The sequence below is a fragment of the Pseudomonas sp. R4-34-07 genome (assembly GCF_003852375.1).
Classification (GTDB): Bacteria; Pseudomonadota; Gammaproteobacteria; order Pseudomonadales; family Pseudomonadaceae; genus Aquipseudomonas.
Genome location: NZ_CP027760.1, coordinates 1661469 through 1776486, shown reverse-complemented (window position 1 = coordinate 1776486; position 115018 = coordinate 1661469). Strand labels below are relative to the sequence as shown.

Below are 115018 nucleotides of genomic sequence, written 5' to 3'. Positions count from 1 at the left end.
CACCACGCCGGCGACGTTCGCCCTGGCCACCTCTCGCCATGCCACCGAGTTGGGCTCGATCCTCGATAAAGCGCTGCTCAGTATCGCCCCGGATGAAATGGGGGTGATCAACAGTCGCTGGCGTGGCTACACAGTCGAATCCGATAGCTACTGGCGCAATTACAACCAACTGATTGCCAAAATCGTCATCGGTACCGGTTTGCTGCTCCTGATTTCCCTGACCTGGAATGCCTACATGCGGCGCCAGATCAGGCAACGAAAAATGGCCGAGCGCGCGCTCAACGATCAGTTCGAATTCATGCGCGCGCTGGTCAACGAAACACCGCACCCCATCTATGTACGCGACCGTAATGGCTTGCTGCAAACCTGCAACGACAGTTATCTGCAGGCCTTCGACGTCAAGCGAGAGGATGTGATCGGCAAAAGCGTGACCCAGATGAGCATGGCCCTGGCGCCCGAAGCAGCGCAGTACCATGCCGACTACCTGCGGGTGGTGGCTGAAGGCAATCCATTGATCCTGGACCGCACCCTGCATATCGAGGAGAGGAAGCTGACGATCTACCACTGGATCCTGCCCTACCGCGATTCCACTGGCGAAGTCCAGGGCATCATCGGCGGCTGGATCGACATCAGTGAACGGCGTCAGTTGTTCGATGAACTGCGCGCCGCCAAAGAGCGCGCCGACGAGGCCAACCGCGCCAAAAGCACGTTCCTTGCCACCATGAGCCACGAGATCCGCACCCCCATGAACGCCGTGATCGGCATGCTCGAACTGACGCTCAAGCGGGCCGACCAAGGGCATCTCGACCGTCCGGCGATAGAAGTGGCCTACAACTCGGCCAAGGATCTACTGGAACTGATAGGCGACATTCTCGACATCGCGCGCATTGAGTCCGGCCGTCTCAGCCTGGCGCCGGAACGCGTCAATCTGCGCGAGGTGATCGAGTCCGTGGTACGCGTGTTTGACGGTCTTGCGCGCCAGAAAACCCTCAGCCTGCTACTGGAGTTCAAGCCCGACCTGAACGACATCGAAGTCCTCATAGACCCGCTGCGCTTCAAGCAAGTGCTGTCCAATCTTGTGAGCAACGCCATCAAGTTCACCGAACACGGCCAGGTGAAAATCAAGGTGGAGGTGCAACCGAGCCAGACCCAGGAACAGGTCGACGTGAAGCTGGTCGTGGAAGACACCGGTATCGGCATCAGCAGGGACGACCAACTGCGCCTGTTCGAGCCGTTCGCCCAGGCCGACAATTCCGGGCACCTGGCCAGAAGCGGTGCCGGCCTGGGCCTGGTGATCTGCCGCAGCCTTTGCGCGATGATGGGCGGCCAGCTGAGCCTGAGCAGCGTGCCCATGGTCGGCACCCAGGTGCACGTCAACCTGAAAATGCCGCGCCTGCATCCGATTACCCCCCAGGGTGAGCACGCGCCTGCGAAGCCGGTCTCTACCCCGGTGCTCAATGTGCTGGTAGTAGACGACCATCCGGCGAACCGCCTGCTGATGTGCCAGCAACTGGGCTACCTGGGCCATCAATTCACCGCCGCCGAGCATGGTGCCGCCGGGTTCCAGGCCTGGCGCCAGGAACAGTTCGACCTGGTGATCGCCGACTGCAACATGCCCATCATGAATGGCTACGAGTTGAGCCGTTCCATCCGTGAGTACGAGCAACGCGAACAGTTGGCGCACTGCGTGGTACTGGGGTTTACCGCCAATGCACAACCGGAGGAAAGACAACGCTGCATGGAAGCGGGCATGGATGACTGCCTGTTCAAACCTATCAGCCTCACCGTGCTGGAACGGCAGTTGGCACAGATCATCCCCCAACCCACGAGCCCGCAGCTGGACCTGGGATGCCTGGACGCGCTGACCGGAGGGGATTCGCAATTGAGTCGACGCCTGCTCGAAGAACTGCTGACCAGCAGCGTTGATGATCGTCAGGCACTCATTGCGCTGCTGGATCGCAAGGCTTCATCCACCGACATCATCGAACAGGCCCACAAGATCAAGGGGGCCGCACGCATCGTCCAAGCCAATGCCTTGGCCGGGCAGTGCGAAATACTGGAGCAGGCCTGCTCGCGCAACGATGATCGGCGAGTGATCGAGACGGGGGTCAAATCCCTGGAAAAGCTCATGCTCGAGCTGGAACGGGCACTGCAGGTTCAACTGCATGACCTGGACGGCCAATAGGAGGCAGGGGGTTCGCCCTAATGCCAGTCAGTTAAGGGCGAACACTGTACCTGTGGCGAGGGAGCTTGCTCCCGCTGGGCCGCGAAGCGGCCCCAAAGATGGGACTGCTGCGCAGTCCAGCGGGAGCAAGCTCCCTCGCCACAGGTTACTTTTTACCCTTTCTACTTCTTAACTCACTGGCATTAGGGCTTGCCCCCCGCCTCGCTCGCTCAGCAATCGGTCAAGCGCAGGAAAATAGCCGCGAGTTGTTCGATACCCGCCTGGTCCTGAGGCGTAAAACGCGCCAGCGACGGGCTGTCGAGGTCAAGGACGCCAATCAATTGGCCGTTCTTGACCAGCGGCACCACCAACTCACTGTTCGAGGCGCTGTCACAGGCAATGTGCCCTGCAAACGCATGCACGTCTTCCACTCGCTGGGTTTGCCGGGACGCCGCGGCGGCACCACACACGCCACGACCAAAAGGGATGCGCACGCAAGCGATCTGGCCCTGGAAGGGGCCAAGAACCAGCTCATCATTGCGATTGAGGTAGAAACCCGCCCAGTTCAGGTCGTCCAACTGATTGAACAGGAACGCGGAAAACTGCGCGCTGTTGGCGATGAAATCCCGCTCATCCGCCAGCAGCGACTCCAGTTGCGCGCAGAGCAGCGCATAGCCCTCGAGGCCGGTGCCGGCCTGTTGTAAATCGATCATGGTTGACGCTCCAGCAATTTGAGACCCACCCAGTAACGAGCGAACTGATAGGCGCAGCGGCCATTGCGGTTACCGCGCCCGGTCGCCCAGCGCACGGCGAGAATGTCGAGTTGTTCATCACGCTGCCACTGCAGGCCGGTCTTGCCAGCCAATTCGCCGATCCAGTGCTCCACCACATTCAGGAAGTGCTCCTGGGTAAACGGGTAGAACGACAACCACAAGCCAAAACGGTCGGACAAGGCAATCTTGTCTTCTACCGCCTCGCTCGGGTGCAGTTCGCCATCCACGCGCTTCCAATTGTCGTTGTCGCTCTGGTTCTCCGGCACCAGGTGACGACGATTGGAGGTGGCATACAGCAACACGTTTTCCGGCGCCTGCTCCAGGGAGCCATCCAGCACGCTCTTGAGCACGCGATAGTCACCTTCCCCGGCATCGAACGACAGGTCATCGCAGAACAGGATGAAACGCTGCGGCAGCTTGAGCAGTTGCTCGACCACGCGCGGCAGGTCGGCCAGGTGGTCACGCTCGATTTCGATCAAGCGCAGGCCGGCCTCGGCGTGCTGGGCGAGCAAGGCGCGTACCATGGATGATTTCCCGGTGCCACGCGAACCCCATAGCAGCGCATGGTTGGCAGGTAAGCCGTCGAGAAACTGTTGGGTGTTACGCGCCAGCTGTTCACGCTGCTTGTCGACGCCGATCAGGTCCGACAGGCGCATGTCCAGGCTGACTTCCAGCGGCAACAGGAAGCCTGTACGGCCTTCGCGCTGCCAGCGGGCGGCCAGGCATTGGTTCCAGTCGATGACTTGGCGCGGCGCGGGCAACAGGGGCTCCAGGCGCGCCAGCACGGCGTCAGCCCGTTCAAGAAAGGCATTCAATCGAGAATCCACATCTATTCCTCTGGCAAGTTCTTGTAAAAGATGGCGTATTGGCAACCCTGTGGCAGACCGCACAAGGCTGCGTCAAGAAAATCGATTTATGCCGGGCAAGTCAGCGCTGGTGGGATGTTCAGCTATGCTTGCCGGGCGAAGGGAAACGTGAAGTGGTTCAACACTCGATGGATATCAAGTTCGCCCACCGCTTGTCTTATAAACAAGCCAGATTGACTGTGCTGGTCGGTTTCGTCTTGGGAACCTTGCTCAGTTTTATCCAAATCGGCATTGATTATGCCAGTGAAGACGCATCCATCAACCGTGAAATACGTTCGCTGATCGAAATCAGCCATAACCCTGCCTCGCGTATCGCCTACAACATCGATGCCGAACTTGCCCAGGAACTGACCCTGGGCCTGCTGCACTCCCCTGCCATCGCCCACGCACAGCTGGTCGACAACAACGGCATGGTGCTGGCCGACGTCGAGCGGCCGCGCAAGGAAAGCCATTATCGGCCTGTCAGCGATTTTCTGTTCGGTGCCAACCGCCAATTCGAAGACCGCCTGTACCTCAGCCATATGCCCAACGAATCCCTGGGTGTGCTGCGCCTTGATGTCGATACCTACGCGTTTGGCAGCCGTTTCCTGCGCCGCGCCGAGGTCACGTTGCTCAATGGTTTTGTGCGCAGCCTGCTGCTGACCGGGATCTTGCTGGGCTTGTTCTACGTCATGCTCACCCAGCCGCTGGTGCGCATTATTCGCGCGCTGAGCACGCGCAAACAGGCGCGACTGGACTGCCCGCCAGGGCATGAGCACGACGAAATCGGCGTGCTGGTCAACGTTGCCAACCAGCAATTCGAAAACATGGAAACCGAGATCCAGCAGCGTCGCCATGCCGAAGATCGTCTTACCGAATACCTGGGCCAACTGGAAGACATTGTTTCTGCGCGCACCCTTGAGCTCAAGACCAGCAACCAACGCTTGAGCCAGATCAATGATGAGCTGGAAGCAGCGCGGATGACCGCCCTGGGCATGGCCCAGGCGCGGGCGGCGTTCCTGGCCAATATGAGCCATGAAATCCGCACCCCGCTCAATGGCCTGCTGGGCATGATTGCCCTGTCGCTGGATAGCCCGCTCAACGCCGAGCAGCGCCAGCAACTGTCTATTGCCCATGACTCCGGCAAGGTGCTGGTGGAATTGCTCAACGATATCCTCGACCTGTCCAAGTTCGACGCGGGTCAACTGGAGCTTGAGCGCATCCCGTTCGACCTCGGCTCGCTGGTGGAAGACACCGCCAACCTGTTGTCGCAAAACGCCGCGCCCAGCGTGGAACTGACCTGCCTGATCGACCCGCTGTTTGCTGCCCAAGTCATTGGTGACCCGACGCGGGTACGGCAAATCGTCAGTAACCTGCTGTCCAATGCCTTGAAGTTCACCCGCTTTGGCCGCGTGGATGTACGCCTGAGCCACCACGGCGACGGAGTGCGCATTGAAGTTTGTGATACCGGTATCGGGATTGCCCAGGATGCGCAGGTCAAGATTTTCCAGCCGTTCACCCAGGCCGGCGCTGGTATTACGCGCCAATTCGGCGGCACCGGCCTGGGGCTCGCATTGACCCATAACCTCTGCGAAGCCATGCAGGGCCGCTTGAGCATCAGTTCGGAAGTCGGCTTCGGCAGCCAGTTCTGCGCCGACCTGCCGTTGCCCACCCACCTGCCGGCGGCAGCCCGAGTGCCATTGGCGGGGGATGTGATCGTCATCACCCACCACAGCAGCGGCCTGGGGGAGTTGCTCACGACCCTGCTGCCCCATTGGGGGTTGGCGCCGCGTTGCTACTCCATGGAGGACGACCTGAGCGGACAGTATCCCGACCTGTTGATCACGGACTGCCCGGAGTGCCTGTTCCGCCTGAGGCCAGGCATCAGCGCGCCGATTCTGGTGGTGACTGCCTATGGCAACTTCATGCCCAGCGAAGAAGTCGCGGCCCTGGCGCCGCTGCAGCAACAAGCCCGCCCGCTGAGCCGTAACGCGCTGTACCAAATCCTGCAGCGTAATTTGCGCAGCGACACGCAGCCGATTCTGGACCCGGTCCAAATCGACGCCGCGCCCCTCAGCCACCGTGCGCGCATCCTGCTGGTGGAGGACAACCCGGTCAACCAACTGGTGGCCAAGGGCATGCTCGGCAAGCTCGGCTGCGAGGTCATCGTGGCCGCCCATGGTGGCGAAGCCCTCAAGTTCCTTGAGGACCAGCGTTTCGACCTAGTGTTGATGGACTGCAACATGCCGGTGATGGACGGCTACGAGGCCAGCCGGCAGATTCGCCAGAGCGGTCGCTGGCCGGACCTGCCGATTGTCGCCCTGACCGCCAACGCCCTGTCCGAAGAACGTGAGCGTTGCCGTGCCGCGGGGATGAATGATTATCTGGCCAAGCCGTTTCGCCGCGAAGAACTCAAGGCCCTGCTGGACCTGTGGGTACCTGAGACGACAAGTCTCATTTGAGCAGCGCTTCGATCTCTTGACTCAGGTCCTGGGGCTTGGTGGTCGGGGCGAAACGCTTGACCTCTTTGCCGTCACGCCCGATGAGGAATTTGGTGAAGTTCCACTTGATGTTCTTCGAGCCCAGCAGCCCTGGCGCAGCCTTTTTGAGCTGCACGAACAGCGGGTGGGCATCGCTGCCATTGACGTCGATTTTCTTGAACAAGGGAAAACTGACGCCGAAGTTCAATTCGCAGAACTCGGTGATCGCGCCTTCATTGCCCGGCTCCTGCTTGCCGAACTGATTGCACGGAAAGCCCAGCACCACCAGGCCCTGGTCCTTGTATTGCTGCCAGAGCTGCTCCAGGCCCTTGTATTGCGGGGTGAAACCACACTTGCTGGCGGTGTTGACCACCAGAATGGCCTTGCCGGCGAAATCGGCCAAGGTCTTTTGCTCACCCTTGATGGTGGTGCAAGGGATGCTCAGCAAGTTGTCGCTCATGGCAGTGCCTTTGATTAAGGGAAGAAGCAGAAAGGTAGCTCGCCATTCGATAGCGTCAACCCAATTGACGGCAATGATGATGTGCAATCAACCCAGGGCCTCACGTGGGGGGAGCGAGCCCCCGCCCACATTTGACCACGCGGGTACTCGCCTAGCGCGGCACCAGGTCCAGGCACACCGAGTTGATGCAGTAGCGCAGCCCGGTCGGTGGCGGCCCGTCCGGGAATACATGCCCCAGGTGCGCGTCGCACTTGGCGCAGGTGACTTCGGTGCGGATCATGCCGTGGCTGATGTCACGGATCTCGACCATCGCGTTATCGGCAATCGGCTCGTAGAAGCTGGGCCAGCCGCAGCCCGAGTCAAACTTGGCCGTGGAATCGAACAACGGTTCATTGCAGCAAATGCAGTGGTACACGCCGTCGGTCTTGGTGGCGTTGTATTTGCCGGAGAACGGCCGCTCGGTGCCTTTGAGCCGACACACGTTGTATTGCTCCGGGTCGAGCATCGCTTTCCATTCTTCAATGGTTTTCTGCAGCTTTTCCATCGGTACACCTCGGCAACTGAAAAACCCTGATCTGTGTCTTTTCCGTGGATCAGGCGGCACGTATGATTGCGCCTCTTCAAAACGCCAGTCTGGCACCCGCGCCATCACCATTCAAACGTATTTATGGGTGCGCGGTGCGCGGGATTCACAGTACGGTAGTGCCTGTGCCGTCTGGATCGTTCATTTTCAGGATCACATCACCATGCAGGTCAGCAAATCGAACAAGCTCGCCAACGTCTGCTACGACATTCGCGGCCCGGTGCTCAAGCACGCCAAACGCCTGGAAGAGGAAGGCCATCGCATCCTCAAGCTGAACATCGGCAACCCGGCGCCCTTTGGTTTCGAAGCGCCAGACGAAATCCTCCAGGACGTGATCCGCAACCTGCCCACGGCCCAAGGCTACAGCGACTCCAAGGGCCTGTTCAGCGCGCGCAAGGCGGTGATGCAGTATTACCAGCAAAAACAGGTCGAAGGTGTCGGGATTGAAGACATCTACCTGGGCAATGGCGTGTCCGAGCTGATAGTGATGTCGCTGCAGGCCTTGCTCAACAACGGCGACGAAGTGCTGGTGCCGGCGCCGGATTATCCGTTGTGGACCGCCGCCGTGACCCTGGCCGGTGGCCACCCGGTGCACTACCTGTGCGACGAAGGGGCCGACTGGTTCCCGGACCTGGCCGATATCAAGGCCAAGATCACCCCGAACACCAAGGCCCTGGTGATCATCAACCCGAACAACCCCACCGGTGCCGTGTACTCCAGGGAAGTGCTGCTGGGCATGCTCGAACTGGCGCGCCAACACAACCTTGTGGTGTTCTCCGACGAGATCTACGACAAGATCCTCTACGATGACGCCGTCCATGTGTGCACCGCCTCCCTGGCGCCAGACCTGCTGTGCCTGACCTTCAACGGCCTGTCCAAGTCCTACCGCGTGGCGGGGTTCCGCTCCGGCTGGATCGCCATTTCCGGGCCAAAGCACAACGCCCAGAGCTATATCGAGGGCATCGACATGCTGGCCAACATGCGCCTGTGCGCCAACGTGCCGAGCCAGCACGCGATCCAGACCGCCCTCGGCGGCTACCAGAGCATCAACGACCTGGTACTGCCCCAAGGTCGGCTGCTGGAGCAACGTAACCGCACCTGGGAGTTGCTCAATGCGATCCCGGGCGTCAGTTGCGTAAAGCCCATGGGTGCGTTGTACGCGTTCCCGCGGATCGATCCGAAAGTCTGCCCGATCCTCAACGACGAAAAGTTCGTGCTCGACCTGCTACTGTCGGAAAAGCTGCTGGTGGTGCAAGGCACCGCCTTCAACTGGCCGTGGCCGGATCACTTCCGCGTGGTGACGTTGCCGCGCGTGGATGAACTGGATATGGCGATCGGTCGCATCGGCAACTTCCTGAAGTCCTATCGCCAGTAACCCAAATGATGCCGTACGACCTGCATTTGGTCGTACAGCGATTATCTGGCAACACTTCTCTGGCGCGGGCGACCTCGAACGGGGTGATAGCACCGCGCCAGGCGCCCTACCCTAGCGTTAACGGGGGTGCGACACGCTTGGCGGCGAACCGGCAAGGCTAATTGTTGTGGGAAAATCCCTTCAAGGCGCTACATTTTCGCTGTAGGACACAGTTTGAAATAGTCGCCCGGTTGAATCACCCCATGCCGCACCTTATATACCCCGCAGTAAGCGACATATTAAGCATGAGGAGAATTCTACAACCATGATGCGCATCCTGCTGTTCTTGGCCACTAACCTGGCGGTCGTACTGATTGCCAGCGTCACCCTGAGCCTTTTTGGCTTCGACGGGTTCATGGCGGCCAACGGGGTTGATCTGAACCTCAATCAGCTGCTGATTTTCTGTGCGGTCTTCGGTTTTGCCGGTTCGCTGTTCTCGCTGTTCATCTCCAAGTGGATGGCGAAAATGAGCACCAGCACCCAGATCATCACTCAACCACGCACTCGCCATGAACAATGGCTGATGCAAACCGTGGAGCAGTTGTCTCAAGAAGCAGGCATCAAAATGCCCGAGGTGGGGATTTTCCCTGCTTATGAGGCCAACGCCTTCGCCACCGGCTGGAACAAGAACGACGCGCTGGTCGCTGTCAGCCAGGGGCTCCTGGAGCGTTTTTCGCCCGACGAAGTCAAGGCGGTGCTGGCCCACGAGATCGGCCACGTGGCCAATGGCGACATGGTCACCCTGGCGCTGGTCCAGGGCGTGGTGAACACCTTCGTGATGTTCTTTGCGCGAATCATCGGTAACTTCGTCGACAAGGTGATCTTCAAGAACGAAGAAGGCCGCGGTATCGCCTACTTCGTGGCAACCATCTTCGCCGAGCTGGTCCTGGGCTTCCTGGCAAGCGCCATCGTAATGTGGTTCTCGCGTAAACGTGAGTTCCGCGCAGACGAAGCCGGCGCGCGCCTGGCGGGCACCAGCGCGATGATTGGCGCACTGCAACGCCTGCGCTCCGAACAAGGCCTGCCGGTGCATATGCCGGACAGCCTGACCGCCTTCGGCATCAACGGTGGCGTCAAGCAGGGCCTGGCTCGCCTGTTCATGAGCCACCCACCACTGGAAGAGCGGATTGACGCATTGCGTCGTCGCGGCTGATAACCCGGCAATACAAAAAAGGGGCGATTGAATCGCCCCTTTTTCGTGGGCGTGATTTACCGCCTGGTCAGCCGATAAACACGCTCATCAAGCCGAGTAACACCATCCGCCTTGAATTTGCTGCTTTCACTCAAAATGTCCCGCTCTTGCAGCGTGACCACATTCCAGTGCGGGCCCAGCAGCGACTGCACTTCCTCATCCGGGACAGCGAAGGGCGGGCCAGCCCTTTGCGCCTGGTCGTAGTCGACAGTGATCAACAGCCCCTCACAGGCGGGGGTCAGCAGGTTATCGAGATGCTCGGTGTATCGCGAGCGCATTGGCTGCGGCAAGGCGATCAGTGCCGCACGGTCATACAACGCCACGCAATCAGCCACAGCACTTGCGTCAAGGGCGAAGAAGTCACCGCACCACACTTCGATCAGGCCCGCCTGATACACCTTGAACACGCCTCTCTGATCGATCTGCGGCGTAAGTCCCTGTTCGCTGAAGAATGCCTCAACGGCTTTATCCGACACCTCCACACCCATCACGCGATGCCCGCGATCCGCCAACCACTTCATGTCCAGGCTTTTGCCACACAAAGGCACGAAAACCCTGGCACCATCGACCAGGGCCAACGTTGACCAATGCCGCTGCAAGTTAGGATTAACGTCGGCCTGATGAAAACCGATCTGATTGGTTGCCCAGCGTTCCTGCCAAATTTTTGCGTCCATGCATCACCCCGAAAAATCGATCAAAAGATACTAAATCTTATATTAGATCTGGATTAATGATCTGAATGAAGATAGCCCGATATTAATCTTCAGGAATCTTCTTATGCTCCCCAGCCTGTTTATCTCCCATGGCTCCCCGATGCTGGCTCTGCAACCCGGTGCCAGCAGCCCGGCGCTGCAGGCTCTGGCAGCCGCGCTGCCACGGCCCAAGGCGATTGTGGTGGTATCGGCGCATTGGGAAAGCCACGGACTGCTGGTCAGTGGCAGCGCCGCGCCCGAAACCTGGCATGACTTCGGCGGCTTCCCTCGCGAACTGTTTGCGGTGCAATACCCTGCGCCGGGTGATCCACGGCTGGCGAATGAAATTGCCGAGCTATTGCAGGCTGACGGCCTGACTGCACAGGTCGACAACCAACGGCCCTTCGACCATGGTACCTGGGTGCCCCTGTCGCTGATGTACCCGGCGGCGGATATTCCGGTGGTGCAAGTCTCCCTGCCAAGCCGCATGGGTCCGGCTTTTCAAACCCGGGTTGGACATGCCCTCTGCAGTCTGCGCGACCAAGGTGTGCTACTGATCGGCTCCGGCAGCATCACCCATAATCTCGGTGAGCTGGACTGGCGCGCCGGGCCGGAAACCATCACGCCATGGGCGCAAGCCTTTCGCGACTGGGTGGTCGAAAAACTCGCTGCCGGTGACGAAACAGCCTTGCATGACTATCGCCTCCTGGCGCCCCATGCAGTGCGCAGCCACCCCAGCGACGAGCATTTGTTGCCGCTTTACTTTGCGCGAGGTGCCGGCGGTGATTTCAGCGTGGCGCATCAGGGCTTCACCCTCGGCGCCTTGGGCATGGACATCTATCGCTTTGGCTGACACAGGTGCACTGCCTGAAATCCCAGGCAAAAAAAATCCCCGAACCAGTCGGGGATTTTTTATGTGCGATCAATCAGCCCAAGGGCGGATCAATCTTCGCGGTAGCGACGCAGCTTCAACTGCTTGCCGGCCACGCGTGTGTCTTTGAGCTTGGTCAGCAGTTTTTCCAGACCGTCTTCCGGCAGCTCCACCAGGGAGAAGCTGTCACGGACCTGGATACGACCGATGGCTTCACGTGCCAGGCCACCCTCGTTGAGGATAGCGCCCAGCAGGTTCTTGGCAGCGATACCGTCACGCGCGCCCAGCGCAGTACGGCAACGAGCACGGCCTTCAGCCAATGGAACCGGAGCACGACGCTCACGATCACCACGGTCCGGACGGTCGCCGGTACGCTCTGGACGATCACCGCGTGGCGCGTTGTTCGGTACCAGTGGGCGTTCTTTCTCGATCGCTGCCAGGGTCAGGGCCTGACCGTTGGTGGCTTTGCGCAACAACGCTGCAGCCAGGGCACGCGGGGTGCAACCGATATCGGCGGTCAGGCGGTCCAGCAGTTCGCCGTGGGTCGATTCAGCGTCAGCCACCAGTGGCGCCAGGCTGTTGGTCAGTTTCTTGATGCGGGCATCGAGAACGGCCTGGGCATCCGGAAGGCGAACCTCGGCCACTTTCTGGCCGGTGACACGCTCGATGACCTGCAGCATGCGGCGCTCACGCGGCGTTACCAGCAGCAGGGCACGACCTTCGCGACCGGCACGGCCGGTACGGCCGATACGGTGAACATAGGACTCTGGGTCGTACGGCATATCAACGTTGAACACGTGGGTGATACGTGGAACGTCGAGGCCACGGGCGGCAACGTCGGTCGCCACAACGATGTCCAGGCGGCCATCCTTGAGGGAGTCGATCACGCGCTCACGCTGGTTCTGGGCGATGTCACCGTTCAGCGCAGCGGCCTTGTAGCCTTTGGCTTCCAGGGCACTGGCCAGGTCCAGGGTCGCTTGCTTGGTGCGCACGAACATGATCAAGGCGTCGAAGTCTTCGACTTCCAGCAGGCTCAATACAGCCGAGGTCTTCTGGTCAGCGTGAACCAACAGGTGAGCCTGTTCGATCGCGGTAACGGTCTGGGTCTTGGTCTGGATCTTCACGTGTTGCGGATCGCGCAGGTGGCGTTCGGCAATGGCACGGATCGACTGCGGCAGGGTGGCCGAGAACAGCACGGTCTGACGGGTTGGTGGCAGTGCCTTGAAGATGACTTCCAGATCATCCATGAAGCCCAGCTTCAACATTTCGTCGGCTTCGTCGAGAACCAGGTGGTTCACGGTCGACAGGACTTTCTCGTCGCGACGCAGGTGGTCGCACAGACGGCCCGGGGTGGCGACAACGATCTGTGCGCCGTTACGGATGGCTTTCAGTTGTGGGCCCATAGGCGCGCCGCCGTAAACGGCCACAACGGTTACACCTGGCATTTGCTTGGCGTAGGTTTCGAAAGCGGTTGCTACTTGCAGCGCCAACTCACGGGTTGGCGCCAGGATCAGGGCTTGCGGTTCGCGCTTGGCAGGATCGATGCAGTGCAGGATAGGCAGGGCGAACGCGGCGGTTTTACCGGTACCGGTCTGCGCCTGGCCAATCATGTCCTGGCCGGCCATGATGATCGGGATCGATTGCTGCTGAATAGCCGAAGGTTCTTCGTAGCCAGTCGCGATGACGGCGGCGAGAATGTTCGGATTAAGATTAAAAGCGGCGAAGCCGCCGGTTTCCTGGGTCATGGGTCTGCCTCTAAGTGCATCCGCAAAGACCCATGCTCCAAAGCTGCGCATGCCGTGTTGAGACTCAAGAGTCGCCCTGGCTGCTTTGTCGGCGGGGATTTGCGAAAACGAATGAATGAAAAAGATTCGTCAAGGAAGAGTCCGCTGTGCGGACGTGCAGCCGAAGCTGACTTCGGGGAATTGCGCTACCTAAACGCGGCCCGGTTAAAGGCCGGCGCGCACTATACCGGAAATAGCTGAAAAAGGGAGCTTTTTTTATCGCAAAGCACCGATAAACCGCGCTGCGTCACAGCCTTTGCAGATAACTGCGCCAGGGTCTATTTTGCAAAGGCCCGGCCCTGTTGGTCATCACGCTTAAACGGTTCACCTGTCCAGGCCTGCCCCTTGGTCTGAAACCTTATCCGCGCCCCGAGGGCACACCCGATGAATCAAGCCAGCACCAGCCGCGTCACCCGTGAACTCCAGGGCCATGTCCTGTTGCTGGGACTGGACCGAGTGGCAAAGCGCAATGCTTTCGACCTCGACCTGCTCAACGAACTGAGCATGGCCTATGGCGATTTTGATCGAAACCCTGACGCGCGGGTTGCCGTGGTGTTTGCCCATGGCGACCACTTCACCGCCGGGCTCGACCTGGCCAATGTCAGCGGCGTCATGGCGGGAGGTTGGCAACCGCCCCTGGGCGGCTGCGACCCCTGGGGCGTATTCGCCGGTCCCAGGGTCAATAAACCGGTAATCGTGGCCGCCCATGGCTACTGCCTGACCCTCGGCATCGAGTTGATGCTGGCGGCGGATATCAATCTTTGCGCGAGCAACACGCGCTTTGCGCAGATGGAAGTGCAGCGTGGGATCTTTCCGTTTGGCGGTGCGACATTACGCTTTCATCAGATCGCCGGCTGGGGCAATGCGATGCGCTGGCTGCTGACCGGCGACGAGTTCGACGCCCATGAAGCCCTGCGCCTGGGCCTGGTGCAGGAAGTGATGGCCAGCGAAGACCTGCTGCCCCGCGCCATCGAGCTGGCCAATCGCATCGCACGCCAGGCGCCGCTTGGGGTGCAGGCAACGTTGATGTCGGCGCGATTGGCGCACAAGGAAGGCGAGACCGTGGCGGCCGACGCGTTGCCGCCGATGGTGAACAAGTTGCTGAACAGCGAAGACGCCAAGGAGGGCGTACGGGCGATGATCGAGAAGCGGCCTGGGGTGTTCAAGGGTATTTGAGTGGGCAGTGCCGGCCTCATCGGGAGCAAGCCCCCTCCCACAGTTGAAATGCGTTCCAAATGTGGGAGGGGGCTTGCCCTAATGCCAGTCAGTTAAGGACGAACACTGTACCTGTGGCGAGGGAGCTTGCTCCCGCTGGGCCGCGAAGCGGCCCCAAAAATGGGACTGCTGCGCAGTCCAGCGGGAGCAAGCTCCCTCGCCACAGGTTATTTTTTACCCTTTCTACTTCTTAACTGACTGGCATTAGGGCTTGCCCCCGATAGCGCCAGAACAGACGCCTAGGTCGCCGGCCGAATCACCTTGATCAACGCCTGCAACGAATAACCCAATCGCGGCGCCAAGGCCTCGGCGCGAGCGGACAACGCCTCCAGGTCCAGCTCCTGATCCAGCTCCGAAGGCACCAGCAGGATCACGTTGCCCTCCTTCACCGGCAGTTCCCAGTAATGCCGGTGATACAACCCGCGCAACAACGCCGCGCCCAGCGGCTTGCCATCATCGGTGGCCCACTGGTTGATCACCAGCCAACCGCCGGGATTGAGCTTTTTCTGACAGTTCTCCAGGAACGTCCAGGCCAGGTGACCGACGCCAGGCCCCACGTCGGTGTACAGGTCGACGAAGATCAGGTCGGCCGATTCGGCGCTGTCGAGCAACTCCAGGGCATCGCCGATACGGATATACAGGCGTGGATCATCGTCCAGGCCCAGATATTCAATCGCCAGGCGCGGTACGTCGGGGCGCAGCTCGATGGCTTCGACATCCTCAAGCGCCAGGAACTTGAGGCAGGCCTGGGTCAGCGTGCCGGCGCCAAGGCCAAGGAACAGCGCGCTCTCCGGCTGCTCATGACACAACGCACCGACCAACATCGCGCGGGTGTAATCGTACTCCAGCCAGCTCGGGTCGGCGGTGAATACGCAGCTTTGCTCGATGGCATCGCCAAATTCGAGAAAACGGTAATCGGCCACTTCCAACACACGGATCATGCCGAAATCATCATGGACTTCGGCCAGCAGGCGCTCGACACGCTCCTCGCTCATCACTACTCCTAACGGGTTGGCTGCGGGGCAAAGTGCGCGATTGTCGGCCAAGCGACGGCAGCAGGTCACGCACTAATTGCTGCTAACATTGACGCCCGAACGTCAACCTACCCAACGAGTGCATGATGAGCCAACCCTGGAGCCCCGACAGCTGGCGTGCCCTGCCGATCCAGCAACAACCCCGGCACCCGGATGCCGCGCACCTGCTGCAAGTGGAGCAGAGCCTGGCCAGTTACCCGCCGCTGGTGTTTGCCGGGGAAGCCCGCGAATTGCGTCGTCAGTTTGCCGAAGTCACCCAGGGTCGCGCCTTCCTGCTGCAAGGCGGTGACTGCGCCGAGAGCTTTGCCGAGTTTTCCGCCGCGAAAATCCGCGACACCTTCAAGGTGCTGCTGCAGATGGCGATCGTCATGACCTTCGCCGCGGGCTGCCCGGTGGTGAAAGTCGGACGCATGGCCGGCCAGTTCGCCAAGCCGCGCTCGTCCAACGATGAAACCATCGACGGCGTTACCCTGCCCGCCTACCGCGGCGATATCGTCAATGGCATCGGCTTCGACGAAAAGAGCCGCGTCCCGGACCCGGACCGCCTGTTGCAGAGCTACCACCAGTCCACCGCCACCCTCAACCTCCTGCGCGCGTTTGCCCAGGGTGGCTTCGCTGACCTGCACCAGGTGCACAAGTGGAACCTGGACTTCATTGCCAACTCCGCGCTGGCCGAAAAGTACAGCCAACTGGCCGACCGCATCGACGAGACCCTGGCCTTCATGCGCGCCTGCGGCATGGACGATTCGCCGCAACTGCGCGAGACCAGCTTCTTCACCGCTCACGAAGCGTTGCTGCTCAACTATGAAGAAGCCTTCGTGCGCCGTGACAGCCTGACCAACGACTACTACGACTGCTCGGCCCACATGCTGTGGATTGGCGACCGTACCCGTCAGCTGCATGGCGCCCACGTCGAGTTCCTGCGCGGGGTAAACAACCCGATCGGGGTCAAGGTCGGCCCGAGCATGAACCCGGACGACCTGATCCGCCTGATCGACATCCTCAACCCGGACAACGACCCCGGCCGCCTGAACCTGATTGCACGCATGGGCGCCAATAAGGTCGGCGACCACCTGCCAAACCTGATTCGCGCGGTGCAGCGCGAAGGCAAGCACGTGCTGTGGAGCTGCGACCCGATGCATGGCAACACCATCAAGGCCAGCAGCGGCTACAAGACCCGCGACTTTGCGCAGATCCTCGGCGAAGTGAAAGAGTTCTTCCAGGTGCACCAGGCTGAAGGCAGCTATGCCGGCGGCATTCATATCGAGATGACCGGGCAGAACGTCACCGAGTGCATTGGCGGCGCACGGCCGATCACCGAGGACGGCTTGTCGGACCGCTATCACACCCACTGCGACCCGCGGATGAATGCCGATCAGTCGCTGGAACTGGCGTTTTTGATTGCCGAAACCTTGAAACAGGTTAAACGCTGAAGACGTTGTCGCCTGGACTGATGCCATCGGGGGCAAGCCCCCTCCCACAGGTTGGAATGCATTTCAAAATGTGGGAGGGGGCTTGCCCCCGATGGCGCCCTAAAGACCAGCCTCCAGGCCGAGCATTGCCACCCGTAACCGCGCGGCGCTCGGCCGCTGGCAATTGAGCACGACCTGTTGCAGCCCCAACCAATCGGCCATCTGCCGCAGGTTCAGCGCCAACGCCGACATCCCCTGGTCATCCAGGCCCGGCTCTTCCTCGTGCACCGCATGCACCGCCAGGCAGCCGTTGGCCCGTTCGGCGCGCACATCGACGCGCGCAGCGATCCGCTCGTTGTGCAAAAACGGCAGCACGTAGTAGCCGTACACCCGCTTGTGTTGCGGGGTGTAAATTTCCAGCCGGTAACGGAAATCGAACAGGCGCTCGGTACGGGCACGCTCCCAGATCAACGAATCAAAGGGCGACAGCAAGGCGCTGGCCGGCACGTTGCGTGGCACTTTGGGTGCCGGCAAGCAATACGCCGGCTGCTTCCAGCCTTGCACCTCGCAGTTCAGCAGCTGCCCATCCTCGATCAGCTCGGCCAGGCGCTGGCGGCTGTCGACTGGTGCGAGGCGAAAGTAATCGCGCAGGTCTTTTTCAGTGGCCACTCCCAGGGCGGTTGCGCTGTGCAACAACAAGCCCCGCTGAGCCTCGGCTTCGTTCAGGTTGGCTTGAAGGATTTCGGCGGGGAGTACCCGTTCGGGCAAATCATAGAGGCGTTCAAAGCCACGCCGCCCGGCAACGGTGACCAGGCCGGCCGCGAACAGCCATTCCAACGCGTGCTTCTCGTCGCTCCAATCCCACCATGGCCCGGCACGCACCTCGCGGGTCGACAAACTGCCCGCGCCCAAGGCGCCCTGCTCTTCGACGGCGCGCAGTACGCGCTGGACAGTGCTCTGCTGCTCACGCCCGAATCGCGCCATTTGCGCGTAGATCCCCTGCCCCCGCTTGGCCCGCTCCATGCGCCAGCGCATCATTGGGTACAGCGCCATGGGCAGCAACGAGGCTTCGTGCCCCCAATATTCGAACAGCGAGCGCTGCCGCCCCTGGCTCCAGGCAGCCTGTTCGAGCATCAAGGGGGAATAACGGCCCAGCCGAGAAAACAGCGGCAGGTAATGGGAGCGCACCACGGCATTGACCGAATCGATCTGCAGCACACCGAGGCGCTCGATCACACGGTTGAGGTGCGCAGCTTTTATCTGTGCCGGCGGCTGGCGCCCGGAAAACCCCTGGGCTGCCAGCGCCATGCGTCGTGCTTGCTTGAGGGAAAAGGACAGGACGGCGGGCATGGGTAGCTCCTCGAATACGCGCGTCCTACCCTACTGCATTCCCGGTTACTTTCGCAGCGGGTCTTCCCAGAAATGCCGATGGATTTCCTGCTCCACATCGATACGGTTAAGACCGATATCCTTGAGCGCGTCGTCGCTCATGCCCGCCAGCATCTGGCGTTCACGATGCAGCGCCTGCCAACGCGAAATCGTATGAAGAAGCCCGGAAAGCGGCCACTTTGCCATCAATTCAACATCTGTTTGACCTTTCATCTTCTCGCCCTCCAGTGGGGATGGCGCCAGTGTGTGCCTGGGCTTATGATCAATCCAACGAATGTTTCTTATGAAACACATCTCGGAGATTGATCAATTGTCCACGTACCCCAGCATCGACACCGAAGTGCTGCGCACCTTCGTCGCCATCGCCGATCAGGGTGGTTTTACCCGGGCCGGCGAGTTGGTCAACCGCACCCAGTCGGCGGTGAGCATGCAGATGAAACGCCTGGAAGAGGACGTGCTGCAGCGCAAGCTGTTCGAACGCGATGGCCGTCAGGTGCGGCTGACCCCCGAGGGCCAAGTGTTGCTGGGTTATGCGCGGCGCATCCTGAAATTGCACAGCGAAGTGTTCAACACCCTGCGCGAGCCGCATATGGTGGGCCTGGTGCGCATCGGCACGCCGGACGATTACGTGATGCGCTTCCTGCCAGGCATCCTCAAGCAGTTTTCCAAGGCTTACCCGCTGATCCAGATCGAACTGCACTGCGAGTCGTCAATGGTGCTGATGCAGCGCCGGGACCTGGCATTGACCGTGATCAGCCGCGAGCCCGGCAATGATCTGGGTGAATTCTTGCGCACTGAGCGCATGGTGTGGGCCGCCTCGCCGTGTTTCTGCGTGGACGAGCATGACGCCCTGCCGCTGGCGGTTTCCGGCGACGACTGTGTTTACACGCAGTGGGCCCGGGCGGCGCTGGATGCGGCCGGAAGGGATTATCGCCTGGCCTATCACAGCTCCAACGGCGCGGCGATCCTGGCAGTCGTCAGTGCCGGCCTGGCGGCGATGATCAGCATGGAAAGCCTGGTGCCCCAGGACCTGCGCGTACTCGGTAGCGACGAAGGCTTCCCCCCCTTGCCGTCGATGCACCTGCGCTTGCTGCGCAACCCGCAGATGACGTCGCCCATCACCGAATGCCTGGCCGACTACATCCTCGAAGGCTTCAGACTTTAAAGGTCAGCATCACCGCGCACACCACCAGGAAGCCGCAGAACAGGCCACGCAATACGCGCTCGGGTAGCGCATGAGCGACTTTCACGCCCCAACTGATACTGAGCAGGCCGCCCACCGCCAACGGCACGCCGATCAGCCAGTCCACCTGGTGGTGCCAGGCGTAGGTGACCAGCGTCACTCCGGTGCTGGGCAGCGCCAACGCAAGGGATAAGCCTTGGGCGACGACCTGGGTGGTGCCGAAAACACTGGTCAGCACCGGCGTGGCCACCACCGCGCCACCCACGCCAAACAGCCCGCCCATGGCGCCCGACGCTGCACCGAGTACCCCCAACCAGGGCCAGGAATAGCGCATGTGCGCGGTCGGCGGTGCGTTGCGGGTGAACATGCGCAACAGGTTATAGGCCGCCAGCACCACCAAAAACACGATAAACCCAATCCGCATCGCACCGGCATCCAGGCCTACCGCCCAGATCGATCCTAGCCAGGCAAAGCTGAAGCCCATCACACCCAGCGGCAAGGCGTGGCGCAGCTCGATGCGGTTGCGCTGGTGATAACGCCACAGGGCCAGCATCACGTTGGGGACTACCATGACCAGCGCAGTGCCTTGGGCGATCTGCTGGTCCAGGCCGAACAGCACCCCCAGCACGGGGATGGCAATCAGCCCGCCTCCAATGCCAAACAAGCCGCCCACTGTGCCAAGGGCCGCACCCAATACCAGGTACATCGCTAAATCCAACACCGCTCGCTACTCCGTCATCCCAAGCCTTGCATGCTACGCAGTCGGCCCTGGTACGGAAACGCACAGCAACGCACAATGGTTGTGCCAACCTCGCATAAGCATGAGCCGATGAATCCCAATACCCTCACCGACCAACTGGGCCTGTTTCTCGATGTACTCGAAACCGGCAGCTTTTCCGCCGCTGCACGCCGTCATCCGCTGACCCCCTCGGCCGTGGCGCGGCGTATCGACAGCCTGGAAAACTCAGTCGGCAGCCGCCTGTTCCAGCGCAGCACCCATGCCGTGGTGCCCACCCCGGCTGGCCTGGCCTTTGCCGAGCGGGCGCGACGGATTGTGAGTGAATTGCAACTGGCGCGCGCCGAAGCCGTGTCGTTGAGCCATGCGCCGGAAGGCCTGATCCGCATGGATGCACCGGCGGCTTTCGGGCGACGGCACCTGGCGCCGGTGATTGCAGATTTCCTGAAGGTGTACCCTGGACTGGATGTGCACCTGCATTTGATCGACAGCTTTGTTGATATGCAGGGTGCGCATTTGGGCAAGGTCGACCTGGTACTGCGCGCCGGGCATATTGCCGACACCCGACTGATCGCCACGCCGCTCGCCAGTATTGTGCGCATCGCCTGCGCCAGTCCGGGCTACCTGAAAAGCCGCGGTACGCCGACGCACCCGCGGGAACTGAGCGAACATGACGGCCTGGATTGGGACGGGCTGGCGCCGATGTTCGCCTGGCGCTTCGAACTGGACGGGCGCCGCGCCATCTACCGCCCTCGCCGTATCCGCATGAGTGCCAACAACGCCGAAGCCCTGCTCAGCGGCGCCCTGGCAGGGTTGGGTATTGCGCACCTGCCGACATGGCTGGCCAGCGAATACCTGGTGCGCGGTGAACTCTTGCCCCTGTTTTGTGAAAACGGCTTGCCCAGCCCGGAAACCACCGGCATTTACGCGCTACGCCTGGAACAACAACCCAATGCGCGCAGCCGATTGCTGCTGGAATACCTGAAGTCCCGTTTCAGCCCCGTGCCACCCTGGGATCTGGCCCTGCGAAGCACCATGGTCTGACCGTCCGGGTAGAATTATCTGGTGCATTAAAGATTTGCCCGCTAGATTCCAGCCCATACAGGCTTTTTTCGAGGCACCGCCATGAGCAAGAACCCCACCCCCTGCGAATCCCTGATGCTGGATAACCAGCTGTGTTTCGCGTTGCATTCCACCTCGCTGCTGATGACCAAGGTCTACAAGCCTCTCCTCCAGGCGCTCGGCCTGACTTATCCGCAATACCTGGCCATGATGGTGCTGTGGGAGGAGGACGGATTGACCGTCGGCGAAATCAGCAATCGCCTGCTCACCGATCCCGGCTCCCTGACCCCGCTGCTCAAGCGCCTGGAAGCCGAAGGCCTGTTGAGCCGCACCCGCAGCCGCGAAGACGAACGCGTGGTGGTAGTGGAGTTGACTGACGCCGGGCGGGCGCTGCAGGACCGGGCGATGGACGTTCCCCAGTGCATCCTGGGGGCCAGCGGACTGGAACTGGAGCAGCTACGCAAGCTGCAGGCGGATTTGGTTGCTTTGCGCAGCAACCTGCAGAACGCAATCTAAAGAAGCAAAAAATACTGAACGCGGGAGGGGCAAGCCCCAATTCCAGTCAGTCAAGGGCGAACACTGTACCTGTGGCGAGGGAGCTTGCTCCCGCTGGGCCGCGAAGCGGCCCCCACAATGGGACTGCTGCGCAGTCCAGCGGGAGCAAGCTCCCTCGCCACAGGTTATTTTTTACCCTTCCTACTTCTTAACTGACTGGCGTGAGGGCGAGCCCTCCCACTGCGTTTTCCCATCGCCCAAAAAATATTTATAAATTTATCTTGCGCACTAAATATTAGCGCTATACATTCACCTCACCAACTACTTAGCGCACAAATATTTAGCGCTAACAACACAGAGGACGACACCATGCAAACGCTCTATACCGCAGTAGCCACCGCCACCGGCGGCCGTGATGGTCGCGCTGTCTCCAGCGACAACGTCCTCGACGTCAAACTCTCCACTCCCAAGGAATTGGGCGGCGCTGGCGGCCAGGCCACCAACCCTGAACAGCTGTTCGCTGCCGGCTACTCGGCCTGCTTTATCGGCGCGCTGAAATTCGTCGCCAGCCAGACCAAACGCAAGATCCCGGATGACGCTTCGATCACCGCCCATGTCGGCATTGGCCAGATCCCCGGTGGCTTCGGCCTGGACATCGACCTGCACATCAGCCTGCCAGGCCTGGCGCAAGACGATGCGCAAAGCCTGGTCGACGCCGCCCACCAGGTCTGCCCGTACTCCAACGCCACTCGCGGCAACGTTGATGTGCGCCTGCACGTAACCGTTTAACCACGCGCCCAGATCGGAGAAGACCATGAACACCTTTGCTAAAGCGCTCACCGGCAGCCTGCTTGCCCTGTCCATCAGCACCGCCTTCGCCGCTAGCGGTGATGTGGAGCACAGTACCCAGGGTTTCCTGGATGCGCTGAACGCCGGCACCGGCAAGCCCATCGAGCAATTGACGCCCCAACAGGCCCGTGCGGTGCTGACGGGTGCCCAGGCCGGGGTGAAGTTGAGCCTGCCCAAGGCAGACGTGAGCCAGAAGACCATTCAGGTCGACGGCCAGCCGCTGGACCTGACCATTGTGCGTCCAGCCGGGGCCAAGGGCACTTTGCCGGTGTTCATGTTCTTCCACGGCGGTGGCTGGGTGCTGGGGGATTACCCCACCCATGAACGCCTGGTGCGGGACCTGGTGGTGGGTTCGGGGGCAGTGGCGGTGTTCGTCAACTACACGCCGTCACCAGAAGCGCGTTATCCGGTGGCGATCAACCAAGCGTATGGCGCAACAAAGTGGGTGGCCGAGCACGGTAAAGAGATCAACGTCGATGGCAAGCGCCTGGCAGTCGCGGGCAACAGCGTCGGCGGCAACATGGCAGCGGTGGTCAGCCTGATGGCCAAGGACAAGGGTACGCCGGCGATCAAGTTTCAGCTGCTGCTGTGGCCGGTGACCGATGCCAACTTCGACACGGGCTCCTACAACCAGTACGCCGAGGGGCACTTCCTCACCCGGAACATGATGAAATGGTTCTGGGACAATTACACCACCGACGCCAACCAGCGCGCCGAGATCTACGCCTCGCCACTACGAGCCACCCCTGATCAACTCAAGGGGTTGCCACCTGCGATGGTGCAAACCGCCGGCGCCGATGTACTGCGTGACGAGGGTGAAGCCTACGCCCGCAAGCTGGATCAGGCCGGCGTGCCGGTGACTGCCGTACGCTACAACGGCATGATCCACGACTACGGTTTGCTCAACGTGGTCAGCCAGGTACCGGCGGTGCGCTCGGCATTGCTGCAAGCGTCGGAAGAACTCAAGCAACACCTGAAGTAAACCCCGCGCGCACAAAAAAGCCCGACGCATGGTCGGGCTTTTCTGTTCGTAAGGCAGGGCCAGAATTACTTCTTGGCGCGACCTTTGTACGAACCACCTTCGCGGGTGTCGATCTCGATCAGGTCGTCGATTTCGATGAAATCGGCCACTTGCAGCTCGGTACCGTTGCTCAGCTTGGCAGGCTTCATCACCTTGCCGGAAGTGTCGCCGCGAGCGGAACCTTCGGTGTAGGCCACTTTACGCACGATGGTGGTCGGCAGCTCTACGGAAACCAGGCGCTCTTCGAAGAAGATCGCTTCGCAGACGTCTTCCATGCCTTCTTCGATGAACGGCAGAACGGCTTCGATATCTTCAGCGTTCAGCTCGTACATGGTGTAGTCGGTGGTGTCCATGAACGTGTAGGTGTCGCCGCTGATGAAGGACAGGGTCGCTTCCTTGCGGTCGAGGATCACGTCGTCCAGTTTGTCATCGGCGCTGTAGACGATCTCGGTCTTGTAACCGGTCAGCAGGTTCTTCAGCTTGGTCTTCATGATGGCGCTGTTACGACCAGACTTGGTGAACTCAGCTTTCTGAACCAGCCAAGGGTCGTTTTCGAGACGGATCACTGTACCGGGTTTCAGTTCTTTACCAGTTTTCATTGCATATATCCGAAATTTGGATGGGATTTACAAAAATCAAGGTGGCGTATCATATCCAACTTTCATAAAACTGTACCAGCGCCGTCGCAAGATCGGCCTGCAAGCCCTGTTCCAGACACCAGTCTTGCGCATGCCGGCTGAGCTCCGGCCAGTGTTCCAGCAGCATTTTCCAGGATTGGGCCATATCCGCCTCGGTGTTCCAGGCTTGCCAGAGTGCAACCAGCGCCGCCTTGGCCGCGGGCGACAACGCGGCGGTGTACAGCTCGAGGAACGCATCGAGCTTGTCGAGGTGGATGTCTTCGTCCTGACGATAGATGTGCCACAGCAACGGGCGCCCGGCCCACTGGGCGCGCACGAACGAATCTTCGCCGCGCACGGCATTGATGTCACAGCACCACAGCAACAGGTCGTACTGCGCCTGGCGCACGAACGGCAGCACCTGCACAGTCAAGGCTCCGCGCTGATGCACAGCCCCCGCCGCCAACCCCTCCTCGCCCAGCCAGCGCTGCACGTCACCCAGGATGCGCCCTTCCGGCACCAACAGATGAGTGGCACGCCCGTCCGTCGACAATGCGTCCAGCCAACTGCCGAGCCCGGCGTTTTCATAGGCGAACAGTGAGATCAGGCGCGCATCGGCTAGCGGAAATACGCCCAGGCTTTGCAGGAATTGTCGCTGCGCATCGGCATCCTGCTGAAAAGCCTGACGCTGTTGCAGCAGCCCCGCCTCACGCAACAGCCCGCCGGTGCCCGGACGAAAGCCCGGGAAAAAGAAGTACTTCTGCACACCCTTGAACTTCACCGACGGCAGGCGGTGACAGCCCACCACCCAGTCCTCGGCGCTGAGGTAATCCAGGTTCATCCACAACGGCGTGCGTTCACGCGCGGCCATGGCTTCCATATAGTCAGGCGGCAGCTGGCAAGCGAACGCGGCAATCACCACATCGGCCGCAGGCGTTGTCGACCAGTCAAACGGCCAGTGGCGCACATCCACACCCGCTTGCCATTGCTGCGCCAGGTTTACATCGATCTGTGGGCACATGCGCTCGAAGGCGCGCAGGTCATCGACCCACAGGCGCACATCGCACGCGTGCTCCGCGACCAATTGGCGGGCCAGTCGCCAGGTCACGCCGATGTCGCCGTAGTTATCGACGACGCTGCAAAAAATATCCCAGCGGGCTTTCATTCCGGGCTCCACGACTCAAAGGCTCGATTGTCCGCATAAATGCGCCGATGCAGAAGGCTTGATCGCGATTATTCTGCGCAGTGGCTGTGCGACAATCGCTGCCACGCCGTCAATGCCTGCCAGGAGGCCATCATGTCTGACCGTCCGCTGTCGCTGTTCAAGCTGTGTATCGCCATTGCCGCAGGCGTGTGGCTGGGGTTTATCGCCATTGCGCTGACCAGCTGGCTGGCATCGCGCTACCTGTTCCCTCAGAGCCTCGCACCCGTGGCCCAGGCGGTGCAGCAACTGGGTAAGCCGACCGTCGTCACGCCGGAGCCGCCAAACCGTATGTTCGAGCAGTACCAGCAGAACCTGCAAAAGCAGGAGCAGCAACAAGCCCTGGACCAGGCCCGAAGCAATGCGCGCAACCTGGCCAACCCCAAATGCCAGTTCTGGCTGCAACAGGATCAGAACGCTCCAAATGAAAAATCCAAAGCCAATGTCCTGCAATTCTGCGATTAGAGATCATGAATAAACACGCCGTCCTCCAGCTGATCCTGGAAAAACTCTGCGCCGACCTCGACATCGCCCAGCGCGCCGCGCAGACCGCCTACGAGACGGCGACACACGAGGAGAACATCGCAGAAAACAAGTACGACACCTTGGGGCTGGAGGCGTCGTATCTGGCGGCCGGCCAGGCCAAGCGGGTCGAAGAGATCAAGCAGTCGCTGGCGCTGTGCCAGAACCTGCAGGTGCGTGCGTACGATGACCAACGCGGGATTGAAGTGGGTACGCTGCTGGGCCTGGAAGACGAGAACGGTCGCCAGCAATGGCTGTTCCTGGCGCCGGATGCCGCGGGGCTGAAGATTGAAGTGGTCGGCCAGCCGGTCACCGTCATCACCCCGCGCTCGCCCTTGGGCAAAAGCCTGCTGGGCAAGCATGTCGAGGATGAGGTAGAGATTCTGGTGGCGGGCGCCCGGCAACAGTTCACGGTTACCGAGGCCAAATAAAGCGCGGTGGCGAGGGCGTTGGCGCCCTCGCCACACGGATCAGTGAACCGGCAATTCAACGCCGTCGAACAGTTCTTCGAGTTCCTGCTTGTTGTGGCACTGGATCGCCTTGGCCATCACTTCGCGGGTCAGGTGCGGGGCGAATTTCTCGATGAAATCGCACATGAAACCGCGCAGGAAGGTGCCACGGCGGAAGCCGATCTTGGTCACGCTGGACTCGAACAGCTCGCTGGCATCGAGCACCACCAGGTCTTTATCGAGCTGGGTGTCGACCGCCATCTTGGCGACGATGCCCACGCCCAGGCCCAGGCGCACGTAAGTCTTGATCACGTCGGCGTCGGCTGCGGTGAACACCACCTTCGGCGTAAGGCCACGGTGGCTGAAGGCCTCATCGAGCTTCGAACGACCGGTGAAACCAAACACGTAGGTGACGATGGGGTATTCCGCCAGGGCTTCCAGGGTCAGCTTCGACAACTTGGCCAGTGGGTGCCCCTGGGGCACGACCACGCAACGGTTCCAGCGGTAGCACGGCATCATCACCAAATCACCGAACAGCTCCAGAGCTTCGGTGGCGATCGCGAAATCGACGGTGCCATCAGCGGCCATCTCGGCGATCTGCATCGGCGAGCCCTGGTGCATGTGCAACGCCACGTCAGGGTATTGCTTGATGAAATCACGGATCACCGGCGGCAAGGCGTAGCGTGCCTGGGTGTGGGTGGTGGCAATCGACAGGGTGCCCTTCTTCTCGTTGGAGAATTCCTGGGCGATCTGCTTGATGCTTTCGACTTTGCGCAGGATCTCACCGGCCGTGGTGATGATGCGCTCGCCGGCCGGGGTGACGCGGGTCAGATGCTTGCCGCTGCGCGCGAACACTTCAACGCCCAGCTCGTCTTCGAGCAGGCGGATCTGCTTGCTGATACCGGGTTGCGACGTGTAAAGGCTTTGAGCGGTAGCGGAAACGTTGAGGTCGTGGTGCGCCACTTCCCAGATGTAGCGCAGTTGTTGAAGCTTCATATGAATCCCTCAAAGCAGATAGACGCCACGGGTATCAGCGACGGTATATAACTATATTAAAGGTAAGATATATAAATCTAGAACTTTTTATCGTTTTTTTACCGATCCCTATCATCGCTGCGTCGACGTTGCAGCGACGGCACCAGGTAAACCGGCACGCTCGCCAGCTGCAGCAGCCGTGCGGCGGTACGCCCAAGCGGTGTCGCCGCCGCGCTGGCTTGGCTATGACTCCCTACGATCAACAGGTCCACGGAAAGTTTATGCAGTTGGTCGAGAATCACCTCGCAAGGGTCGCCCTGGATCACCCGCACCGAACGAATCAACTCCAGGTCCTGCTCCCCGTCCCCCAACTCCTCGCGAAAGCTGTCGAGCACCCGCTGCTCGATCGTTGCCATGACCGTGCTCAGCCCCTGGCTCTGCCATTCGCTGAGCGCCTTTTCATCAAGGTAGCTCTGCAACACCGACTCTGCGAACAACCCGATGGGCTCCACCACATGAATCACATACAAATCTGCCTTGAACGTTCGCGCCAACGCCAGGGCATGTTGCATGACGTACGGCGCATACAGGCCAAGATCCGTGGCGTACAGTATCGAACGAATCATAGAACCCCCTGGACTGCCAGGATGGCGGAGATTAAATCAGCTTAGCAGCGCCCAGGGGGTACGACTCAGCGCTCGCCCTGGATTTTCAACTCATTACTGATGCCGTGCGGCACATGCCCGGTGGCCACGACCTGCCTGGCTCTTTCGCAATGGCCGGCCTGGTCATCGAAGAACACATCGGCGGCGAATGCTTCCAGGAACGCGGATTTATCCAGGCCACCCAGGAACAGCGATTCATCCAGGCGGATATCCCATTCGCGCAACGTACGAATGACCCGCTCGTGGGACGGTGCCGAGCGCGCGGTGACCAGTGCGGTGCGAATCGGGCAGGCCTCGTCGGCGAACTCACGCTGCAACAGGTTGAGTGCCGCGAGGAACCCCTTGAACGGGCCACCGTGCAAGGGCTGGCGCGCCGACTCGCGCTCGCTGGCCTGGAATGCTTCCAAACCGCCAGCCTGGTAGACGCGCTCGGACTCGTCGGAAAACAGCACCGCATCACCATCGAAGGCGATGCGCAATTCCTCGCTCGACGCCCGACGCGCACCACCGGACAAGATAGTCGCCGCCGCAAAACCGGCGTCGAGGGCACTGCGCACATCCTCGGCATGGGTAGACAGAAACAGATGGCAACCAAAGGCGGCCAGATACGGATAGGGACTACGCCCTCCGACGAAAGCGGCGCGGGAAATATCCAGGCCGTAATGCTGGATCGAGTTGAACACTCGCAAGCCGGTATCGGCGCTGTTGCGTGACACCAAGACCACCTCGACACGGGCACGCCCGAGGCTGGCGTTGAGGCTCAGCAGTTTCTTGACCAGCGGAAAAGCATCGCCGGGTTCGAGGATTTCCTCCTCGTGCTCGATCTGGTATTTGCGATAGGGCTCAACCCCTTCGGCGAGGTACACCGTGTGGCTCTCGCTCAAATCGAACAAGGCCCGCGATGAAATCGCCAGCACCAGTTTGTCGCTCAATCCTGTCGCCATGTGCTTGCCCCCAAATCAGCGAGTGTGCCGATCAATAAAACTCAAGGCCTGGTAAAGCGCCTGCATGCGCGGCAATTCGCAGCCGGCTGCTTTGGCGGCAGCCAGCGGTCGGGCGTAGATGGCCTCAAGTTCCAATGGGCGCTTGTGCGCGTGATCGTGGTACATGCTGGGCAGGTAGTCGTCCATGGTTTCGGTCATGGCGAACATCTGCTCGGCGTAACTTGCCGCAATGTCATGGCCGCAGGCACCAGCGCCCTGTACCACTTCGGCCATCAGCGCTTGAATCAGCGCGCGGCTGGACTCATCCGCCATCAGCGCGCGGGTCCCCGTGCCCAGCAAGACAGAGAGGCCGTTGAACGGCACGTTCCACACCAACTTATGCCAGCGCGCCTGATGCACGCTGGCCATGGCCTGGGATTCAATTCCCGCTTGATGAAACAGAGCGGCCCCCTCTTCGACAATCGCTTGCTGGCGCGCTTGATCGTTGGCTGCCATGCCACTGTGATAGCCCAGATTGACCCGCCCCAGCGCTTGATGCTCGACGACGCCCGGCGCGGCGCGATGCACGCCGATGTAGCACAGGCCACCCAGCAAATGCAGCGACGACGGCAGGTGCTCGCGCAAGCTGTCTTCCACATCCAGTCCGTTTTGCAGCAGCACCACCTTGGCGTCCGGCGCCGCGACCTGGGCAATGGTCGGCGCCAGCTCGGGGTTGCCGGTGGATTTGGTCCCCACCAACAACCAATCGCACGGCGGCATATCGGCAGGGCTGGCATACGCTTGCACCGGGTGCAGGTGCAGGTTGCCATGCACGCTACTGTTGACGCGCAGGCCGTGCTCGCGGACCGCCGCGTATTCGCTGCGCAGCAGGAAATGCACATCGAACCCGGCACGCGCCAGCATCAGGCCGTAGAAACCGCCAATGGCACCGGTGCCAATGATGCCAATGCGTGGCGAAGGGTGTGCAAGTGCGGTCATGGCAAATCCTCTGGTGTGCGGGTGAGCGCCTGGTTTATCGCGTCGACAAGGTCGGGCGGTGTAAGACGCGTCTGTAATTGCCCAAGAAATTGACCCTCGCACACTAGGAACAACGCGGGCAAATGAAAGATCTGGTAACGTTCGACCGCGCCGCCGTTGTGCCCGGCATCCACCCAGCACAGCCGGTCCACCGGCAAGCGCCAGCCCGGCAACTGCTGGCGCGCCCAGCGGCAACTCGAACAACCGACACTGGTAAACACGACCAGCGAACACCCTGGCAACCCCAGCAATTGCTGGTCGATATCCAGGTCGGTCAATTCCAGTTGCTTCACTATACTGCTGCCACTGCCGTCCATTGGACGGTGTTCGGAGTCCGTGTACATGGGTCGTTTTCTACCTCACCCTGATGATGTCGCTGTCGAGTTGATCCAACGTCCCTCTCCTGCCCTGCCCTCCCAACGCCTGCGCACTATCGGCCGTGGTGGCATTGCCTGCAACTGGCCGCGTGCCTGGCGCCCTGGCACGGCGGTCGACCTGCATATCCCCTCCCTGGGCGCCAGCGCCCGCTATCCAGGCTATGTCGCGTGGTGCCGCAGGGTGGAGGCCGGCTATCGCATCGGCATCTGTTTTGCCGACGAACATGCACTGTTCGGCGCACGAATGGGTGAGCAAGTGTGCCAGATCGAACGCTACTGCCGCCTGCACGACGCCGCCGAGCCCACGCCCCAGCAACTCGAAGCCTTGGCTCGCGACTGGGTATCGCGCCACGCCAATGAGTTCTCCCATGAGACGGTTGTGCAGCCAGTGCTGGATTAAAGCGGGCTTTGCCCATTGTCGCGGGCCCGTGTTACGCGCTAAGGTTCCTCCCCCCTGCATCCAAATCATGCTGTGCTCCGCCGCACGGGGATGGCTGGCGGCCGGCACCCGTGACCCTGACGAGTAACACGATGGCTGATTTACCGATCAATGACCTTAACGTTGAATCCAACGAGACCCTGATCACGCCCGATCAGCTCAAGCGCGAAATTCCCCTGAGCGACGCTGCCCTGCAGACCGTCACCAAGGGCCGCGAAGTCATCCGTGACATTCTCGACGGCACCGACCACCGCCTCTTCGTCGTGATCGGGCCTTGCTCGATCCACGACCTCAAGGCGGCCCACGAGTACGCCGAACGCCTCAAGGTGCTGGCAGCGGAAGTGTCCGACACCTTGTACCTGGTGATGCGCGTGTATTTCGAGAAGCCGCGTACAACGGTTGGCTGGAAAGGCTTGATCAACGACCCGTACCTGGACGACTCGTTCAAGATCCAGGACGGCTTGCACATCGGTCGTCAACTGCTGCTGGACCTGGCGGAAATGGGCCTGCCCACCGCTACCGAAGCGCTGGACCCGATTTCCCCGCAGTACCTGCAGGACCTGATCAGCTGGTCGGCCATCGGCGCCCGCACCACCGAGTCCCAGACGCACCGCGAAATGGCGTCCGGCCTGTCCTCGGCCGTGGGCTTCAAGAACGGCACCGACGGTGGCCTGACGGTGGCGATCAACGCGCTGCAATCGGTCTCCAGCCCTCACCGCTTCCTGGGCATCAACCAGGAAGGCGGCGTGTCCATCGTCACGACCAAGGGCAATGCCTACGGGCACGTGGTACTGCGCGGCGGCAACGGCAAGCCCAACTATGACTCGGTCAGCGTCGCACTGTGCGAACAGGCGCTGAACAAGGCCGGGATCAAGCCCAACATCATGGTGGATTGCAGCCACGCCAACTCCAACAAGGACCCGGCCCTGCAGCCGCTGGTGATGGAAAACGTCGCCAACCAGATCCTCGAAGGCAATCAGTCGATCATCGGCTTGATGGTTGAGAGCCACCTGAACTGGGGTTGCCAGGCCATTCCAAAAGACCTGGCCGACTTGCAGTACGGCGTGTCGATCACCGATGCGTGCATCGACTGGGCCGCTACCGAGAACACCCTGCGCAGCATGCACGCCAAGCTCAAGGACGTATTGCCCAATCGCAAACGCACCTGAAGCTGAATCAGGCACACACAAAAACGCCGGGCTAAACCCGGCGTTTTTTTATGGCTGCTCGTTCAGAGCTTTGCGGCATGGCGCTGGTGGCGCTCCATGTAGCGTTCCACATAAGAGCAAGACGGGATGACCGTGTAGCCTGACTCTTCGGCGAACTTCAACGCTTCTTCAGTCAACGCGGCCGCAATGCCACGCCCACGCAACGCGTTGGGCACGAACGTACGATAGATATCCAGGGTCTGTTTCCCGAGGTCCATGTAGGTCAGATAGGCACGATGACCGTCCACATTGGTCTCGAACTGATGACCAGCCTGGTCATGGTGGATGGACAACGCCTCGCTCATCACTACTCCTCGCGGGTCTTGAATATTGACCCTACCTTACCGATGTTTTTCCGGCGAAGGAACATCTACGCCACCCCGTGCCGGTTTCGACAACGAGAAAACCCTGAGCGCTCACACCTGCACGTAGGGAATAGTAGGCACCAATCCAGCAATTGCTCAAGGCACACTCGTCATCCCCTGCCACAGGTGCAATATTAGAAAGCGCCTCGATCACCCGGTGATCGAACGCCTGAACATTGCCGGCAGTTGAAGCGTGAGACGAACTGGCGCCGTTAAAGTCACCTCTAGATGAGCGAAAGATGCCCGGTGCGAGACAACCCACCGCAACGGAAGTGCCGGCTTGGATATATAAAATTTCATCTGTTCACACCGCTCGACGCATGCGGGCCGGCCCTTTCAGCCTGGATCCAATCTTCGGCAGAATGAAAAAATCTGGCGGGTTTTTATACAAACCTTCAAAAGATTAGCCAAAATAGATTCGGTGCAAGAATTTTTTTTGCTTCTTGCGCTACGTCAGTTTACTTACTACAAGTAATGGGTAGTATGTACGCCGGCTATTAGCTCACTCTGAGACAGTAGCCATCTAATAGAAAGTCCTTGAAGGGGAACACGATGAACAACGTTCTGAAATTCTCTGCTCTGGCTCTGGCCGCAGTTCTGGCTACCGGTTGCAGCAGCGTCTCCAAAGAAACCGAAGCTCGTCTGACTGCAACGGAAGACGCAGCAGCTCGCTCCCAGGCTCGTGCAGACGAAGCCTACCGTAAAGCTGATGAAGCGCTGGCTGCTGCTCAAAAAGCACAACAGACTGCTGACGAAGCTAACGAGCGCGCTCTGCGCATGCTTGAAAAAGCAAGCCGCAAGTAATAATCCCTCGGGGTTGTTATCAAGCCGATCCATTTATGGGTCGGCTTTTTTTTACCTGAAATCCGCTGCGCCAGGCAGCAGGAGCGGGCTTGGGGTAATGCCGGTCAGTAAAGCGAAAGAGGGTCACTGTAGGAGCGAGCTTGCTCGCGAAAAACGTCTAGGCAACACGTTCATTCTGGATAAACGCGGTGGCCCTGAGTTCTTCGCGAGCAAGCTCGCTCCTACAAAAGCCTTAACTGACTGGCATTAGGGCTTGGGGCGTCTATTGAAAATCAACTGGCGCGCTGGAAGCGATCGGAGCGACGCCAGGCACACCGATTTCCGTCGGCAAACCATCCTCCGCCGCCACCACATCACGCACCTGATCCCAATTCACCCGCAGGCTATTGGCCAGGTCCTCACGCTTGAGCAAGGCATTGATCACCGCCGTGTGCTTGTCGACCACCGACGGCGTGCCATCGTCGTTCAACGGCGTATGAGCTTCGAGGTAGACCTTGCCGCCGGCGCTGCCGAACTTATAGGCGTCGTTGATGATGCGTACCGAGGTGCCGACCGGCACCATGCTGGCCATTTCCAATACGTTGTTGTTGAACATACGGAAGCAACCGTGGCTGGTACGCGTGCCGATACCAAATTTCATGTTTGAGCCATGAATCAGATAACCCGGCGTGCCCAGGGTGAACTTGAACGGGCCCAACGGGTTGTCGGGGCCGGCAGGCACCACGTTGGGCAGCGGGTCACCGTTGGCGGCGTGTTCGGCCTTGATCGAAGCGGGCGGTGTCCAGGTAGGGTTCGGCGTCTTCGCGATGATGCTGGTATGGGCAATGGGCGATCCCCAGCCTTCACGACCAATCCCCAACGGAAAGGTGTAGACCACGTTCTGGCCCTTGGGGTAGTAGTAGAGCCGATACTCCGCAAGGTTGATCACAATGCCTTCGCGCTGGCCCGGCGGCAGGATGAAACGCGTCGGCAGCACGATGTCCGTCCCCGCGCCTGGCAGCCAGGCATCGACGCCCGGGTTGGCCGCGACCATTTCCGAATAACCCAGGTCATACGTGGTGCCCAGGTCGGCAAACGTATCTTCGTATTTGGCCTTGATCACCTGGACCTGGCCGACGATGTCCTCACCAGGGGGCGGCAACGGCAACTGCAAGGCTTGCGCCGCGCCGGCCGCACAGAGCGCAGCAAGAGACAGGCAACAGGTAACGACGGAGAGGCGCGACAACATCCGGAAAATCCTTCGCAGACGACGGTAGGAAAAAACTGATTGTATACGTGAAGCGAGCGCCTGGCATCAAGCCGGCCGCGCTAGAGCTCGAAGCGCAGCTCTGGCCAGATCGGCGGTGTACCGCGCTTTTGCGACTCGAGAATCGCCCTGCACAACGGGCACAGCCGCTGGTCCTGGAAGATCGAACGATCCACCGAAGACCAGAGCGGTTGCGCCGGCAGTAAGGTGCCGCAGAGCGTGCGGTCAATCGAGCCGCCCAACTCCAGTTGACGCGCCACCAGATGCACCCGGACTTCCTGGCAGGCGAACAGATCCAGCTGTTCGTCCGGCTCGATCAGTTGGTAATTAAACAGGGACCAGGCAGGACGCGACATCAGGGGCTCCAAATCGGGGGGGCGCCACCTTAGCCGAAAGCCTGCCGGTAGAAAAGCGTCATAACAGCGGTTTTAGCGTTGGCCAGACATTTTCCAGCAACTTGCCCTGGGCCGGGACTGCCGGGTGCAGGCCGTCCGCTTGCATCAGGTCGGGGTGACCGCCCACCCCCTCCAGGAAAAACGGCACCAGCGGCACCTTTTTTTCCTCTGCTACTTCGCCGAATACCTTGGCGAACGCTTCGACGTAACGCTTGCCATAGTTGGGTGGAATCTGCATGCCCAGCAGCAGCACCTTGGCACCGCTGTCCTGGGACGCCTGAATCATCGAAGCAAGATTTTGTTTCAATTGCGCCGGCGGCTGACCACGCAGCCCATCGTTGCCGCCCAACTCGATCACCACCACATCCGGTTTATGCGCTGCAAGCGCCGCAGGCAACCGCGCGAGGCCTCCGGCACTGGTGTCGCCACTGATCGAAGCATTCACCACTTTATCGTCAAAACCCTCCTGCTTGAGCCGTTGCTCCAGCAGGGCAACCCACCCTTTGCGGGTATCCAGGCCGAAACCGGCACTGATACTATCGCCAACGATCAGGACTGTACCCGCCGCTGCGTTCTGGGCCATGCACATCAAGGCCAGGCCAGCACTCAAAAACCACATTCGCATCGGATTCTCCATGGGCGCAAGCATTCTCACCGCGCGAAACCTCAGCAAAGTGGTTCCCAGCGCGGAAGGTGAACTGACTATCCTGCACGAACTGAGCCTGGAACTGAACAAGGGCGATAGCCTGGCTATCGTCGGCAGCTCCGGTTCCGGCAAATCCACCCTCCTCGGCCTGCTGGCCGGCCTTGACCTGCCCAGCAGCGGTGAAGTCACCCTGGCGGGCCAAGCGTTGAGCAGCCTCGACGAAGACCAGCGCGCGCGGATCCGTGCCGAACACGTGGGCTTCGTGTTCCAGTCCTTTCAGTTGCTCGACAGCCTCAATGCGCTGGAAAACGTCATGCTGCCACTGGAACTCGACGGCCGCAAAGATGCCCGCGAGCGCGCCACGCACCTGCTGGAGCGCGTCGGCCTTGGCAAGCGCCTGACCCATTCGCCGCGCCAGCTGTCCGGCGGCGAGCAGCAACGTGTGGCGATTGCCCGCGCGTTTGCCGCCGAGCCAGACGTACTGTTTGCCGACGAGCCCACCGGCAACCTCGACAGCCACACCGGCGAGCGCATCAGCGACCTGCTGTTCGAACTCAATAAAGAGAGCGGCACGACCTTGGTACTGGTCACCCATGACGAGCGCCTGGCCCATCGTTGCCGACGCCTGATCCGCCTTGAAGCCGGCCTGATGGTCGCGCCCCTGGAGCCTTGATGGCACGCCTGCCGTTGTTACGTCTGTTCAGCCTTGCCATGCGCCAATTACTGCGCGATGCCCGCGCCGGTGAACTGCGTGTATTGTTCTTCGCGCTGCTGGTGGCCGTGTCCGCCAGCACCGCTATCGGCTATTTCGGCGCACGTCTCAACGGCGCCATGCTGTTGCGCGCCACCGAGTTCCTGGGCGCGGACCTGATACTCGAAGGCAGCTCGCCGGCCCGCCCCGAGCAGGTCAGGTCCGGCACCGAGCTGGGCCTGGATCATGCGCGCATCGTCGAATTTTCCAGCGTAATCGCCGCGGATAACGGCATCCAGCTCTCCAGTATCAAGGCGGTCAACGAGCAGTACCCGTTGCGCGGCGAACTCAAAAGTACGGGTGAGCCCTTTGGCGCCGAAACCCCAGGCGGCGGCCCAAAACCCGGTGAAGCCTGGGTGGAAGCGCGGCTGCTGACAGCGCTGGACCTGAAGGTCGGCGACAGCATCGACGTGGGCATGAAGACCCTGCGGCTGGCACGCATACTGACGTACGAGCCCGACCGCGCCGGCAATTTCTACAGCCTCACGCCCAGGGTAATGATCAACCTGGCGGACCTGGATGCCACCGGCGTAGTCCAGCCTGGCAGCCGCGTGAGCTATCGCGAACTGTGGCGCGCACCACCGGGCAGCACGGCGCTGCAAACCTATCGCGACCTGGTCAAGCCGGGCCTCGCGGCCAACCAGCGCCTGCAGGACTCGCGCGATGGTAACCAGCAGATCGGCGGTGCCCTGGGCAAGGCCGAGCGTTACCTGAATATGGCCAGCCTGGTGGCGGTGTTACTGGCCGGCGTGGCCGTGGCGCTGTCGGCCAACCGCTTTGCCAGCCGCCGCTTCGACGCCAGCGCCCTGCTGCGCTGCCTGGGGTTGTCACGACGCGAGACCATGCTGCTGTTCAGCCTGCAACTGAGCGTACTGGGCCTGTTGGCGAGCCTGGCCGGCGCCCTCCTCGGCTGGCTCGCGCAATTTGGTCTGTTCTACTTCCTGCACGACCTGTTGCCCGCAGACGTGCCACCCGGCGGGCTGCTACCGGCCGTTGCAGGGATCGGCACCGGGCTGGTTGCCCTCGCCGGCTTCGCCCTCCCGCCCCTGGCCGCACTGGGCCGGGTGCCGCCACTGCGGGTACTGCGTCGCGACCTGCTGCCTATCCCCTCGAGCACCTGGATGGTTTATGGGGCGGCGCTCTTTGCCCTGGGCCTGATCATGTGGCGCCTGAGCCTCGACCTGGTGTTGACCTTCGCGTTATTGGGCGGCGGCGTGGTAGCCGCACTGATCCTCGGCGGGTTGTTGCTGCTGTTATTGCAAAGCCTGCGCCGGTTACTTGCGCGCGCCTCCTTGCCGTGGCGACTGGGCCTGGGCCAATTGCTGCGCCATCCACTGGCGGCCGCCGGCCAGTCCCTGGCGTTTGGCTTGATCCTGTTGTCCATGGGCTTGATCGCCCTGCTACGCGGTGAACTGCTCGACACCTGGCAGAACCAATTGCCCAAGGATGCGCCCAACTACTTCGCGCTCAATATCCTGCCAGCCGACAAAGACGCCTTTGGCGCCCGCCTTCTGGAAGTCCAGGCGCAATCGGCACCGCTCTATCCCGTCGTGCCCGGCCGGCTGATCAGCATCAACGGCGAACCCGTACAAGAGATTGTCAGCAAGGATTCCAGCGGTGATCGCGCCGTGCAACGGGACCTGAGCCTGACCTGGGCGGCCGACTTGCCCCCAGGTAACGTACTGACGGCGGGTGCCTGGTGGGCCGCGCAACCGGGCGATGACATTCCCGGGGTGTCGGTGGAAGCCAAGGTGGCTGAAAGCCTGAAACTCAAGCTCAACGACCATCTGGTATTCACCATCGGCGGGGAGAATCGCGAGGCACGGGTCACTAGCCTGCGGACCATCAACTGGGACAACTTCCAGCCCAACTTCTTCATGATCTTCCAACCGGGCACTTTGAAGGATTTGCCGACCACCTACCTGACTAGCTTCTATCTTGCGCCTGGGCATGACCAACAGATCGTCGACCTGTCCCGAGCCTTTCCGGCCGTCACTATCCTGCAGGTCGAGGCCCTGCTGGAACAGCTGCGCAGCATCCTCGCCCAGGTGACCCTGGCGGTGGAATACGTGCTGCTGTTCGTACTCGCCGCAGGCATGGCCGTGCTGTTTTCCGGTTTGCAGGCCACCCTGGACGAGCGAATCCGCCAAGGTGCGCTGCTGCGTGCACTGGGGGCCGAGCGCAGGCTGCTGATCAAGGCCCGGCGCATCGAGTTCGGCCTGCTGGGGGCGGTCAGTGGTTTGCTGGCGGCACTGGGCACGGAACTGGTGACCTGGGTGTTGTACCGCTATGCCTTCGATCTGGCCTGGCACCCTCACCCCTGGCTGTTGCTGCTGCCAGTGATCGGTGCGGTGCTGATCGGTGGCGCCGGGGTGTTCGGTACACGCCGTGCGTTGAACGCCAGCCCGCTGACGGTGCTGCGCGAGGGCTGAAACACGAATGGCGCTTGCTCCACTCGGAGCAAGCGCCATTCGTTGCTATTTCACATATTCAATCCGGGTAATCCACCAGCACACCTCACCGCCGGGGGTCTGCACGATGGCTTCATCGTCCACCGCCTTGCGCAGCAGCGCACGCGCCATGGGAGAGTCGATAGAGATGTAATCCATTCGGTCGTAGATCTCGTCATACCCCACAATGCGAAAACGCTTGGTCTCGCCCTGCTCGTTCTCGACATCGACCCACGCCCCAAAAAACACCTTGCCCTCCTGCTCGGGCATGTATTCCACCACGCGCATATCTTCGAGGCGTTTGCGCAGGTAGCGCACCCGCCGATCGATCTCACGCAACAGCTTCTTGTTGTACTGGTAATCCGCGTTTTCGCTGCGATCTCCCAGAGAAGCCGCCCACGTCACCTTGCGCGTCGTGTCCGGGCGCTTCTCACGCCAAAGGTAGTCCAACTCCTTTTTCAGCGCTTCATGGCCTTCTTTGGTAATCAGCTTGGTACTCAAACGCGCACATCCCCAGGCAATGTCCATTAGTGTCGACAGGCCACGGCATCATACCCTGGCGTCGGCTGGCGGGGAGCGATGATAAATCAACGGCGCAAAGTTTCCAGATCGACAGGCTCATCGACTCAGCCCTGTCCATCGAGTACCTGGTCCAGTTCAACGAGCGTGCCTTGCAGGCGCTGTCGCATCAGCGATAGCTGCGACATCATCAGCACCATCTTTTCGGTCTTTTGACTCACCTCCAGTTCTTGCTCCTGCAGTCGCGAATGGCGTTGGTCCAACGCCCGGCTTTTTTCATCCTGCTGGGTCTGCTGTTGTTGCAGTCGGGCCTGCCACTGTTCAAGCATCTCTTCGCGTTCGGTAACGGCCTGTTTTTTCTGCGTCAGTTCCTGGGCAACCCTTGCGAGATTGCTCAGCGTACTGTCTATCTCGAGCATGGAGGTCTGCTCCCTCGGAGAGAGGGAGGACGACGGGGTTTCGAGGTGTTCTGCCTGAACGGACTGCGCTCGGGGTTCGGCTGGCACCTGCGGCACCTCCGGCACCTCGGGTTCCGTGACCTGTGAATGAGGTGGCTCTTCAACGAGGGCTTCTTCCACAGGCGGCGGGGCGGACTTGGGCTGGCTCTTGCCTCGGGGCGGTGCAACCATTTGCGATGAAAAGCGAATGGAAGGCACGATGACTGCGCTGCTTTCGATCGCAGGCGCAGCAGGGGCAGACATGCCCAATGTAATCACCTTCATCACAAGGGCTTTCTTGACGATCACCGAGTGATGGTCCTCGGGCCTGGCAGGCGGCAACCTGCAGCCTTTCAGGTCAATGAAATGAAACGGAACCTGAGATTCATTGAGGGCACTGTCCTTATTGCCCGATGCCGCCGCCATCATCAGGATTTGCTTGAAGACTTGCATCGCTACTTGCAAATCCTCTTTGGACTCGACGCCGCCAAGGAAATACCGCTCGAGTTTTTTGCGCAAGGCCGCGATATACACCCTGGAATGACCAGGCTCGGCTTCTTCATCAAGGCTATACACCAGGAAGTTGGAAGCAGTCTGTTCGACAGCGAACCCACACAGCAGTGCGCCGTTGACCGGGGCATTCTCGCCGCTGCGCTCAAGAACAAGGGTACGTAAAAGCATCATGGCAGTCAGGCCTCATTATAAAAAGAAAACCTTATATAAATATCAGACAAATATCCGACCATTATTAAGTACTCAACACACAACAATTGTTTCAGTACGTTATCAACTCAAACGTAGGACTTTACTTATTAAGTGCACCCAGCGTTCCCAAGCACGGGTATTGAACGTAGTCTTTTTAAGGCACCACCACACACTAACGAAACTTTCTTCAGGCACCGCCCAATAGATTCGGTAATCCTATGATCGAGGTCAGCAACCTGACAAAGTACCTGGGCAAAAAAAGCGTGATCAGCGACTTTTCGTTCTGTGCCCAACGCAAGGAATGCGTGGGTTTGCTGGGCGAGCATGGCGCCGGTAAAACAACATTGCTGAATTTGCTTTCCGGCATGATCAAGCCCACCAGTGGGCATATCAGTATTCAGGGTTTCAGTACCCAGACCGATTCAGTTCTCGCCAGGCAAGCCGTTGGCTACCAGCTTCAAGGGGGAATCACCCATCACACGCTGTCGGTCAAAAGCATCCTCAACTTCGTTGCCGCCGCTCGAGGGTTCAGCGGTGCCGAAAAACGCAGGCACGTGGACCGGGTCGCCACACGACTGGAGCTACTTCCTGTACTCAACTGCCCCATCAATGTGCTCAGCCAGGACTTGAAGCGCAGAGTCGCGATTGCGCAAGCCATTGTGCATTCCCCCAGCGTGCTCCTGCTGGACGAGCCCATGGAAGGGATGAACGCCGAGCAACGGCTCAAATTCAGGGCGCTTGTTCAGTCCCTTAACGAGGAAATGAGCGTCATCATTGCCTCCCGCCATTACGACTGGCTGTCCGACATCTGCACCCGCGCCCTGGTCATCGCAAGCGGGCGACTGATTATCGACGCTTCGCTGGAAGATTTGCAGCGCAGTTCCCGGCACTTCCAGGCGGTGACACTCGCAGCGGATCCGCCCCTGGATCTACTCGCGCTTGCGGTATTACCAGGGGTTGCAGGCATCGAAGAAGACCGTCTAAACCCAGGCAAAGTGACGGTTCTGGCCATGCCCGGGCACGCCATCTTCCCCGCCATCAATTCACTCATTACCCATCGCGGCTGGAACATAACGTCACTGCATCTGGAGCCAGGTCGCTTGAACGATGTCGTTCACCCTCTGAGCCACGAGGTATCGCCTTGAAACTGCTGCCCCTCATTTTCAAACGCCAACTCGCCAGTTATGCCAGCACCCCCATCACTTACCTGAGCGTGGCGTTTTTCCTGGTGCTATGTGCGGCGCTGGGATTGCACACCTACCGCTGGATGGAGCGAGACAGCAGCGACTTGCAGGCTTTTTTCGAGCTGCACCCCTGGCTCTATCTGCTACTGATACCCAGCTTATCCATGCACATGTGGTCTGATGAACACAGCGCCGGATTTTCCAACATGATCAAAACCCTGCCCGTCACCTCAGCAGAACGGGTGATCGGAAAATTCCTGGCAGCCTGGGCGGTATGCAGTGCTGCGCTGTTGTTGAATTTTCCTATAGTGATCGCCGCCCATTATCTTGGAACGCCTGATAACGGGGTAATCGCATCACAATTTCTGGCAAGCTGGCTGCTGGCAGGAAGTTATCTAGCTGCCGGTTGTTTTATCTGTGTACTCACGCACCAGCGCCTTGTAATTTTCCTATTGACGATGGGCTTGCTGCTGACCATCAGCGGGCTTTCTTCAATCCTGGATGCACTTGAACATCAGGCACCGATCTGGATAGTTGATAGCGTGATGAGGCTTGACCCGATTTCCCGCTTCAGCTCAATGGACAACGGCAAAATAACACTTCATGACTGTTTATATTTTGTCAGCATGATCCTTGCTTTTCTCTCTGCATCCATTGTCACACTCAACTATAAAAACAGCTGAGAAGGAAAGTCGCTGATGCGATCCGCTCTTCGTACGGGTATGACATTGATCGTCATATCATTACTGTTCCTGGCATTCAATCTGGTCTGGATAAACAAACTACCCGATATTCGCTGGGACTTTTCACAACAGAAAATTCACACCTTATCGCCATCCACGCGGCAACTGCTCGCAACACTTGATAGCCCGCTGGACTTGTATTATTTCAACTCACTTACTGCACCGAAGAAAAGCCGCATTATGAAACGCTTCGGCCAACGCGTAGAAGACTTGCTCCAGGAATTCGAAGCAGCCGCCGAGGGCATGATCAATTTGCACGTTATTGACCCCACTCCTTTTTCAGAAGACGCCTACAAAGCCAGCTTATTCGGCTTGGATGACACACAGGGATACCTCGGCCTTATAGGCACGCGTGCCGGCCAGGGCACGCAACGTATCGAAGCGTTCAACCCCGACGACGAGCCGTTGCTCGAGTATCAAATCAGCCAGCTGATCCATAAATTGATGCACCCCCAGCGTCCCAGCGTCGGCCTCCTGTCCGGGTTGCCGTTGAATGAGTCCGCCGGACACCTTTTGGAGCAAATGCGCGAGCATTTCAACCTGGTGGAGTTGGCATCGAACATTACCCAGGTGCCTCCATCTGTAGGTAGCTTGATGGTGGTACAGCCAAGGGCGCTAGCCGAACAAACCCTTTACGCCATCGAGCAATTTGCCTTAAGCGGCGGCAAGCTGATGGTCTTCATCGACCCGGTGAGCGAGATGGGGGCTGAAACCTTAGCGGTAGACTCCGAGCTGGATGGCCTGTTGACCACATGGGGCATACGGATGCCCGCGAACAAGCTGTTGGTTGACAGTCTTTACGCCTCCTCGGCCTCGCTCGGGCCAGGCTTGCCTACCGTATTGCACCCAGCCAGGTTGAAACTGCCACGCCTGGCAATGACCGCGCACGACGTCAGCACCTGGAAACTCGACAGCCTGAGCGTATCAAGCAGTGGCGCACTCTTGCGCACTCGAAAAAGCCGGATGACGTTCACCCCGCTGCTACAAAGCTCCCGGCAGTCTGCGCTGCTGGACGCCGGGCGTTTCGCTTCAGCGACGGCGTTCGATTCACTCATCGACGAAGCTTCCACCTCGGGTCAGCGCCATGTGATCGCCGCTCGCCTGGAGGGGCCGGCCTACTCGGCATTTCCTGACGGTCTCAGGGGACAGCCGCCAGGCTTACAAAAGGCTGCCCGAATCGAGGTGGTGGTGGTTGCCGATACCGATTTACTCGCGGACGCCGTCAGCCAGACAACGGCCAACAGCAACGTGCAGTTCGTATTGAATACCCTGGATAACCTGGCGGCTCCCGCAGAACTGGCGAATATTCGTCCGCGCCTCACTTCGCATTCACTCAGTACCCTGGAACCCATGCGCGAAGCCGCCGCACAGACCTATCGGGAAACGGCCGCAGAACTGGAACGTCGTCTTGAGCGTACCGAGCAAGCGTGGCAGCGGTTGAATCCACAAGCCACACGCTTGGGCACCCAGGCCGTGGACACCAATACCCAGTTGCAAGCGCTCAACAAAGAGCGCCTGCGCCTGCCCATGGAACTTCATGCCCTCAAGACTCAGGCGTACGCGCCGCTGCACCGCTTCGAGCGGAACCTGAAGCTGCTGATGATCGTAACGGTACCGCTGGTGTTATGCCTGATCGCCTGGGTACGTTATCGCTGGCTGTGTCGACGCCGATGGCCGCCCGCGGGCTTCAGTTGAACATTTGGGGTTGGTAATCAGCGACGGGCAATCAGCCCTTGCCGGGCAATCCGCGTCAGTTGGCGGATCACTTCTTCGGCGTTGTCCGCACTCGGCGCCTGGATCACCGCGAGGTCAAAGCTGTTACTGGCAAAACGGGCCAGGGAGTCGCCATCTTCCACGAACTGGATCAAGAACGCCGAAGGCCGCCCGGTGCGACGTGGCCAGCCGTCCAGGTAACGCAGCAGCGTAGGCTGGTGCTTGCCGCCCAGGAGGATTTTCGGGTTGCGTTGAGTCAGGTCCGCAGTGATCGGGGCCAGGCGTATCAGGGGGCGTAGTGCATTCATCGTGTCGTGTCTCTGCCTCAAAAGTCTGCGGGCAGGTGAGAGGCAACACCGAACCAGCGCTTTAGCGGTATTTCGACCCGTGCCTCCTGACGAGTGCATGGTTCTGTCGGACTGCATCGAGTCCAGTGGCGCCCCGCAATTAGCTGTTTAAATCGGCGCATGAGCAGCATCCTAGAGAAGCTGGCGGGGCAGTGTCAAGAATCCCGAGCAACGAAAAGGCGCGCACAGGGCGGGCCTCTCATGAGGTGCGAAACGCTCAGTTGGCGATGGCGCGGTCGGCCGACAGTTTGCCGGCGCCTTCGAACAGCACCGCCAGCGAGCCGCCAAGCAGGGCCAGGGCGAATTCATACCCATTGTTGGCCATGAACAGCCCGTTATGAATGTGCACCGAAAAGATCGCCACCAGGGTCAGGAAGGTCAGGCCCAATGCTGCTGGGCGTGCAAGCAGGCCGATGATCAGCGCCAGGCCGGCAAAGAACTCGGTGCCACCCGACAGCACGGCCATCAGCGTGCCCGGCGCCAGGCCAATGCTCTCCATCCACTGGGCGGTTCCCGCCAGACCACCGCCGCCAAACCAGCCGAAGAGTTTTTGCGAGCCGTGGGCAGCGAAGATAATGCCGACGAAAATGCGCAGAACAGTCAGGCCGTAGCCGGCACGGGTCGACAGGACGCGGGTAATCAGTGGGCTCATGGGGTAAATCCTTTTTCAGGTAGGGGTTGGTTGGCCGCTATATTAATCAGTTTAAACAATGATAAAAGCCGAAAAATCGCCTTATCAATATCGATAAAATCGATTATTTGCGAGACACAACTTTCGGCGCTGGCGGCTCCAGGGACTCCCGCTCCCGATCGAACGCCAAGTAGTATTTGTTGACACTATTAACATAGCTGACGCCGCCCATCCCCACCTGCTCCATGGCAATGCGTTCAACCTGAAAAAACCACTGATTGGGGTTGAGCCCCCGGCGCCTGGCTTCGGTACGCATGCCCTGCACCCGCTCCGGCCCCATGTTATACGCCGCCAGCACAAAGGCCATGCGCTCGCGCTCATTGAGCTTGGGGCTGGCGAAAAACTTACGCCGGATCATCGCCAGGTAGCGCGCACCCGCCTGCACATTACTGTCCAGATTCTCGATATTGTTGACGCCCACCCGCTGCGCCGCCGAAGGCGTGATCTGCATCAAACCGGTAGGCCCACCGCTGTTGCGTGCGCCAGGGTCCAGCGCAGACTCCTTGAAGGCCAGCGCAGCCAGGTTCAACCAGTCCATGCCTTGCTCGCGTGCATGCTTTTGCAGGATCGGGCGCAGTTTCTCCAGGCGTTGACGATCGGCGCGGGCCAACGGGTTGCGCACTTGATAGAGACGTCGATAGATACGCTGGAACGCCACATCCTGGTCGGAGGGGGTGTGATAGGTCTTGAGGAAGCGATCGATGCTCGCCCGCAGCATCGACGCATCCTGGCGCACGAACCAGTACTCGTCACCCGGCTCACTGATGGCCACCTGCTTGTCAAAGCGCAACTTGGGCAGGATTTTCGACCAGCGTTCGGCAATCGGCTTTTCCACGATGGTCAGGTGAAAGATCCCGGCCTGCACCATCTCCAGCACGTCTTCCACCGCCAGGCTCGGGTCGACCCATTCCACCTTGATCGGCGGCTGCTTGTGCAGGGCCAGCTTCTGATTGACCTGGCTGATCGCATCCGCCGCCGCGCTGCCGGTGGTCAGCGTCAGGGTGCGGCCCGACAACTGCTCCAACCTGGTAAACCGGCGTTCACCCTTGACGCCGACCAGCCACAACGGCACATCGCTGGCGATCGGGGCACTGGCGCTGATCTTGTGCGCGGCCTTCACGTCCAGCAATTCGCCAGGGGCAACCAGGTCGCCTTCGCCACGGGCCAGTGCGCCAAGCAACTGCTCCTTGGCCTTGGGGATGATCTTGAGGTTGATTTGCTGGCCATCACGGGCATGGCCATTGAGGTACTGCTCGAACGCACGCAGGCGATGATATTCGACACCGATGGCCTGGCCCTGCACTTCACCGGAGCTGTTACGGCTCTGGTTGACCAGTACACGCAGGGTGCGGCTGGAACGAATGTCTGCCAGGTCACGCACCTTGCCGGGCTTTGTCACTTCCAGCGGCCCATCCAGACGCGCGACCGCCGCCATGGGCAGCAGTAACGTCACGCACACTACAAGCAACGCCGAGGGTCGGATCATCCGCTCTCCGGAAAGAATACTGGCCAACGCCTTCGTGAATGCGAGGTGTTGGGCGTCAGAAACAGAGCGCTTTAAGCGCTGGCAAGGCGCGCAACGGCGACACGGTGAGAGGCAGCGGGCCCGGCACAATGTCGCTTGCGACGTTCAAAGACAGCGATAACGCGTTGTAGTTCTTCGTTTTTCTTATAAATCTACAGCTCTGATATGCTTTCCGGCCGCAGGCGGAGATAGCACCATGCAACTCATTGATATCGGCGTCAACCTGACCAACCCCAGTTTCGACGAGAGGCACTCGGCCGTTCTCGAGCGTGCCTACGCCGCTGGCGTGAAACAATTGGTGCTCACCGGCACCAGCGTCGAAGGCAGCGAGCAGGCCCTGGAACTGTGCGTAAAACTCGATGAAAGCGCACAACGCCTGTTCAGCACCGCTGGTATCCATCCCCACTCCGCCAGCGCTTGGAACCGCGACAGCGCCCAACGTTTGCGCGACTTGCTCGGCGAAACACGCGTGCGCGCCGTCGGCGAGTGCGGACTGGATTTCAACCGTGATTTTTCGCCGCGCCCACAGCAGGAAAAAGTCCTCGAGGAACACCTGGCCCTGGCCGTCGAGCTGAAACTTCCCGTGTTCCTTCACGAGCGCGATGCCAACCAACGCCTGCTGGAGATTCTCAAGGACTACCGTGACCATTTGCCCGCCGCCGTGGTGCATTGCTTCACTGGCGAACAAGCGGCGCTCTTCAGCTACCTCGACCTTGACCTGCACATCGGCATCACCGGTTGGATCTGCGACGAGCGCCGTGGGACGCATCTGCACCCATTGGTCAGGGAAATTCCCCGTGGCCGTCTGATGCTGGAAAGTGACGCGCCCTACCTGCTGCCGCGCACGCTGCGCCCGAAGCCGAAGAACGGCCGCAATGAACCGGCGTTCCTCACCGACGTGCTGCGCGAGGCTGCCCTGCATCGCAATGAAACGATGCAAGAGCTGGCGATGCACAGCACCGCCTGTGCCCGCGCCTTTTTCGGCCTGCCTGCCGTGGAGTGATGCGGCGCATTGACCCATGTCAAAAACGCTTTCCTGAGTAGCGGCACAATAATGGCACCTTGCCAATGCTGTTTCCGCTATCAGAGAAAACCTTCCATGGGTGCCTGGCTTAGCAATATCTCGCTTAAATACAAATTCTGGGCCGTCAACGCGGTGGCCTTCATCACTACCCTGCTGCTGGTGCTGTATGCCGTCCAGCTCGAACAACAGGCGCGCAGCCAAGCGTCCCAAGTGTCGGCCCAGGCCCAGGCGCAGTTGCTCAACGCCTGGCCGGCTGACAAGCCACTGCCCGCTGGCGAGAACTGGCTGACCTTCACCCGTGGCCAAGTCCCACAACGCGCAGGCGAGGATCTGTCAGCCTTGCAAGACGCCAGCGGCTGGATCGAGCTCAGTCACCTGCCATTGTTCGGCGTCAATCCGCTGCTGGGCGCCGAGGTCATCCGCCGTGCCGACGGACAGCAAGTCGCCGTACTCGCCTACGCGCCAAGCCTGCGGCAGGTGTTCGGCGAACGTTTCGTCAACTATGCGCTGGCGGTGGCGATCCTGATGCTCGCGATGCTTGGCGCCTCACAACTGCTGATCCGCTTCCTGCTCAGCCAGCTCAACACCCTCAAGGACGTGATGCTGCATGTGGAGAAGACCGGCGATTTGTCCGCCCGCGTGCCCCTGGCCTGCAAGGATGAAGTCGGGCAGATGGCCAGCGCCTTCAACGCCATGCAGGCCGGCTACCAGCGGGTGGTCAACACCGTCGCCCATACTGCCAAACAATTGGACGAGGGCGCCGCGCGGCTGGCCGGCAGCATGAACGAGGTGCAGCGCGGCATGCTCGGCCAGCAAAGCGAGACCGACCAGGCCGCCACGGCGATCAACGAAATGACCGCCACCGTCTACCACATTGCCCAGCACGCCGGTGCCACCCGCGACCTCTCGCAAACTGCCGACACCCTCGCCGGCAGCGGCCAGGAAGTGGTCACCCGCGTGCAACGTTCGATTGCCGGGCTGTCCAGCGGCGTGCAACAGACCGCAGAGATGATCCAGAAACTCGCCGAAGACAGCCAGAAAATCAACAGCGTGGTCGGGGTGATCCACAGCATCGCCGAACAGACCAACCTGCTCGCCCTCAATGCCGCCATCGAAGCTGCCCGCGCCGGAGAAATGGGCCGTGGCTTTGCGGTGGTCGCCGACGAAGTGCGCAACCTGGCCAAGCGCGTACAAAGCTCCACCGACGAAATCACCCGCATGGTCTCGGCGCTGCAAGCCGGCACCCGCGACGCGGTGGACTTCATGCAGGAAAGCTCGTTCAAGGCTGACGACTGCGTAAAACAGGCCCAGGAAGCCGGTGCCGCACTCGCCGACATCACCGGCGCCGTGGCGCAGATGCGCGAGAGCAACACCCAGATCGCGGTGGCCGCCGAACAGCAAAGCCATGTCGCCGAAGAGATGAACCGCGCGGTGGTGAGTATTCGTGATGTAACCGAGAACACCGTGCGGCAGACCGTGGATTCGGCGACCACCAGCCATGCACTGGCGGCGTTGGCGGGAGAGTTGAGCAAGGCGATCGGGCAGTTGAAGCTGTAGGACCGTTCAGACCGTAATCCGATTCCTACGACCAAGCCACAGCCTACCTGAGATTAAGACGAAACTTCCTCGCCACTCCCGCGAATAACGCCGACTTCTTTTACCGACGAACCTCTGCAAAGTCCCTCGCCTGATCAAACAGTGCGAGGGAGTGCAGATGGTTTTTTTCGTTAGGGCCCAGGTCGCCGGGGCCGTCTTTTGATTCCGGTGATTGCCAGCTTTGTGCTGGCCCCCATGGACCCCGAAGCGCCGGATGTTGAAAGCATTCTTCGGAATTTGCGCGACTGCCTGAATACGTTCGACGACTGGGCCGACAGCTTTTTAAGTGGCTCGGCACTGGAAGTGGAGCAGGTGTTCAAGGTCGGGGAAGACGTCGCACTGGTTGCGCCGATTTCTTCCGACATGCCCAGTCGCACCGTCGCCATGTGCAAAGCCCAGGGTGGGCTGACCCTGGTGCATCTGTTCGAAAGCACCCGGTTCGTGCCGATCGGCAACACGCCGGTCACGCTGCAAGCCATCGCCAAGGACGGCACTCCCATTGGCGCGCCGCTGCATCGAACCATCGGCCCCAGCGGCATTCTTGAAGTTCCAGAATGCACTCGTGACCAGCAGTACCAGGTCACCTTTTACCCCAACGTTTCCAAGGATCACGTCAAGGCGCTGTATGCGTCCTACCAGTCGGTGATCGCCGGGCTGGAAGCTGACCTGCGCCAGCAATGGAACAAGCGCTTCAAGCGTCAGTGGGCCGACTTTGCAAACGCCCCGTCCTTCACGCGCAGCGCGAAACAGGGAGCGGCCTTTGCAACCGGGATTGGCAAGGCCTTTTACAACCTGTGGGACAACATTACCGAGCTGTACGACCTGCTGGCGAACCTCAAGTCCAACAGCGAACGGTTGTTGAAGTACATCTCCCAAGCCGAACTGGATCAGTTACTCAAGCTGGGTAAAGACACGCTCGCCCAGGGTTTGCTGGTGCTCAGTGATGAGCCACTGTTGTTCATTTATCTCTCGGCGGCGGTGGCCTGGATGCGCATGCTGCCACCGCCCGAGATGTATGAACTGCTGGGTGAGATTACCGGCGAAGTGTTGATCAATCTGTTGCTGATATGGGCGACGCGGGGAATTGGGATCCAGCTTCGGTTGGGGGCTCAGGTACTCAGCCAGGTCAAATCCGGGCGGGCGCGGGCGTTGTTGGAGCTTTTGGCCAAGCAGGTCGTAGGGCCTGGGTTGGAAACCCATGTGGAGGCGGCCAAGCCGTTACTGCTGAGCAGTGCGGCGACGCCGGTCAAGGCGGTGCCGGTGGCGCCGTTGAAGGTCGGCGACACGCTGGTTTCGAACGCGGTGCCGGCGGTGCGCAGCAAGACGCAGCGTACGGCGTTGGTGCGGCAGGAGGCGGTGGATGATGTGCCCGCCCCGTCTAAAAATCCGGCTGGGGAGGCTGCTGACTCTGCGGATAAAACCGTTACCCACGGTTGCCCGGTGTCGATGGTTACCGGCGAGGAACTGCTGACGCTCACCGATGGCGCGCTGGATGGGATCTTGCCGTTCGAGTGGACGCGCTTGTATCGCAGCAGTGCGGTGGAAGTGGACTGTGGACTGGGGTTTGGTTGGAGTCATGCGCTGGCGCAGCGGCTTGTGGTTGTGGGCGATTCGGTGGTGTGGACGGATCATGAGAATCGCTCGACCACCCTCCCCTTGCCGACGGTGGCTCGGCCGGCGATTACCAACAGCCTGGCGGAAGCGGCGATTTACTTGGGGTCATTGCCTGACGAACTGGTGCTGGCCCAGGGGTCGCGGTTCTACCACTTTTGCGACGGTGTGCTGACGGCGATCAGCGATGCGTATGACAACCGGTTGTTGGTTGTCCGGGATCGATTGGGGCGGATTGAGCGGCTGGATAACGGCGCGGGCCGTTCGCTTTTGTTGCGTTATGAGTTCGACCGCATCGTGGCGGTGGACTACCAGGTTCATCGCGCTAAGGGGCATGAACCCTTCGTCTGGGTGACCGAGCAGAACGTCGTTTCCTACGCCTATGACGCCGCCGGACGACTGGTTTCAGCAGCCAACGCTGTCGGTGAATGCGAGCATTATCGGTACGACGAGCAGCACGTCATTCTTGAACGGCAACTGGCCGGTGGGGCGAGTTTCTTTTGGGAATGGGAACGCGCCGGCAAGGCCGCACGCTGTGTCCGGCACTGGGCCAGTTTTTCGCAGATGGACACGCGGTATGCCTGGGGTGACGACGGTCGCGTCACCGTGCACAACGCCGACGACAGCCAGGAAGTTTACATACATGACCAGCGGGCGCGGCTGGTACAGCGCATCGATCCCGACGGCGCCCAGCATTTCAAATCCTACGATGACAAGGGCCGCCTGACCGTCGAGCAGGACCCGATGGGTGCGGTGACGGCCTATCAATACGACGCCGCCGGACGCTTGGTCGCGCTGTTTCCGGGGGATGACGAGCCGACGTCCTACGAGCATGACAACGGTTTCGTACGGGTTGTAAGACGTGGTGAGGCGGTCTGGAAATACGAGCGTAATGACCAGGGCGATGTCATTCGCCAGATCGATCCCGATGGCAACGCGACCGACTACAGCTATGACCAACGGGGGCAATTGACCGGGGTTTGGTATCCCGACAACAGCTGTCATCGGTTGGTGTGGAATGAACGCGGGCAGCTCGTTGAAGAGCAATTGCCCAATGGTGGGATCAAGCGCTACCGCTATGACGACCTGGGCCGGCAGGTTGCGCGTGAGGATGAACAGGGCGCGCTGATCCAGTATCAATGGGACAGCGTAGGTCGGTTAACTCGCTTGGTACTGCCGGACGGTGCCGCACGAGAATTCAGCTACAACCCCTACGGAAAAATCATCGCCGAGCGCGATGAACTCGGCCACGTCACCCACTACGAATACGCCGACGGTCTGCACCTGATCAGCCGCCGCATCAATGCCGATGGCACCCAGGTCAAGTATCTCTACGACAACGCCCGGCTGCTGCTGACCGCCATCGAAAACGAAGTCGGCGAAACCTACCAGCTCGACTACCACCCCAACGGCCTGATCCAGCAGGAAACCGGCTTCGACGGCCAACGCACCGCCTACGCCTACGACCTCAACGGCAACCTGCTGGAAAAAACCGAACACGGCGACGATGGCAGTCAGTTAATTACCCGCTACGAACGCGACCACGCCGGCCGCCTCGTAAGAAAAACCCTGCCCGATAGCAGCATTGTCGACTATGCCTACGACCGCCAAGGCAACCTCCTCAGCGTCGACGACGGCCACTGGTTCCTGGCCTACGAATACGATCGCCAAAACCGCCTCACCGCCGAACACCAAGGCTGGGGCACATTGCGCTATGGCTACGACGCCTGCGGCCAACTTCAGCATTTACGCCTACCAGACAACAACCGCCTCACCTTCAACCACGACAAAGGCGGCCACCTCGCCACCGTCGAGCTGAACGGTTCGTTGCTAACTTCCCACCTGTTCAAAGCCGGCCGCGAACACCAACGCCAACAAGGCCAACTGCTCAGCCATTACCACTATGACGAGCAAAACCGGCTACATACCCACGCCGTCACCCAACAGCAAAACCACCTCTACCAACGCCACTACGACTACGACAAAACCGGCAACCTCACCCGCCTGCACGACACCCGCAAAGGCGAACACCTTTACCGCTACGACCCGCTCCACCGCCTGACCCGCGCCGATCATTCGCAAGACGTCCAGGAACGCTTCGGCCACAACCCGGCCGGCAACCTGCTGATGCAGGACAGGCCGGGCCCGGACATCGTCGCGGGTAATCGGCTGGTGATCCAAGGCGATCACCATTACGACTATGACGCCTTCGGCAACCTGATACGCGAGCGACGTGGCAAGGGTCACTCACTCGTCACCGAGTACCGCTACGACTGCCAGCACCGGTTGATCGGCATCACCAAGCCTAACGGCCAAACTGCTAATTATCGCTATGACCCGTTCGGTCGGCGCATCAGCAAAACCGTCGACGACATCACCACGGAGTTCTTCTGGCAAGGCGACAAAGTAGTCGCTGAACATCACGCGGATCGTCATCGCAGCTACCTCTACGAACCCGACAGCTTCCGCCCATTGGCACTGCTGGAAGGCTTCGGCCCAGCAGAGACCAAGCCCTACCACTACCAACTCGACCACCTCGGCACCCCACAGGAACTCACCACGCCTGAAGGCGAAATCGTCTGGTCCGCCCACTACCGCGCCTACGGCGAAATCAGCCGTCTCGACGTCGGCAAAGTCGACAACCCACTACGTTTCCAAGGCCAATACTTCGATCAGGAAAGCGGCCTCCACTACAACCGCCATCGCTACTACAATCCGGATATTGGTCGTTACCTGACGCCTGACCCGGTGAAGCTGGCCGGTGGGATCAATGCATACCAGTACGTGCCCAATCCGACAGGCTGGGTAGACCCGCTAGGATTAAATAATTGCCCAGGAGGGGATGGCTGCCGATCGAGGTCTGAGGTAAAGGACCCTGCAACAGTTACGCCTCCAGTTAAAGGGGATCCTAAGCAGCCAATCAATAGCGGCGAAAAATACCTTTATCGGGGTGATGAAAAGACACCAGACCATGTATTTAAAAATGGTTTCAAAAGCAAAGGTGAAAGCAATGACTTGTATTTGCACGCTTTGGATAGTAACAACCCACCAAGTAACTTTATCAGTACTTCTCCATCGACGCTCATAGGAATCGATTTTGCGACTAGATACGGAACTCGAAAAGGATTTCTCTACGCTTTGCGGAAAATCCCCGGACGCGACGTCAACAAAGAGCTTGGGAAATTGGCTCCTTTTGACAGCGAGGCAGAAATCGCTATACAAAGTAAAATCAATACAGCAGACATTTTAGGGGTAACTCCAGTTAAGCGTGATGGTAGCTACGTAGGCTATTCAATTCCGAATCCAAACAGGGAGATCAAATGAAAACAAAAAAAATCAAAGCCATAATAGACAATGTAGAAAAGTACGTTACTTTTAAGTACGACTCAGCCCATACAAAATTAATGTTTTCCGAAGCAGATAACTTTGAAAAATTGTATACGGCGGAGGACATTTATATATGTTTAGGAAAAGTTATGGCTGACTTCCCACACATACAGTTTCTTTGTAAAGGCGCGAAAATAAATGTCCGACCCTCAAGCATGTCCTCACAAATGAGTGGCGGGATGGTCGCCTATGAATTGACCCTTGGAAAACGTACAACACGAGAAGACTTGGTTCACATATTTGATTTTGAAGATCAAAATCTGACGAATGATCCACATCAACAGCATCGCTTCTACAAAAAATGGATAGCATCTATAGGTGCCGAACGAAGCGAGCCCTAGGCCAAGTAAGAGCTAACCCGAATAGGCCAGCGCCTGCCGGCTGGGCTCCCGGGCACAAAAGACCATTGGCCATTCAGGAACAAAAAATGAAACACTGGAATAACCTTGATGACACTATCTTTTTCAACAAAGTATTTAGTTACCCAGTTGAAATTGGCAAAATTTATATACATGCAGTAAACATAGAAAACGATCGACCTGACGTGGGGATTGGTTTTGATATACCAGAATTTCCTGATCGCTTACCTGAAAAATGGAAAAACAAAGGCTATAACACATGCAGAATTGGCCTCAAATGCTTGGAAGTAAGCGATTTAAAAATAGTAAACCTTCCGAAGAGAGAAGTTTTCACTACTAAAATAGAGCAAGACAATAATGACTTTTTATTTACTGCCAAGTCGAAAAATGCCTCTATTGAATTTAAGGCCAAGTGGTTATTTTTAGCCGGTCCGTCCGTGTATATGAACTGTCCCGAACCGGGCGACCACGATTGGTCAGATACCTGGTCATAGGTGACGCTAAAACGCACTTAACGGCAACTATGGCCCCCATAGCCATCCCCAATTCGCCGCCCCCCAACCTATACTATCCAGGTTGCTTAAACGGACAGAGATTTGGCAGGGCGGACGGTATAGGAGACCAAAAAGCGCACTTCAGTTTTCGACCAATTGCAAAGCCTCGAAACGGAACCGTAGACGGCGGCAAGGATCATTACAACTTTAGGAAAAACTGATGAAGTATTGGAATGAACTAGATCATAATATTTTTTTTGAAAAGATTTTTAGTATGCCCATAGGAATCGGAAAAATCGCTCTTTTTTCTTTGCAAATAGAAAATTATCGACCTTCTGTGGGGTTAGGATTCGACATACCCGAGTTTCCAGATATTTTGCCAAAAAAATGGGAAGGAAAAGGCTACAACACCTGCAGAATGGGCATTGATTGTCATGGCATTCGCGAGTTAAAAATACACAACATTCCCGTTAGAGAAGTATTCTTTGTCGTTATTACTAAATAAAATAATCATTTCCACTTTAAAGCAACCAACGAAAGCTCTTTAATTGAATTCAAAGCCAAATCCATTTCAATTTGCGCTCCGAATGTATACATAAATGGACCAGATGATTATTTTTTCTAGCCCTAAAAATTCTGCGTCCCCCTATGAACTTCATAGTTAGCCTTAATTCGTACCCTTGCCCATCTACACCTAAACTCCCTCCAAGTTGTTTAAACGGACAAAGGATTCACCACCATGGGCAAACGTCACCCCAATCTCCCCGCCTGGCAATGGCGTAATTACCCACAAAACCATCAACACCCGACCAATCTGGCTTTGCACCTGATTGCCGTGCCGCTGTTCATCATTGGCTTTCTGTTGATCGTTTCCGGTGTGTTCAGCCTGAGCCTGGTGAGTTTTGCCGTAGGCGTGATCGGCATTTTGGCGGGCCTGGCGCTGCAGCGTCACGGTCACAGCCTGGAAGCCCAGGCGAGCGAGCCGTTCAGTGATCGTAACGACGCGGTGCAGCGCCTGGTGGTCGAGCAGTTCGTGACGTTTCCGCGCTTTGTGCTCAGCGGCGGCTGGTGGCGGGCGTGGCGCCAGCGTCACCGGTATTGAGGGTCAGGCGAAAACCACCACGGTCTGGCGACTGAGGGCGATCAACTCGCCGGTCGGGCTCCAGAGCGCGGCCGCGGCATGGCCGTAGCCGTCGCGGGCGTGTTCGATGTTGACGTGGTATTGGCACCAGTCGAGAGTGGTCAGGTGCTGCAACGGCTGGATGAATTCGATGGTCCAGGTAAGGGTGCTGCCCGGCGCCGGTTTCTTCAAATGCGGAAGTAATGCCGGCGGCCAGGCGTCGACCAGTGCGAGGATGTGCGCCTCGGTCAGAGGCTCTTCTTTCACGTCCCCACGCAACCTTACCCAACCGCCCATGTCGCGGGATTTATTGCCGGTAAACGGCAGGCCGCCGACGCTCCAGCGCATTGCCAGATGCCGCATGAATTCCGGGGTGACGCCCTTGATATAGGGCAGTTCCTGGCATTCGTCCCAATGTTTGAACACCGGTGGCGGCTCGCTCGCGACGTCAATTTCCGACGCGCGGGGCGCACCAAAACTGGCCTGGACCAAGGTCGCCACTTCACCGTTCTGCACCACACGGCCCAGCAATTGGCTGACAGCCTTGCCTTCGCGCAACACTTCAACCTGATAGCTAGCGGGTACATCCGGCGCGACCGGGCCAACGAAGGTGATTGCCAGTGAGCGCAGCGGCCGGTCTGCCGGCACCTGGTCGCGCAAGGCTTCGTATTGCAACGCGGCGACCAAACCACCAAAGGTGGCGCGGCCTTGGGCCCATTCGGCAGGGATGGTGACATCCTGTGGGTTTTGACGGGCAGCGTCGAGCAAATCACTAAAGCGCATGGCGACCTCACATCAAGAAAATCGATGAGGGGATCTTAACCACCAAACCCGCCAGATACAGCACCTATTCCGGCCAAAAACCGGACCGGCTCAGAAACAATCGGCGCTGAGCTTGTCCAGTACCCGGCCCGCTTGCCGTTCGGCCTTGACCATGGTTTGACGCCAAGTCGCGACGCAGGGCTTGAGATCAGCCTGTTGCTCAGCCTGGAGCAACCACTGCCAGCAGTCATGCCAGTCCCCCAGGGCGCCCTGGGCTTTTTTCAGGTGTGACAGCGTGCTGGCAGGCAGTTTGTCCAGCTCGGGATACGCCTCGGCGGCGTAGCGCACGCGCTTGATCAGCAAGCGTAAACGGTGGCGATCATGCTCGGGGTCTTTCAGCGCGTGGTCGAGTGCGTTCCATTGCTTGGTCAGGCGTTTCTGGATGCGCGAGCGCAGGCCCTTGAGCAATTTCTGCCGTTGGGAAGCGCGGATAAACCGTGGAAACGCATCGAGGATCTGCAGCAGGTGCGCGAGCTGCGAGCTCTGCGCCACCTGGCGATAGGCCTCAGGCTGCAGACGCAGACGCCGCTCAGCCGCCTCATAATGGCCTTGCTGCTGCAAGTACGCCGCCAGCACCTCACGATCACGCAACGGTGTGGTCAACTGGCCCACCGCGCGGGCGGCCGATTCAAGCTGTTCGACACCCGGTAACCCGCGCAAGGGGCGCAACAGGCTGCGCATGCGGCGCACGGTAGTGCGCAGATCATGCAAGGCTTCATCATCGGTGACAGCGGCAAGACGCGCCTGACAGCTCAGTAACCCTACTTCCAGGCCGATGACCTGAGCGACCAACTGATTGACCAGCGCTGACATCCTGCCCTCCCTGTGTGATGAAACAGCCTACTCGCGGCTAGCGAATCAACGCCCGGCGCGTGACTCACGGATATAGAAGCGCGCTTTCTCGGCCTTGTTGGAGCACCCTTCGAACGCTTCGAATTGCTGCTGGGTCTTGGCCCCGGTCAACAACGACAAAGCCTTGGAGTAGCTGACGGTGCCCGCGAAGCCCTCGGCCTTGGCCAGGTCCAGTTCTTTCCAGGCGGCATCCAACTGCGACCCGCAGCTGTCGCGATACGCGGTTTTCCCGGCACAGCCCGCCAAGGCCAACAGGATCACGGGAACACACATCCAGGCTTTCATCGATGACACCTCAAAATATACAAAATCTGTCGTAGCCTGTAGACGTTGCCTACAGGGAAAAGTGCCTTGTCCTTAGCCTGAAATCAGTAGTACCCATTGCCAGAGCATACCCGAGCCTAGTCGTGATTCTGGAAAAATATTGCCAAGGCTTACCGAGGATTGTAGCGGCCCCCTTGATGGGTGCATTGTGGGCACCTGTTTCACGAAGGATCTGGTCATGAAGAAACGTGTTGCCTTAGTGCTGGGCTCCGGCGGAGCCAGGGGCTACGCCCATATCGGGGTGATCGAAGAGATCGAACGACGCGGCTATGACATCGCCTGTATTGCCGGCTGCTCGATGGGCGCCGTGGTCGGCGGAATCTATGCCGCCGGCAAGCTGGACGAGTACCGAAACTGGATCGAAAGTCTCGATTACCTCGACGTGTTGCGCCTGGTGGATGTGAGCTTTCGCCTGGGCGCAATTCGCGGTGAAAAGGTGTTCGGGCAGATCCGCAAGATCGTCGGCGAGATCAATATCGAAGAGCTGCGCATCCCCTACACCGCCGTGGCTACCGACCTCACCAACCAGCAGGAAATCTGGTTCCAGGAAGGCTGCCTGCACCAGGCCATGCGCGCCTCGGCCGCGATCCCCAGCCTGTTCACGCCGGTGATGCAGGGCAACCGCATGCTGGTGGATGGCGGCTTGCTCAACCCGTTGCCCATCGTGCCGGTGGTGTCCAGCCATTGCGACTTGATCATCGCGGTCAACCTCAACGCCACCAACCAGAAGCACTATCATTTGCCGGTGATCCAGCGCCCGCCGGCATTCAAGAGCCGCTTCAACAGCCTGGCAAAATCATTGGGTTCGCACCTGCCGTTTCGACGCAAACAGGCCGAGCAGTTGATGAAGCTCGAGCAGGAAGCGTTGCAGGCCCAGGCCGCCGAGATCAACCCATGGCTGGAGTCGGCCGAGCCCGAATCCCAGCAACCCGCCGCCGCGCCGGAAAAACCCGGCACGCCGAAGTCGGCCACAGGCTCGTTCATTATCGATAACGTCGGGCCTGCGTCGCTGCTGGACCTGATCAACCAGAGTTTCGAAGTGATGCAAACGTCATTGGCACAGTACAAAATCGCCGGCTACCCGCCGGATGTGCTGATCAACGTGCCCAAGCGGGTGTGCCGTTTTTTCGAGTTCTACAAGGCGCCGGAGTTGATCGCGTTGGGACGGGAAATTGCCAGTGATACGTTGGATCGGTATGAGAGTGAGCAGTCTTGAGAGTGTAGGCGTTGCTGACGACCCCATCGCGGGCAAGCCCACTCCCACAATTGGACTGAGTTCAACATGAGCATGCGGTCGAATGTGGGAGTGGGCTTGCCCGCGATGACGCTTGTTGAGGCAGCGAAACTCTATCCACCCTAAGTATTCAGCAATCGATACCCCACCCCCGCTTCAGTCACGATAAACCTCGGCTGCGTCGGGTCATCCGCCAGCTTCTGCCGCAAATGCCCCACCACAATGCGCAGGTAGTGGCTGTCTTCGGTGTGGGTCGGCCCCCAGATATCCTTGAGCAATTGCTGCTGGGTAATCACCCGCCCTGGATGCCGTGCCAGTTGCGCCAGCACCGCGTATTCCTTGCGGGTCAACGCCACCTCGGCACCGTCCAGCAGGACGCGGCGGTAGGCCAGGTCTACCGTCAGCGGGCCGAAACTCAGGGCGGCTTCCTGAGACTCGCCCGCCGGTGCCTGGCGCAACAACGCACGCACACGGGCGAGAAATTCCTGGATACCGAAGGGCTTGGTCACGTAGTCATTGGCGCCGCCGTCGAGGGCGTCGACCTTCTGGCCCTCACTGGCGCGCACCGACAGCACCAGCACCGGTACCGTCGACCACTCGCGAAACTCGCGCAGCACTTGCTGGCCGTCCATGTCGGGCAAGCCCAGGTCCAGCACCAGCAGGTCCGGCTTGCTCAATGCCGCTTGGGCAAGGCCTTCGGTGCCGGTGCCGGCCTCGATCACCTTATAGCCCTGGGAGGCCAGGCTGATGCGCAGGAATTTGCGGATCTGCGGTTCGTCATCAATGACTAGAATCGTCGCGGTCTGGCTCATGGTGTCCAATCAATATCCATTAAAAACAAACCATTGTAGAAACGAACCTGTTGTGGCGAGGGAGCTTGCTCCCGCTGGAGTGCGAAGCGCTCACAAACTAGTCAGGCAGGTGATGCGTCGCGACCGAATGGTTTTGGGGCTGCTGCGCAGCCCAGCGGGAGCAAGCTCCCTCGCCACAGTAGGCACACGTTTTCAAAGGTCAGTGTCCAAGCCCGGCTGAGATTGTAGCGGCAGAAACAAGGTGATGCAGGTACCCCGCCCTTCAATGCCATCCGCCACGCTGATATGCCCCCCATGTGCGCCAACCATGCCCTGGCAGATCGCCAGGCCAAGGCCGGTGCCCTGCCCGCCCCGATCACCACGGGCAGCGGTGTAGAACATGTCGAAGATCTTCGCACGTTCATCCTCGGGAATCCCCGGCCCTTCATCGGCCACGGCGAAAAACAACTGGTTGTCCGCGACACCGGCGCTCAACTGCAAACGGCCCTGGGGCGGCGAAAAACGTGCGGCGTTCTCCATTACATTGACCAACGCCTGCTCGATCAACGCAGCGTGCACGTAGAGCAACGGCAGCTCCGGCGGCACATGGGTACTCACTTGCAACGGCGCCAGCACCGCGCGCAAACGCCCGAGGGCGCTGCCGACGATATCGCCGGGCGAGACCCAATCGCGCGCCAGCTTCAGCGCGCCGTGGCCCAAGCGGGTCATGTCCAGCAGGTTCTGGATGTAGCGGTCGAGGCGCTCGGCTTCATCGCGGGTGCCTTCGAGCAAGTCGCGGCGATCCTCCAAAGGGATCGCCTCGCCCAGCGCCAGCAGGCTGTCAATACTGCCGCGCATGGAGGTCAACGGCGTGCGCAGATCGTGGGATACAGAGGCGAGCAAGGCGCTGCGCAGTTGTTCGGTTTCGCCGTGCAAACGCGCCGACTCCAACTCCTGCCCCAACTGCGCCCGCGCCAGCGCCTGGGCCAGCGGCTGGCTCAAGGCGGTGAGCAGGCGGCGGCGTTGCCCGCTCAACTCCAAGCCCGGCTTGGCACTGACACCGAGCAAACCCAAGGGCCCCTCTTCGCCCGACAACGGCCACCACCACCAACGCCCAAACGGCAAGGTGCCGGTGCCCACACCCGCCGGCTGGTCGTGCTGCCAGGCCCAATCGGCGGCAGCGCGTTCGGCTTCGGTAAGGGTCAACGGGCCACCGGTCTCGATTGTCCAGCCGCCCTCGCCGTCGCGATTGACCAGGCATACATCCAAGTCATTCCAACCTTGCAGGTGGTGAGCCGCCGCACTGATAACGGCCTGGCGATCCGTGGCTGCTGTGAGCTTGCGCGACAGGTCGAGCAGCTCGCTGGTTTCTTCCTGGGTGTCGCGCAGCGCCTGCAACTGGCGACGCTGGCGCGCAGCCAGGTTGCCGGTGAGCGCTGCCATCAACAGGAAGAACAACAGGGTCAGCACGTCCTCTTCACGCTGGATGGCAAAGGAGAAATTCGGCGGAATAAACAGAAAGTCATAGGTCATGAACGACAACGCCGCGCACACCAGCGAAGGCCCCAGACTGCTGCGCACCGCCACCAGCAGCACCGCCGCAAGAAACACCAGTGAGATATTCGGCAACGGCAATACGCTGGACACGCCCCAGGCCAAGCCGGCTGCAACAACGGTTGCCACCACGGCCAAGGCGTAGTCGAACCAGCGCAACCCACGCGCATCCGGCAAGCGCGGCGGAGCAGGCATATCGTCGCTGTCGAGCACGTTGATCTCCAGGCCCCGCGCATTGCGCAACAAGCGTGCGGCGAGGCCTCCGCCGAACAGCCGTCGACGCCAGCGCATGCGCGACTGCCCGACCAGTACCAGGCTGGCGCGGCGCTCGGCGGCATGCTGGATCAGCGTCCTGGCCACTTCGCCCGCCCGCAGCAACACCACCTCGCCGCCCAGACGCTCCGCCAGTTGCTGGGCATTTTGCAGGCGTAGCCGTGACTGTTCATCTCGCGCGTGGCCGTTGTCGATATGCACCAGGCTCCAGGGTAAATGCCGCCGCTGCGCGACCCGACTGGCATGGCGCACCAGGCGTTCGGCCTGTGCGTCGCCATCGACCCCCACCAGCAAACGGCCACGCACCGCCGGCGCAGCTTGCCCGAGTTGGCGGTAACCCTGGGCCAGGTCGTCGTCGACGTGGGCGGCAGCGGTCTGCATGGCCAGTTCGCGCAGGGCCATCAGGTTGGTCTGGGTGAAAAACGCATCGATGGCCGCCCGCGCCTGTTCCGGCACATACACCTTGCCGTCGCGCAGGCGCTCCAGCAATTCGCGGGACGGCAGGTCGATCAGCAGCAATTCGTCGGCCTCTTGCAGCACCCAGTCCGGCAGGGTTTCACGCACCTGCACACCGGTAATGCCCCGCACCTGGTCATTGAGGCTTTCCAGGTGCTGGACGTTGACGGTGGTGAATACGTTGATGCCGGCAGCGAGCAATTCCTGAATGTCCTGCCAGCGCTTTTCATGCCGGCTGCCGGGGGCGTTGCTATGGGCCAGCTCGTCGACCAGCACCAGCTTGGGCTTGGCCGCGAGCAGGCCGTCGAGGTCCATTTCTTCGAGCATCACGCCACGGTATTCGCTGCGCAACAGCGGTTGTTGCGGCAGGCCGCTGAGCAAGGCTTCCGTCTCGGCACGGCCGTGAGTCTCGACCACCCCGGCAATCAGCGGTACGCCCTGGCGCAGTTGGGTGTGGGCCGCCTGGAGCATGGCGTAGGTCTTGCCCACGCCGGGCGCGGCGCCGAGGAAAACCTTGAGCCGGCCACGGCCGTTGCGGGGTAGATCGGCTAACAAGGCATCGGCGCGGCCGGAGTCGCTCATGCGGGTAGTGTCCTTCAGGTATCAAAGCAGTCAGGTTCAATGTCAATCACATGTGGGAGGGGGCTTGCCCTCTCCCACAGGGGTTCAGAGTTTTTCCAGGGCCATGTTCAGTGCCAGTACGTTGACTACCGGCGGCCCCACCAACGGGCTTTCGGTGTGTTCATCCAACATCCGCTGCAAGGTCGACACCGGCACATTCCGTGCTGCCGCCACTCGCGCCAGTTGATAGGCAATTGCCGCGGGTGGCAAGTGTGGATCAAGTCCGCTGCCGGAGGTCGTCAGCGAGGCCAACGGTACGGGCCCCTGGCCGGGCACCTGTTGTTTATTCGCGTCATCGAAGATGCGCGTGGCCAGCGCGGGATTGCTCGGGCCAAGGTTGCTGGCACTGCTGGAGACCGTCGCGAACGCCCCGGCCGAGGGGCGTGGATGGAACCAGCCGTCACCGCTGAAATCCTGGGCGATCAGGCTGGAGCCGCGCACCTTGCCGCCGGCATCGCGCACCAGGCTGCCATTGGCCTGATCCGGGAAGGCAACCTGAGCGACGCCAGTCACCACCAGCGGATAAGCCACGCCGGTGATCAGGGTCATGAGCACCAGCAGGCTCAGGGCCGGGCGGATTGTATTAGTCATCGTCAAATCCTCAATAAATCGGGCCACAAAAAAGACCGCAGGGTTACACCAGGTGCAGCGCCGTCAGCAGCATGTCGATCGCCTTGATGCCCACAAACGGCACCAGCAGCCCACCCAGGCCGTAGATCAGCAGGTTGCGTCGCAACAAGGCCGCCGCACTCGCCGCCTGCACGCGCACACCGCGCAGGGCCAGCGGGATCAGCACCACGATGATCAGCGCGTTGAACACAATTGCCGACAGAATTGCGCTCTGCGGGCTCTGCAGGTGCATGACGTTGAGCACGCCCAATTGCGGGTAGATCGAGGCGAACAGCGCCGGCAGGATCGCGAAGTACTTGGCCACGTCGTTGGCGATGGAAAAGGTGGTCAGCGCGCCCCGGGTCACCAGCAACTCCTTGCCGATCTGCACCACGTCCAGCAGCTTGGTCGGATCACTGTCGAGGTCGACCATGTTCGCGGCTTCGCGTGCGGCCTGGGTGCCATCGTTCATCGCCATGCCGACGTCGGCCTGGGCCAGCGCTGGCGCGTCGTTGGCACCGTCGCCGCACATGGCGACCAGACGGCCGTCGTTCTGCTCATGGCGAATACGGGCGAGTTTTTTCTCAGGCGTGGCTTCAGCCAGCACGTCATCCACGCCGGCTTCAGCGGCAATCGCGGCGGCCGTCAACGGGTTGTCGCCGGTGACCATCACGGTACGAATCCCCAGCTTGCGCAGCTCGGCGAAACGCTCACGGATGCCAGGCTTGACCACGTCTTTCAGATGGATCGCACCAAGCAATTTGCCATCGGCGCACACCAGCAACGGCGTGCCGCCGCTTTGGGCGATCTTGTCGATTTCCCGCGACAGTGCAGGTAAAAGGTCGCTGCGTTGCTGGCCAATAAACGCCAGCAGCGAATCCACCGCGCCCTTGCGGAATACGCGGCCCTGATAGTCGACACCGGACAAACGGGTTTCGGCGCTGAAGGGGACCGCAGTCAGTTCGTCCAGTGTCGGCTCTGCCTGGGGGTGCAAGGCGCGCAGGTATTCGACGATGGACTTGCCTTCCGCCGTGTCATCCGCCAAGGAGGCGAACAGCGCACCTTCCGCCACTTCCCGCCCACTCACACCGGGCGCCGCAACCACTGCCGAGCAACGACGGTTACCGAAGGTGATGGTGCCGGTCTTGTCCAGCAGCAACACATGCACGTCCCCTGCCGCTTCCACCGCGCGACCAGACTTGGCGATCACGTTGAGCCGCACAAGGCGGTCCATGCCGGCGATGCCGATGGCCGACAACAAGCCGCCAATGGTCGTAGGAATCAGCGTCACCAGCAGTGCGACCAGGAACACCAAGGGCAGGCTGCCATTGGCGAAGTGAGCGAACGGCTGCAGGGTCACCACCACCAGCAGGAAGATCAGGGTAAGACCGATCAGCAGGATATCCAGCGCGACTTCGTTGGGCGTTTTCTGGCGTTTGGCGCCTTCCACCAGGGCGATCATACGGTCCAAGGTGGACTCACCGGGGTTGGCGGTGATGCGGATCAGCAGCCAGTCCGACACCAGGCGGGTGTTGCCGGTCACGGCCGAGCGGTCGCCGCCGGATTCGCGGATCACCGGAGCGGATTCGCCGGTAATCGCCGCTTCGTTGACGGCAGCGATACCTTCGATCACCTCACCGTCGCCAGGAATCATTTCACCTGCGGCGACGCGCACCACATCACCTTTGCGCAGGCTGGTGGCCGGTACCACCTTGAAGCTACCGTCGGACTCCTTGCGACGAGCGCTCAAGCCTTCACTGCCGGCCTTGAGGCTGTCGGCGCGGGCCTTGCCACGGCCTTCGGCCAAGGCTTCTGCGAAATTGGCGAACAACACGGTGAACCACAGCCACACGGCAATTTGCACAGCCACAAAGGTCGGCACGGCGGCGTCGGGCATAAAGCACAGCACGGTGGTGAGGATGGCGGTCAGCTCGACCACCAACATGACCGGCGAGCGTTGCAGTTGGCGTGGGTCCAGCTTGACGAACGCCTGGACCAGCGCCGCGCGCCACAGGGCCGAGATCGCGGTTTTGGCAGGTTCCTGGGGTTTGACCGGGGCCGCATTTTTTACAGGCATATTCATTTTCATATCCCTTGGTTAGAAGCCCATGCTCAGGTGTTCAGCAATAGGGCCCAGCGCCAGCGTCGGCAGGAAAGTCAGGCCGCCCACCAGCAAAATGGTCACGGTCAACAAGGTCACGAACAACGGGCCGTGGGTCGGGAAACTGTTCTGGCCAATCGGTGCGGTCTTCTTCATCGCCAGGCTACCGGCCAGGGCCAGTACCGGGAGAATGTAGCCGAAACGGCCGATCAACATGCCCAGGCCAAGCATCAGGTTGTGGAACGCGGTGTTGCCGCTGAACCCACCAAACGCCGAACCGTTATTGGCACTGGCCGAGGTGTAGGCGTAGAGCAACTGGCTGAAGCCGTGGGGGCCGGGGTTGCTGATGGCGCCGGCCGGGCCTGGCAGACTGGCGGCAATGGCACCCAGCACGAGCACACCCACCGGCATCACCAGCAGGGTCACCACCAGCAGTTGCACTTCCTTGGCCTGGAGTTTCTTGCCCAGGTATTCCGGGGTGCGGCCGATCATCAGGCCGGCGAGGAACACCGCGATCAGCACGTTGAGCAACATGCCGTACATACCGGCACCGACCCCGCCGAAGATCACTTCGCCGACCATCATGTTGACCAGCGCCACCATCCCGCTCAGGGGGCTGAGGCTGTCCTGCATTCCGTTGACCGAGCCGTTGGACGCTGCGGTGGTGGTCACCGACCAGAGCACCGTGCCGGTGGTGCCGAAACGTGTTTCCTTGCCTTCCAGCGGCGCGGTTTGCTCAACGGCCGGGTTGTTCAAGGTTGGGTTGGGCTGGTATTCGGCCCACAGTGAAGTCGCGCCGCCGATCAGGAACAAGGCCAGCATGCAGGCGAGAATGGCGCGGCTCTGACGCAGGTCTTTGACGTAGTGGCCAAAAGTGAATACCAGCGCCACCGGGATCAGAATGATCGAGGCCACTTCGAAGAGGTTGGCCCAGGCTGTCGGGTCTTCGAACGGATGCGCCGAGTTCACTCCAAAAAAACCGCCGCCATTGGTGCCCAATTGCTTGATCGCAATCTGGCTGGCCGCCGGGCCGAGGGGGATGACCTGATCCACGCCTTGCATCGTCACGGCATCAACGTAATGGGCAAAAGTTTGCGGTACGCCCTGCCATACCAGAAACAACGCCAGCACCAGGCATAACGGCAGCAAGCCGTAGAGGGTGGCGCGGGTCATGTCGACCCAGAAGTTACCCAAGGTCTTGGAGGATTTGCGACCGATCCCACGGCAAAGCGCGACCAGGACTGCCAGGCCGGTGGCGGCACTGACGAAGTTCTGCACAGTGAGGCCGACCATCTGGCTGAGGTAGCTCAGGGAAGCTTCACCGCTGTAGTTCTGCCAGTTGGTGTTGGTCATGAAACTGACCGCGGTGTTGAAGGCCAGCGTCCATTCCTGGCCCGGCAATTTCTGCGGGTTGAGTGGGAGATAGTTCTGAAACAACAGGATTGCGAATAGCAGCAAAAAGCCCGCGAGGTTGAACGCGAGCAAGGCCAGCATGTATTTCTGCCAGCTTTGCTCCTGTTGATCGTCCACACCCGAAAGGCGATAACAGGCTTTCTCCACAGGCCCCAGCACCGGCGTCAGCCAGGTGCGCTGGCCTTCCATCACCTTGTAATAGAACCGCCCCAGAAACGGTGCCGGCACCAGTACCACGGCAAAGAAGGCGATGATCAGCCAATAGTCATAACTGTGCATAGCCTGCTCCTAGTTCCGATCCGCGCGTAACAGCGCAACCAGCAGATAAATGAACAGCGCCACGGCCAATAGCAGTGACACCCCGTCCAGAACGCTCATGGAAGTTTCTCCGTTTAACGGCGAGTGCCGCGTGTGGGGCAATTGTCCGCAGGAGCGGTGTAAAGGAACGAGAGCGAGGCGGGGCGTAGGGCGTAAAGATGGCGTAAAGAGTGAGTTTATGCGGGGTTTACACGAGTGATTTCGGCGCCTGGGCGGGTGCTGTCGGGAGCAAGCCCCTCCCACAGGTTGATCTGCGCTCGGCATGACAACTCGGTCAAGTGTGGGAGGGGGCTTGCCCCCGATGGCGCCAGTCAAGACACCCTCGCACTTATCTGGTGCGACGTCGCCACTATTCAAACGCCAAACCATCCCCCAAACGACAGTAGCGCAGCTTTACGACAATGATTCTCAGGCTGGCATGTCCACTGCAACACCTTGAATCATTCCAAACCGTTCAGGGAGCACCACACAATGAACACACACCTCAAACCCACCTTGGGCACCCTCCATCTCTGGGGCATCGCCGTCGGGCTGGTGATTTCCGGCGAGTACTTCGGGTGGAGCTATGGCTGGGGCGTGGCCGGCACGCTGGGTTTCCTGGTGACCTCACTGATGGTCGCCGCGATGTACACCTGCTTCATTTTCAGCTTCACCGAGCTGACCACCGCGATTCCCCACGCTGGCGGCCCCTTTGCCTACAGCCGCCGCGCCTTCGGCGAAAAAGGTGGCTTGATTGCCGGCCTGGCGACCCTGATCGAATTCGTCTTCGCCCCACCCGCCATCGCCTTGGCCATCGGTGCCTACCTCAATGTGCAGTTTCCAGCGCTGGACCCGAAACACGCCGCCGTCGGCGCCTACTTCGTGTTCATGGGCCTGAACATCCTTGGCGTGAAACTCGCTGCTACCTTCGAACTGGTGGTGTGCGTACTCGCCGTCGCCGAATTGCTGGTGTTCATGGGCGTCGTTGCCCCGGCATTCAGCTTCAGCAACTTCGCCCTGAACGGCTGGGCCGGCTCCGACACATTTGGTGCCCCGGCGATTGCCGGCATGTTCGCAGCGATCCCCTTCGCCATCTGGTTCTTCCTCGCCATCGAGGGCGCAGCCATGGCAGCCGAAGAAGCGAAAGATCCCAAGCGCACCATTCCAAAGGCCTACATCAGCGGCATCCTGACCCTGGTAATCCTGGCCATGGGCGTGATGTTCTTCGCGGGCGGCGTGGGCGACTGGCGCACCCTGTCGAACATCAACGACCCACTGCCCCAGGCGATGAAAACCGTCGTAGGCGAAAGCTCCGGCTGGTTGCACATGCTGGTCTGGATTGGCCTGTTCGGCCTGGTGGCAAGCTTTCACGGCATCATCCTCGGCTACTCGCGCCAATTCTTCGCCCTGGCCCGCGCCGGTTACCTGCCGTCTTTCCTGGCCAAACTGTCACGTTTTCAGACGCCCCACCGAGCCATTCTCGCCGGTGGCGTGGTCGGCATTGCGGCCATCTACAGTGATGGCCTGATCAACCTGGGCGGCATGACCCTGACCGCCGCGATGATCACCATGGCCGTATTCGGCGCCATCGTCATGTACATCATGAGCATGCTCAGCCTGTTCAAACTGCGCAAAACCGAACCGCTGCTGGAACGCACCTTCCGTGCACCCGGTTACCCCGTCGTGCCGGGCATCGCGCTGGCTCTGGCAGTGGTGTGCCTGGTAGCGATGGCCTGGTTCAACACACTGATCGGGCTGATCTTCCTCGGTTTCATGGCCGTGGGCTTCATCTACTTCCAACTGACCGCCCAAGACCGCGCCGATGCGCCGGCAGATGCAATGTTGACCGGACTATAGGGTTTACGAGGCAGAACGGGCCTACAATGAACTACTCAGAAAGCCCGTAACTCAAAGCAGTTATTACCGTGGGAAAATTCTCCCCCGGCTATCTGCCTCAAGGAGAGCCTTATGCCGTGGTACGCGTGGTTGATTATGGTAATTGCGATCGGATCGATCGTCGGTGGGTTGATGATGCTGCGTGACAGCGCCAACAAAGTGGAACTCACCGACGAACAACGCAAACGCGTGGCCGAGCGCAATGCCCAGGCGGACGCCAAGGATGCGCAGGATCGCTGAACTTGAGTTACTCCCAATCAGCTTTAGCGATATGCAAGCCGTGCTGCCCCTTATAGGCAGCACGCTCCGGCTGACTCCAGCCACTCAGCAATTCGTCCTCCAGCCTGTAGATTTCAACCCCCAACGGACGACACACCGTCAGCGGGTCCTGCGCGTCCGGCCCCCACATCGGCAACGACAAATCCCCACCTGGGCATGTCGATAGCGCACACAGCAAATCAATCTCCGCGAAAAATTCCAGGTAATCGCCCTTCTGCGCCGGGCAGGCTTTCATGAAATACATGTCGTCGTGATTAAGGCCAGTGCACTGGAAAATATTCAGCACGTCGTGCACATCGAATTCCGTCAGACCGTGAGGCAATACCGCGCGAGTCAGGTTTGAGTGGCAGTGGTGATGAAAGTCCTCGCCAGTGAGCATACGGTTTACATAGGGATCGCAGCGTGTGCCGAGCAAGTCGTGCAGGCGCCCGCCGTGCTCATCGATGCCGTAGCTTGCGAGACTGTCATCTGTAATAGTGACTAACGGCCGTAGAAATGGAAGATTCGACCACAAGCGGTCGTGAGTGCTGACGTGGGCGCCTTGAAGTTGCCGAGTGCGCGCCGCCCACAAGCGTTCGCGCGGGTCATTGGCATTCCACACATTGAAGTCGCCCACCTGGGGGCCTACAGGCGTGGTCACCCGGAACACATGCCCGGCCGGCACTTTCCACGCCCTGCCCGTGCGTATCGGCACCTCAAACTGTTCGATCAGAGTGCGCTGATCCTTGCGATCACGGATACGTTCATAGAAGGTCGTATCCACTTGTAACGCCGAGCCTTTGCTGACCTGGTAAGCGGCTGGATAGTCTTTGTACATGGGGCATTCCTCCATCAAGGGTGATCAAACAGTGCCAGGGAAAGGTGTTCGGAATCGTCCAGGTAGAGGCTCATCGCCTCGCTGGCGGCTGGTTTGTTATCGCTGGCTAACAGCGTGTAAATCTCACGATCACGTTCCAGCCAGGGTGATTGGAAACGCTGCTCATCGGGTGCGGCGCAAAACACTAGGCGCAACTGGGCGATCACCTGGGCAAAAAACTCATCGAACAGAGGGCTGCGCATCAGCCCGACAATTTGCTGGTGGAACACCAGGCTGTGAGTGGCCACGGCGCGCCAGTCTTCCCGCTCCCGCGCCAAAGTGGTGGCATCGATTGCGTTTTGCATGCCCTCGGATTGATCGCTCGTCAGAGAGCCGCTTTGGGCAATGGCTTGCAGCTCCAAAGTGCGACGGACCGCAAACAGATCACGCACCTCCTCACGTTCCAGACGGCGAACCATCACGCCCTTGTTACGCACATACCGAGTCAGCCCTTCCTGCCCTAACCGATGCAGGGCTTCGCGAATCGTGTTGCGCGATGCGTTGTAGGTCTTGACCAAGTCGACCTCAACCAACGGCATACCCGGTAACAGCCGCCCGCCGATGATATCGGCGCGTAGTTCCAGAGCGATCTGGTCGGCTAAGGACAAACTGGGATTCATTCAATACCTCAGGATTGTTGAACAATCGCTGATCTTGAGGTAATCACTTTTCATGCCAAAGTTGTTTAAAGCGCAGTAACGAAGCGAAAAAGGCCGATCAATGATCGGCCTCTCGGGATACGCCCTTTAGTTGATAACCAGCCTGTCCCGATTTTTCTCCAGCAAGGCCTTGCCGATACCCTTTACTTCCAGCAACTCATCCACTGAGGTGAAGGGACCATTGCTTTCGCGGAAGGCGATGATCGCTTTCGCCTTGGAGGCGCCGATACCGAACAGATCACGTCGCAGGGTTTCGGCGTCGGCGGCGTTGAGGTTGACCTTGGCGGATTGCTCGGTTTTGGTCATCTGCGCGGAGATGGGACTTGGGGCTTCAGGTTTGGCGGATGGGGCTGCGGTGGTGGCGACAGAGAGGGTGGTGAGGAAGGCGAAGATTAGAGAGGAGATGTAGAGGTTTTGCATTGGTGACGCTCCATGACATCGGTGAGAGAAAAGCAGCTTTTCCGAAGCTGCTTTTCTAACTTAGGCTAATGTTGGAGGATGTCAAAAACCGGTGAGTAACAGAGTGTGAATTATGCCTAATAGATGATTTTCCCAACGGCTCATGAGCCAATGGTAAAGTTGCACCTAATTATGAGATTCTGACCAAGGACTGCACGGTGAAAAAGCAATATTTGAACCTGATCGGATTGACGCTTTTCCTCCTGTCGATGGTCTCGATTTTCTCGTTTTATCCCGGTGCGATGACATGGGACAGCATGGACCAGCTCAGACAAGCGAGAGCCGGGGAATACAGCGATTGGCAACCGCCCACAATGGCTTACGTATGGAGTTGGTTACTACCCCTTACAGATGGTCCGGGAGGGATGTTCCTATTGCAGTGCAGTCTGCTATGGGCAACCGCACTGATTTTATATAAAGCATACAGTAGAGAGGGATACGCCTATGGCATGCTTTTCTTGCTGATACCTATTGTTCCATGGATTTTGAACTTCGAATTTACTCTCTGGAAAGATGTGGCCATGGCTTACTCCTGGGGCCTGGCTACTGCGATCTGCTTATATTATAAAAACCACGAAAAATTCCCCAAGGCTACTGCGCTGCTTGTCTTAGTATTATTTCTATACGGCGCATTAGTGCGAACTAACTCTTTAAGCGCCGGGATCTTTCTGCTGCCATTCTTGATCAACTCAATTTTAAAAACTCACACCATTAAGTGCACATTATTTTTTATCTTCATCAGCGGCGCGATAATCGGTCTGGCGCATTCATGCGTCACCCCCTTGATTGGGGCGAAAAAAGCCAATTCAGTTAGTTATGTGATGTTCGATGACATCGTTGCACTCAAGGTCAGAGGCGTCGAGGTGCCTGTAAGCTTTTTGAGTCCGGACGACATAAATGCCATCAAACAGTGTGAGTACCTGAATGTTCATGAAGTGGGCGCCGCCTTTTGCCTGAGCAATGAAAAATTCACCGCCATCACCCAAGCGCATTACCAAGAACTCAAAGACGCGTGGGTCCAGTATGTGCCGCGAAATATTCTGACGTATGGGGCATTCCGGTTAAATGCTTTTTTAAACTTCATACGCTCTCCCTCCCTCCCTCCGTATTACCCTACTGAATTCCGTGTCATGAAGCAACCGTATGAGCCCAATGCAGGGACCAGATCGGTCTCGCCGGTAGAAAAATATACCGCTAGCTACGTTACAACCTCGATAAAAATACTTCCCGAACTGTTCAAACCTTATAGCTGGATTATCATATCCATATTATTGATTGGCGCATTTCAACTCAGCCGAAACTGTAGGGCACATTCATTTTGGCTTTTACCCCTGTCAGGACTGTCCTACACGACAAGCTATCTACTCATTACACCGGCCAACGACCTGCGGTACGCCTACTGGATGATTTTTATAGCCACTCTTTCAATCGGTCTATTCATAAATATCCACTTTAAAAAAACGGCCACTTCCGGTTGAATCGAAAGCTGCGCGCCCTCGCCTCGGCCCAGGTTTTTTCTTGCGACAGGGCTAAGGAGCGCAGGCGGTATAGCCTGCAGCAGTCCCGATTAGAAAACGAGCGCTCGTCCGAGTCAGAAGCTCTGTAAGCGCTCCATAAACCCCACCGACTTGAAGTGAGCGGCGCAGTCAGCTAGATGATGTTGGTGAACAATTCCATGGCAGTAGGGCCTCGTAATCCTCAACCGAGGATGCCATTGGCAAGCGCTCAAGTGCGTGGCGCAGCCACGCATAGGGCTCTTGGCCGTTGGCTTTGGCAGTCTCGACCTTCAAGCGCACGAGGCCGGAGCCGCCTTCTGCATAGCTGATGAAAAATTCACTGCAATCACAAGAGAACACTATACGGAGTTGAAAGTTGCGTGGTTAATGAGTATTCCACAGCACTTCTCGATCTACGCGAAATTTCGATTGAACGTGTTCCTAAATCTGATTCGTTCGCCTACGAAGGTGCCTTATTATCACAGCGAATTTACCGTGAAAAATGAGCCTTTTACCGTAAGCTCAGGTAATCGTGAAGTATCAGCACAGGAACGCTTAGTAAAAAACTACATCATCACTTCCCAAAACATACTCCGGAATTATTTAAACCATATACATGGATCATAATTAGCATTGGCTTGGTGCTGGTGCTGTGCTTAAGTCCCCATACGCAGGGTACCTCCCTGTGGCTCCTCCCACTTTCAGGCTTAAGCTATATGATCGGTTACCTCCCCATCACGCCTGCCGCTGACCTGCGATACGCCTAATGGACGTGCTTCATAGCCAGCCTGTCTTTAGTTATATTCGTGAATATACAATCCAAAAAAACAATCGAACAAGATACTATTAATACAAACAGAATTTCAAAACTCAGCACTTTTACTCATGATGAGGCATTCTCTATTCGACGACTCTCATAAAACCCCTTACATGCATGCTCCCTGCAAGTCAAGGGTTATAACGACCCAAACAGGCCCGGAATAATACCGATAAAATTGATAGATTACCTTTTACACTGCTGATCTTCGTCGGCACCTCTCCTTTCGGGTAACGCCTGGCAGTGGCCAGTTCTATGCAACGATAGCCTAGCTTCGGAGCTCGATATGAAAGATACGCCAAAAGCTCATACGTCACGAATACATCACGAAAAATCGATACTCTCGGATCCATCAACAACGTACGGCTATACGCCCTGAAGCCTTGGGTCGTATCGGTCCATTTAAACCCGGAAAACAGACTAAGCATCGGCGCATGAACAAATCGAATGGCGAAATCTCGTAATTTTGGAGTATTCTCCGCGACTCCGCCTACAACAAACCGCGAAGCTTGCACGAAATCCATCCCGTTTTTTAGCGCATCAATAAAATCCGGAATGGCTCCTGAATCGTCCTTATCATTACCATCAATGGTTACGACGCCTTCATACCCCTGTTCAAGCGCGAAAGCATAAGCACAACGAAGCTGCGCACTGAGCTTTCCTGCGGAGGTTTTAAGTAAGAGCCCTCTTATACCCAAATCCTGTAAAGCAGACACGTTGAGTGAACCATCAGTCGTCCCGCCATCGACAATGATAATGTCAGCAACGCTCGGTATATTAAGCGCACTCATCTTATTCAACATGTTTTTAATCCGGTCCCCCTCATTGATCACGGGAATGACTACACACCAGGGATGCTGACGGCCGATCCAAAGCTGGACATCATAAGTGGGTATCACCCAAGGCTCACGCACAGAAGAAATATTACGTAGGGTATTCATAACTTTCTATACCTTCAAGACACGCGGGCAGTAATCAAACCCACCCCAATGATGACCAGTAAGATCCCCGCTCCCGTTGTCCAATGAAAAGACTCACGAAGAAAAAATACAGAAAACAACGCGACAGTGGCAATGGCCCCGGCCGTCAATATCGGATGAGCGACATTCAGAGGTAAGCGTGCCAAGGCTCCCGCGTAAAATAAAAATGCACCGCCGTATAATGCCAATCCAAGCCAAAATGGCCAGTTACTTAGTGCGGCAGTTGGCTCGTATAGCGAAGGGAACTTTCTCGGCGGCATCATTGCCATTTTTATCAGAACGCTGGCAGATGCATTGGATAGAATCCCGAAGATTAAAATCAGCCATTTAATGCTCATACGCATGCGCCAGTGCGCAGGTTGCGATAATGTCGATCCGCTACTTGTAGGGATCTCTCTATAGAAATCTCATGCGGCTCGCTATTTGTCGCAGCCATCTCAATGGTTAGCACATGCGTAGGCAAGTACTGGCTTAGGACTTGCGATATCAATAGATGTGCCGTACCACCATCACCCAACGGTACCAAGTTGGGCTCACTGAGGTGGACATGACCGATCAACGCCGCATAGTCCTGCAGGACGAGTCGAGGGTCTTCTCCATTCATCGTCAAAGCGCCTGTGTCCAACTGCATCCGGAGCGCGGGATGCCCCAGCTGCTTAACCACTGCAGCAGTGCTTGAACTATCGGTCATAAAGTTAGCACCATAGTGTTCAGGGTTCGGTTCAAGACAAACGGTCACGCCCAATGCTTGCGCAACGTCAGCTAATTGGCGAAAAAAAGGTATTGCTATCGCCATCGCCTGAGCATCATTTAGCCCTCTACGATCACGATTCCTCGGGGAGCCAAATACAACTCGGGTAGCCCCCAACTCTGCCCCGATACGGCAAACCGCTTTCAGATATCTCTGTAATACAGTGCGGCTCTCCTCGGAGCCAAATACATTCAACCCAGTTGTTCCAAATAACAGCGCCTGCATACCGGTGATTTCGATATCTCGATCAGACCACCATTTTTTGACCCGAAGAATATCGGTTGAAGTTGCAACTATTGGGTCGGGGAAATATTTTCCAGGGGCGATATCAATGGCATCGATTGCATAGCGGTGAAGGAGCGCAGCAATGGTTTTATCTTCTGAAGTATTCCACGCAATATTAGAAATCGCGAGCCTCATAGTGCCTCCGTTGAACAGTCGTAGGCTCCGATTGTGCATATGCTCTTACAGCAAGAAGCGTTTCGCGCGCGCTATATTGATAACACCCTTGCCCACCAAATATATCTGCATGTTTACTTTGAAAGTCATACACAGTGGGGGAACTAGCCAGTTTATTAGAAAAGGGCTTACCAAATCCAAGAGACGCCACATCACCCACACTAAGCGGTTCAGCCGTCAAGTGAACCAACTTCAGCCTCGCAGCGATGGCCTTCTCAATATCACACCAAAGGTTAACCATTGGATAAAATTGGAATACGGCACGACTGTCAACAGCACTGAGATTATAATTATTCAATAGATCGTAAATAACATTTTTGCGCAACCCAGGCCCCACCAGGCCAGGTAATCGAACAATCAAATAATTAGAGAAATGACACTGGACAAATTTTTCTAATGTGCGCCGGTTGAGGCCGTAAGCATGTAATCCATCCTCCTCAACAACCGTATCCTCATCAACACCCAGCGGGTGTCTAAAAACGTCAACAGTACTTATCAAGATAAACGTCTTACATTGAATAGTCTTTAGCCGGGCAATGAGGCTCTCAATCACATGACGATCACATTGAGGATTTTTATTAGCGATCCACTTTTGAGCTGGCGCCCCCGCACAGACCACCATATTAAAGCTTCTATTTTCGATTTCATCAATCGTTGTAGACCGATAGGTAGACTCAAAAAAACTTTGTTTCAGTAAAGTACCACCCACGAACCCTGAAAATCCAATCAATGCATTCAAGTGGCACCTGCTGGCTGCTTAACGGCTGACAAAAAACTAGACATGATGTGCGAATTGACGCATTTAAGCTTTAGCATAACGCCTGAGCGAGCATCTGAAAAGTATGCTGTTGAGCTTTTTAGCGGATAGGCCACATGTTTCATGGCGCATGACCGGGCATCAAATACATCATGCCACCCGCGCGGCAAGAAGCGTATGCGCTCAGATGAGCTATGCGAGAATAGGCGTTATGGACAGAAGCCTCAAACAACCTCATTCAGCTTCTCCAAGACATCATAAATATTGTCGATTTTACCGCCGAGGATCGAGTAACAACCAGGCAAAGCCATGTGCCGCTCAAAGAGAATCGGACGCCCGTCGTCACTCTCATTCTTGGTCAAAACAGTCTTTATTTCAAACAATGACTCTTCGTAAATTGCCCCCAAAACGTCTGGCATGTAGCGAGCAACATCTCGCACCATACGATCAACCCTGCTTTTTTTATCATAATTTTGCAGCTTTTCATAAGGGTCGAGGCCCGGCTGATCATCCCAATGCTGATGCGGCGTATAACGAACATGGGACAAGGTGTGCAGGCCCCGAGCAGGAAACGGCATCATTGAAAAAAAGGGTCCATCCATGACCGTAACGCCCAAGCCACAAAGTGAGTCAGGCATCTTCATCAAAGCCATTTCGGTTATTTCTTGCTTCAGACCACTCTCAACCCCGGAGAAATCGCCGGAAAAATGATTAAGGCCACTGTAAGTACAGTTGAAAACATAACGACTTGTGATAAGTTGTTTTGCACCTGATGGAGTGCGAACACCCACCTGCAATGCCGTCTCTCGACCTTTCGAAATAGTCAGAGCATGCGTATCACAACGAACTGAAACACCGCTCTCTATTAACTCCTGCCTGGCCCAGCTCGCAAGTTTTAGAGCATCAAACGCACATTCGTTGACGACGTATACATTTTCGATCAGGCGAGGTTCGAACAACGCATGCAACAGGGGTTCCGCAACCTGATACTCCACACCTATCTCACGACAAAATCGCTCGAACTGTTTAGGTGTAACTTTAGAGTTCCTACGCGAAATAGCATACAGCTGGGTAAAATCATGATTGATCGCCTGAGGCCAGTCTTGAACAAATTTGGGGAAATTTATTCGGCTTCTATAGGCGGTGGTAAAACTTCTTGGATAGTGACAACCATTGTGCACACGTGCCTGATTATTATAAGAGGCTCGCGTCAATAAACTGGGTTCTCGTTCAATGAGCACGACACGCTTAAACCCTCTCTGCTTTACAAGGTAAACAGCAATGGCTGCACCGTAGAATCCTCCTCCGATGATGACGGCATCTTGGTGGAGATGCGTCATGGAGGGCTAACATCGAAGGTAGATTCGGACGTCGGTTTTCCCGATACCACATCTTCCAGGTTCAATTTATCAAAACGGGTAACGCGAGCACTTGTAAACTCTTGCCCTACATGATAGAGCGGGCCCTCGTTAGATAAACTCGCCATATTCAAAATGTATTCACCTAACACCAGCAACACCAGCGAAATCAGAAAAAACATTCCCGACAACTGCAGCGAGAAACTTGTCCATCCAGGTGCGACATCTGTTTTAAGAATAGCAATGCACACGACGTAAAAACAGTACAAGAGGTTAGAGATGGCGCCAAACAGTGAAAGTGATGTCACCAGTCGCATGGGGGCGCGGGTAGTCGATACCAATAAACGCATTCCTCTATCAACACTTTCACCTAAACGCTTGGGCGCAGATGCAGCGGGTGCGGAACTGTACTCCAGATAGGCACGAGCAAAGCCTCCCGTCGCTGGGAGATGTCGGTAAGTAATCGCAGGTTGCGGATGCTGAAGAATAAAGTTAATCACCCTTTTGCTGAGAAGACGATATTGAGGGGCCTCTCGAGCTAGGTGCACACCATTAAACCGATTATATAGACTATGAAATGCAGTGTTGGCCCAACGATATGCCAAGCTTTGCTTGTGCTTTTGTATGTTGTTGGCAAACACCACGTCGGCTCCCCTGACCGCTTGGTCAAGCATCTGGGGAATAAACCGAATGTCATCAGATAATGTATCAATCACCGCGACGAAGTCGCCCAGTGCATTTTCTAAGCCGACCCACGACGCTGTGTCCGCGTCCACCTCCTTGGTCAAGGCATAAACTTGCAAATTCGCTAATCCGTTTTCACTGGTCAGGCGCTTAAAAACGCGAATACTGTCGTCATTTGAAGCGTTATCTACAACGATTAACTCGTAATCGCTGACTATAGAGGCAATGACAGACGCCGCATCACAAAGTAGCTGCTCGACCTCATCTGAGCGGTTTCGAATGACGAATACCACTGATAAAAAACAAGGAAAAAACGTCATTTGCAACTCTCTTAAAAAAACCGCTGAGGGCCGGACCGGTTAAGGCTCAATATCCAACAAGGCAAAAGGCTTTCTCTTCTCCAATCAGGCGGTCGAATATCATAACAGCTGGCCGAGGGCATTGAGCGCCCCCGTCTGGCAACTATTTGACTGCGTTCTGCAAGGGGCAGCGCCTGCGCTTCAATAAGCACAAATCAGTAGAAGTGATACAGCTAAGCATGTGGAAGCTTCAGGGTTCGAGTCGACGTTGCTGGTAAATCAAGTCTACGATCTCTCCGTCAGGTGCGTACCCGCTGACGGTGTCGCGCAGTAGCTGGCGAACCCGCGCGTAATCATCCTGATCTACTGAAGCAAGAAGCTCCGTCAGCTTGCCCTTGAGTATATCCCAGGGCAGATGATCTTCGTTGGCACTCATGATCATCGGGTGCTGTGTGGCCACTACGTTGTCACCAATCAGGAGCTCTTCGTAGAGCTTTTCTCCTGGCCGCAATCCGGAAAACTCAATTGCGATATCGCCATGAGGATTTTTTTCGGAGCGTACACTCAGACCGGAGAGGTGAATCATTTTCTCGGCGAGCTCAATGATTTTCACCGGCTCCCCCATATCCAGCACGAAAACATCTCCCCCGAGCCCCATGGACCCAGCTTGGATCACCAGTTGGGCTGCCTCCGGGATGGTCATGAAGTAACGAGTAATCTTGGGATGGGTGACCGTCAATGGCCCGCCCGACTTGATCTGTTTGTAAAACAGTGGAATCACTGAACCGGAAGATCCGAGTACATTGCCAAAACGTACCATCGTAAAACGGGTCTTATTAACCCGCGATACGTTCGAATGCTCGCCAAAGAGCACGGGGGCCGACTCTCTACTAAGAGCTTGCAGCGTTAATTCCGCGAGGCGCTTGGTGCTACCCATCACATTAGTAGGACGTACAGCCTTATCAGTGGAAATCAAAACAAAGTTAGCCACGCCAGCCTGCAGAGCAGCTTGGGCGGTGTTCAGCGTACCAATAACATTATTCAGCACGCCTTCGGCAATATTGTGCTCAACCATAGGAACATGCTTATACGCCGCAGCATGGTAGACGGTGTCCACATGCCAGGTTTTCATAACATCCAAAAGCTTTAACTGATTACGCACAGAACCCAAGATTGGCAGCACTTTTACGAGCAACGACTCACGCGTGATGCGTTGTTCCAGTTCCGACAGAATGGTATAGAGATTAAACTCGCTGTGTTCAAACAACAGGAGCGTTGTCGGACGCAGAGCAAGAATCTGCCGGCACAGTTCAGAACCTATGGACCCACCTGCACCCGTCACCAGAACACATTGCCCCTTGATGCAATGTTCGAGCAATTCAGCCTGTGCAGGCACCGCGTCACGGCCCAAGAGGTCAGCAATGTCCACCTCTTGAATATCATCTACTTTGACCCTGCCGCTCGCAAGATCCATGAAACCGGGGACACTTCGTACATGCAGGGGAAAGCCCTCAAGAAAACCAAGGATTTCCCGGCGGCGACCACGATTTGAAGAAGGGATTGCGAGTAAAATTTCTTGGGCCCCGGTTACATCGATCATATGCTGGATGTGTTTAGGCTTATAAACTTGCAAGCCTGAAATAACACGATCGGAAATACTAGTATCATCGTCGATAAATGCGACTGGGCGCATCACTCGGCCCATACGCAATGCGGCAACCAATTGATTGCCCGCCGCCCCGGCGCCGTAAATGGCGACCCTGGGTAGACCATTTTCACGGTTGGTAAACGGTACATGTTGCGCTGCTGCAAACCAGTCGCCCAGAAAATATTGGCGCATTGCCAATCTCAGCCCCCCAACCATAATAAGACTGAGCCACCAGTAATTGAAAATGATGGAGCGTGGAACGACGGTCTGGTGATTGCTGTACCAATACACCAATACACCAAGGATAAGAGAAGACAGGCTCACAGCCTTGATAATAGCGATGAGGGCATCATTACCAAAATAGCGCATAACTGCACGATACATTCCGAAGCGTACAAACAGCGGAATTGCAACTATAGGCGCGGCAAGGAACAGCCAAAAATGATCGCGAAGGGGGTTGACCATCTCGTCCACTCCGAGGCGAACGACAAAAGCAAGCCATAAAGCAGCCCACACAACAAAAATGTCGGTCCCGACCTGAATTAATCGTTTCTTGCGACGTGGCAACCCCACCAAGAATGCTCGCAATCTATCCATAGCCCTTTCACCCACCTCAACTTCGCCCATAGTTTTCAACACAGATATTCTACGTTTTTAAACACATCATGGTTCACTAAAAATTGACCTATTGACGCCTAGCTTTCTTCCCGCCGCTCTAGCGCTCCTGCATTGAATTTGAGAGCGAGGCCTATGAGCGGCACATATGCCACAATCAGACCGACAGCGCCGTCTAGCCCCAGGTACACAACACACAAAGAGAGGGGGAGCAGCCAGAATAGGTTAATGCCCGCCACGGCAAGGGTAACTGGCAAATGGCGGCCAAATCGCCTGCTGGCGAACTGGTAGGCATGACTGCGATGTGCCTCATATACCTTATCTCCGCGCACAAGACGGCGGATCAATGTGAAGGTTGCATCGACAACAAACACGCCAAGAAGAATCAGCCAAGCCCACAACAATTGGGAAGAGCTCCAGGCAGCCTGAATCGAAAGAACACCTAAGGTAATGCCCAAAAATCCACTTCCGGCATCGCCCATAAAAATGCGTGCCGGCGGAAAGTTCCAGAACAAAAATCCAGCGACAGCTGCGGCCAAAAGCATTGGAAGCCAGATCAGACCTTCAAAACCAGCCAGCCAATAGAGCAAACATGCCCCAAGACACACACTGATAGCTTCGATACTAGCAATCCCATCGATGCCGTCCATAAAGTTATATAAGTTGAGCATCCAAACGAGATACAGAATGGCGACAAACTGACCGAACCATAGAAGGTTTACCTCTAATCCGAGAACTGAAATTTGTGGCAGCCCTCCCAACCAGAACAGTGCCCAGCCGGAAGCTATAAAGTGCCCCAGCAAACGCCATCTGGCAGCGATATGACCATGGTCATCCATAAAGCCAACCAATGCGACCAACGCGCCAGCCCCTCCCAGAGCAATGATAGCCGAGGGTGGCGCAAGCTCAGCGATGGCCAGAATTGGGAGCGTGAGAAGAAACGTCAGGACAATCGCTACCCCCCCCCACGGGGAGTGGGTACGGAATGGGAGCTGCGTGCGTTGGGAATATCGATAATACTCTTGGCCAATGCATATCGGCGTAACGCAGCAGTCAAAACGAAAGACAAGAAAACAGCAATAAGCACCCACCACCAACTAATCATGAATTTTTTCTTTCCAGATAGTATGAAGCTGCAAGCCCCAAAGCCTGATCAACAGTAACCGGAGGCCTCCAAGACAACAGTGAGCATGTCTTATCGATGTCGACCTGTAACGATCCACACAAGCGCTGCGAGAGTGATTTTTTACCCAGGAGACTCGCACCCATACTCAAAATCACGCTAGGAATAGGCAACAGGAAGGCCTTTTTATTCAATGCTGTCGCCATTCTACGTAACAGTTGAGTCGTAGACAGATCCTCTCCATCACTCACTAGGAATGTTTGATTGGCTGCCGCTGGGTGTGTGGCGGTGGTAATAATAAGATCCACCAGATTATCAAGTGCGACCAAACTACGGCGATTGGAGATTGAACCAAAAGGTAGAGGGATTCCTTTATCCAACCAGCGCATCATATTCAAAAAGTTTGCTTTGACACCGGGGCCATACACTAAAACTGGACGAATTATGACCACTTCCAGACGACTGCCAGAAGCGATATCCCGCAGCCCTGCTTCCGCTTCCATCTTGGAAATGCCATAGGGATCAATCGGCGTAGGTACATCCTCTGCTGTAAACGGATTGCCGGGTACCGTACCCTCACCATTTACCTTGATAGAGCTGATAAAAATGAATCGGCTGACGCCGCTGTCAATTGCCTGACGAGCCAGATTCAACGTCCCCTCGACATTGACCTTACGAAACACTGCCAACGGATCAGCCTCAACGTCATTCATCACATGCACACGGGCAGCCGCATGGATAACCACGTCGACGCCTTTGAGCGCTTCAGCCCAATCGGTGTCAGGGGAAAGCTCGCCAACGTTGATATGCTTGATCCCATCTTTACGTTCAACAACCTGGCGACGTACAGCTCCCGTCACCTGAAAGTCGTCTTTGTCCTTAAGGACTTCGACCAACCGACTGCCTACAAACCCGGACGCACCGGTGACTAATACACGCATTTAGAGCTCCCCAACACCAAATTTCAAAACTGTAGCAATAGTACGCTGAGTTGATTTACGGTCGGCAAGCGAATCACGCCAGCAAGCGATCCATATACAAGGACATTTCATTGATGATGATCGGCTGGGCGAAATCAGTATGCGCCCGGTGCCGTGCAGCTTCAGCAAGCTTCATTCTCAAGCCGGCGTCAGAATAAAGCATTCTCATCGCTGCACTTATCTCGCCAATGGCGCCAGGCTGGTGAAGAAGCCCCGTCTTACCTTCTTGCACAGCATCACTCAAGCCGTATATTCGTGAGGCAATGGCAGGAAGACCAACCCCTGCTGCCTGAATAGTTGCCAGGCTGAAGCCTTCTCGGTAGCTGGGTAAACTAAAGACATCTGAAGCCGCCATATAACCTTCGGGGTTGTTGGTAAATCCAACACGGTGACACCGACCTTTAAACTTCAAACCTAACTCTGTAACCACGTGTTCTATGCCGTCCTCGTCAGGGCCAACGACGAGCAAATGAGCATCCGGACAACTCACCGCCACATCGCTAAAGGCGCGCGCCAGGTCCACAATGCCTTTAACGTGGGTCAAGCGTGCCATGAACAAAAAAACCAGCGCTGAATCATCAAGCCCAAGCTCGCGCCTGATTTTTTCCCTCATCACGACGTTTGCTTTGAAACGCGCCAAATCCACCCCACTGATAGAACCCTGACCGAGCACCTCGATTTTTGCGGGCTTGACAACATTCTCCTCAATAAGAAAATCCCGTTGGGAGGGGCTGTCAGCAAGTAGATGGGTCGCCGCAGATGCCAGAAGTTGATCTAGCTTTTTCAAAGCAAATCGTGAAAACCCTTGCTTCGTATACCAAACCTGTCCTGTAAAAATATGAACGCGACGGGGCACGCGCGCGAAATAACCGGCCAACATCGTTAAAAGTCCCGATTTGGGCATGATGGACAGTACGCAGTCAAAGTTTTCAACCGTGAAAATCTTGAATAACTTTAACAGCGAAACCACATCACTAAACACGGAGACCTTGCGCTGTATAGGCAGTGGAATGAACCTAATGCTCTTATCGAGAAACTGATAGATTTGCTCGGGTTCTGCATTAGCCATTACAGTTACACTGTATTTTTCCGTCAGTTTATTAATGTGCTCAACCATAAACACCTTTAACGCAACCGGCACCGTAGCAACAACGCAGATCTTCTTTTTCTTAATCATTATCAACCACAGCTTTGGAGTTGGTTTTCTTGATAAATTGGCTTAGCAGTTCTGGCATCGCTTGCTGTATAGTTTTTTCGAATTCGAAGCCAATAGTTTGTTGAATTTTTTTCGAGCTGTAACCCACGCGCTTTATCAACTCATCCATTCGCTCGTTCGTCAATGGCAGTTTGATAAAGGGTGAGGTTAGCCTGACCAAAAGCCGTAAAACACCTTCTGGAAGCTTTATCCAAGGCTTAGATACATTATAGACTTGCGCCATTGAATCAATAACCTCGGAAAGAAGACAATCATTGGACAAGATAAAAATCTCACCTTTTGCTCTTGCGTCAACAGCACACATCATCAGGGCCCTGACGACATCGCTGACATGAACATAAGTCGACAGCGACGGTTGAGATCCTATATAAAAAAACAGCCCTTTACGAACCATCGCTGACAACTGAAAAAAAGATTGATTTGGCATTTCAGGGCCAACGACTATCGAGGGCCGTAAAATAGTATAGGTGAACAGCGGCTCCAGCTTTGAAAAATTGATTACCAACTCGTCGGAAATAGTTTTAGTAACCTCGTACTCTCCGATCGGAGCCGGAGAACAGTGTTCATCAACACTTGAATGCTTAACATCAGAAACCGCCCGTTTGCCATACGCCCCCGTACTGCTCAACTGAACCCAATGAAATGGCTCACCGGTTTTCCTGATTTCTTCATTCACCGCTTTGAGCAGGTTGGCCGTGCCACGAACATGCAAGTCGTACATCAGGTCGACATCTTTGATCTCGCCTGCACAGTGATAGAGCGTATTGCACCCCTCGATGAAATCCAGTAGACGACCGCCCGATTCGAGTAGGTCACCGTGAACCACCTCCAGTCCCAGGCCAGACGGTTGCGCCTTCCTTGAAAGCATCCTAACCGTGTCGCCTCGACCCAGAAGCGCCTTACAGAGAGGGCCACCGATAAAACCTGTACCGCCCGTTACGCAAACGTTCATACGCCCCCTTGAACAGAATTAAAGCTACTGCCTCCATAGGAAGCCACTTCAAGCAAAATTGGATGGAGTGACATATTGGCTTCCAGCCGGTTATAACGCGCCAAATGCCTTATTAAGGTGATACGGCATGAAAGGCGTTGGCCCGTCTCCCTCCTCAAATACAAAATTCCTGTAACTGCTCGCAGCGGCCAGCAAGCCCGCCAAGACTAGAATGAGCTTGATGGTACGATCAAAATCCAGCTGGCATCTATTGTAGGTGAGCAGGATAGCAAGGGGGAATGCAAAAGAGATCAAATCCAGGAATCTCAGACCTGCATATGAAACACTCGATACCCCCCAAAACATAACCGTAAAGCCACCGCCTAAAAACATGAGTTTTGCTTTTTCCAGACGAGGCAATCTGGAGAGGCCTACACCTAACACCAGCAACAATAAGACCGCAATTTTGCCTAATCCGGAAAGAGCGCTTGGCGATTCGGAGTCTTGATAGGAGAGTAGTTTGGCAAGAAAATAATCTCCATTAATACTGAATATGGCCAACACCGCCACACAAGCAAGAGGGACGATCAGAACATTGGACGCTTTTGCCCAGCGCGCTTGGGAAGCCCAAATAAATACAAGAGACACGAGTGAAGAGTAGTGAAAAAGCAACGCCGAGACTGCAAGGAGCAGCCCCGTCGCTCTTTTGAACCGTCTTATATTTTGGACAGCCAACAGCAGAAACATTGCTGCGATGCCGATTCTGAGGCCGTTCATTGTGTATTGATATACAAAGGCCGGCAGCATATAAGAAAGCATCAAGAACTTTTCGTTACGATCCGAACGAAATAGATGCAAAAACATAATAGCAAATATAATAACACTGACCAGCCTAACAGCGATCTCTGGCGACTCTGTTATTGCGACGAGCACCCAACTCATGAACACAAAGCCTGGCTCCATACCGGTCCAGGAAATGCCCTCCATCAAGCGTCCGACCACCACCTCGTAGGTATTTGTATCTGTTCCCACTCCGCCACGGAAGACAGAGATAAACATAAAAAACAACAATGCCATGCCGAGAAAAAAACGCGTTTTATAACCGGATAACGCGGTGAGCAACAGAGTGACAAGCAATATCAGCCAGCCCAGTAGATAAATCATTCTGCACTACCACTCAGCTTTATCTTCGACGCTCGGCGTAGATACCGCATCAAAGACCAGGCTTTCAAAAAACAGTAATAATAGAGACCGATTTTCCTCTGCGCACGAAGCACTTTGTATACATTCAGCTCGCCTTTTTCCATACCCCACAAATTACCACTCAGCCCCGCAGCCCCATATAGAGGCTTATGACAAAATGTAAGCGGCTTATCAATCGAATAACATTCAAAGCCAGAACAGCTTAAAACACACCAAAGTTCATAATCTTCGCAAAAACGCTTCCCTTCGGGAAACCGTAATGGAAGGTCTCGGCGTAGCATGATCGACGGTGTAGAAAACTTGTTCGAAAGTAACAGTTGATGTTGCACCACCCGCGTAAATTTCACGTTATCGCTTTCATACGGAGCAGTCGCTATGCTTGAAGACTCATCAACGGTTACGCCCTTCTGTCCCGTTAAGGTAACTTCTGGATTGCACTGCATCCACTCGTACTGTAGCTCAATTTTTTTATAATGCCAGCTGTCATCGGAGTCCAAAAAAGCGACATAGGGTTGGCTTGCCAAACCCCAACCTTCGTTTCTTGCAGTACCAGGGCCGGAGTTCGACGCCAATGTAATGACCTTGACCCAATTCAGCGGATATTCTTTGGCTAGCTCAAGTAAAAAATCAAACGTATTGTCCGGGCTGGCATCATCAACGAGTATGACTTCAGCAGGCCGTAAGGACTGATGGTAAACAGAATCAAGTGCACGTCGAATGGTCTCCTTGCAACGATAGCACGGGATCACAACGCTCACCCGAGCGATGTTTGGATTTTTAACACTTGACTCAGTAACCATTCAACACTTCCAATAACATATAGTCAGACGACAGCAACACCCCGGTTAGCATGACACTTCCAGCTCATCCGCCTACTCTTCAATGCGGAAGTTGCATTTTAACGTCAGATGCCTTCAAGACTTCTTCCAGCCTCTGACTTGCCATATAAGAAGTATTGAGGCCTTTTAACACCTCAATGCTATTATTCACATGACGCGCCCGAAATCTATTTACGATACGAGAAGCGCCCCATAAGAACTCAGACCAAAAAGATCCAAGCAACTGAGCTACCACTTTTGGAGTGCCATATAGGGAGCAAGCCTCTCGAAAGGAAGAGAGTGTCTCTCGATAGGAACGAGGAAAGTAAACAAAACACTTCAGCAACAACCTGCCAAAATTGGGGTTCAAAGAAGCCCCCTTGTCTTCCTCGACTTTCTCTACAGCTTTCAAGAGAGAGTATGACCATACCGTGGGAACAGAATAAAATTCAGGAACTCGCTTATCCCATACAAGGTCTTTGAAGGGAGCAATATGTGCGTTATCGCGAAGTTTTCCGTAGTGCGCGCCAGAACTGCTTTGCCCTGACGTACTTAATCCAGAGGCCCCGGGAACAATAACCGGATAGTCGATCAGGACGCAGTTCTTCGATTCGTTCGCAATCAAGAAAGAACTATAGATATCAGGGCTTACCCCGCCAAACAAACTACCGTACTTAGTTACAATTCGACGCGCCAAATCTGCAGAGATCATCCCCGCGTAGGCGCGGGGCATATCGAACACGCCTCCACCAAAGTTATCAAGCGCATACCTCATGGAACCACTCAAATCATGAGCTACTACAGCACCGCTAAAGGGAGCAATATGCAGTGTGCCAAAATACGAGTCACCTCGCGTAGAATGCTTGAAGTCGTCCCAATAATAGAGGGCAGGAAAATTAAACTTTATCGAGTCAATGCCTGTCGACTCAGCCCAGATTGCAACGTTAACAATTTCCGACGATACGAAATCGTCATCTCCTAGAAACACCAGATACTGTCCGTCAGCAGACTGAAGACCGAGGTTAAAGTTATCAACGACACTGATGCCTGTAGGGGCATTGATTAACTTCAAACGCGACGCCGGTAATACTTCATCAAACTGACTTGAAATACCATCTACCGGACTGGAATCACATACCACGACCTGGATATCTTGCGAAAGCTCCAAAATCGATTTTATCGACTGAACAGCGTATTTAGCACGATTATGCGTCGGTATAATTACACTCAATAACGTCATACTTACGAACCAATGCTATGCTTAATGTATGCCAATGTCAGAAGCAATGCTTTGATTTCTTCCACACTGAGCAGCTCGGTATTATGAGAGGTGTAATCGTCGATAGAGTTCGCCTCCGGGTGCCCTTCAATAATAAATTTATCGTAATTCAAGTCGCGATTATCCGCAGGAATACGATAATACCGTCCCATGTCCTTGGCCTTGGCCATTTCTTCACGAGATACAAGTGACTCATACAGTTTCTCGCCGTGACGAGTGCCTATGATGTTTACTGCCACCTCACTTGAAAACAGCTCTTTCAGCGCAATCGTTAGATCGCCAATTGTACTGGCCGGCGCCTTCTGAACAAAAATATCACCTTGCTCGCCGTGCTCAAAGGCATGAAGCACCAAATCAACAGAATCCTCCAAACTCATCAGAAAGCGAGTCATATTTGGGTCGGTGACCGTAAGCGGTACACCCGCTTTGATTTTATCCACAAAAAGTGGAATTACCGACCCACGCGACGCCATCACGTTTCCGTAACGAGTTGCACACAGTACCGGCCCCCCCTCACGCACCATACGAGATTTGGCGATCAGAATTTTTTCGCCCATGGCTTTGGAGATACCCATCGCGTTAATAGGGTAAACCGCTTTATCGGTGCTTAACAAAACAACACGCTTGACGTTGTTATCAATAGCGGCATTCAGTACATTTTCTGTCCCGGCAATATTGGTCAGCACCGCCTCCATCGGATAAAACTCACAAGACGGTACTTGCTTCAGTGCCGCAGCGTGAAAAACATAGTCCACACCGGCCATGGCGCGACTGATGCTTTCATAATTTCTTACATCACCAATATGAAACTTAACCTTGGAGTTATTCAGGGCAATACGCATATCTTCTTGCTTTTTTTCATCTCGGCTGAATACGATAATTTCTTTTACATCCGTATTCAAAAAGCGCTTCAAAACAGTATTACCAAAGGAACCCGTACCGCCCGTAATCATTAAAACTTTATTATCAAACATCTTACAATCCACCCATCAAGAAATTATGTATAACGCCAAACCGAAAACCGAGACAGCCGCGAACGCTAACGTTGATACCACCCATGCTGCTTTCCTTGCGTAAACCCCAACATCTGGCAGAGTCGAGGCCCTTATCCATGAGACGACGGTTGAGGCCGTATGGTAGGCAGAGTAGATATAACAAACTGCCTCAATGTTTTTCCCAATCGCCGCGAAAGTCGCGAACGCCAATGTAACTACTGTCAAGCAGGCGGACATCAGAGCCTGAAACCGATAATCCTTGGCAAAAACCAGTAAGCTGTAGGGTATGAAGCCAAAAGCACCGATGGCCAAACCTGGGAGCAAGATAGCCACGTAAGTGGAAATGAGGCCATTATGCTCGCTCGGGCCTACCCAGAGGTCGATAATTGGCGCGCGAAACCACCATAATATAAGGGTGGGCAAAGCGGTAACGAAAAAAACCGAAAGCGCAAACCTGACGATGGTGCTTTTTGCACTGTCCAACCCGCCCTTGGCCGCCTCACGCAGAAAAATCGGTTGAAAATATTGGCTGACCGGTCCAGCAAGAATAGAAATCGGCGTCATGCATAACAAACTCGCCAGATAGTAAGGTGCAACGCTACTGGCTGAAGCGAACATCGAAATTATAGGCTTATCCAGTTGCGTCACCGCAGCCCCGGCTGCGGAAAACAAGACCAGAGCCCCGCCGATTTTTGTCAAGGCTATTGCGTCGGAAACGGTTGGTTTCCCTGCCTGCTGCAGAGCGTCATTGCCATCGGAAAGAGCCGAAACGACCAAACGCCGGGTTATCCACCAGTGCACAGCCGTCACAATCAATTGAGCAATAATGAACACTTCTAAAGTTGCCGATACGTAGCTCAACGCAGCGGCAGTGATAAAGGCTCGAACAACAACACCTACTATCTGCACGCCACTGCCCAGCGTGTAATTTCTTCGGGCTATCAGGCTGCAATAGTAAAGATTTTGCATAACCAACAACCAAAACAGCACTACTGAGCCAGCCACAACCAGCCATGACATCGAACTGGAAAAGTAAAATAGTTTCAATGCCACAGCAATGGACAATAATAATGCGTAGAACCCCGAAAGGCTTAACTCTGCCGTTCTCAGCAGAGTCAGTAATGAACTATCCGCGCCGTTAGAAACAGATATCTCCCTACCCGTCAGCGTAGACATGCCAAGGTCCATCATGACTAATAGCGCTTGAAGGGACAAAATTACCGCAACTACACCAAACTGCAAACTGCCCAATAAATGGCTATATAAAGGTAAAAACAAGAAGGCCACCAGCAAGCTGGAAGACCTCCCCGCATACAACATTAGCATTCTGCCTACAACAGAAGTCCGCCAATTCATGACTGTCTATCGACTGAGCGCACGGGTTGTGATGCTACTGCGCTTTTCAAAGCGTTAGCGATAAATACCACATCAGCCTCCGTCAGCCACCAGCCGCAAGGAACACCTATGATGCTACTCTGAAGAGAGTCGGTGTTCGGCAGGTAATTCGCCGCACCCTTAAACCCACTGTAAACATCATTGCGCTGATGCACACTCGAAGCCATAACCCCCCTCTTCTTCAGCTCACTCAATACATGCGCTTGTTCTTCAACAAGTATCAAAAACACCCAATATGCGGGCTCATCCAAATAATGCACTGGAACGGGAGCCAAACCCTGCACACCTGAGATGAGGGAGGATAGCGCTTGAGCATTTCTAACCGTTGCATCCCTTCTCGCATGCAGCGTATCAAATTGCGCGTAGCCCAGACCTGAACACAGGTTATTCATCGTCACTCCCCAACCGATCTCGGGAATGTCAGATAGCGGGTTTATTTCGCCTGTCTTGGCTCTAAATGTCTCAAAATCAATACCAAAACGCCTTAAGCGGCGCGCCTTAGCCGCCATTGCTTCGCTGCGACAAGCTAATGCACCACCTTCGGTGGCATTGATTTGCCGATTTGGGTAAAAAGAATAGACAGCAAAGTCACCGTGTGACCCCACCGTTACGCCGTTTCGGACTGCCAGCAGGGCATTATCACAATCTTCTATCAACACAAGATTATATTTTTTGCACAATTCGCTGATTTCTTTCGCTGGCCCCGGATAGCCGGCAACATGATACAAAATCACAGCCTTAGTGTTTTTTCCGATTTTCGACTCAAAGTCTGCAACGCTCATGGACACAGTGCCTGGGCTCACATCAACCCAAACAGGTATCGCCTTAGAATGAGCGATCGCCGAGTTTGTCGATAGGCATGCGAAAGCTGTAGTCAGAACCTCATCCCCTGGCTGAACCCCTGCCAGGTGCAGTGCAAGAAATAGCGCGCTCGTCATGTCAACGGTCGACACTACGTGAGGCAAGCCAATTACACCTTTCAAGCCGTCCTCAAATTTCGCGACCCATTCTCCGCTGGCGATTTTGCCAGAGCGCAATATGTCAAGCGCCAGCACATCCATCTCTGGAGTATGTACCACACCATAAAGCGGAAAAATTTTAGGCATAACTTAATTTCTCTCCTCAACCACGCTTCAGTATGTCGGCGATACGCTCGCGATCATCGTCGGTCACCCACCAGCCACATGGGATGTGAATCAAGCGCTTGTAAAACTCTTCCAGCCCTGGCATTGCTCCAGCGAATGGTTTGAAGACGGAGTGTAGATGATTCGGGCGATGAAGTTTTGAGGCCATTACCCCGTTGGCCGCCAGCACTTTTTCGACTTCGTCCGAGTCATCGGCTAGAAGCGTATAAAGCCAATACGCAGGCACTACATCTGGTTCTACAGGAGCAGGTACCAAACCGGTAACCCCCCCTAGCGCTCTGTCAAAATAGCGGCCATTATCGTAATGCCTTTTCAACAATGGCGAAATAACCTCCAATTGCTTTAGACCTATGACAGCGGCAACATTATGCATATTATATTTGTACCCGACCTTGATGATATCAACCTCAGTACGGGGAACACCCTTTGCCAAGCCAAACCAGCGTAACTTACGGGCTTCATCCATCTGGCTTGGGTCCTTCATCATTAACAGGCCACCATCGACGGTCGTCATATGTTTGATTGCCTGGAAGGAGTAAATGGCATAGTCACCAACCGTGCCAATAGGCTGACCATTACATTCAGCCCCCAACGCATGCGCGCAGTCTTCAATCAATGACAGGCCGTGGCGATCTGCGAGTGTTCTTAACTCTTTTAAACGCGCAGGGTAGCCAGCATAATGCACAACACAGATAGCTTTCGTTTTTTCCGTAATAGCTGCAGCGACGGCATCCGGGCACAGATTCCCCGTGCAACGGTCGACATCAGCGAACACTGGGATTGCGCCCATCTGCAAAATGGTCGTATTGGTGGGCTCCGCGGTCATTGAGGTAGTAATTACCTCATCACCTACTCCAACACCTGCCAATAACATCGCCAAATGAAGAGCCGCTGTACCGCTACTGGTAGCCAAAACATTATTTAACTTAAATTGCTGAGCAAAGGCATCTTCAAAGCGGTAAACGTACTCCCCTTCAGAGATCATCCCGCTGTAAAGAACCGACTCCAATGCCGGAAGCAAAACCTCGCGGGGAGGCATCGCGACTTTAACTAGCGGAATAGGTGAAGTTACATTTGACATTTTTCAGACCCGATCAAGAAATTTAATTGTTGGCAATTTAATAGAAGCACCGCCACCGAGATACTTAACCATTCTTACTGAAGATGGCGCCAGATGAAACTCAAGGCCTCTTCCTTCCAGTTCGGATATTAAAGAGTCACCCTCAGATACATTGAGAAAAAAACGGTCTGGCAAGGAGGCCATCATCAGATCAACGACATCTCCCCCCCCCCAATCCACTCCGCAACGCTCAGCCCAGCCTTCGTAGGAAAGACAACAAGACTGGCCCTGTCATTTGAAATAACCTGTCCCTGGGAAGCAAAAGGAGGGATCCCACGCTTAACCTCGCCCGCGCCTGAGCCATTCCAATCGCGCGTGTCGTACCCCATCTTGATACGGCGTCCTGGTGCTAATTTCACATAACCAAACCGATCCAGCTGATCTGTGACGAATCCCTGGCCCGCATAGACTTCTGATTTTTGTGTCCAGAGAACCAAAGCAACCATATTCTGGCTCTCGCCAAGATCTATAGCACTGCTCATCAACGCTGAAGCAAAGCCCTTGCCACGCCATGCTTCATCCACACAGACCAACCCGATCAGACCTGCATTGGCATCTGGACCAACACTTAGCGTCCTGACCACTAATGCCGCGAGCGCCCCGTCAGCACCGAGAGAGTCCTTGATTTGCACACAAAAAACGTTCTGGTCACACGACATCCAAGGAAAATGGGTGTCCAGATCAATACCCCGCCCTCTGGAAGCAAAAAAAACCTCCCAAAACAGCCGACGTGCAGACTCCGGAACGCCCGGAGAAATAATTGGCTTGACCATGTGACCCATCCGATGCAGCTCCATAATTTGATGCGTTACGACACGAAGTGAAAGAGTTACGACTCGAGACTCTACCGCCTTTATGATGGCTTCGCATCAAAAGCCCTGCTCGTTAAACACAACGACACTGCCACAGGTCAGCCGATTTTCGTGATTCGGGTACGCGCCACGAGCCCTCTCAGACGCTCACCGATGCTCCGGAGTTCCACCCGCAAACGTTAATTAGGCTAACCTTACGAGCGAGCCGGAATGCAGAAAAATAGAAAGAGCTACTGGCTCGATCGCGGACCTGCCAGTCGCGTATATTCTCACTTGGTCAGAGAACCTTCCAAGACCGCTGCCTTAGGGTATGCCACCGAAACTATGGAACGGCTATTCATCCAACTGCGACCGAGGGCGATGGCGCTTCCAATAACCCCCCCTGCAATCAGCCCAAGTAGAATAATCAAAAATTTCTTAGGCTTCACTGGCCGCAAAGGCTCAAGAGCCTGCTGATCAACGGCAACCAGCTTAAGACTGTCCAAATTGATATTAAGGTTTTTCAAACGTGCCATTTCTGCACGCAAGGGCTCTACACCCGCGAGAAACACATCTTCGTTTTTACGCTGATTGAGCACTTCAACTTGCCGGTTCAACTTGAGCAGCTGCAGCTCTTTGGCTATTTGCGAAATGCGTCCCTCAGTAAAGTCATCTGACTTGCGCGCCATCAGGGCTGTTCGCTCAGCTTGAAGAGCATCCACTCCCATGAAGTAAAGCGGGATCTGTTGGTTGTTGATTTCAGTTCGCATAACACTGCCACCTTGCCGCCCCGCATCTCCCAGGGATGTAGGCGTAGTAGGCTTATCAATCCCCAACGAGCGCGCAATGCCAATAGCCTCGGTCAATTGAAGGACTCGGTCATTGCGCTGAGTTTTCAACTGCTCGCGAAGAGCCTTCAACTCGTCAGTTAGCTGAGCACGACGTAGATTATCCACCTCTTGCAAAGAGGCGATTTTAATCTGCTTATCATTTAGATAACTTGATCGCGCAGCCTCAAGCTTGCCAGATAGCTCATCAAGCCGGTTTTTTACAATGACACTCATATCAGCCGCAATTTGCTGACGTTCATTAGCAATGGCGTACTCTACAAAATTATTCAGAATCGAAACACCATCTACTCCTTTCGGATAATTCATGTCGAGCTTGATGAACGCACTCAGAGAGCTGGCTTTGTTTGTATCAGGCAAGGTAAGAACGATGGCGTCTCGATTGAACTCCTCGAAACTCTGCTCTAACGTTCGCCCAGGACGCACAAACGTTTGGAACAGACTTTGATTATCACGAAAAAACCCCAACCGAGTTTCATAAGAATCTAAAGATGCCGCGACTCTCAAAAGCGCTGCACTTGGAGGCAATGAATAAACTTCCGACCTATTCAAAGCGTCTAACTCATTTATTGCGGCAGGCCTTAAAACACTGCTGACCTGATACATCGGAGTAGTGGTGAAAGCATAAACAGCAGCTGCCAGACCAACTCCAAGAGCAACAGCCACAATGAGTATCTTTTGACGCCAGACAGCGCGAAACAGAGCGACGAGATCAATTTCGTCAGACGAAGAGACCGGGGGGGCGCGAAAGCTACTACTCACAACAAAAACCTGCCTTCAAAGAGAAACTGCGGGCTCGTTATGCAGACAATTTGCGTGTTTTTATTCTAATTGGATGACCGCCTAAACCCAGCGTCTCTGCCAGATTTTGAGCGCACAAAATGACTGTTATCGAGAACAGGTTCCATTTTGCCATCTCTTCCACATATTACAAGTCTTGACATGTATGTAGGGCGATTCTGATTTTACTGGCAAAATTTCGCTGTGAACGGGAAATGCAGACAGACTTCAGGGGGGCTCAATGCTGGCGCCGATCCAGTAATCAACGAGGCTCGCAGGAGAATGGATACACCCAATAGTCAAAGCACTTAGCTAGGAAGAATTTCTGACAAACGGTCACCAAGGCTGCTGCCAACTATCACAGTGTCACAATCCGGACCAGCCGCTATGCAATCGACTTATGCCGACGCCTACGTACAAAAAACCCCAACAGCGGCCCAATCAACATCCCCACAATCAAAGCCACCACCATAAACACCGCCACCGGCATCTGCGCGGTACTCCACCCCAGGAACGTCAACGCAACACCCTGCTGGTTCTCCAGCACAAACGCCAAAACCACCAAAGCCGCAAGCACTGCAATCAATACCGCAACAACGCGCTTAACCCCACGCATAACCATCTCCTACTCCAAAAACACTCAGACGCCCTCTTCCTCTTCTTCGTTCACCCGATCGCGCAATTCCTTGCCCGGCTTGAAGTGGGGAACGAACTTTCCGTCGAGACTGACAGATTGGCCGGTCTTTGGGTTGCGGCCTACGCGCGGAGCGCGGTAGTGGAGGGAGAAGCTGCCGAAGCCGCGGATTTCGATGCGATCTCCGGTGGCAAGGCATTGGGACATTTGTTCAAGCATGGTCTTGATAGCCAACTCCACATCCTTGGATGAGAGCAGCCCTTGATGGGTGACAATTCGTTCGATCAACTCCGACTTCGTCATATTTTTCCCTTCTTTTTCAAGCAGCTAGGAAAAGCGCTTCGAAGGTTTTAGCATGACTTGATGAATTTGAACAGCCCGTATATCAACTTATCTGCCGCTTAAATAAACGCCCGCAATGAGCACATCGAAACCTCAGTTGCAGATTACCAACATCGTGCGCGTCACTGCGCCAGCGGGATTCCAACCAAACGGATAGTCGCCCTCTTCATCCGCCGCATCACTGGAACGGGTGAGGACTTTGTAGCCCTGCATTTTGCATTCACGAGCAGCGCGTTTTTCGCACTTCTCCCATTTGTTGCCCAGACCAGAGCAGTCGATCTCGATGCCACTGACGCCGCTCTTGGCATGGGTCCTGGCGCTGGTGCTGGAGCAGCCGGCCAGTATGACTAATGCAAGCACTACGAGAATCCTGTTCATTCAAACCCTTATCGAATCAGTAACACGGAATATCTTTAAAAGACTATAGCCAGTTCTGACCGCAGGCTGAATGCCTTGGTTCGGCGGTGTTGATTCATCAAATTTCAGGCACAAAAAAGGGCGACCGAAGTCGCCCTTTTCCTACAGCTTTACAGAACTTAGTTCTGCTTAGCCATTGCTTCGCGCAGCAGGGAGGCCATGGTGGTCTCGCCAGTTGCAGCTGCCGGAGCTTCTTTCAGGCTCTGGATAGCTTCTTTCTCTTCCACTTCGTCTTTGGACTTGATGGAGAGCTGGATTACGCGGCTCTTGCGGTCAACGCTGATGATCTTGGCTTCTACTTCCTGGCCTTCTTTCAGAACGTTGCGCGCGTCTTCAACGCGGTCACGGCTGATTTCGGAGGCTTTCAGAGTCGCTTCGATATCGTCGGCCAGAGTGATGATGGCGCCTTTGGCGTCAACTTCTTTCACTGTACCTTTAACGATGGCGCCTTTGTCGTTCTCTTGAACGTACTCGGAGAACGGATCGCTTTCCAGTTGCTTGATACCCAGGGAGATGCGCTCGCGCTCTGGGTCAACCGACAGGATAACGGTGTCCAGCTCGTCGCCCTTCTTGAAACGACGAACAGCTTCTTCGCCAACTTCGTTCCAGGAGATGTCGGACAGGTGAACCAGGCCGTCGATGCCGCCGTCCAGACCAATGAAGATACCGAAATCGGTGATCGACTTGATGGTGCCGGAGATTTTATCGCCCTTGTTGAACTGGCCAGAGAAATCTTCCCATGGGTTAGATTTGCACTGCTTGATGCCCAGGGAGATACGACGACGCTCTTCGTCGATGTCCAGAACCATAACTTCCACTTCGTCGCCGACTTGTACGACTTTCGAAGGGTGGATGTTCTTGTTGGTCCAGTCCATTTCGGAAACGTGTACCAGGCCTTCAACGCCTTCTTCCAGCTCAGCGAAGCAGCCGTAGTCAGTCAGGTTGGTAACACGCGCGGTCACGCGGGTGCCTTCTGGGTAACGGGCTTTGATAGCGACCCATGGATCTTCACCCAGTTGCTTCAGGCCCAGGGAAACACGGTTGCGTTCGCGATCGTATTTCAGAACCTTGACATCGATCTCGTCGCCAACGTTGACGATTTCCGATGGATGCTTGATACGCTTCCAAGCCATGTCGGTAATGTGCAGCAGGCCATCGACGCCACCCAGATCGACGAATGCGCCGTAATCGGTGAGGTTCTTGACGATACCTTTGACTTGTTGGCCTTCCTGCAGGGATTCCAGCAGAGCTTCACGCTCGGCGGAGTTCTCTGCTTCCAGCACGCTGCGACGGGAAACGACAACGTTGTTGCGCTTCTGGTCGAGTTTGATGACCTTGAATTCGAGTTCTTTGCCTTCCAGGTGCGTGGTGTCGCGCACTGGACGAACGTCGACCAAAGAACCTGGCAGGAACGCACGGATGCCGTTAACGTCGACAGTGAAGCCGCCTTTAACCTTACCGTTGATAACGCCCTTGACCACTTCTTCAGCTGCGAAGGCTGCTTCGAGAACAATCCAGCATTCAGCGCGCTTGGCTTTTTCACGGGACAGCTTGGTTTCACCGAAACCGTCTTCAACCGAGTCCAGAGCAACGTGAACTTCGTCACCGACATTGATTGTCAGATCACCAGCATCGTTGTAGAACTGTTCCAGCGGGATCAGAGCTTCAGACTTCAGACCAGCGTGAACGGTTACCCAGCGAGCTTGGTAATCGATATCAACGATAACACCGGTGATGATGGAGCCTGCCTGAAGGTTCAGGGTTTTTAGGCTTTCTTCAAAGAGTTCCGCAAAGCTTTCGCTCATTTTAATTCCTGTTGATAAGGGCGAAGAATACGCCCATCTCCACACCCCAGACGGTGTGGGTCAGTTTCAATTAAAAGAAGCGCCGCAGGACTATGACTGGTCCCCTGCAACCTTCTTGGTCACCCGACGATATCGCGAATGGCGATCTCGCTCATGATGCGTTCCAGCACCTGCTCGATGGACAACTCCGTGGAATCCAGCTGTATGGCGTCAGCCGCCGGCTTGAGCGGGGCTACCGCACGCTGGGTATCACGCTCATCGCGTGCACGGATCTCATCTAGCAGACTCGACAGACTAACACCATCGACTTTGCCCTTCAACTGCAAGTAGCGGCGGCGGGCACGCTCCTCGGCGCTGGCGGTCAGGAAAATCTTCAACGGCGCCTCGGGAAACACCACGGTGCCCATGTCGCGGCCGTCGGCCACCAGGCCCGGCGGCTCCTGAAACGCGCGCTGGCGCTGCAGCAAAGCCTCGCGAACCGCCGGCAGAGCCGCCACCTGGGACGCGCCGGCGCCGATACTCTCGGTGCGAATCACGTCACTGACTTCATCACCTTCGAGGATGATGCGCTGCAATTGACCGTCGGTCGCCGCGATGAACTGCACGTCCAGATGAGCGGCGATTTTCGTCAGCAACTCTTCGTTGGTCAGGTCGACACCATGGTTGCGCGCAGCGAACGCCAGCAGGCGATACAGCGCGCCGGAATCCAGCAGGCACCAGCCCAGGCGCTTGGCCAGGATGCCGGCGATCGTGCCTTTGCCCGAGCCGCTTGGCCCGTCGATGGTAATCACCGGTGCTTTGATATTCACAATTGAGCCTCTTGGGCAACACGCATGCCGACGTGGGCACACAGTGTAAGAAAATTCGGAAAAGATGTAGCAACGTTGGCGCAATCACGGATACGAATCGGCGCCGCTGCTCGTAAGGACGCCACGCTGAACGCCATGGCAATCCGATGATCGCCATGGGCATGCACGTCGCCACCGTCTATCGGGCCGCCGTCGATGATAATCCCATCAGGCGTCGGTTCACACTTCACACCCAGCGCCAACAGACCGTCGGCCATGACCTGGATGCGGTCGGACTCCTTCACCCGCAACTCCTCGGCGCCGCGCAGTACGGTTCGCCCCTGCGCGCAGGCGGCGGCGACGAACAGCACGGGAAACTCGTCGATCGCGAGCGGCACCAGCGCTTCGGGAATCTCGATACCCTTGAGCACAGCCGCGCGTACACGCAGGTCGGCGACCGGCTCACCGCCCACTTCACGCGGGTTTTCCAGGGTGATGTCCGCGCCCATCAGGCGCAGGATATCGATCACCCCGGTGCGAGTCGGGTTGATACCGACATGCTCCAGCAACAACTCGGAACCCTCGGCAATCGTGGCCGCGACCAGGAAAAAAGCCGACGAGGAAATGTCTCCCGGTACCTCTATATGGGTAGCGGTCAACGCATGCCCGGATTCAACCGACGCCGTCGCGCCCTCCACACCCACCGGATAGCCAAAACCGCGCAACATGCGCTCGGTGTGGTCGCGGGTCGGTGCAGGCTCGGTCACGCAGGTTTTACCTTCGGCATACAGCCCGGCCAACAACAGGCAGGATTTCACCTGGGCGCTGGCCATCGGCAGTACATAATTCAAGCCTTTCAGCCCCTGACCGCCGCGGATGGTCAGCGGCGGACGCCCTTGCGGCCCGGTCTCGATCACTGCGCCCATTTCCCGCAACGGCTCAGCCACGCGACTCATCGGGCGCTTGGACAGCGATGCATCGCCCGTCAGCACGCTGTCGAAGCGCTGCGCCGCCAGCAACCCGGACAACAGGCGCATGGACGTTCCGGAGTTACCCAGGTAAATCGGCCCTGGCGCCGGTTTCAAGCCGTGCAAACCCACGCCATGAATCGTCACCCGCCCATGGTGCGGCCCTTCGATCACCACGCCCATGTCGCGAAATGCCTGCAACGTCGCCAGGGCATCCTCGCCCTCCAGGAAGCCTTCAACTTCGGTCACGCCATCGGCCAATGAGCCCAGCATGATCGACCGATGGGAGATCGACTTGTCTCCCGGCACTCGGATGCGCCCGCTCAAGCGGCCAGCGGGGCTGGCGATGAACGTCAGCTCGTCGGCGTCCACAGCAGTTTCCATATAGGCCCGGCGCGCCAGGATCTTGCTGAAGTGCTCACGCGCAACCCGCGCACGGGTGAACACGCCCAGTAATTGGTGACCATCGCCCGCATCAACCGCGTCGCGCAAGGCATCGAGGTCGCTGCGGAAGGTGTCCAGGGTGCGCAACACCGCTTCGCGATTGGCGAGGAAGATGTCGTGCCACATCACCGGATCGCTGCCGGCAATCCGTGTGAAGTCGCGAAAACCTCCGGCGGCATAGCGGAAAATCTCCAGATTTTCGTTACGCTTGGCCAACGAATCCACTAGGCCAAACGCCAGCAGATGGGGCAGATGACTGGTAGCAGCGAGCACTTCGTCGTGGCGTTCGACCTGCATATGCTCCACGTCCGCCCCCAGCTCCCGCCACAGCCGATCCACCACGGCCAACGCCGCTGGGTCGGTCTGCGCAAGCGGGGTCAGGATCACTTTGTGCCGACGAAACAGCTGCGCATTGGACGCTTCCACCCCGCTCTGCTCGGAACCGGCAATCGGATGGCCCGGCACGAAGCGCGGCGGCATTTCACCAAACGCCAGTTGCGCCGCGCGCACCACATTGCCCTTGGCACTGCCGACATCCGTGAGAATCGCGCTGCCCAGCTCCAGGCCGGCCAAAATCGCCAGGAGCTTTTCCATGGCCAGGATCGGTACCGCCAGCTGGATCACGTCAGCGCCCTGGCACGCGATGGCCAGGTCCGCCTCACAGCGGTCTACCACCCCCAGCTCTACCGCCAACTGGCGCGAATGCGGGTCCAGGTCCACGCCGACCACTTCGCCGCACAGCCCACTCTCACGCAGGCCCTTGGCGAAGGAGCCACCGATCAACCCAAGACCGACCACCACCAGGCGACCGATCATAGGCACAGCAGGTTGCAATGCAGTGACATCAACCACGGGCCAGAACCTTGGCCAACGCCTCCAGGAAGCGGCTGTTCTCAGCCGGCAAACCGATGGTGACACGCAGGTGATTCGGCATGCCGTAATTGGCCACCGGGCGCACGATCACGCCTTCGCGCAGCAAACCCTGGAAGACCGGGGCGGCTACCTGACCGAGGTCGACACAGATGAAGTTGCCCTTGGACGCAATCCAGCCCAGGCCCAGCTCGCGAAAACCTGCCTGCAATTGCTGCATGCCGCTTTCGTTGAGGCGACGGCTTTCTGCCAGATAGTCGACATCCTTGATCGCCGCACAGGCCGCCGCCAGGGCGAGACTGTTGACGTTGAACGGCTGGCGCACGCGGTTCAGCACATCGGCGACCACCGCCGTGGACAAGCCGTAGCCGACCCGCAGCGAGGCCAGGCCATAGGCCTTGGAGAACGTGCGCGACACCAGCAGGTTCGGGTAGGCCGCCAGGAAGTCCAGGCCATCCGGCAGGTCGCTGCCTTCGGCGTACTCGATGTAAGCCTCGTCCAGCACCACCAGCACATGCTCGGGCACGCCTTGCAGGAAGTCGTCCAGCGCCTGTGCGTCGAACCAGGTGCCGGTGGGGTTGTTCGGGTTGGCAATGAACACCACGCGGGTCTGGGCATCGATGGCCGCCAGCATCGCCGGCAGGTCATGGCCCCACTCTTTTGCCGGTATAACGCGGGCATCCGCGCCTACGGCCTGGGTCACGATCGGGTAGACCGCAAAGGCATGCTCACTGAACACCGCATTCAGGCCCGGCGCCAGATAAGCGCGACCGACCAGCTCGAGGATGTCGTTGGAACCGTTGCCCAAGGTCACCTGGTTCAGCTCGACCCGGCATTTTTGCGCCAGCAGCGACTTGAGGGCAAAGCCGTTGCCGTCGGGGTAACGGGTCAGCTCAGCCAGCTCTTCACGAATCGCCGCCAGCACCTTGGGGCTCGGGCCCAGCGGGTTTTCGTTACTCGCCAGCTTGACGATCCTGGACGGGTCCAGATTCAACTCACGCGCCAGCTCGTCCACAGGCTTGCCCGGAACGTAAGGCGACAGTTGTTGCACGCCCGGCTGCGCCAGGGCGAGGAAGTTGCCACTCATGTTAAAGCCTCACAAAACCGCTTTCGGGTAAGAGCCCAGCACCTTGAGTGCCACGGCCTCCTGGCTGATTTTCTCCAGCACGCCTTTGACCAGTGGGTCGCGGTGATGCCCGATGAAGTCGATGAAGAACACGTAGGTCCATTTACCGCTGCGCGAAGGACGCGTCTCGATGCGCGTCAGGTCGATGCCGTTGTCATGGAACGGCACCAGCAGCTCATGCAGCGCGCCGGGCTTGTTGCTCATGGAAACGATGATCGACGTCTTGTCGTCGCCGGTGGGCGGCACTTCCTGGCTACCGATCATCAGGAAACGCGTGGAGTTGTCCGGGCGGTCCTCGATTTTCTCGGCCAGGCGCGTCAAGCCATACAGGCCCGCCGCCATATCGCCGGCAATCGCCGCCGAGTTCCACTCGCCCTTGACCCGCTTGGCCGCCTCGGCATTGCTGGAGACCGCCACGCGCTCGACATTCGGGTAATGCGCATCCAGCCACTTGCGGCACTGGGCCAGGGACTGGGCGTGAGAATAGATCCGGCTGATGCTGTCGGTCTTGGTGTTCTCGCCCACCAACAGGTGATGGTGGATGCGCAGCTCGACCTCACCGCAGATCACCATGTCGTGTTCCAGGAAGCTGTCCAGCGTGTGGTTGACCGCGCCTTCGGTGGAGTTTTCCACCGGCACCACGCCAAAATTCACCGCACCGGCCGCCACTTCGCGGAACACTTCGTCGATCGCCGCCATCGGCTTGCTGATCACGGCATGGCCGAAATGCTTCATGGCCGCCGCCTGGGTGAAGGTGCCTTCCGGACCGAGGTACGCCACTTTCAGCGGCTGCTCCAGGGCCAGGCATGAAGACATGATTTCACGGAACAACCGCGCCATTTCTTCGTTGCCCAGCGGGCCTTGGTTGCGTTCCATCACGCGTTTGAGCACCTGGGCTTCTCGCTCGGGCCGGTAGAACACCGGCACTTCGCCTTCTGCCAGGGACGCCATTTTCACCCGCGCCACTTCCTGGGCGCAGCGGGCGCGCTCACTGATCAGCTCGAGGACTTTCTCATCCAGGCTGTCGATGCGTACACGCAGGGCCTTGAGTTCTTGCTCAGACATTAGCCGTGTTCCTTTTCAAACTCTGCCATGTAGGCAACCAGCGCGTTGATCGCGTGGATGTCGACAGCGTTATAGATGGAGGCGCGCATGCCGCCGACCGAACGGTGGCCCTTGAGGTTCAACAGGCCACGCGCTTCGGCGCCGGCCAGGAATGGCTTGTCCAGGCGGTCATCGGCCAGGCGGAACGGCACGTTCATCCACGAGCGATCGCTGAGGTTGATCGGGTTGCTGTACAGGCCGCTGGCGTCGATGAAGTCGTACAAGGTGCGCTTCTTCACTTCGTTGAGCTTACCCATGGCCGCCACGCCGCCCTGCTCCTTGAGCCATTCGAACACCAGGCCGGACAGGTACCAGGCGAAGGCCGGCGGGGTGTTGTACATCGAGCCGTTATCGGCCGCGACCTTGTAGTTGAGCATGGTCGGGCACAGCGAGCGGGCGCGACCCAGCAGGTCTTCACGGATGATGTTGACCAGGATGCCGCTCGGGCCGATGTTTTTCTGCGCGCCGGCGTAGATCATGCCGTACTTGGACACATCGATCGGGCGCGAGAGGATGTCCGAAGACATGTCGCACACCAGTGGAACGTCGCCCACCTGCGGCACCCAGTCGAATTCCAGGCCACCGATGGTTTCGTTGGCGACGTAGTGCACGTAGGCCGCGTCCTTCGACAGTTTCCATTCGTTCTGACCCGGAATGGCGAAGTAGTCATAAGGCTTGGCGGTGCCTGCCACGTTGACGTGACCGTAGCGGGAGGCCTCTTCAATGGCCTTCTGCCCCCAGATACCGGTGTCGATATAGTCCGCCGTGCCGTCTTCCGGTAGCAGGTTCAGCGGAATCTGGGCGAACTGCTGGCTCGCGCCGCCTTGCAGGAACAGCACTTTGTAGTGGGAGGGGATGTCCAGCAAGTCGCGCAGATCCTGCTCGGCCTTGGTGGCGATGGACACGAACTCATCGCTGCGATGGCTCATTTCCATCACAGAGAGGCCTTTTCCATGCCAGTCGAGGAGTTCAGCCTGCGCGCGCTGCAGGACTGCTTCAGGAAGCGCCGCGGGACCGGCACAGAAGTTATAGGCTCTCTTGCTCACATCCAATCTCACTCTGGTCTGGTGGTAGTCACGCAAACATATCAGCCGACACCGGATCCCGTGTGGGAGCGGGCTTGCTCGCGAAAGCGGTGGGTCAGTCAGCTTGTGTGCCGCTGACACTCCGCAATCGGGAGCAAGCCCCCTCCCACAGTTGGATTTTCATCGCTGTCGATATTTCCATCCGGACAAACAACAAGGGGGCGAATCTTCATCCGCCCCCTGTGTGTCCGCTTATTCCTGCGGTTCTTCTTCGTCTGCGGCAGCATCGAGGGTTGGCTCGTCGACGTTGTCATCGCCGGTTGCGATCACCTCGCCTTCAAACTCCTCACCTTCCAGCTCTTCGCCTTCCACTTCCGACGGCTCCTGCACACGCTCAAGACCGACCAGCTTCTCGTCCTTGGCCAGCTTGATCAAAGTCACGCCCTGGGTGTTACGGCCCAGGCTCGAGACTTCTGCCACGCGGGTACGTACCAGGGTGCCCTGGTCGGAAATCAGCATGATTTCCTCGCCGTCTAGCACCTGCACCGCGCCGACCAGACGGCCGTTGCGGTCGTTGCTGACCATGGCGATCACGCCCTGGCCGCCACGCTTGTACTCCGGGAACTCGCTGATGGCGGTGCGCTTGCCGTAGCCACGCTCGGAAGCGGTGAGGATCTGGCTGCCTTCTTCCGGGATCAGCATGGAAATCAGCTTCTGCCCTTCCGGCAGGCGCATGCCGCGCACACCACGGGCAGTACGCCCCATGGCGCGAACGTCGGATTCCTTGAAGCGCGTGACCTTGCCGCCGTCGGAGAACAGCATGACTTCGCGCTCGCCGTCGGTGATGGCCGCCGAAATCAGTACGTCGCCTTCATCCAGCTCCAGGGCGATCAGGCCCACGCTGCGTTGACGGCTGAAGGATTCCAGCGGGGTCTTCTTCACGGTGCCTTTGGCGGTGGCCATGAAGATGAAGTGACCCTCGGTGTATTCATCGACCGGCAGCATGGTGGTGATGTATTCATCACTGTCCAGCGGCAGCAGGTTGACCAGTGGGCGACCACGGGCAGCGCGGGAGGCTTCAGGGATTTCGTAGGTTTTCAGCCAGTACACCTTGCCCTTGCTGGAGAACAGCAGCAGCGTGGTGTGGCTGTTGGCAACCAGCAGGTGAGCGATGTAGTCCTCATCCTTCACGCCGGTGGCCGATTTACCTTTACCGCCACGACGCTGGGCCTGGTAGGCCGCCAATGGCTGGGTCTTGGCGTAGCCGCCGTGGGAGATGGTCACCACGCGTTCTTCTTCCGGGATCATGTCACCCAGGGTCAGGTCGAGGCGCGCGTCGAGGATTTCGGTACGGCGCACGTCGCCGTATTCGGCGCGGATCACTTCGAGTTCTTCGCGGATCACTTCCATCAGGCGCACGGCGCTGTTGAGGATGCGGATCAACTCGCCGATCTGGTTGAGGATTTCCTGATACTCGGCCAGCAGCTTCTCGTGCTCCAGACCGGTCAGGCGGTGCAGGCGCAGCTCCAGGATGGCCTGGGCCTGTTCCGGCGACAGGAAGTACTTGCCTTCGCGCAGGCCGTATTGCGGATCCAGGGTTTCCGGACGGCACGAGTCGGCGCCGGCGCGTTCAACCATCGCGACCACAGCGCTGGATTCCCACGGCGTGCTGATCAGCGCTTCCTTGGCTTCCGACGGGGTTGGCGAGGCCTTGATCAGGGCGATCACCGGGTCGATGTTCGACAGCGCAACCGCCTGGCCTTCCAGGATGTGGCCGCGCTCGCGGGCCTTGCGCAGTTCGAACACGGTACGGCGGGTGACGACTTCGCGACGGTGACGCACGAAGGCTTCCAGCAGGTCCTTGAGGTTCAGAATGCGCGGGCGGCCATCGATCAGCGCAACAACGTTGATACCAAACACGCTTTGCAGCTGGGTCTGAGCGTAGAGGTTGTTGAGGATCACCTCAGGCACTTCGCCACGACGCAGCTCGATCACTACGCGCATACCGTCTTTGTCGGACTCGTCGCGCAGTTCAGTGATGCCTTCAAGCTTCTTCTCTTTAACCAGCTCGGCGATCTTTTCGATCAGGCGCGCCTTGTTCAGCTGGTACGGAAGTTCGGTGATGACGATCTGCTGGCGGCCACCGACCTTGTCGATGTCTTCGATCATCGAGCGGGCACGCATGTAAATGCGGCCACGGCCGGTGCGGTAGGCTTCGATGATGCCGGCGCGACCGTTGATGATCGCGGCGGTCGGGAAGTCCGGGCCGGGGATGTATTGCATCAGCTCATCGATGGTCAGCTCGGGGTTGTCGATGAGGGCCAGGCAACCGTCGATCACTTCACCGAGGTTGTGCGGCGGGATGTTGGTGGCCATGCCCACGGCGATACCGCTAGAACCGTTGACCAGCAGGTTGGGAATACGGGTGGGCATCACGGCCGGGATCATTTCGGTGCCGTCGTAGTTCGGCACCCAGTCCACGGTTTCTTTATGCAGGTCGGCCAGCAGCTCGTGCGCCAGCTTGGTCATGCGCACTTCGGTGTATCGCATGGCTGCGGCGTTGTCGCCGTCGACCGAACCGAAGTTGCCCTGGCCGTCTACCAGCAGGTAGCGCAGGGAAAACGGCTGGGCCATCCGAACGATGGTGTCGTACACCGCAGTGTCGCCGTGAGGGTGATACTTACCGATCACGTCACCGACAACACGGGCAGATTTCTTGTACGGCTTGTTCCAGTCGTTACCCAGCTCGCTCATCGCGAACAGCACACGCCGGTGCACGGGCTTCAAGCCGTCGCGCGCATCAGGCAGTGCCCGACCGACAATTACGCTCATCGCGTAGTCGAGGTAGGACTGTTTCAGCTCGTCTTCGATATTGACCGGGAGGATTTCTTTGGCCAGTTCGCCCATGAGAAGCCTGATTCCTTTTTCGGGTGAAACTTCGTCACATCCAGATGGGACGAACGAAGCTCGCCGCTGCCGGCACGGTGCCTGACAACGACTTACGACAAATCAACGAGTTATGACACGGATCTGCACGTTATGGGCAACCCCTCGGGGCGGCCCTGGAAACCGCCGGATGTTATCACAACCGCCGCCACGCACCTATCCCCCTGATGCGCATGGAGGCTAGTAATTTGTTGAATGACAGGCTTGAGGAGGACGAGAGAGGCTCAGAGATGGGGTGGTGCTGTTTTTTGGGGGTGGATCCGGAAGTTTTATTGACTTTCAGGGCCAATCGGGAGCAAGCCCCCTCCCACATTTTGACTGTGTTCACAAATCAAATGTGGGAGGGGGCTTGCTCCCGATTGCTCTTCAACAAACACCACCACCCTCAATGCAGCCGCTTACGGCACATCAACCTGGCCAGCTTCGCCGCATCCGGCCGCTCCACCACCCCTTTCTCGGTGACGATCACATCAATCAGGTCGGCCGGGGTGACATCGAAAACCGGATTGAAGGCCTGCACCGCCAACCGCTGGCCATTCACCTCCAGCAACTCAGCCACATCACGTTCTTCCAGGGCCACATCATCGCCAGTGGCCATCATCAGGTCGAGGGTCGAGCTCGACGCCACCACCATAAAGCGCACGCCATGGTGCATGGCGCACACGGCCAACTGATACGTGCCGATCTTGCTGATCACATCGCCATTGGCCGCGATGCAGTCAGCGCCGACCACCACCCAGGTCACGCCTTTGGTTTTGAGGATATGCGCCCCGGCGGAGTCGGCATTGACCGTCACCGGGATACCCGCGCCTGCCAACTCCCACGCCGTCAGGCGCGAGCCTTGCAGCCAGGGACGGGTTTCGTTGGCATAGACCTGCTCGACCAGCCCCTCCAGGAACGCCGCGCGAATCACTCCGAGGGCCGTGCCGACACCGCCCGAGGCCAATGCGCCGGCATTGCCATGAGTGAGGATCGCCTGGGCGTTGCCCTGGTGCTTGCGAATCCGCTCCATACCCAATTGGGCCATGACGACATTGGCCTCGCGGTCACTTTCATGGATGGCGATGGCTTCGGCTTCCAGCACAGCCAATGGGTCGGCGTGCTGCTTGAGACGGTCGAGGCGGTCGCGCATGCACTTCAGTGCCCAGAACAGATTCGATGCGGTGGGTCGGGTATCGGCCAGCAGTGCGTAGTCTTCTTCCCACGCTGCTTGCCAGTCGCCGCCTTCAGCCATGCGCTCACGAGCTGCCAGCACCAGGCCGTAGGCTGCGCTGATGCCGATGGCCGACGCGCCGCGCACCACCATCGAACGAATGGCGGCGGCCACTTCGCCGACGGTCGAGCAGGCCACCCAGCATTCCCGAGCCGGCAGCGCACGCTGATCGAGCAGGTGCAGCACGCCATCACGCCAATCGATGGCCTTCACCTTCTCTGCAGCCAACAGTCGGTCGCGCATCCCTTACCCCGTACTCATGAACAAAAGCCGCCGATTATAGCGATCCGCCAGCCAGGACGCTCGGGTATACTTCGCCCTTCTTTTATAGCTGCCCAGGAAGAAGCCTGCGATGACGCCCACTGCCGCCCCGCTCGACTTATTGCTCCTGCCGACCTGGCTGGTCCCCGTCGAACCCGCTGGCGTGGTGCTCAAGGAGCATGGCCTGGGTATCCGTGACGGCTGCATCGTGTTTATCGGGCCGCGGGCGGCGGCGCTCAAGCTTGAGGCCAGCGAGGTGCGCGAGCTGCCCGGCATGCTGCTCAGCCCGGGCCTGATCAACGCCCACGGGCATGCGGCGATGAGCCTGTTTCGCGGCCTGGCCGACGACCTGCCGTTGATGACCTGGCTGGAAAAACACATCTGGCCCGCCGAGGCCAAGTGGGTCGATGAAGCCTTCGTCCGCGATGGCACCAACCTGGCCATCGCCGAGCAGCTCAAGGGCGGCATCACCTGCTTCTCGGATATGTACTTCTACCCCAAGGTCGCCAGCGACTGCGTGCACAACAGCGGCATGCGCGCACAGATCGCCATTCCGATCCTGGATTTCCCGATTCCCGGCGCCAGCAGCGCCGATGAGGCAATGCGCCAGGGTATCGAGCTGTTCGGCGACCTCAAGCACCATCCCCGCATAAAGATCACGTTCGGGCCCCACGCGCCTTACACCGTCAACGATGACAACCTGGAGAAAATCCGGGTGATCGCCGAAGAGCTGGACGCCGCAATTCATATGCATGTGCACGAAACCGCCTTTGAAGTGCAGCAGGCCGTGGAACAGACCGGCGAGCGGCCATTGGCGCGCCTGGGACGCCTTGGCTTGCTGGGCCCGCGCTTCCAGGCCGTTCATATGACCCAAATCAGCGAGGATGACCTGGCTTTGCTGGTAGAAAGCAACACCAGCGTGATCCATTGCCCGGAATCGAACCTGAAACTGGCCAGCGGCTTCTGTCCGGTTGAACGCCTGTGGCAGGCTGGCGTCAATGTGGCTATAGGCACTGACGGCGCCGCCAGCAACAATGACCTGGACTTGCTGGGCGAAACCCGCACGGCGGCGATGCTGGCCAAGGCGGTCGCCGGCTCGGCGACCGCGCTGGACGCCCATCGCGCGCTGCGCATGGCGACCCTCAATGGCGCGCGGGCGATGGGCCTGGACGGCCAGATCGGCTCGCTGGAAGTCGGCAAGGCCGCAGATATCGTCGCCTTCGACCTTTCGGGGCTGGCGCAACAACCGATCTACGATCCGGTCTCACAGCTTATCTACGCTACCGGTCGCGATTGCGTGAAACACCTTTGGGTCGCCGGCAAGCAGTTGCTCGACGACCGACGATTGACCCGCATGGATGAAGCACAGTTGACCGCCACGGCCATTGCCTGGGGCCAGCGCATCAGCGGGCACAGCGAATAAACCGATTTATCAGATTCAGAGGATTCACCATGAGCAACGTCGACCACGCCGAAATCGCCAAATTCGAAGCCCTGGCCCACCGCTGGTGGGACCGTGAAAGCGAGTTCAAGCCCCTGCACGACATCAACCCGTTGCGGGTCAACTGGATTGACGAACGCGTCAACCTGGCCGGCAAGAAGGTGCTGGATGTGGGTTGCGGCGGCGGCATCCTCAGCGAAGCCATGGCCCAGCGTGGCGCTACCGTGATGGGCATCGACATGGGCGAAGCGCCGCTGGCCGTGGCCCAGCTGCACCAGCTGGAATCCGGCGTGAGCGTGGAGTACCGCCAGATCACCGCCGAAGCCCTGGCCGAGGAAATGCCCGAGCAGTTCGACGTGGTCACCTGCCTGGAGATGCTCGAGCACGTGCCCGACCCGTCTTCGGTGATCCGCGCCTGTTTCCGCATGGTCAAGCCCGGCGGCCAGGTGTTTTTTTCCACCATCAACCGCAATCCCAAGGCTTATCTGTTCGCGATCATCGGCGCCGAATACATCATGAAGCTGCTGCCGCGCGGCACCCATGACTTCAAGAAATTCATCCGCCCGTCCGAGCTGGGGGCCTGGAGCCGTCAGGCCGGCCTCAGCGTAAAAGACATCATCGGCCTGACCTACAACCCACTGACCAAGCACTACAAGCTGGCCAGCGACGTTGACGTCAACTACATGATCCAGACCCTGCGCGAGGAGTAAGCCTGTGAAGTTGCGAGCGGTTCTCTTCGACATGGACGGTACCCTGCTGGACACCGCGCCGGACTTTATCGCCATCTGCCAGGCCATGCGCGCCGAGCGTGGCCTGGCGCCGGTCAATCCGCAGCACATCCGCGATGAAATCTCCGGTGGCGCGCGGGCCATGGTCGCCGTGACCTTCTCGATGGACCCGGAGTCGCCAGGCTTTGAAGACCTGCGCCAGGAATTCCTCGAGCGTTACCTCAAGGACTGCGCGGTGCACAGCAAACTGTTCGACGGTATGGCCGAACTGCTGGAAGACATCGAGAAGGCCAAGCTGATCTGGGGCGTGGTCACCAACAAGCCGGTGCGCTTTGCCGAGCCGATCATGCAGCGACTGGGCCTGGCCGAACGCTCGGCCGTGCTGATCTGCCCGGACCACGTGACAAACAGCAAGCCGGACCCGGAACCCATGCTCCTGGCGTGCAAGCTGCTGAACCTGGACCCGGCCAGCGTGTTGTTCGTGGGCGATGATTTGCGTGACATAGAGTCCGGCCGCGACGCCGGTACGCGCACGGCGGCGGTCACCTATGGCTACATTCACCCGGATGACAACCCGCGTCACTGGGGGGCGGATGTGGTGGTGGATCACCCGCTGGAACTGCGCAAGGTGCTGGATAACGCGCTGTGCAGTTGCTGATGACACACCGATCCTGCTGACTGATGAAGATCCAAATGTGGGAGGGGGCTTGCCCCCGATGCGGTGGGTCAGTTTCTGCATGTGTTGACTGACACACCGCTATCGGGGGCAAGCCCCCTCCCACAGGGGATCGGCGGCGATCTGAAGTCTGTGCTGAACCTGTTGAATTTTGTCGAGGCTATTTATGTTTGATTACGCTGCACCTCCGGAACTGCTCAAAGGCCGCATCATCCTGGTCACCGGTGCCGGCCGTGGGATCGGCGCCGCTGCGGCGAAAACCTACGCGACCCACGGCGCCACCGTGCTGCTGCTGGGCAAGACCGAAGCCAATCTGGCCCAGGTGTATGACGAGATCGAAGCGGCGGGCCAGCCGCAGCCGGTGGTGATCCCGTTCAATCTGGAGACTGCCCTGCCCCATCAATACGATGAGCTGGCGGCGATGATCGAAAGGGAATTTGGCCGCCTCGACGGCCTGCTGCACAACGCCTCGATCATCGGCCCGCGCACACCGATCGAACAGTTGTCCGGCGAGAACTTCATGCGGGTGATGCACGTGAACGTCAACGCGATGTTCATGCTGACCAGCACCTTGCTGCCGCTGCTCAAACTGTCCCAGGATGCGTCGGTGGTGTTCACTTCCAGCAGCGTCGGGCGCAAGGGCCGGGCCTATTGGGGCGCCTATGGTGTGTCCAAGTTCGCCACTGAAGGCTTGATGCAAACCCTGGCCGATGAGCTGCAGGATGTGGCCGCCGTGCGCGCCAACAGCATCAACCCGGGCGGTACGCGCACCAGTATGCGAGCCCAGGCGTACCCAGGGGAAAACCCGATGGAAAGGCCAGCGCCGGAAGAGATCATGCCGGTGTACCTGTATTTGATGGGGCCGGACAGTGCGGGCATCAATGGGCAGGCGTTCGATGCGCAGTAGCCACTAACACAAGACATAAGTGGAACAAAATGTGGGAGGGGGCTTGCTCCCGATAGCGGAGTGCCAGCCAACAGATTAATTGGCTGATCCACCGCTATCGGGAGCAAGCCCCCTCCCACATTGGTATTGCAGCGCTTGTCAGTTTTTCACCACTTCCTCGAGGGTGAAGCGCCCCAACGGGTTCTGCAGGAAGTTGCTCACATTCTTGCGTGAGATGTTGATATACGGGCTGTAATACAGATCGATCCAGTTCACATCCTGCTTCGCCAGTTTCTGCAATTCCACGTACATCTGCTCACGCTTGGCCGGGTCGGCCTCGATGCGCGCTTGTGCCACCAGCGCCTTGACCTTGTCGTTCTGGTAGCGGGTCATGTAATTCTGGTTGGTGTCGTGGCCCAGCACGAAGGTGGTCTTCTGGTCCGGGTCGAGGATGTCGTTGGTCCAGTACATCACCGAAATATCGTACTCACCGTCCACCAGCATCTGCCAGCTCTGGGTCGGGTCGACTTTCTGCAGGTTGGCGGTGACGCCGACCTTGGCCAGTTGGTCCTTGATGATCACTGCGATCTGCTCGTCAGCTTCATTGCCGGCATTGACCACATAGTTCAACTTCAAGTCCGTGGCGCCCGCCTCTGCCAGCAGCTTTTTGGCCGCAGTCGGGTCATACGGGCGCTGCAGGTTATTGGAGTAGTGATACAGCGAGCCTTTGGGGATGTAGGAATACGCCACGGTGCCTTGCCCGTAAGTGGCGGTCTTTACCAACGATTGTTTGTCGATGGCCATGTCCAGCGCTTCACGCACCTGCGGCTTGGCCAGCAGGCCGTGCGCGTGGTTGATCAGCAGGTGATCTTCGCGGGTGGACGGGTCGGCGTGGATCACCACGTTCGGGTCTTTCTTCAGCTCCTCAACGCGGGAGAAAGGTACGAAGATCGCCGTGTCCAGCTCGTTGTTCTGCACCATGCGCATGCGTGTGTTGTCGTCGGTGACCGACACCCATTCCACGCCGTCCAGGCTGACCTTACTGGCCTGCCAGAAGTTCGGGTTCTTCTTCAGGATCACGCGGTCGCCCTTGCGCCATTCGTCCACGGTGAACGCGCCGGAGGTCACCGGGTTTTCCGAGTAGGCGTCTTCGCCCATGCTCGTCATGGCTTTTTCCGAC

At 57.6% G+C, this 115018-nt stretch carries 107 protein-coding genes and 2 pseudogenes (2 of these 109 only partly in view); 38 read left to right on the top strand and 71 right to left on the bottom strand.

The annotated features are described in order from the left end of the window. Positions 1-2185: the 3' portion of a transporter substrate-binding domain-containing protein gene (locus C4J85_RS08120; RefSeq protein WP_124409399.1), read on the top strand. 1451 nt of this gene lie to the left of the window's left edge; the window shows 2185 of its 3636 coding nt (coding positions 1452-3636); its start codon lies off the left edge, out of view; its stop codon occupies positions 2183-2185. Positions 2186-2394: 209 nt separating this feature from the next. Here the strand turns inward: C4J85_RS08120 and C4J85_RS08115 are convergent, their stop codons facing one another. Next, the gene (locus C4J85_RS08115) at positions 2395-2877 is read right to left on the bottom strand and encodes a GAF domain-containing protein (protein ID WP_124361924.1); all 483 of its coding nucleotides are present in this window, start codon (positions 2875-2877) and stop codon (positions 2395-2397) included. Continuing rightward, positions 2874-3764, bottom strand: a complete 891-nt coding sequence (locus C4J85_RS08110) for an ATP-binding protein (RefSeq protein ID WP_124366393.1) — start codon at positions 3762-3764, stop codon at positions 2874-2876. The genes C4J85_RS08115 and C4J85_RS08110 overlap by 4 nt, the downstream gene beginning before the upstream one ends. 167 nt (positions 3765-3931) lie before the next feature. Here C4J85_RS08110 and C4J85_RS08105 point away from each other — a divergent pair, with 167 nt between their 5' ends. Then, a complete protein-coding gene (locus C4J85_RS08105) occupies positions 3932-6244 on the top strand; it encodes a response regulator (protein WP_124366392.1) in 2313 nt (770 codons plus the stop codon). Here the strand turns inward: C4J85_RS08105 and C4J85_RS08100 are convergent. Continuing rightward, complete coding sequence (locus C4J85_RS08100) at positions 6237-6722, bottom strand: glutathione peroxidase (protein WP_124409398.1); 486 nt, start codon at positions 6720-6722, stop codon at positions 6237-6239. The two genes, C4J85_RS08105 and C4J85_RS08100, sit on opposite strands and share 8 nt — an antisense overlap. Positions 6723-6873: 151 nt before the next feature. Continuing rightward, positions 6874-7266 carry a peptide-methionine (R)-S-oxide reductase MsrB gene (gene msrB, locus C4J85_RS08095; RefSeq protein ID WP_124366390.1) on the bottom strand — a complete coding sequence of 131 codons (393 nt, stop codon included), beginning with the start codon at positions 7264-7266 and terminating at the stop codon, positions 6874-6876. 202 nt (positions 7267-7468) lie between these two features. On the opposite strand from msrB, the gene C4J85_RS08090 reads away from it, so the two are divergent. Together C4J85_RS08090 and htpX are read left to right on the top strand one after the other, a co-directional pair. Beyond that, a complete protein-coding gene (locus tag C4J85_RS08090; RefSeq protein ID WP_065885153.1) occupies positions 7469-8680 on the top strand; it encodes a pyridoxal phosphate-dependent aminotransferase in 1212 nt (403 codons plus the stop codon). Between the two features lie 304 nt (positions 8681-8984). Beyond that, on the top strand, positions 8985-9872 hold the full coding sequence (gene htpX / locus C4J85_RS08085; RefSeq protein ID WP_124361920.1) for a protease HtpX: 888 nt from the start codon (positions 8985-8987) through the stop codon (positions 9870-9872). Between the two features lie 56 nt (positions 9873-9928). On the opposite strand, the gene C4J85_RS08080 is transcribed toward htpX, so the two are convergent. Continuing rightward, entirely contained in the window at positions 9929-10585 is a 657-nt protein-coding gene (locus tag C4J85_RS08080) for a thiopurine S-methyltransferase (RefSeq protein ID WP_124409397.1), read from the bottom strand. Between the two features lie 103 nt (positions 10586-10688). On the opposite strand from C4J85_RS08080, the gene C4J85_RS08075 reads away from it, so the two are divergent. Further along, a complete protein-coding gene (locus C4J85_RS08075; RefSeq protein WP_124409396.1) occupies positions 10689-11456 on the top strand; it encodes a class III extradiol ring-cleavage dioxygenase in 768 nt (255 codons plus the stop codon). An 89-nt stretch (positions 11457-11545) separates the two neighbouring features. Here the strand turns inward: C4J85_RS08075 and C4J85_RS08070 are convergent, their stop codons facing one another. Continuing rightward, entirely contained in the window at positions 11546-13219 is a 1674-nt protein-coding gene (locus C4J85_RS08070; protein ID WP_124409395.1) for a DEAD/DEAH box helicase, read from the bottom strand. Positions 13220-13642: 423 nt separating this feature from the next. Here C4J85_RS08070 and C4J85_RS08060 point away from each other — a divergent pair, with 423 nt between their 5' ends. Further along, complete coding sequence (locus C4J85_RS08060) at positions 13643-14434, top strand: crotonase/enoyl-CoA hydratase family protein (protein ID WP_124409394.1); 792 nt, start codon at positions 13643-13645, stop codon at positions 14432-14434. 278 nt (positions 14435-14712) lie between these two features. Here C4J85_RS08060 and C4J85_RS08055 read toward each other — a convergent pair whose 3' ends face one another. Beyond that, on the bottom strand, positions 14713-15468 hold the full coding sequence (locus tag C4J85_RS08055; protein ID WP_124409393.1) for a spermidine synthase: 756 nt from the start codon (positions 15466-15468) through the stop codon (positions 14713-14715). Between the two features lie 125 nt (positions 15469-15593). On the opposite strand from C4J85_RS08055, the gene C4J85_RS08050 reads away from it, so the two are divergent. Next, the gene (locus C4J85_RS08050; protein ID WP_124409392.1) at positions 15594-16940 is read left to right on the top strand and encodes a class II 3-deoxy-7-phosphoheptulonate synthase; all 1347 of its coding nucleotides are present in this window, start codon (positions 15594-15596) and stop codon (positions 16938-16940) included. Between the two features lie 99 nt (positions 16941-17039). Here C4J85_RS08050 and C4J85_RS08045 read toward each other — a convergent pair whose 3' ends face one another. Further along, positions 17040-18269, bottom strand: a complete 1230-nt coding sequence (locus tag C4J85_RS08045; RefSeq protein ID WP_124366383.1) for a winged helix-turn-helix domain-containing protein — start codon at positions 18267-18269, stop codon at positions 17040-17042. A gap of 45 nt (positions 18270-18314) precedes the next feature. Next, positions 18315-18521 carry a DUF1127 domain-containing protein gene (locus C4J85_RS08040; RefSeq protein WP_256657887.1) on the bottom strand — a complete coding sequence of 69 codons (207 nt, stop codon included), beginning with the start codon at positions 18519-18521 and terminating at the stop codon, positions 18315-18317. 70 nt (positions 18522-18591) lie between these two features. Here C4J85_RS08040 and C4J85_RS08035 point away from each other — a divergent pair, with 70 nt between their 5' ends. Further along, positions 18592-19473 carry a LysR family transcriptional regulator gene (locus tag C4J85_RS08035; RefSeq protein ID WP_124366381.1) on the top strand — a complete coding sequence of 294 codons (882 nt, stop codon included), beginning with the start codon at positions 18592-18594 and terminating at the stop codon, positions 19471-19473. Here C4J85_RS08035 and C4J85_RS08030 read toward each other — a convergent pair. Further along, positions 19463-20212 carry a sulfite exporter TauE/SafE family protein gene (locus C4J85_RS08030; protein WP_124403519.1) on the bottom strand — a complete coding sequence of 250 codons (750 nt, stop codon included), beginning with the start codon at positions 20210-20212 and terminating at the stop codon, positions 19463-19465. The genes C4J85_RS08035 and C4J85_RS08030 overlap by 11 nt on opposite strands. A gap of 108 nt (positions 20213-20320) precedes the next feature. Between C4J85_RS08030 and C4J85_RS08025 the strand changes: the two genes are divergently transcribed. The 4 genes from C4J85_RS08025 to C4J85_RS08005 all read left to right on the top strand — a co-directional run bounded on the left by C4J85_RS08025 (position 20321) and on the right by C4J85_RS08005 (position 23615). Then, positions 20321-21271, top strand: a complete 951-nt coding sequence (locus C4J85_RS08025) for a LysR family transcriptional regulator (RefSeq protein WP_124409390.1) — start codon at positions 20321-20323, stop codon at positions 21269-21271. Positions 21272-21352: 81 nt separating this feature from the next. Then, positions 21353-21805, top strand: a complete 453-nt coding sequence (locus tag C4J85_RS08020; RefSeq protein WP_124409389.1) for a MarR family winged helix-turn-helix transcriptional regulator — start codon at positions 21353-21355, stop codon at positions 21803-21805. Positions 21806-22153: 348 nt separating this feature from the next. Next, on the top strand, positions 22154-22573 hold the full coding sequence (locus tag C4J85_RS08010) for an organic hydroperoxide resistance protein (protein ID WP_124409387.1): 420 nt from the start codon (positions 22154-22156) through the stop codon (positions 22571-22573). Positions 22574-22598: 25 nt separating this feature from the next. Next, positions 22599-23615, top strand: a complete 1017-nt coding sequence (locus tag C4J85_RS08005; protein ID WP_124409386.1) for an alpha/beta hydrolase — start codon at positions 22599-22601, stop codon at positions 23613-23615. Positions 23616-23680: 65 nt separating this feature from the next. Here C4J85_RS08005 and C4J85_RS08000 read toward each other — a convergent pair whose 3' ends face one another. Both C4J85_RS08000 and earP read right to left on the bottom strand, forming a co-directional pair. Continuing rightward, positions 23681-24253 (bottom strand): elongation factor P, encoded by a 573-nt coding sequence (locus C4J85_RS08000; RefSeq protein ID WP_003172723.1) that lies wholly within the window; start codon positions 24251-24253, stop codon positions 23681-23683. A 49-nt stretch (positions 24254-24302) separates the two neighbouring features. Next, positions 24303-25436, bottom strand: a complete 1134-nt coding sequence (gene earP / locus C4J85_RS07995; RefSeq protein WP_124406688.1) for an elongation factor P maturation arginine rhamnosyltransferase EarP — start codon at positions 25434-25436, stop codon at positions 24303-24305. 132 nt (positions 25437-25568) lie between these two features. On the opposite strand from earP, the gene C4J85_RS07990 reads away from it, so the two are divergent. Beyond that, positions 25569-25937, top strand: a complete 369-nt coding sequence (locus tag C4J85_RS07990; RefSeq protein ID WP_124361905.1) for a hypothetical protein — start codon at positions 25569-25571, stop codon at positions 25935-25937. 5 nt (positions 25938-25942) lie between these two features. Further along, positions 25943-26425, top strand: coding sequence for a GreA/GreB family elongation factor (locus C4J85_RS07985; RefSeq protein ID WP_124366374.1), 483 nt, complete (start codon positions 25943-25945; stop codon positions 26423-26425). A gap of 39 nt (positions 26426-26464) precedes the next feature. On the opposite strand, the gene cysB is transcribed toward C4J85_RS07985, so the two are convergent. The 5 genes from cysB to C4J85_RS07960 form a co-directional block, all read right to left on the bottom strand. Then, positions 26465-27439 carry an HTH-type transcriptional regulator CysB gene (gene cysB, locus C4J85_RS07980; protein WP_124370121.1) on the bottom strand — a complete coding sequence of 325 codons (975 nt, stop codon included), beginning with the start codon at positions 27437-27439 and terminating at the stop codon, positions 26465-26467. Positions 27440-27537: 98 nt separating this feature from the next. Further along, the gene (locus C4J85_RS07975) at positions 27538-28044 is read right to left on the bottom strand and encodes a universal stress protein (protein ID WP_124366373.1); all 507 of its coding nucleotides are present in this window, start codon (positions 28042-28044) and stop codon (positions 27538-27540) included. A gap of 65 nt (positions 28045-28109) precedes the next feature. After that, complete coding sequence (locus C4J85_RS07970; RefSeq protein WP_124361901.1) at positions 28110-29027, bottom strand: 5'-nucleotidase; 918 nt, start codon at positions 29025-29027, stop codon at positions 28110-28112. Positions 29028-29042: 15 nt separating this feature from the next. Further along, positions 29043-30005 (bottom strand): putative 2-dehydropantoate 2-reductase, encoded by a 963-nt coding sequence (locus C4J85_RS07965; protein WP_124409385.1) that lies wholly within the window; start codon positions 30003-30005, stop codon positions 29043-29045. Further along, complete coding sequence (locus C4J85_RS07960) at positions 30002-30388, bottom strand: thioredoxin (RefSeq protein WP_124361899.1); 387 nt, start codon at positions 30386-30388, stop codon at positions 30002-30004. Before C4J85_RS07960 ends, C4J85_RS07965 begins: the two co-directional genes overlap by 4 nt. Between C4J85_RS07960 and C4J85_RS07955 the strand changes: the two genes are divergently transcribed. Then, positions 30387-30821 carry a PilZ domain-containing protein gene (locus C4J85_RS07955; protein ID WP_124370119.1) on the top strand — a complete coding sequence of 145 codons (435 nt, stop codon included), beginning with the start codon at positions 30387-30389 and terminating at the stop codon, positions 30819-30821. The genes C4J85_RS07960 and C4J85_RS07955 overlap by 2 nt on opposite strands. A 131-nt stretch (positions 30822-30952) precedes the next feature. Beyond that, positions 30953-32029: a 3-deoxy-7-phosphoheptulonate synthase gene (locus C4J85_RS07950; protein WP_124361897.1), complete on the top strand. Its 1077-nt coding sequence runs from the start codon at positions 30953-30955 to the stop codon at positions 32027-32029. Between the two features lie 62 nt (positions 32030-32091). Here C4J85_RS07950 and C4J85_RS07945 read toward each other — a convergent pair whose 3' ends face one another. Continuing rightward, on the bottom strand, positions 32092-32373 hold the full coding sequence (locus C4J85_RS07945; RefSeq protein WP_003233387.1) for a GNAT family N-acetyltransferase: 282 nt from the start codon (positions 32371-32373) through the stop codon (positions 32092-32094). Between the two features lie 612 nt (positions 32374-32985). Here C4J85_RS07945 and oprI point away from each other — a divergent pair. Beyond that, positions 32986-33237 carry an outer membrane lipoprotei OprI gene (oprI, locus tag C4J85_RS07940; RefSeq protein WP_003172710.1) on the top strand — a complete coding sequence of 84 codons (252 nt, stop codon included), beginning with the start codon at positions 32986-32988 and terminating at the stop codon, positions 33235-33237. A gap of 262 nt (positions 33238-33499) precedes the next feature. Here oprI and C4J85_RS07935 read toward each other — a convergent pair whose 3' ends face one another. From C4J85_RS07935 to C4J85_RS07925, 3 genes are all read right to left on the bottom strand, one after another. Next, on the bottom strand, positions 33500-34465 hold the full coding sequence (locus tag C4J85_RS07935) for a L,D-transpeptidase family protein (protein WP_124409384.1): 966 nt from the start codon (positions 34463-34465) through the stop codon (positions 33500-33502). Between the two features lie 80 nt (positions 34466-34545). Beyond that, positions 34546-34839 carry a hypothetical protein gene (locus C4J85_RS07930; RefSeq protein WP_057722836.1) on the bottom strand — a complete coding sequence of 98 codons (294 nt, stop codon included), beginning with the start codon at positions 34837-34839 and terminating at the stop codon, positions 34546-34548. A gap of 58 nt (positions 34840-34897) precedes the next feature. Continuing rightward, positions 34898-35503, bottom strand: a complete 606-nt coding sequence (locus C4J85_RS07925; RefSeq protein ID WP_124366369.1) for an arylesterase — start codon at positions 35501-35503, stop codon at positions 34898-34900. 10 nt (positions 35504-35513) lie between these two features. On the opposite strand from C4J85_RS07925, the gene C4J85_RS07920 reads away from it, so the two are divergent. Both C4J85_RS07920 and C4J85_RS07915 read left to right on the top strand, forming a co-directional pair. Next, entirely contained in the window at positions 35514-36197 is a 684-nt protein-coding gene (locus tag C4J85_RS07920; RefSeq protein ID WP_065885127.1) for an ABC transporter ATP-binding protein, read from the top strand. After that, positions 36197-38707, top strand: a complete 2511-nt coding sequence (locus C4J85_RS07915; RefSeq protein WP_124409383.1) for an ABC transporter permease — start codon at positions 36197-36199, stop codon at positions 38705-38707. Before C4J85_RS07920 ends, C4J85_RS07915 begins: the two co-directional genes overlap by 1 nt. A gap of 45 nt (positions 38708-38752) precedes the next feature. Here C4J85_RS07915 and greB read toward each other — a convergent pair whose 3' ends face one another. Continuing rightward, complete coding sequence (gene greB, locus C4J85_RS07910; RefSeq protein ID WP_124406678.1) at positions 38753-39226, bottom strand: transcription elongation factor GreB; 474 nt, start codon at positions 39224-39226, stop codon at positions 38753-38755. 125 nt (positions 39227-39351) lie between these two features. Continuing rightward, positions 39352-40365, bottom strand: coding sequence for a hypothetical protein (locus C4J85_RS07905; RefSeq protein WP_124366367.1), 1014 nt, complete (start codon positions 40363-40365; stop codon positions 39352-39354). Positions 40366-40604: 239 nt separating this feature from the next. Between C4J85_RS07905 and C4J85_RS07900 the strand changes: the two genes are divergently transcribed. The 3 genes from C4J85_RS07900 to C4J85_RS07890 are packed head-to-tail and all read left to right on the top strand — an operon-like array spanning position 40605 to position 44008. After that, a complete protein-coding gene (locus C4J85_RS07900) occupies positions 40605-41531 on the top strand; it encodes an ABC transporter ATP-binding protein (protein ID WP_124366366.1) in 927 nt (308 codons plus the stop codon). Beyond that, positions 41528-42253 carry an ABC transporter permease gene (locus tag C4J85_RS07895; RefSeq protein WP_124409382.1) on the top strand — a complete coding sequence of 242 codons (726 nt, stop codon included), beginning with the start codon at positions 41528-41530 and terminating at the stop codon, positions 42251-42253. Before C4J85_RS07900 ends, C4J85_RS07895 begins: the two co-directional genes overlap by 4 nt. 15 nt (positions 42254-42268) lie before the next feature. Further along, positions 42269-44008 carry a Gldg family protein gene (locus C4J85_RS07890; RefSeq protein WP_124409381.1) on the top strand — a complete coding sequence of 580 codons (1740 nt, stop codon included), beginning with the start codon at positions 42269-42271 and terminating at the stop codon, positions 44006-44008. 17 nt (positions 44009-44025) lie between these two features. On the opposite strand, the gene C4J85_RS07885 is transcribed toward C4J85_RS07890, so the two are convergent. The 3 genes from C4J85_RS07885 to C4J85_RS07875 form a co-directional block, all read right to left on the bottom strand. Then, positions 44026-44334 (bottom strand): class I SAM-dependent methyltransferase, encoded by a 309-nt coding sequence (locus tag C4J85_RS07885; RefSeq protein WP_124366363.1) that lies wholly within the window; start codon positions 44332-44334, stop codon positions 44026-44028. 256 nt (positions 44335-44590) lie between these two features. Continuing rightward, positions 44591-45025 (bottom strand): DoxX family protein, encoded by a 435-nt coding sequence (locus C4J85_RS07880; RefSeq protein WP_124357637.1) that lies wholly within the window; start codon positions 45023-45025, stop codon positions 44591-44593. Positions 45026-45128: 103 nt separating this feature from the next. Beyond that, positions 45129-46550 carry a transglycosylase SLT domain-containing protein gene (locus tag C4J85_RS07875; RefSeq protein WP_124409380.1) on the bottom strand — a complete coding sequence of 474 codons (1422 nt, stop codon included), beginning with the start codon at positions 46548-46550 and terminating at the stop codon, positions 45129-45131. Between the two features lie 235 nt (positions 46551-46785). Between C4J85_RS07875 and C4J85_RS07870 the strand changes: the two genes are divergently transcribed. The 8 genes from C4J85_RS07870 to C4J85_RS07840 all read left to right on the top strand — a co-directional run bounded on the left by C4J85_RS07870 (position 46786) and on the right by C4J85_RS07840 (position 56162). After that, positions 46786-47592: a TatD family hydrolase gene (locus C4J85_RS07870; RefSeq protein ID WP_124409379.1), complete on the top strand. Its 807-nt coding sequence runs from the start codon at positions 46786-46788 to the stop codon at positions 47590-47592. Positions 47593-47688: 96 nt separating this feature from the next. Continuing rightward, a complete protein-coding gene (locus C4J85_RS07865) occupies positions 47689-49170 on the top strand; it encodes a methyl-accepting chemotaxis protein (RefSeq protein ID WP_124409378.1) in 1482 nt (493 codons plus the stop codon). 198 nt (positions 49171-49368) lie between these two features. Then, complete coding sequence (locus C4J85_RS07860) at positions 49369-54144, top strand: RHS repeat-associated core domain-containing protein (RefSeq protein WP_372240614.1); 4776 nt, start codon at positions 49369-49371, stop codon at positions 54142-54144. Then, entirely contained in the window at positions 54141-54548 is a 408-nt protein-coding gene (locus C4J85_RS07855) for a hypothetical protein (protein WP_124409377.1), read from the top strand. The genes C4J85_RS07860 and C4J85_RS07855 overlap by 4 nt, the downstream gene beginning before the upstream one ends. Before the next feature lie 86 nt (positions 54549-54634). Continuing rightward, positions 54635-55060, top strand: a complete 426-nt coding sequence (locus C4J85_RS07850; protein WP_124409376.1) for an Imm50 family immunity protein — start codon at positions 54635-54637, stop codon at positions 55058-55060. A 29-nt stretch (positions 55061-55089) separates the two neighbouring features. Then, complete coding sequence (locus C4J85_RS27895) at positions 55090-55281, top strand: HNH/endonuclease VII fold putative polymorphic toxin (RefSeq protein WP_372240630.1); 192 nt, start codon at positions 55090-55092, stop codon at positions 55279-55281. Then, on the top strand, positions 55281-55565 hold the full coding sequence (locus C4J85_RS07845) for an Imm50 family immunity protein (RefSeq protein ID WP_256657884.1): 285 nt from the start codon (positions 55281-55283) through the stop codon (positions 55563-55565). The genes C4J85_RS27895 and C4J85_RS07845 overlap by 1 nt, the downstream gene beginning before the upstream one ends. Positions 55566-55799: 234 nt before the next feature. Continuing rightward, positions 55800-56162 (top strand): Mpo1-like protein, encoded by a 363-nt coding sequence (locus tag C4J85_RS07840; RefSeq protein WP_124409375.1) that lies wholly within the window; start codon positions 55800-55802, stop codon positions 56160-56162. Positions 56163-56165: 3 nt separating this feature from the next. On the opposite strand, the gene C4J85_RS07835 is transcribed toward C4J85_RS07840, so the two are convergent. The 3 genes from C4J85_RS07835 to C4J85_RS07825 form a co-directional block, all read right to left on the bottom strand. Further along, positions 56166-56963 (bottom strand): acyl-CoA thioesterase II, encoded by a 798-nt coding sequence (locus C4J85_RS07835; RefSeq protein WP_124409374.1) that lies wholly within the window; start codon positions 56961-56963, stop codon positions 56166-56168. A gap of 90 nt (positions 56964-57053) precedes the next feature. Continuing rightward, a complete protein-coding gene (locus C4J85_RS07830; protein WP_124409373.1) occupies positions 57054-57815 on the bottom strand; it encodes a CHAD domain-containing protein in 762 nt (253 codons plus the stop codon). A gap of 45 nt (positions 57816-57860) precedes the next feature. Further along, positions 57861-58139, bottom strand: a complete 279-nt coding sequence (locus C4J85_RS07825) for a hypothetical protein (protein WP_003238638.1) — start codon at positions 58137-58139, stop codon at positions 57861-57863. A gap of 217 nt (positions 58140-58356) precedes the next feature. Between C4J85_RS07825 and C4J85_RS07820 the strand changes: the two genes are divergently transcribed. Next, entirely contained in the window at positions 58357-59394 is a 1038-nt protein-coding gene (locus tag C4J85_RS07820; RefSeq protein WP_124361881.1) for a patatin-like phospholipase family protein, read from the top strand. A gap of 140 nt (positions 59395-59534) precedes the next feature. Here the strand turns inward: C4J85_RS07820 and C4J85_RS07815 are convergent, their stop codons facing one another. The 6 genes from C4J85_RS07815 to kdpF all read right to left on the bottom strand — a co-directional run bounded on the left by C4J85_RS07815 (position 59535) and on the right by kdpF (position 67608). Then, the gene (locus C4J85_RS07815) at positions 59535-60224 is read right to left on the bottom strand and encodes a response regulator (RefSeq protein WP_124409372.1); all 690 of its coding nucleotides are present in this window, start codon (positions 60222-60224) and stop codon (positions 59535-59537) included. Between the two features lie 192 nt (positions 60225-60416). Further along, complete coding sequence (locus tag C4J85_RS07810; RefSeq protein WP_124409371.1) at positions 60417-63068, bottom strand: sensor histidine kinase KdpD; 2652 nt, start codon at positions 63066-63068, stop codon at positions 60417-60419. 84 nt (positions 63069-63152) lie between these two features. After that, a complete protein-coding gene (gene kdpC / locus C4J85_RS07805) occupies positions 63153-63698 on the bottom strand; it encodes a potassium-transporting ATPase subunit KdpC (RefSeq protein WP_124409370.1) in 546 nt (181 codons plus the stop codon). A 43-nt stretch (positions 63699-63741) separates the two neighbouring features. After that, positions 63742-65805, bottom strand: a complete 2064-nt coding sequence (gene kdpB, locus C4J85_RS07800) for a potassium-transporting ATPase subunit KdpB (protein WP_124409369.1) — start codon at positions 65803-65805, stop codon at positions 63742-63744. Between the two features lie 9 nt (positions 65806-65814). Beyond that, entirely contained in the window at positions 65815-67509 is a 1695-nt protein-coding gene (gene kdpA, locus C4J85_RS07795) for a potassium-transporting ATPase subunit KdpA (RefSeq protein WP_124406662.1), read from the bottom strand. A 9-nt stretch (positions 67510-67518) separates the two neighbouring features. Next, a complete protein-coding gene (kdpF, locus tag C4J85_RS07790) occupies positions 67519-67608 on the bottom strand; it encodes a K(+)-transporting ATPase subunit F (protein WP_003218754.1) in 90 nt (29 codons plus the stop codon). A gap of 411 nt (positions 67609-68019) precedes the next feature. On the opposite strand from kdpF, the gene eat reads away from it, so the two are divergent. Both eat and C4J85_RS07780 read left to right on the top strand, forming a co-directional pair. Then, entirely contained in the window at positions 68020-69384 is a 1365-nt protein-coding gene (eat, locus tag C4J85_RS07785) for an ethanolamine permease (RefSeq protein ID WP_124366347.1), read from the top strand. Between the two features lie 111 nt (positions 69385-69495). Continuing rightward, on the top strand, positions 69496-69663 hold the full coding sequence (locus tag C4J85_RS07780; RefSeq protein WP_124361874.1) for a DUF2897 family protein: 168 nt from the start codon (positions 69496-69498) through the stop codon (positions 69661-69663). Between the two features lie 7 nt (positions 69664-69670). Here C4J85_RS07780 and C4J85_RS07775 read toward each other — a convergent pair whose 3' ends face one another. The 3 genes from C4J85_RS07775 to C4J85_RS07765 form a co-directional block, all read right to left on the bottom strand. Next, positions 69671-70519 carry a DUF1989 domain-containing protein gene (locus tag C4J85_RS07775; protein WP_124366346.1) on the bottom strand — a complete coding sequence of 283 codons (849 nt, stop codon included), beginning with the start codon at positions 70517-70519 and terminating at the stop codon, positions 69671-69673. A 14-nt stretch (positions 70520-70533) separates the two neighbouring features. Next, positions 70534-71178 (bottom strand): GntR family transcriptional regulator, encoded by a 645-nt coding sequence (locus C4J85_RS07770; protein ID WP_124409368.1) that lies wholly within the window; start codon positions 71176-71178, stop codon positions 70534-70536. 126 nt (positions 71179-71304) lie between these two features. Continuing rightward, a complete protein-coding gene (locus tag C4J85_RS07765) occupies positions 71305-71637 on the bottom strand; it encodes a ComEA family DNA-binding protein (RefSeq protein WP_124409367.1) in 333 nt (110 codons plus the stop codon). Between the two features lie 197 nt (positions 71638-71834). Between C4J85_RS07765 and C4J85_RS07760 the strand changes: the two genes are divergently transcribed. Continuing rightward, the gene (locus C4J85_RS07760; RefSeq protein ID WP_124409366.1) at positions 71835-73154 is read left to right on the top strand and encodes a hypothetical protein; all 1320 of its coding nucleotides are present in this window, start codon (positions 71835-71837) and stop codon (positions 73152-73154) included. Positions 73155-73322: 168 nt separating this feature from the next. Here C4J85_RS07760 and C4J85_RS07755 read toward each other — a convergent pair. From C4J85_RS07755 to mtnA, 32 genes and pseudogenes are all read right to left on the bottom strand, one after another. Further along, a pseudogene (locus C4J85_RS07755) lies at positions 73323-73460 on the bottom strand (transposase domain-containing protein); the annotation flags it as partial. A gap of 660 nt (positions 73461-74120) precedes the next feature. Next, complete coding sequence (locus C4J85_RS07750; protein WP_124409365.1) at positions 74121-74930, bottom strand: glycosyltransferase family 2 protein; 810 nt, start codon at positions 74928-74930, stop codon at positions 74121-74123. 14 nt (positions 74931-74944) lie between these two features. Continuing rightward, positions 74945-75307 (bottom strand): multidrug transporter, encoded by a 363-nt coding sequence (locus tag C4J85_RS07745; RefSeq protein ID WP_256657882.1) that lies wholly within the window; start codon positions 75305-75307, stop codon positions 74945-74947. Beyond that, a complete protein-coding gene (locus C4J85_RS07740) occupies positions 75304-76140 on the bottom strand; it encodes a sugar phosphate isomerase/epimerase (RefSeq protein ID WP_124409364.1) in 837 nt (278 codons plus the stop codon). Before C4J85_RS07740 ends, C4J85_RS07745 begins: the two co-directional genes overlap by 4 nt. Next, positions 76121-76918: an NAD(P)-dependent oxidoreductase gene (locus tag C4J85_RS07735; protein WP_124409363.1), complete on the bottom strand. Its 798-nt coding sequence runs from the start codon at positions 76916-76918 to the stop codon at positions 76121-76123. Before C4J85_RS07735 ends, C4J85_RS07740 begins: the two co-directional genes overlap by 20 nt. A gap of 242 nt (positions 76919-77160) precedes the next feature. Beyond that, positions 77161-78276, bottom strand: coding sequence for an FAD-binding oxidoreductase (locus tag C4J85_RS07730; protein ID WP_124409362.1), 1116 nt, complete (start codon positions 78274-78276; stop codon positions 77161-77163). After that, positions 78273-79298 (bottom strand): glycosyltransferase, encoded by a 1026-nt coding sequence (locus C4J85_RS07725; protein ID WP_124409361.1) that lies wholly within the window; start codon positions 79296-79298, stop codon positions 78273-78275. The genes C4J85_RS07730 and C4J85_RS07725 overlap by 4 nt, the downstream gene beginning before the upstream one ends. Before the next feature lie 229 nt (positions 79299-79527). Continuing rightward, positions 79528-81522: a nucleoside-diphosphate sugar epimerase/dehydratase gene (locus C4J85_RS07720; RefSeq protein ID WP_124411169.1), complete on the bottom strand. Its 1995-nt coding sequence runs from the start codon at positions 81520-81522 to the stop codon at positions 79528-79530. A gap of 98 nt (positions 81523-81620) precedes the next feature. Beyond that, positions 81621-82645: pseudogene (locus tag C4J85_RS07715) on the bottom strand (glycosyltransferase family 4 protein). Next, complete coding sequence (locus C4J85_RS07710; protein ID WP_124409360.1) at positions 82642-83604, bottom strand: SDR family oxidoreductase; 963 nt, start codon at positions 83602-83604, stop codon at positions 82642-82644. The pseudogene C4J85_RS07715 and the gene C4J85_RS07710 overlap by 4 nt, the downstream one beginning before the upstream one ends. Before the next feature lie 73 nt (positions 83605-83677). Then, positions 83678-84820: a glycosyltransferase gene (locus tag C4J85_RS07705; protein ID WP_124409359.1), complete on the bottom strand. Its 1143-nt coding sequence runs from the start codon at positions 84818-84820 to the stop codon at positions 83678-83680. Beyond that, on the bottom strand, positions 84813-85811 hold the full coding sequence (locus tag C4J85_RS07700; RefSeq protein WP_124409358.1) for an NAD(P)-dependent oxidoreductase: 999 nt from the start codon (positions 85809-85811) through the stop codon (positions 84813-84815). Before C4J85_RS07700 ends, C4J85_RS07705 begins: the two co-directional genes overlap by 8 nt. Positions 85812-85901: 90 nt before the next feature. Then, the gene (locus C4J85_RS07695) at positions 85902-86954 is read right to left on the bottom strand and encodes an EpsG family protein (protein WP_124409357.1); all 1053 of its coding nucleotides are present in this window, start codon (positions 86952-86954) and stop codon (positions 85902-85904) included. Then, complete coding sequence (locus tag C4J85_RS07690) at positions 86951-87793, bottom strand: glycosyltransferase family 2 protein (RefSeq protein WP_124409356.1); 843 nt, start codon at positions 87791-87793, stop codon at positions 86951-86953. Before C4J85_RS07690 ends, C4J85_RS07695 begins: the two co-directional genes overlap by 4 nt. Positions 87794-87872: 79 nt before the next feature. Next, positions 87873-89051: a glycosyltransferase family 2 protein gene (locus C4J85_RS07685; RefSeq protein ID WP_124409355.1), complete on the bottom strand. Its 1179-nt coding sequence runs from the start codon at positions 89049-89051 to the stop codon at positions 87873-87875. 2 nt (positions 89052-89053) lie between these two features. Then, positions 89054-90064 carry a polysaccharide biosynthesis protein gene (locus tag C4J85_RS07680; RefSeq protein ID WP_124409354.1) on the bottom strand — a complete coding sequence of 337 codons (1011 nt, stop codon included), beginning with the start codon at positions 90062-90064 and terminating at the stop codon, positions 89054-89056. A 15-nt stretch (positions 90065-90079) separates the two neighbouring features. Next, entirely contained in the window at positions 90080-91378 is a 1299-nt protein-coding gene (locus C4J85_RS07675) for a lipopolysaccharide biosynthesis protein (RefSeq protein WP_124409353.1), read from the bottom strand. Between the two features lie 59 nt (positions 91379-91437). Beyond that, positions 91438-92586: a DegT/DnrJ/EryC1/StrS aminotransferase family protein gene (locus C4J85_RS07670; RefSeq protein ID WP_124409352.1), complete on the bottom strand. Its 1149-nt coding sequence runs from the start codon at positions 92584-92586 to the stop codon at positions 91438-91440. A gap of 16 nt (positions 92587-92602) precedes the next feature. After that, complete coding sequence (locus tag C4J85_RS07665) at positions 92603-93706, bottom strand: DegT/DnrJ/EryC1/StrS aminotransferase family protein (protein WP_124409351.1); 1104 nt, start codon at positions 93704-93706, stop codon at positions 92603-92605. A 185-nt stretch (positions 93707-93891) separates the two neighbouring features. Then, the gene (locus C4J85_RS07660; protein WP_164487852.1) at positions 93892-94518 is read right to left on the bottom strand and encodes an N-acetyltransferase; all 627 of its coding nucleotides are present in this window, start codon (positions 94516-94518) and stop codon (positions 93892-93894) included. 308 nt (positions 94519-94826) lie between these two features. Then, positions 94827-96146 carry a Wzz/FepE/Etk N-terminal domain-containing protein gene (locus C4J85_RS07655; protein WP_124409349.1) on the bottom strand — a complete coding sequence of 440 codons (1320 nt, stop codon included), beginning with the start codon at positions 96144-96146 and terminating at the stop codon, positions 94827-94829. Between the two features lie 403 nt (positions 96147-96549). Beyond that, positions 96550-96780 carry a LapA family protein gene (locus tag C4J85_RS07650; protein ID WP_124409348.1) on the bottom strand — a complete coding sequence of 77 codons (231 nt, stop codon included), beginning with the start codon at positions 96778-96780 and terminating at the stop codon, positions 96550-96552. A 24-nt stretch (positions 96781-96804) separates the two neighbouring features. Next, positions 96805-97101, bottom strand: a complete 297-nt coding sequence (ihfB, locus tag C4J85_RS07645; protein ID WP_003189779.1) for an integration host factor subunit beta — start codon at positions 97099-97101, stop codon at positions 96805-96807. Between the two features lie 132 nt (positions 97102-97233). Beyond that, positions 97234-97518, bottom strand: a complete 285-nt coding sequence (locus tag C4J85_RS07640; protein ID WP_124403471.1) for a hypothetical protein — start codon at positions 97516-97518, stop codon at positions 97234-97236. Positions 97519-97676: 158 nt separating this feature from the next. Beyond that, complete coding sequence (rpsA, locus tag C4J85_RS07635) at positions 97677-99362, bottom strand: 30S ribosomal protein S1 (RefSeq protein ID WP_124361860.1); 1686 nt, start codon at positions 99360-99362, stop codon at positions 97677-97679. Positions 99363-99481: 119 nt separating this feature from the next. Then, positions 99482-100171: a (d)CMP kinase gene (cmk, locus tag C4J85_RS07630; RefSeq protein ID WP_124403470.1), complete on the bottom strand. Its 690-nt coding sequence runs from the start codon at positions 100169-100171 to the stop codon at positions 99482-99484. Next, positions 100168-102378, bottom strand: a complete 2211-nt coding sequence (locus C4J85_RS07625) for a bifunctional prephenate dehydrogenase/3-phosphoshikimate 1-carboxyvinyltransferase (RefSeq protein ID WP_256657917.1) — start codon at positions 102376-102378, stop codon at positions 100168-100170. Before C4J85_RS07625 ends, cmk begins: the two co-directional genes overlap by 4 nt. A 28-nt stretch (positions 102379-102406) precedes the next feature. Next, on the bottom strand, positions 102407-103519 hold the full coding sequence (gene hisC, locus C4J85_RS07620; protein WP_124409346.1) for a histidinol-phosphate transaminase: 1113 nt from the start codon (positions 103517-103519) through the stop codon (positions 102407-102409). A gap of 9 nt (positions 103520-103528) precedes the next feature. Continuing rightward, positions 103529-104623, bottom strand: a complete 1095-nt coding sequence (gene pheA, locus C4J85_RS07615) for a prephenate dehydratase (RefSeq protein WP_094952927.1) — start codon at positions 104621-104623, stop codon at positions 103529-103531. After that, positions 104623-105708, bottom strand: a complete 1086-nt coding sequence (gene serC, locus C4J85_RS07610; protein WP_124406638.1) for a 3-phosphoserine/phosphohydroxythreonine transaminase — start codon at positions 105706-105708, stop codon at positions 104623-104625. Before serC ends, pheA begins: the two co-directional genes overlap by 1 nt. Before the next feature lie 231 nt (positions 105709-105939). Next, the gene (gene gyrA / locus C4J85_RS07605; protein ID WP_124409345.1) at positions 105940-108594 is read right to left on the bottom strand and encodes a DNA gyrase subunit A; all 2655 of its coding nucleotides are present in this window, start codon (positions 108592-108594) and stop codon (positions 105940-105942) included. A gap of 424 nt (positions 108595-109018) precedes the next feature. Then, positions 109019-110089, bottom strand: a complete 1071-nt coding sequence (mtnA, locus tag C4J85_RS07600; protein ID WP_124409344.1) for an S-methyl-5-thioribose-1-phosphate isomerase — start codon at positions 110087-110089, stop codon at positions 109019-109021. A 109-nt stretch (positions 110090-110198) separates the two neighbouring features. On the opposite strand from mtnA, the gene C4J85_RS07595 reads away from it, so the two are divergent. The 4 genes from C4J85_RS07595 (at position 110199) to C4J85_RS07580 (ending at position 113859) form a co-directional block, all read left to right on the top strand. Next, positions 110199-111530, top strand: coding sequence for a TRZ/ATZ family hydrolase (locus C4J85_RS07595; RefSeq protein WP_124409343.1), 1332 nt, complete (start codon positions 110199-110201; stop codon positions 111528-111530). A 29-nt stretch (positions 111531-111559) separates the two neighbouring features. After that, positions 111560-112258, top strand: a complete 699-nt coding sequence (gene ubiG / locus C4J85_RS07590; RefSeq protein ID WP_124361853.1) for a bifunctional 2-polyprenyl-6-hydroxyphenol methylase/3-demethylubiquinol 3-O-methyltransferase UbiG — start codon at positions 111560-111562, stop codon at positions 112256-112258. A gap of 4 nt (positions 112259-112262) precedes the next feature. After that, positions 112263-112934 (top strand): N-acetylmuramic acid 6-phosphate phosphatase MupP, encoded by a 672-nt coding sequence (mupP, locus tag C4J85_RS07585; RefSeq protein ID WP_124409342.1) that lies wholly within the window; start codon positions 112263-112265, stop codon positions 112932-112934. A gap of 184 nt (positions 112935-113118) precedes the next feature. Next, on the top strand, positions 113119-113859 hold the full coding sequence (locus tag C4J85_RS07580) for a YciK family oxidoreductase (protein WP_124409341.1): 741 nt from the start codon (positions 113119-113121) through the stop codon (positions 113857-113859). A gap of 138 nt (positions 113860-113997) precedes the next feature. Here the strand turns inward: C4J85_RS07580 and C4J85_RS07575 are convergent, their stop codons facing one another. After that, positions 113998-115018 carry the 3' portion of an ABC transporter substrate-binding protein gene (locus C4J85_RS07575; protein WP_124409340.1) on the bottom strand. Its footprint extends 494 nt past the window's final position, so only the last 1021 of its 1515 coding nucleotides appear in the window; its start codon lies beyond the right edge, outside the window — the gene reads right to left on this strand; the stop codon is at positions 113998-114000.

Excerpts from the sequence above, each read along its gene's own strand:
- C4J85_RS08115 (WP_124361924.1), bottom strand. The coding sequence starts at position 2,877 with ATGATCGATTTACAACAGGCCGGCACCGGCCTCGAGGGCTATGCGCTG.
- C4J85_RS08105 (WP_124366392.1), top strand. The coding sequence starts at position 3,932 with ATGGATATCAAGTTCGCCCACCGCTTGTCTTATAAACAAGCCAGATTG.
- C4J85_RS08100 (WP_124409398.1), bottom strand. The coding sequence starts at position 6,722 with ATGAGCGACAACTTGCTGAGCATCCCTTGCACCACCATCAAGGGTGAG.
- msrB (WP_124366390.1), bottom strand. The coding sequence starts at position 7,266 with ATGGAAAAGCTGCAGAAAACCATTGAAGAATGGAAAGCGATGCTCGAC.
- C4J85_RS08090 (WP_065885153.1), top strand. The coding sequence starts at position 7,469 with ATGCAGGTCAGCAAATCGAACAAGCTCGCCAACGTCTGCTACGACATT.
- htpX (WP_124361920.1), top strand. The coding sequence starts at position 8,985 with ATGATGCGCATCCTGCTGTTCTTGGCCACTAACCTGGCGGTCGTACTG.
- C4J85_RS08080 (WP_124409397.1), bottom strand. The coding sequence starts at position 10,585 with ATGGACGCAAAAATTTGGCAGGAACGCTGGGCAACCAATCAGATCGGT.
- C4J85_RS08075 (WP_124409396.1), top strand. The coding sequence starts at position 10,689 with ATGCTCCCCAGCCTGTTTATCTCCCATGGCTCCCCGATGCTGGCTCTG.
- C4J85_RS08070 (WP_124409395.1), bottom strand. The coding sequence starts at position 13,219 with ATGACCCAGGAAACCGGCGGCTTCGCCGCTTTTAATCTTAATCCGAAC.
- C4J85_RS08060 (WP_124409394.1), top strand. The coding sequence starts at position 13,643 with ATGAATCAAGCCAGCACCAGCCGCGTCACCCGTGAACTCCAGGGCCAT.
- C4J85_RS08055 (WP_124409393.1), bottom strand. The coding sequence starts at position 15,468 with ATGAGCGAGGAGCGTGTCGAGCGCCTGCTGGCCGAAGTCCATGATGAT.
- C4J85_RS08050 (WP_124409392.1), top strand. The coding sequence starts at position 15,594 with ATGAGCCAACCCTGGAGCCCCGACAGCTGGCGTGCCCTGCCGATCCAG.
- C4J85_RS08045 (WP_124366383.1), bottom strand. The coding sequence starts at position 18,269 with ATGCCCGCCGTCCTGTCCTTTTCCCTCAAGCAAGCACGACGCATGGCG.
- C4J85_RS08040 (WP_256657887.1), bottom strand. The coding sequence starts at position 18,521 with ATGAAAGGTCAAACAGATGTTGAATTGATGGCAAAGTGGCCGCTTTCC.
- C4J85_RS08035 (WP_124366381.1), top strand. The coding sequence starts at position 18,592 with ATGAAACACATCTCGGAGATTGATCAATTGTCCACGTACCCCAGCATC.
- C4J85_RS08025 (WP_124409390.1), top strand. The coding sequence starts at position 20,321 with ATGAATCCCAATACCCTCACCGACCAACTGGGCCTGTTTCTCGATGTA.
- C4J85_RS08020 (WP_124409389.1), top strand. The coding sequence starts at position 21,353 with ATGAGCAAGAACCCCACCCCCTGCGAATCCCTGATGCTGGATAACCAG.
- C4J85_RS08010 (WP_124409387.1), top strand. The coding sequence starts at position 22,154 with ATGCAAACGCTCTATACCGCAGTAGCCACCGCCACCGGCGGCCGTGAT.
- C4J85_RS08005 (WP_124409386.1), top strand. The coding sequence starts at position 22,599 with ATGAACACCTTTGCTAAAGCGCTCACCGGCAGCCTGCTTGCCCTGTCC.
- C4J85_RS08000 (WP_003172723.1), bottom strand. The coding sequence starts at position 24,253 with ATGAAAACTGGTAAAGAACTGAAACCCGGTACAGTGATCCGTCTCGAA.
- earP (WP_124406688.1), bottom strand. The coding sequence starts at position 25,436 with ATGAAAGCCCGCTGGGATATTTTTTGCAGCGTCGTCGATAACTACGGC.
- C4J85_RS07990 (WP_124361905.1), top strand. The coding sequence starts at position 25,569 with ATGTCTGACCGTCCGCTGTCGCTGTTCAAGCTGTGTATCGCCATTGCC.
- C4J85_RS07985 (WP_124366374.1), top strand. The coding sequence starts at position 25,943 with ATGAATAAACACGCCGTCCTCCAGCTGATCCTGGAAAAACTCTGCGCC.
- cysB (WP_124370121.1), bottom strand. The coding sequence starts at position 27,439 with ATGAAGCTTCAACAACTGCGCTACATCTGGGAAGTGGCGCACCACGAC.
- C4J85_RS07975 (WP_124366373.1), bottom strand. The coding sequence starts at position 28,044 with ATGATTCGTTCGATACTGTACGCCACGGATCTTGGCCTGTATGCGCCG.
- C4J85_RS07970 (WP_124361901.1), bottom strand. The coding sequence starts at position 29,027 with ATGGCGACAGGATTGAGCGACAAACTGGTGCTGGCGATTTCATCGCGG.
- C4J85_RS07965 (WP_124409385.1), bottom strand. The coding sequence starts at position 30,005 with ATGACCGCACTTGCACACCCTTCGCCACGCATTGGCATCATTGGCACC.
- C4J85_RS07955 (WP_124370119.1), top strand. The coding sequence starts at position 30,387 with ATGGGTCGTTTTCTACCTCACCCTGATGATGTCGCTGTCGAGTTGATC.
- C4J85_RS07960 (WP_124361899.1), bottom strand. The coding sequence starts at position 30,388 with ATGTACACGGACTCCGAACACCGTCCAATGGACGGCAGTGGCAGCAGT.
- C4J85_RS07950 (WP_124361897.1), top strand. The coding sequence starts at position 30,953 with ATGGCTGATTTACCGATCAATGACCTTAACGTTGAATCCAACGAGACC.
- C4J85_RS07945 (WP_003233387.1), bottom strand. The coding sequence starts at position 32,373 with ATGAGCGAGGCGTTGTCCATCCACCATGACCAGGCTGGTCATCAGTTC.
- oprI (WP_003172710.1), top strand. The coding sequence starts at position 32,986 with ATGAACAACGTTCTGAAATTCTCTGCTCTGGCTCTGGCCGCAGTTCTG.
- C4J85_RS07935 (WP_124409384.1), bottom strand. The coding sequence starts at position 34,465 with ATGTTGTCGCGCCTCTCCGTCGTTACCTGTTGCCTGTCTCTTGCTGCG.
- C4J85_RS07930 (WP_057722836.1), bottom strand. The coding sequence starts at position 34,839 with ATGTCGCGTCCTGCCTGGTCCCTGTTTAATTACCAACTGATCGAGCCG.
- C4J85_RS07925 (WP_124366369.1), bottom strand. The coding sequence starts at position 35,503 with ATGCGAATGTGGTTTTTGAGTGCTGGCCTGGCCTTGATGTGCATGGCC.
- C4J85_RS07920 (WP_065885127.1), top strand. The coding sequence starts at position 35,514 with ATGGGCGCAAGCATTCTCACCGCGCGAAACCTCAGCAAAGTGGTTCCC.
- C4J85_RS07915 (WP_124409383.1), top strand. The coding sequence starts at position 36,197 with ATGGCACGCCTGCCGTTGTTACGTCTGTTCAGCCTTGCCATGCGCCAA.
- C4J85_RS07905 (WP_124366367.1), bottom strand. The coding sequence starts at position 40,365 with ATGATGCTTTTACGTACCCTTGTTCTTGAGCGCAGCGGCGAGAATGCC.
- C4J85_RS07900 (WP_124366366.1), top strand. The coding sequence starts at position 40,605 with ATGATCGAGGTCAGCAACCTGACAAAGTACCTGGGCAAAAAAAGCGTG.
- C4J85_RS07890 (WP_124409381.1), top strand. The coding sequence starts at position 42,269 with ATGCGATCCGCTCTTCGTACGGGTATGACATTGATCGTCATATCATTA.
- C4J85_RS07885 (WP_124366363.1), bottom strand. The coding sequence starts at position 44,334 with ATGAATGCACTACGCCCCCTGATACGCCTGGCCCCGATCACTGCGGAC.
- C4J85_RS07880 (WP_124357637.1), bottom strand. The coding sequence starts at position 45,025 with ATGAGCCCACTGATTACCCGCGTCCTGTCGACCCGTGCCGGCTACGGC.
- C4J85_RS07875 (WP_124409380.1), bottom strand. The coding sequence starts at position 46,550 with ATGATCCGACCCTCGGCGTTGCTTGTAGTGTGCGTGACGTTACTGCTG.
- C4J85_RS07870 (WP_124409379.1), top strand. The coding sequence starts at position 46,786 with ATGCAACTCATTGATATCGGCGTCAACCTGACCAACCCCAGTTTCGAC.
- C4J85_RS07865 (WP_124409378.1), top strand. The coding sequence starts at position 47,689 with ATGGGTGCCTGGCTTAGCAATATCTCGCTTAAATACAAATTCTGGGCC.
- C4J85_RS07855 (WP_124409377.1), top strand. The coding sequence starts at position 54,141 with ATGAAAACAAAAAAAATCAAAGCCATAATAGACAATGTAGAAAAGTAC.
- C4J85_RS07850 (WP_124409376.1), top strand. The coding sequence starts at position 54,635 with ATGAAACACTGGAATAACCTTGATGACACTATCTTTTTCAACAAAGTA.
- C4J85_RS27895 (WP_372240630.1), top strand. The coding sequence starts at position 55,090 with ATGGCCCCCATAGCCATCCCCAATTCGCCGCCCCCCAACCTATACTAT.
- C4J85_RS07845 (WP_256657884.1), top strand. The coding sequence starts at position 55,281 with ATGAAGTATTGGAATGAACTAGATCATAATATTTTTTTTGAAAAGATT.
- C4J85_RS07840 (WP_124409375.1), top strand. The coding sequence starts at position 55,800 with ATGGGCAAACGTCACCCCAATCTCCCCGCCTGGCAATGGCGTAATTAC.
- C4J85_RS07835 (WP_124409374.1), bottom strand. The coding sequence starts at position 56,963 with ATGCGCTTTAGTGATTTGCTCGACGCTGCCCGTCAAAACCCACAGGAT.
- C4J85_RS07830 (WP_124409373.1), bottom strand. The coding sequence starts at position 57,815 with ATGTCAGCGCTGGTCAATCAGTTGGTCGCTCAGGTCATCGGCCTGGAA.
- C4J85_RS07825 (WP_003238638.1), bottom strand. The coding sequence starts at position 58,139 with ATGAAAGCCTGGATGTGTGTTCCCGTGATCCTGTTGGCCTTGGCGGGC.
- C4J85_RS07820 (WP_124361881.1), top strand. The coding sequence starts at position 58,357 with ATGAAGAAACGTGTTGCCTTAGTGCTGGGCTCCGGCGGAGCCAGGGGC.
- C4J85_RS07815 (WP_124409372.1), bottom strand. The coding sequence starts at position 60,224 with ATGAGCCAGACCGCGACGATTCTAGTCATTGATGACGAACCGCAGATC.
- C4J85_RS07810 (WP_124409371.1), bottom strand. The coding sequence starts at position 63,068 with ATGAGCGACTCCGGCCGCGCCGATGCCTTGTTAGCCGATCTACCCCGC.
- kdpC (WP_124409370.1), bottom strand. The coding sequence starts at position 63,698 with ATGACTAATACAATCCGCCCGGCCCTGAGCCTGCTGGTGCTCATGACC.
- kdpB (WP_124409369.1), bottom strand. The coding sequence starts at position 65,805 with ATGAAAATGAATATGCCTGTAAAAAATGCGGCCCCGGTCAAACCCCAG.
- kdpA (WP_124406662.1), bottom strand. The coding sequence starts at position 67,509 with ATGCACAGTTATGACTATTGGCTGATCATCGCCTTCTTTGCCGTGGTA.
- kdpF (WP_003218754.1), bottom strand. The coding sequence starts at position 67,608 with ATGAGCGTTCTGGACGGGGTGTCACTGCTATTGGCCGTGGCGCTGTTC.
- eat (WP_124366347.1), top strand. The coding sequence starts at position 68,020 with ATGAACACACACCTCAAACCCACCTTGGGCACCCTCCATCTCTGGGGC.
- C4J85_RS07780 (WP_124361874.1), top strand. The coding sequence starts at position 69,496 with ATGCCGTGGTACGCGTGGTTGATTATGGTAATTGCGATCGGATCGATC.
- C4J85_RS07775 (WP_124366346.1), bottom strand. The coding sequence starts at position 70,519 with ATGTACAAAGACTATCCAGCCGCTTACCAGGTCAGCAAAGGCTCGGCG.
- C4J85_RS07770 (WP_124409368.1), bottom strand. The coding sequence starts at position 71,178 with ATGAATCCCAGTTTGTCCTTAGCCGACCAGATCGCTCTGGAACTACGC.
- C4J85_RS07765 (WP_124409367.1), bottom strand. The coding sequence starts at position 71,637 with ATGCAAAACCTCTACATCTCCTCTCTAATCTTCGCCTTCCTCACCACC.
- C4J85_RS07750 (WP_124409365.1), bottom strand. The coding sequence starts at position 74,930 with ATGAATACCCTACGTAATATTTCTTCTGTGCGTGAGCCTTGGGTGATA.
- C4J85_RS07745 (WP_256657882.1), bottom strand. The coding sequence starts at position 75,307 with ATGAGCATTAAATGGCTGATTTTAATCTTCGGGATTCTATCCAATGCA.
- C4J85_RS07740 (WP_124409364.1), bottom strand. The coding sequence starts at position 76,140 with ATGAGGCTCGCGATTTCTAATATTGCGTGGAATACTTCAGAAGATAAA.
- C4J85_RS07730 (WP_124409362.1), bottom strand. The coding sequence starts at position 78,276 with ATGACGCATCTCCACCAAGATGCCGTCATCATCGGAGGAGGATTCTAC.
- C4J85_RS07725 (WP_124409361.1), bottom strand. The coding sequence starts at position 79,298 with ATGACGTTTTTTCCTTGTTTTTTATCAGTGGTATTCGTCATTCGAAAC.
- C4J85_RS07720 (WP_124411169.1), bottom strand. The coding sequence starts at position 81,522 with ATGGATAGATTGCGAGCATTCTTGGTGGGGTTGCCACGTCGCAAGAAA.
- C4J85_RS07710 (WP_124409360.1), bottom strand. The coding sequence starts at position 83,604 with ATGCGTGTATTAGTCACCGGTGCGTCCGGGTTTGTAGGCAGTCGGTTG.
- C4J85_RS07705 (WP_124409359.1), bottom strand. The coding sequence starts at position 84,820 with ATGATTAAGAAAAAGAAGATCTGCGTTGTTGCTACGGTGCCGGTTGCG.
- C4J85_RS07700 (WP_124409358.1), bottom strand. The coding sequence starts at position 85,811 with ATGAACGTTTGCGTAACGGGCGGTACAGGTTTTATCGGTGGCCCTCTC.
- C4J85_RS07695 (WP_124409357.1), bottom strand. The coding sequence starts at position 86,954 with ATGATTTATCTACTGGGCTGGCTGATATTGCTTGTCACTCTGTTGCTC.
- C4J85_RS07690 (WP_124409356.1), bottom strand. The coding sequence starts at position 87,793 with ATGGTTACTGAGTCAAGTGTTAAAAATCCAAACATCGCTCGGGTGAGC.
- C4J85_RS07685 (WP_124409355.1), bottom strand. The coding sequence starts at position 89,051 with ATGACGTTATTGAGTGTAATTATACCGACGCATAATCGTGCTAAATAC.
- C4J85_RS07680 (WP_124409354.1), bottom strand. The coding sequence starts at position 90,064 with ATGTTTGATAATAAAGTTTTAATGATTACGGGCGGTACGGGTTCCTTT.
- C4J85_RS07670 (WP_124409352.1), bottom strand. The coding sequence starts at position 92,586 with ATGCCTAAAATTTTTCCGCTTTATGGTGTGGTACATACTCCAGAGATG.
- C4J85_RS07665 (WP_124409351.1), bottom strand. The coding sequence starts at position 93,706 with ATGTCAAATGTAACTTCACCTATTCCGCTAGTTAAAGTCGCGATGCCT.
- C4J85_RS07660 (WP_164487852.1), bottom strand. The coding sequence starts at position 94,518 with ATGGTCAAGCCAATTATTTCTCCGGGCGTTCCGGAGTCTGCACGTCGG.
- C4J85_RS07650 (WP_124409348.1), bottom strand. The coding sequence starts at position 96,780 with ATGCGTGGGGTTAAGCGCGTTGTTGCGGTATTGATTGCAGTGCTTGCG.
- ihfB (WP_003189779.1), bottom strand. The coding sequence starts at position 97,101 with ATGACGAAGTCGGAGTTGATCGAACGAATTGTCACCCATCAAGGGCTG.
- C4J85_RS07640 (WP_124403471.1), bottom strand. The coding sequence starts at position 97,518 with ATGAACAGGATTCTCGTAGTGCTTGCATTAGTCATACTGGCCGGCTGC.
- rpsA (WP_124361860.1), bottom strand. The coding sequence starts at position 99,362 with ATGAGCGAAAGCTTTGCGGAACTCTTTGAAGAAAGCCTAAAAACCCTG.
- C4J85_RS07625 (WP_256657917.1), bottom strand. The coding sequence starts at position 102,378 with ATGATCGGTCGCCTGGTGGTGGTCGGTCTTGGGTTGATCGGTGGCTCC.
- hisC (WP_124409346.1), bottom strand. The coding sequence starts at position 103,519 with ATGAGTGGCAACTTCCTCGCCCTGGCGCAGCCGGGCGTGCAACAACTG.
- pheA (WP_094952927.1), bottom strand. The coding sequence starts at position 104,623 with ATGTCTGAGCAAGAACTCAAGGCCCTGCGTGTACGCATCGACAGCCTG.
- gyrA (WP_124409345.1), bottom strand. The coding sequence starts at position 108,594 with ATGGGCGAACTGGCCAAAGAAATCCTCCCGGTCAATATCGAAGACGAG.
- mtnA (WP_124409344.1), bottom strand. The coding sequence starts at position 110,089 with ATGCGCGACCGACTGTTGGCTGCAGAGAAGGTGAAGGCCATCGATTGG.
- C4J85_RS07595 (WP_124409343.1), top strand. The coding sequence starts at position 110,199 with ATGACGCCCACTGCCGCCCCGCTCGACTTATTGCTCCTGCCGACCTGG.
- ubiG (WP_124361853.1), top strand. The coding sequence starts at position 111,560 with ATGAGCAACGTCGACCACGCCGAAATCGCCAAATTCGAAGCCCTGGCC.
- C4J85_RS07580 (WP_124409341.1), top strand. The coding sequence starts at position 113,119 with ATGTTTGATTACGCTGCACCTCCGGAACTGCTCAAAGGCCGCATCATC.